The following is a 115,343-nucleotide window of genomic DNA, read 5'->3' on the forward strand; positions in this document are numbered from 1 at the left end:
TTTTTAACTTCATACCTATCAAGCATTGAAGAAGAAATTGAACAGCAGAGAGAAAAAATTGATGACAAAGTGATTGATGAGGTTATAGAGTTGTTTATTGAGGCGAGTGTTGAGCTGGAGCAACTAGATAATCAATTTAGAAACAAACTTGAATATTTATTTCTAAAGGAAAGTAAATGGTTAACGATCGAGGCAATAGTAAATTTGGTTCGAAACTTTTCACAAAATGAGAGAAAAGAACTTTTTGAAAAGGTAAAGAGTTATATCTGATTTGTAATTACGGTGAATAATACAAAAAAACAGAAGGAGTATTTATATCTCCTTCTGTTTTTTTTGACATACAGATTGCGCTAACAATTATATAATTGCCAAATTGAGGTAAAATTAGACAAATACTTCCGTGTATTTTAATATATTGTGTGTTTATTGATGGTATAATATTCCTAGTGGTTTTTAAAGGGTGGTTAAGAATATGTATTCTTGGACATGCCGGTATCCAAAAAGAAGGATACAGCTGCTTCTAACAACTCGATTGATTTACACAGGGGTAGTAATATATAGATATAGCAATAACAGATATATAATACTGTATTGTAACGAATTAGCCATTTAGGGGATAGACAATGGAACAGGTAGAATTACTCTATATTAATTTTCTAGAACATCCATTTTTACAAGGATTAGAATTGAATTTTTCGCAAGAAATTGCATTTAAATTAACTGATGAAAAACAATTGATAACAGAAAAACTAGAATCTAAGGGAATGTTTAATAATGCTATTACTAATTTAAATATCATCGTTGGAAAAAATGGTGTAGGCAAGACAACAATATTAAACGAAATCTATGAATTATTACATGGTTCGGTACAAAAGGATAAAATTGTAGCAATAAGAAAAGAGAAAATTGTTTACATTTATTTTAATAACAATACGGTTAAGATTAGTATTGAAGAATTAGACAATGTATTTGGAGAATATTGTTTTAAATTAAAAAGAGAAGGTTTTTATTTAGAACCTCATAATAGTTTAAAATCATTATTGGAACCAGAAATTAAGAATTTAATTTATATATCTGAATTTACAGATCTTAGTATTAATTCATCAACTCACAAGTATGAAAATAATCATGCATTTAATTATTCTCCAATGGTATTACTTAATTCTCCTGATTATTTTTTGAATTTTATAAATCAAACCAATAATAATCTACAAAAGACTATATCTAACTTTAGACTAATAAGTAAGATACACCAAATTGAATTTTTAACACGTAATAAATTTAGATTTAATTTTAAGGTTCCTGAATATATTCAATTTCATTTTAATGGTTTTCTTTCTCGTATTGAAAAAAGATATAATGCTAAGGAAAATAAAAAGAGAAATGAATTAGACCAGTTATTATTAAATCTATTACAAAGAGGGAATAAAAATTCTTTAAGATACATCTTTGATATCCATCTTACTCTTGCATTGTTTAATTTATTGGACATTTCAAGATATATATTTGATGAAGAAAAGGCTAGAAAGATGTTATATCCTAATAAGGATGTAAATAACTCAATTATCGAAGAAGAGTGGTCAAATTGTCTAAAGGAGTATAAGGATGGTGTAAAAAGTATTTTAACGGAATTCTCCCTTGGAAATTTAACAGTAAGAGAACTTTATAAAAAGTATATTTCTTTAATTAATAAAACTAAGATTACTACTTATTATTCCAGCGAAGATAGCGAGGAAACAGACTTAATAGATAAAGTAAAACAGCTAATTACTTCATATCAAAATATTATATCATTAAAAAATGAACATAGTTATAGAGCTTCTACAAGGTTGAACTTACCTTTATTAGAGGCTGCGACTTTTTTTAGAAACTATCTGGTATTAAGGAATTACACAGATACATTTAATCAAGTTTCAGTTTGTATGCCTGATGACATTATCTATTTATATGGAGAAAGTAACTTCTATTTTAGTTCTGGAGAGGAACAATTACTTAGACTATTTACTTATATAGATTTATCTGTCGATTACATTGAAAAGTACAGTGAAGAAGAGGAAAATTCTTTTATTATTTTACTAGACGAACCAGACAATGCTTTTCATCCTGAAATGCAAAAGGAATTTATAAAGGATTTAAATAGTTTTTTAAATCAATATAATAGCACTACATTTCATGTAATATTAACCTCACATTCACCAATTATTACAAGTGACTTAACAAAAAATCATGTCCTTTTCCTTAAAAAAGATATAGAAGGTCATTCTATTAGGAGCATTGATAACAATAAGAAACCTTATACTTTTGCTCAAAATATATATAATTTATATAAAGAATCATTTTATATTGAGGATGGATTAATTGGTTCATATGCAGAAGGAGTACTTTCTGGAATTTATAGTCAGTTAAAAAATAAAAAAACGACCGATAAATTAATCAATAATAACCAAGAGATAAATGGCAGAGTAGATAGAGAAGGAACAAACGAAAAAAGGGATTATGAAGACTACAATAAACAGGATAGTGACATGTACTCTGTAGAGGAAATTAGTTTTTATATCAAAGAGATTGGGGAACCAATTTTAAAAAAGAAATTTGAAGAGATGTTTAACCCCAATAATAAAAGAGACTTACTAAAGGAAATACTAGAGAAACACGACTTACCTTCAGATGTAAAGAAAGATCTTATTTCTCTTATTCTTAAAGATGAGGAAAATTTGAATGATAGGGATTAAAATTAGTGACAAGAAAATTATTGAAAGACATTTCGAAGAGATTAAAAATCATTTATGTAATTCAAAAGGCCTTAAATACAAATACTCGGTATTAGACAATTGGATTTTAGGGATAACTGACAATACTTATAATTTGGAAAAAGTAATTAAAGCAAAGCCAAAACAACTAAAATCTATCATTGATAAAGTTGAGGAGGTTGGTATAGATTTTCAAACGGAGCCTCCGACGAAGGATAAAAATAATGACTATGAGAAGGCACAATATTTTCTTACTCTATATAAAAAATTTTCTACTAGAGGGGATAACCATTTTGTTAGGTATAATGCCTTACAACTTGTTAATGAACTGGATATAAATGTATGTCCTTATTGTAATAGGAATTTTATTAATAACACAAAACTTATAGATAAATCATCAAATAATCCCTATGTTAAAAGGACAGCTCAACTAGATCACTTCTATCCTGAAGGAAAGTATCCTTATCTTGCAATGTCATTTTATAATCTAATTCCTGTCTGTGGAACATGTAATGTGATAAAACTAGAACAAACAGTCGGAGTCAATCCATATGAAATTAAGAATACAGATGAACACATAATCTTTGATTATTCATTCAATAATTCTATTAGTGAATATAAAGTTGACACTATTTATATGAGTCGGGATTATGAAAAGAATTGGACAGTACTAGGGCTAGAGGAACTCTACAAAATACATAATAACTATGTAGAAGATCTTTTACATAGGTTAAGACTATACAATGCTTTATATAGAAAAGATTTAACCCATTATTTTAATAAATGGGATGAGAGAACCGATAGTCAGTTCGAAAGTCATATATCAAAAGAGGACTTTGAAAGAGTGATTTTTGGAAACTATTTTTTAGAGCCGGATTTGAATAAGTTTCCTTTGTCAAAATTAACTAAAGATATAGTTAGTCGGTATAGATAATTCGGTTATCTAAAAAAGGATATTTATAGAAATCTATTTAAAAGACAGACTTGAAGCGTTAAAGGTATTAATCATAAATTTCATTTATTAAAAGAACAATAATAAGTTGATTGTATTTCCTGAAAGTTGAAGAGTAAGTACCAGACCTACTCTTCTCGTTTTCTTTGTATCTATTTTCTTCATTAAATCGAAACAAGCTTATTAAAGTGGAGAGAGGAATGAAAGAGTGCTGTGAGCAATTTTAAAAAATTTATCGGTAACATCGCCATTGAAAGTATATTTTCAGAAAATGAAAATCATAGATTTTTGCTAAAAAGAAAGTACACAACTTCCCGAAAAAAACTTGAAAATAAAAAATTATGTTTTATTCTAATTAACCCTTCTTATGCTGACGAGTTATTATTTGATAAAACAAATCGAATCGCTTCAAATCTTGGAGTAAGGAATAGTTATAATGAGGTTGTAATCCTAAATATGTTTTCCTTAATTACAAAAAATAAGGAAAGTCTAAATAAACAATTGAACATAGCTAATCATTCCGAAAACGATAAAATAATCTCTAACGAATGTAAAAGTTCTGATACATTAATAATATCTTGGGGAATAGATGAAGTATATGACGAGAGAAGAATGGAATTAAAAGAAATAATTAGAAATTCCGGAATAAGTAGTGAGAATGTCTGTAGCATTGTTTATAAAAATAAAACTGGAAAAGTTTATAATCCTGCACACCTGAGTATGTATATCACTGATAATCCTCCGAATTTTAAAATAGAAAGATATGAATTGAATTAATGGTAGAAATTAGTGTGAACACTACTATATCTACACCTATCTGCTATCACCATTAAAGCTATACTGAGTGAGTGAACATCGGTAACAGAACCTGTTCTTATTTGCTAACATTTTGCTAACGCCTTCCCAACGCACTCCCATATAAAGCGGTAAACCCTCGTTAAAGAGGTTACAGTATGAAACATCCAAAACGTTGATTTACCGCACTTTTTGCACTCGATGTTAACAATATTACACTCTAGCAACCTACGGGCGGCATGATGTGATGATCGCTCAAATCATTGATATATAAAGGTTTTGAGGTGATTTGCTAACAAATTGCCAACATAAGATAAACATAAAGAGGCTTCTCATTAGTTGATTTAACTTTTGGGAAGCTTCTTTTTTCATTTCTACGTGGAGATATACACATATTTCGTAATTTGATCATTATTATGACGAAGCCGCTAAACTTGAGGATGGAAAAATTTTTATGAAATGTCAATGTGGAAATGAGTTTAGAAAAATTACCCCTTTCAATTGTGAATCATCTTTTAGTTTCTTAACTTTTTTTTACATGGTTGCTAGATTAGGACGCAGACATCCCAATCTCTTATTTTATTCCCATTATCCCTCTTTTGATTACAGCCAAGGGTTTTTACCACCCTTGCCATCTTTTTTACCACTCTTCGCCAAGGAATTTACCAGGCTACGCCAACGTATTTACCAGTACGCAATAAGCCCTACAGATTAACATTCTAGTAATCCTGTAGGGCTTTATTTTAAATTAACTATTTAGAGTGGTTAATGAAGTAATTGAAGATTAACTTTCTAGTCCCTTCAAATATATCTTGCTCAGTCCAGCTATAAGGAACAGGTTCCTCACCGTATACCTTTAAAATCTTTTCATTTAGTTCCTTTGGGAAAGGAATCCAGGTTTTGTAACCCACCCAATAATAGTATTCTTCAATCTTCTGAATCTCTTTAGGGGTTAATGTGGCCAAATCAAGGTTACCTTCCTAACCCGTGACGCTCACGCATAGAAACTTCTCCATCTAGTAGAATTTGATAGGAGTCATGAATAATGCGATCTAAGATTGCTTCCGCAATCGTTTCATTTCCTAGCTTTAAATGCCATCCACTAGGATCAATCTGTGAACAGAATATAGTGGAACCCACCTTATGACGCGCCTCTGTAATTTCCAAGAGGATTGCTGCTTCATCCGTTGTTAAATCTGTTAATAGCCATTCATCTAGAATAAGGAGGTCTACTTTCGTATATTTTTTTATGCTCTTCCGATAACTTCCGTCGGCTGCTAATTTAGCGAGTGACAGCTCATCCAGTAATTCTGGTAATCGAATATATTTAACGTTGAAAAACTGGCGACAGGCAGATACTCCGAAGGCAGTAGCTAAGAATGACTTTCCTGAACCAGTAGGTCCTTTTAATATAATGTTGTGACTATCAAGTATATAATTACAACTAGCCAACTTCAAAATCAGTTCTTTGTTTAGCCTTCGATCTTCATGATATTCAAGGTCTTCAATACATGCATTGGAATTAAGAAAAGTCGCCATTTTGATTAACCGTTGAAGCTTATTACTCTTTCGGCGGGCATGTTCTAAATCGACAAGTAAACTAAATCGATCTTCAAAAGTCATTTTTTGAAATTCTTTATTAGCTGCTTGTTCCTTATAGGCTTCTGCCATTCCACTTAATTTCATCTCGATTAATTTGGTTAATGTTTGTTCATTCATCATTTATCCGTTCCCCCATAGTAAGAAGCTCCACGTGTAAAGCCAAAATTATTTGTGTTGATTTCTGTTTTCCGTTTTAATTCTTGCTCTGCGTCATTCTTCTTGTTAGTCTTCAGTAGCGTTTGAATACTTTTGACCGTTGGTCTTTTAGTCATTGAGATTACCATCTTACAAGCACGTTCAATCTCATATTTCGTGTATCGACGCTCAAACTTCTTCAAAGAAAATATAGATTGTAGGGCTAGCTTCTCTGTTTGTGAAGTATCTAGAAGATATTGAATTACACTTAACGTTGATTCTCCAATATTTTCTGCCCATTCAATCGCAGCTTCTGGGGTTTGATCAACGAATAACTTGTGATTATCTGGCATATGATCGTGAACAGTGGTAGTTTGACCAAATTTACCATATAATCGTTTATGAGAGGCTATTCTCATATGGTTAAAAAATACTTCTAAGAGTTTATCAGACACTCTCACTTCGACTTCTCGATTGATATATTCGTATGGTACGGAATAAAACATGCTATCGAAGGAAACGTGATAGTCAGGTGCTACAGTTGTCTTTTTCCATTCAGACATTTTATAAAGTTCTATCGGAAGGGGAGAAAGGGCAAATTTCTCTTCTTCTTCAAATGCAGACAAACGAGACCCTTTTTTTCGAGTAAAGGGTCTTTTATTAAATTCGTCTAATTTCTTCCTAACCTCTTCGTTCAATTCATCAATAGTAAAGCAATGCATGTTTCTTAATGCTGCGATTATCCAAGTAGAAATCACTCCAACCGAACCTTCTACACTGGCTTTATCTTTAGGGGTACGAACCCTCGCTGGCATGACAACAGTATTGTAGTAGTCCGCCATCTCTTTATAAGCAGGATTTAAGATCAATTCGCGGGTTGTATGCTTAGTAACGCTTGTTCTTAGGTTGTCTGGAACGACAATTTGAGTCGTACCACCGAAATACCTATAGGCATTATTGTGAAGTGTGATCCATGAATGAGAGTCCATAGACAGGCTTGCTTCTGCGTATGATAACTGGCTGCACGGCAAGGTCGCAACGAACACATAGGCTTTTACCTTTTCTCCAGTATCTCTATCAATGATGAATGCTGTGGAGCCCGCCCAATCGACTTCCATGATTTCACCTGGTTTTCTGCGAATGCGCAAAGTAGCTTTGTATTTATCTGCATAATTACTGTAATGACGTAAGAAACTTCGATAAGAGTATGGGATCTTTTGATTCGCTCTACATTCAGCTTCATATTCATGGTGGAGAAGTGAAAGTGTTACATTGGGCTTTGCCAACTCCTCATGAATATAGTCAAAATTCAAGGGATGCCGACCTGAAGCCTCCAATGTTTTCTGAGGAAAAAGAAATTCTTCAATCCATTTATCCGTCATTTCCTCCTCTAACGGACAGACTAGGCCCTTCTTTTCGGCAAGGGTGATGATCTCTGTTACTTTTTGACGAGAATGGCCAGTACTTGAGGCAATACCTCTAAGGCTAATACCCTCATCCTGTAATTCCAATATCTTTCGATAATGAATCATACAAAAAACCTCCTGAATAATAATGACACACCAATAGGTGTGCTCAATAATTATACAGAAGGCAATGTAGTGGTAAACAGCTTGTCATTTGCTGGTACATTTCTTGTCACTAGGTGGTAAATAGAATGTCATTAGTGGTACATTTCATTGGCCGTAATCATCTTTATTTCGATTGGTAATAGTTTAGAAATTCCTTAGACTCAAAGTTGACTATAATTCCGTTGAGCCAATTGTAATAATTAATCCTTTCTTCAAGCTTTTTAATATCAATTTGGGTTTGTTCAGGGGGGGGTTCTTCAGAAGCCTCTGGGGTCAGCAAGAATTCCTGTAATACAGCAATGGTTTGATCCATCGTACTACTGTTCATTGAGACCGCTGCTCTCCATTTGACTGTGAAGTTTTCACCTATCTTATAGGTGAAAATAATTCTATTTGTTCAGTATGAAAATAGTATAATAAAATAGATATTACAAATTTTTTAAAGTAGATTACGCTGCGAAGATTAGGAGAGAGAACCACCCTTTTAATATTAGAAAGAAAAATTAAGGATGATGATTAGTTTGTCTATAGTGGGAGTAACAATTAAAAATTGTAAATCAATAGAATCTCTAGAACTAAACTTAAAAGAAAATATAAATTGCTTTATTGGAACAAATAATGTTGGAAAGTCAAATATAATGAAGGCTTTAAATTTCTTTCATTTAAATCTAACAGAAGAAGTATATGATGAATCAATGTTTAGCAAAAGTAATCCATATAATGATGAAGTAGAAATTGCTATAGAATATGATTTCCTCGAATTAATAAAAAAAATGAAGGCTCATACGTTTAATGGTTTGATAAATCCAACAAATGAAATTTTTGAAAAAATTGATTACTACACAAAAAAATATTCCGTGAATAATAGGGTAATATTATCTTTAAAATACAATAAAAACGGAACTATAAATTGGAATATTAAAGATTACGATTTTAGAGCCTTTATGGCAATTAGATTTCCAATCTTTTTTTTAGAATCAAGAAATATTAATCTTTATAATTGGGATTCAATCTGGGAAGTTATAGGATCAATTGCACCTTTTAGACAAAAGTTGAATATTAGTGAAAATATAAGTGGTATATTTGAGGCAAACGATCAAGAACAAGATAACTATCAAGAGGTAATTGATATTATTGTTGATATCCTTGAAAGAAATGAAATAAAAATAAAGAAAACAAACGTTTATGAGAAGATAAGTCAAATTATTCAACTTCAATTGGGAGGAAAAGGTTTCAATTATGATTCCCATTCTCTTCAACTGGGGTCTAATGGTTTAAATTCTTACACATTTATTAAATTATATATACAATTAATATTAAGGTTATATGAATACAAACATCTTGCAACGCCATTGATTATGGTAGATGAACCTGAATTGCATCTGCATGTTAAAAAGATAGAAGAATTTGTAAGAGAAATAAAGGAAAACAAAAGCTATTATACAACAAAATGGATTTTTGCGACCCATTCCCCTGCATTTACAAAAAACATTATACTCGAAAATGAAAATTATGATATATTTCACATTACAAATAATTCACTTTATAACAGGACTTCAGTTAACAAAATAAATGGTTTTAAACAACGTAAATATAAGTTTTTATCGGATAATGAAGCAAATTTATTCTTTTCCGAAGCTTGCTTATTTGTTGAAGGTGATACTGAATTAGAAGTATTTAGAAATGGGAATATAAGGATTTTGTTTCCTGTATTATCTAAAATTGATATTTATCCGTTTGAAGGAAAGAACGATAAGTTGCAATTGGTTAACCCAAATGACAGAAAATCAAAGATAAAATTTTTAGTTTTACTTGATATGGACAAATTACTGAGTTATGTACCAAAAAAGAAAAAGTATAGTATTACAGGCAATGCATATTTAAATGTACTAAAAGATAAAAACATAATAAATCGAGAACATTATCATTATAAACAAAAGTTAAATAATACTTTTAGAACTAGAATTGAAATCCAAAGGCGCACAAATAATTATAAATTTGAAGTTGATTCTAGTGGATTATGTATAAAGGAAACCAGAGCAAGGTTAGAATTAATAGAATTAATGCAACAATATTACTCCGAGTATAATTTTTTTCCACTAGAAACAACTATTGAGGGAGCTATTATAAACATTAACAATCATCAATTGTTTTATGATTGGCTTCAAGAACAGGATTGGGATGATACTTACTTCCAAAGTATTTATGGAGGATTAGCAACTGAAAATCAAAAAACTAGTTTCCTTAGAGTAATTTTTTTTGGAAAAGCAGATTGGCTGAGTGGTGAAAAGGAAAGTAAAAAGGATAAAGCAAATAAAGTTAGGCAATTTGTATCTTTGTTTGAGGATATAAAGAACATTCGTAATGAACTAAAAAAATCTAATCTTAATTTAGAAGGGAAAACAAGCGGATGGGTTACATCATTTATGAATTGGTTCTTTGAAAAAGAGATAGATTTAGAGAATAAAGACTTATATTTTAATAGGAATATTTTTCTATCTAGGTTTCCAGAGTTAGGTAAGGTAATTGTACAAATAGAAAAAATGGTATAATATATCTGTAAAGGTATGGGTAAGTAGTAAAATCTGAAATAGTTTAGTTTTTTGACTATAGATGCCATGAAGAAAGTTACGTTTATTCCCTTCATCAAGAAACTAAAAATCTCTTGTAACGTCTCATTTGCGGTTATAGGGAAAAATCCATGGTAATAAGCCTACTAAAATGTTATCGGAAATTTTATCAAATTGGCCGATCTAAATTCGAGGTTCTGGGATGTACTTACCCCTTACTTTTTGTGGGAGAATTAGTATGCATATTGAAGATTTGAATACATTTGAGACGAAAATCCTTAGAGAAAGTACCAAAACTTGCGTAGAGATATTAAAAGTAGAAAAAATATCTAAAGCATATTATACAAAAACAATTAGTAAGAAAAACGGAATGAAAAGAACTCTACATTGTATTAACAATGAACATATACTATATAAATTACAAGGTAACCTTAAAAGAAACTTTTTCGACTATATTCCACTTTCCAGTCATGCTTATGGATATGTAAAAGGTAAGTCATATTATAACTATTTAGAACCGCATGTTGGTAATGATATATTTTTGAAGCTGGATATAAAGGACTTTTTTGGCAGTATTAAAGAAAATAAACTCAGAGAAGTATTAGGATACTATGTGGATGATATTAATGTTAGTGATAATTTTACATTAATTGATTTTATAGTAAAAGTTGTTACTGTAGATGGTAAACTTCCGCAAGGTGCTGTTACTTCACCGGTTTTATCAAATATATTATTTAGACATTTGGACATTCGAATCTCAAGATACTGTAAAAAATTCGGAATTACTTATACCCGATATGTTGATGATATACTTCTTTCTTCCGCCAGTTTTTATTTACATAAAAAAGTTTTTGTAAATGGAATAAAAAAAATATTGAAATCTTATGATCTTTATCTGAATACAAATAAGATTATTAAAACTAAAAATGAAATATCATTAAATGGATTTGTGATTGGAAAAGAAATACGATTATCCAGAAAAAAGACAGCTTTTATATCAGCTATTATATATTGTTATCAACAAACTAATAAAAAAAACGTTGATAATTTCATTAAAGAAATTAAGGAACATTTTAAATTGACTGATAGCACAGAAATCAATCTTTTATGGCTTCATAATTATTTAGCAGGATATCGTTCTTTTTTACTTGGATTACTTCCGTTTGATAGTGTTGGAGTATTGCCGGAGCATTTATCTAAAAGTAACAGAAAGTTGTTATATAAGATTAACGAAATTGAGAAAATTCTTGATTTATTAATACTTTAAGTTATTTGGAACTTGATAATTATATGGCAATGATCTTTCTTTCATACTTATATAACTAAAGAAAAATACTAGTTCAACTTTAAAGAATCTAAACATGATTAAATAAATGAAATACTTACTTCACTAAAAGAAGCAGGAACCCATACTGAGGTCCTGCTTCTTTTAGTGAAAAAGTAGGAGGATTATTCCTTACTAATTCACTAGAGTGAGTTAGAACTAAGGATAAATAGGAACTTTTTGAATTACCGTTTCTATAGTTCTATCAATAAATTTATCAAATACATCTTCGTCATCTGAATTTTTATATCTATATACTATCTCAAAGATATACTGTTTCTAACGATTTTATAAGGATTGTATAGAGACAGCGGCGAGTGAGTATTGCGGACAGATTGAGCCACTATTTGCGGTCAACTGAGCCATTAAATGCAGGGGTGAGAGCCATTCTTATTAATGTAGCTAATAATATAAACAACCACTGGAACTTCACTCGCTCCAATGGTTGTTTATATTATTATTTGAATCTCTTATCTTTCAATTCCTGATCAATAATCTCAATAGCTCAACGAACTAATTCATCCTGATCTATATTCTCTTCATCGTTCCAAATGCAGGAGGGTAATAGTTTTTCCCCTACAGCCTGCTGTACCTTATCAGGTAAGTACATATGCAGAAAATATCTAGCTATACGGTTTTCGACAGCTGGCGGAATCATTTAAATACCCGCAATCCATGACGTTCCCTCATCGAAACATCACCATCAACTAGAATCTTATATGAATCATGAACGATTCTGTCAAGAATCGCATCTGCTATTTGTGCCTGTCCCAGTTTGGAATGCCATCCCTCCGGTGAAAATTGAGAACAGAATATAGTAGAGGCTCTTTTGAGCCTTGCTTCAATAATCTCCAACACATGAAGTACATTTTCCTCTGACAGCTCTGTTAGTAGCCACTCATCTAGGATTAATAAATCAATCTTTTTGTACTTCTGAATTAACTTACGGAAGCTGCCATCTGCTTCATACTTTGCTACAGCTAATTCATCAAGTAATTCTGGTAACCTTATATATTTAACTTTATAAAATTGGCGACATGCATGTACCCCAAAGGCATTGGATATCCACGTCTTTCCGTTCCCAGATGCGCCCATTAAAATGATGTTATGTTGATTTTGAAGGTAATTTCCTGTTGCTAACTCTAGTATTTGATTCTTATCTAAATTACGATCCGGATGATATTCGATATCTTCAATAGCTGCTGTTGGTTCGCTGAGTGTAGCCTGTTTAATTAGTCGTTCAAGTCGATTCGATTTACGTCTATCATATTCATAATCTACCAGAAGATTGAACCTATCATCAAAATCCATGTCCCTATAATCATTATTCTGCTTTTGCTGCTGATATAATTCCGCCATCGCACCCATTTTCATTTCTACTAGTTTACGTAAAGTTTCTTGGTTCATTATTTTGTATCCCTCCCAAAGTATTTAGCTCCACGGACAAATCCATAGTCATCAGATGTAGTGCAAGGTCTGTTAATATCCGTTTTTTTAGTTTGTTTTTTCTTCTTATTTCTTTCTACTACACTTTTAAAGACAGAAACCGTTGGGTTTGTTGAAATTTCAAGTAAGGTTTCTGTTGCTTTCTCTATTTCTTCATTTGGGTATTTCTTAGCTATATTCCTCAGTGTACTAAGGCTATTTAATGCTTTTTTCTCTGCATTCATATCTAAGATATGAGCGACAAATTGAGTCATAGATGGTCCAATTGTTTCTGCCCACTTCCGGTTATTTTCTGGATTATGATCTAAATATAATCGGTGATTGTCAGGCATATGGTCTGGGTTGGTCTCTAATTGGCCAATTTCACCATGTTGTCGTTTATGGGATGCAATCCGGACTTCTTTGAAGTAAACTTCAATTAAATCCGTGGTCAGTCGAACATCGACATTCTCACGGACATAATCATATGGAACGGAATAGTACATTCGATCAACTTGGATGTGGTAGTTCAGTTGAACTTTTGCTGTTTTCCATTCCGCAAGTTTATACCTTGTTTGAGGAAGCTGTTGAAGGTAGGATTTCTCTTCTTCCTCAAACACCTTTTTACGCGAACCTGGTCGCTTTTGAAATTCAGTGGTGTTGATTTCTTCTAACTTTTCAAGGATTTTCTGATTTAAATCTTGAAGATGAAAACACTGATAGTTTCTTAGTGGAGCGATAATCTGCCTGGAAATATATCCAACAGTGCCTTCGACACTTGCTTTATCTTTTGGCCTTCGAACACGGCTTGGAACAATGACAGTACGGTAGTAATCTGCCATTTCACGATAGGCTTCATTTAGAAGAGGCTCTTCACGATGTGCTTTCGTAACCCCTGTTTTCAAATTATCGGGAACCATTGTTTCAGGAACTCCATCAAAGTACTCCATTGCATGAATATGAGCGATAAGCCAATTAGCTGATTTCATATCTAGAAAGGCTTCAACATAACTGAACTGACTATAAGGTAAGGTCGCAATAAAAACATACGCCGGAAGCGTTTCTCCTGTTGAACGATCATTAATCTTCAGTGTAGTCCCAGCCCAATCTACTTCCATGATTTCACCTGGTTTTCTTCGAATAGGCATTGTCAATTTATACTTTTCGCATATTTCCCATAGTTCTCACAAAAAGTACGATAGGCATAGGGGATCTTTCCAACATTACGTGCCTCTGTCGAATACTCATGATGCAATAGGGAAAGGGTAACATTCTTCTTTTGTAGTTCCTTATGCACTCTTTCCCAATCAATTGGGAAGTACCCTTTCTCAACAGCCTGTTTCTCTGGGAAGAGAAACGCTTCTAGCCATGGGTTGGTCATAGTGTCATTCAAGTTTTCCACGCCAAGTTTTTTGGCACGTTGAATGACATCTGAAACTGTATTCCTTGAATGCCCAGTGCTTGAACTAATCGTTCTTTGACTGACTTTTTCAAAGTGAAGTTCCAAAATCTTACGGTAATTAACCATAAAAAAGCCTCCTGTATAACAATGTCATGCTTGCTGGCATGCAAGGTTATTATACAGGAGGCTTTTCTTTATTCTATTAATAGTGGCCCTGCGTTCCGCAAAGGGTGGCTCTTTCCTCCGCAATGACTGGCTCAAAACTCCGCATAAGTGGCTCATTTCAACTGCAATAATCAGCGAGAGTGATAGTGGTCGACAACGGCACGAAGCGATTCGAAGGGACGTTTTATATATATGTTCCCGCTTAGGATCCGCAGAAACCCACTAGCGCTTTAACAAACCTGAACATAGGAAAACTGTTACAATATTTCTATTAATATTTACGTTAAGCCAACGGGCATGAGAGCTTTAACATTTATGTGAGGGTTACATGTGATATACGTATTTTTAAATTTTTAGTAAAGGAGTTTTTGCTTTTGAACCCTACCTTCATTCCAGTAGACATAGAAGATGCCGTTAGACGTCCTTTTCTTAATTCCCTTAGTAAAAATCTTCAATATTCCTTACATATATTTGAAAAAGTTTTAGAAACGGGATGGAAAACTCCCTTTGAACAAGTGGACGTCACGATACTTTCGTTATATCGTAAGTTATTAACGCAATTCGATGGGATCTTTATCCTTTTAGACCATGGATCACTTAATGCAGCCGTAATAACAGCAAGGTCAGCTCTTGAAACTTATGCATCGTTAATGTTTATTTTTGAAGACGGTGAAGACTTTGTTGAAAAACGAGCTACAAGTTACTACACTTTCTATAAGTTAGAGGAATTGAAACATCTCAACGATCCGAAAGTTGCAGATAGAATATCAGCAAGTTATTCTGTGGTGGAACTACAAAAAATGAAGGATTCAATCAAGAACTTAATATATAAACAATCTCCGTATAAAGAGGTATCCGAATTACGCTTTGAACTTATTAAGACTTTACGCAATATGAATCGAAAAGTGAGTGTTCATTGGTATTCTTTATATCAAAAGAATAATGAAGAGATTTTTAGCCTTAGCGCTCTAATTGATTATGTAGACAGATTTGGAAACGACCTTAATAAATTGTACTCTCTACTCTCCTTCGAGACTCATTCATTGAATGCGAGGAGTGATCTTGATTTTCAAAACAATCAGGTCACCTTCGATGATTTGAGGGTAGAAGAGAATATTGAGAACTATGATCTTTTCAGACAAGTCCGAGACTTTCTTGGATTTCCGACATTTAATATTATATCTCGGTACTTAACGAAAGCTGAAATTGTTAACTTCGGAAAATTTTATGATGAAGATCGCGCTATTTAGTGATGTTCAAAGAAAGCTAACCAGACAGCGCGCTCATTCATATATTTCACTTTATGCTAATACTTGTACTTGCTCTGGTAGCTTTGAATACAATGTTGCTTGAAGATGGACGGTAGAATGATATAATCGCCAAAAAGTTAGAGCTTATTAAGCAGCAAATTGGCAGGATGAAATGTGGTATTTAAACTACCCGTACCACATATGTTGTTACATACACAAGAGTGGATAGATGCTAACATTTTGCTAACGCCTTCCCATAAAAAACGGTAAATCCCTGTTAAAGATGTTACAGCCAAGAACATCAAAACGTTGATTTACCGCACTTTTTGCACTCAATGTTAACAATATTACACTCTAGCAACCTACGGGCGGCATGATGTAATATTGCATTTTACATGATAATATGGTTATTAATTAATAAGTATAAGGTAAACACTACTACATCTATATTTATCTGCCATCACCATCCAAGCCATGTTGAGTGCGTAGCATTAATAGAATTAAGGTAAATATTATTGCCACAAAAATCCCGGATTCTCTCAACAGAAATCCGGGATTTTTTGCATTCTCAGTTCACCCTTTCCTCCCTCTTTTTCCTTTCAAACCCTACTCAATCCCTTCTAACTCCCAGGACAAAAAAACCTTCATCAACCCCTAATTGAAAAAATAAGCACAATAATTGAGAAAATAAGCCAAATTTAGGGTTGATTTTTCTAATACTCTTGTTATATACTTTGATAGAACATTGCAAATGATAATCATTATCAACGTTTTATCAACTAGCTGAGCACTATGTTAAACATCTATTTCATTCAGCAAAAATAAAACATAGGTAGTCGTTTTATCATTTCAATAATCTGTTAGTTTTATAACAATTTATAATACATAGGGAAGAAGGTTTGAGAAATGGGGAAAATTAAATTAACGATCATTATGGCAATTTTTGTCTTGATGCTGGCGGCTTGTTCAAGTTCAGATACTGCAAATAGTGAGCCTGAGGCAAGTGAACCTGATACAAGTGAGGACGCTGAGTCTGCTGAGCCTGAAACAGTTGAAATCACTGATGCTCATGGAACGGTTACAGTTCCTGTCAATCCTAAGAATGTAGTTGCTTTGGATAATAGAACGTTTGAAACATTAGAAGCTTGGGATATTGAGTTAGCTGCTGTACCCAAAGCAGTAATGTTAGAAGATTCCCCATATGTAGCGGATGAGAATGTACAGGATATTGGAAATCACCGTGAACCAAACCTTGAAATATTAGCAGCTGCAGATCCTGAGCTTGTTATTGTGGGTCAAAGATTTTCAGGATTCTATGAAGATATTAAAAAGTTAGTGCCTAATGCTGCGGTTATCGATTTAAATGTTGACGTTTCTGAGGAAGCTGAAGCACCTGGTGAGAATTTGGTAAATGGTTTTAAAGAAACAACTCTTACTTTAGGGAAGATTTTTGATAAAAATGAAGAAGCTGAGCAATTAGCAGCAGATCTTGATGCAGCAATTGAAAAAGCGAAGTCTGCTTATAATGGCAGTGATAAAGTGATGAGTGTGATCGTTTCTGGCGGTGCTATTAATTTCTCAGCTCCACATACTGGACGTGTTTGGGGGCCGTTATATGATATCTTTGAATGGACTCCAGCTTTAGAGGTTGATGAAACGACTACAGATCACCAAGGCGATGAAATCTCAGTTGAGGCGATTGCACAAAGCAATCCAGATTGGTTGTTCGTGCTAGACCGTGATGCTCCAATATCTGGTGAAGCAGATAAAGTACCAGCACAAGATGTAATTGATAATTCACCTGCTCTTCAAAATACAACAGCTGTTTCTGAAGGACAGATCGTTTATGCACCAATGGATACGTACTTAAATGAATCAGTGCAAACTTTCATAGAGCTGTTTGAAAGCATTGCTGCTGCTCTAGCAGAGTAGTGTAAAGGGGTTTAACATAGTGCAGAAAAATATCATAGCCGGGATTGAGAAAAATTCTCAATCCCGGTTGTATAACCAAAATAAAATATGGACAAAACCTTTTATACTGGCGATTATCGTTGTTTTGGGTCTAGGAGTTGTCTCGCTTTTTACTGGAGTCTATGATATAAGCGGGCAAGAAGACGGGATGGAAATGTTTTTTATCACTCGTGTGCCAAGAACAGTTGCACTCATGCTTACCGGAGCTGCGATGGCAATGGCAGGGCTTGTTATGCAGCTTATTACACAGAACCGTTTAGTTGAACCTACCACAACAGGTACGATTGAGTGGGCAGGCTTGGGGCTTCTAGTTGTTTATTTATTTGTTCCAGGACCATCTTTGGTTCTTAGAATGACGGGTGCAATCATTTTTTCATTTGTGGGAACAATGATTTTCTTTTTATTTTTAAGACGGGTCAGACTTCGTTCCTCTTTAATTGTTCCGATTATTGGTCTGATGCTGGGTGCAGTTATTTCAGCTGTTTCCACCTTTTTAGGACTCTTTTTCCAAATGTCGCAAGTGATTGAGGGCTGGTTTGTCGGTTCTTTTGCGTCTGTTCAGGCTGGAAGGTATGAGTATTTATGGATCATTGTCATTGTTACAGTTCTTATTTTTATTTATGCAAACAGATTGACTTTAGCTGGCCTTGGAGAAGATGTCGCAACAAGTCTTGGAGTCAATTATAATACGCTCATTCTTTTGGCTAATGGTCTTATTGCTGTTGCAGTTGGTATTGTTGCAGCAGTAATTGGGAACTTGCCTTTTTTAGGTTTAATCGTCCCAAATATCATTTCCATGATTAGAGGAGATGATCTTAGAAGTAATCTGCCTTGGGTATGTTTGATCGGTATGGGGACGATTACTCTATGTGACATCATTTCTAGAACCATTATTATGCCTTTTGAAGTACCTGTCTCATTAATACTTGGATCTGTCGGTTCAGTCGTGTTTATTTCGATCTTATTGAGACAAAGAAAATCAAGGAGGCTAAGATGAACGCTTTAGAATATAAAAAGAAAGAAAATATGAAGAAAATTGATTTTAGCCTCCATCATAAAAGCAGATCTGCTAGTGCTTTTCGCACAAAGAAGGATGAAAAACGGTATTGGATTCTGCTCATAACATTGATTGCTTTGGGTCTTCTCTTTGCATTCGGCCTTTTGGTTTATAACAATCCGGTTCCAGTTGATTCACCTTCATTTATTCCAGTTGTTGAAAGAAGGATCGTCGCTGTTGTGGCCATGCTGATTGCGGCCATTTGCCACAGTTTGTCGACTGTTGCCTTCCAATCCATTACAAATAATCGAATTATAACGCCTTCTTTATTAGGCTTTGAATCACTGTACTCAACCATTCATACAAGTACAATGTTTATTTTTGGTGCTAGCGCAATGGTAAGTTTTAGCGGCATAGGACCATTTTTTCTTCAAGTTTGTCTTATGGTCTTAATGAGTTTGATCCTGTATGGCTGGCTGCTTTCGGGGAAATATGGGAATTTACAGCTTGTCCTTCTGATCGGAATTATTATTGGAACTGGGCTGAATACGATATCCGCTTTTATGAGGAAACTCCTTGCGCCATCAGAATTTGATCTTCTGCAGACAAGATTAATTGGTTCTGTTAATAATGCCGATCCAGCATATTTTCCGATTGTCATTCCAATGGTCATCATTGTCGCATTATTGCTTTATGTTTTTTCCAGGAAGTTAAATATATTGTCACTTGGAAAAGATGTCTCTACTACTTTTGGCGTTAAATACCAATCAAATGTCATTTACACGCTGGTACTTGTTGCTGTTTTAATGTCGATATCAACCGCTTTAGTTGGGCCGCTTACGTTCTTTGGCTTTTTAGTTGCCATTTTGAGTTATCAGGCTGCGCCAACTTATGATCACAAATATATTTTTCCAATGGCTCTTGCTATCGGGTTCTTTGTTTTAACGAGTGCATACTTTTTAATGTACCATGTATTTAATTCTCAAGCTGTTTCCGTTTTTATTGAACTGTTTGGCGGAATCGTATTTCTAATCGTCATTTTAAGGAAGAGGTCGCTATGATAAAGATTGAAAATGCTAGAAAGCTATATACGGAAGAAGTAAAAATTGGACCTTTGAATATTGAAATACCAAAGGCTGGGTTCACTTCTTTAATTGGACCCAATGGTGCTGGAAAGTCTACGACACTATTAATGATTGGAAGGCTTCTGGATTTGGATGAAGGTCAGATCATGGTAGCGAATATGGATGTTACTTCTTCGAAATCAAATGACTTAGCGAAAATTGTTACCATTTTGCGGCAGGAAAATCATTTTGTAACGAGGCTTACGGTTAGACAGCTGGCTGGATTTGGACGCTTTCCTTATTCAAAGGGTAGATTAACGAGAGAAGATGAAGAGATTATCTCTAAATATATCGATTTCTTAGATTTAACGGATCTGGAAGACAGATATTTAGATGAGCTTTCAGGCGGACAAAGACAAAGGGCATATGTTGCGATGGTGCTTTGCCAGGAAACTGAATATGTGCTTTTGGATGAGCCTTTAAACAATCTTGATGTTGCCCGATCTGTTCAAATGATGGAATATTTGCGGCATGTTGCGAATGAATTTGGAAGAACCATTTTGACTGTTATGCATGATATCAATTTTGCTGCTAAATATTCTGATCGAATTTGTGCGATGAAAGAAGGACAAATTGCGGCTTTTGGCACCGTAGAAGAGGTTATGGATCCAAAACTTTTAACAGATATTTTTGAAACGAAAATTGAAATTATTGAAGGTCCTTATGGGCCGATAGCTGTTTACTAGATTATTAAATTATTAGATGAAAATGGAACACACATTGAGGAGGATCACCATGCAAATATATTGGACAAAAATAAACAAGATTATTGAAGAAACACCTGAGGTGAGAACGTACCTGCTTGCCTGTCCGCAAAATTTTACATGGGAAGAAGGTTCTCACACCCACTTCGCATTGGAGGGTTTTAATGCAGGAGATAAACCCAACCGCAGTTTGATTCGCCATATGTCCATCTCCACTTTACCTCATGAAAATGCGATTGGAATCACAACACGCATTAGAGAGCAATGCTCTGAATTCAAAACGATATTAAAAAATCTTACAGTTGGCGATGAAGTTGCCATCTTTAAAACCCACTCAAATGTTCCGCTGAAAAGAGAAGGGAAAAATGTTTATCTGCTGTCATCAGGTGTTGGCCTGGCAACGTTCAGACCGCTTTTACTTGATTTCTTAAACCGGGCTGACAATGTGAATCATATTCATTCCTTAAATATTGATTCATCAAAGAAGTTCTTATTCACAGATGTTTTCGCTTCTTCACCTGATAAGAAGGTTACAGCACAGTTCGTTGATAACCGTGAAGAATACTACGAAGAAGTGAAAAATCTGACTGATGACAAAGATGGTCTCTACTATGTTGTCGGAAGTGATGAATTCCTCCTGCAGAATATTAAAGTACTCCTTGAGCAAGGCATTAAGGCTGAACAGATCATACTAGATAAGCATGAACAGCAGCTGGCTGAGTTTCTGCCGCTTCACTTGTCAAATGAACGATAAAATACTTTTATATTGACAAGGTGACTATAAAAACTATATGGTAAATACAATAACTTAATATTTAGAAAATTTTTCTTATCCAGAGAGGTGGAGGGACTGGCCCTGTAAAGCCTCGGCAGCGAACTTTTGAGTTTGTGCCAATTCCAGTAGCGTGTGCTAGAAGATAAGAAGAGCGGCAGCAGTTTATGTTTATTTATCCCTCTTCTTATTTTTGAAGAGGGATTTTTATTTTAAAAAGATTGGTGAGGTGCTGGTAATGTCAACTGTAAAAAATGCGAATGATTTATTGCAGGCTATTGAGGTACTGAAAGGGAAGGAATGGGTCGATCTCACACATACATTTGGACCAGATTCTCCTCATTTCGCTGCATTTGAAGATGCTGAAATCCAAACACTTTTTACACATGATGATGGCTTTTTTGCACAGCGTTTTAATTTTCCTGGACAGTATGGTACCCATATTGACGCTCCTATTCATTTTGTTCGGAATAAGCGTTACTTAGAGGAACTTGGCCTGAAGGAATTGGTTCTGCCTTTAGTTGTCATTGATCAATCAAAGGAAGCTGAAGAAAATAATGATTTTATTCTAGGTGTTAAAGATATTCTAAAATTTGAAGAGGAGCATGGAACCATCGAAGCAGGCTCCTTTGTTGCATTGCGTACGGATTGGAGTCTTCGCTGGCCGAACAAGACTGCTTTTGAAAATAAGGATACAGAGGGAAATAGCCACACTCCAGGCTGGGGGATTGAGGCTTTAAAATTCTTATTCGAAGAAAGAAATATCAAGGCTGTTGGACATGAAACATTTGATACGGATGCAGCGATTGATGTTCGTAAAAATGGATCTCTAATTGGAGAATACTATGTACTGGAACAGGATACTTATCAGGTTGAATTATTAACCAATCTCAATAAATTGCCGGCAAAAGGTGCTGTTATCTTCAATATTTGTGCAAAGCCCGAAAAGGCTACAGGTTTTCCAGTTCGTTCTTTTGCTTTGCTGCCTTAAAGAGGAAAAGAGCCTCTCCATATGGAGGGCTCTTTCATTTTTGGAGAGATAATTGGTTATGATAAAAATATTCGGAAACCCTGAAAAGAGGTTTAAAGGAAACTTCATGAATAGAACGAAGATCAAATGATTTTATGTTAAAATGAGTAATGCCTTTTAGAAGTAATCCATGTGTTTTTAAGCAGAACCGTACAAGTTATAGGAGGAAGTAGAATGATCGATAATAATGATCTATTAATCCGTTTAAGATATGCGTTAGAAATTAAAAATATTCAAATGGCAGAGATTTTTAAACTGGGCGGCCATGAGGTTACAGTTCCAGAGGTAGTGAGAATTCTCAAGAAAGAAGACGAAGAAGAAGAGACAGACCGAATTAAGCTAACAAACAGCATGCTGAATTCATTCTTAAATGGCTTCATTATTTATAAAAGAGGAAAGCAGGAGCCAAAACCAGGCCAAGAAACTACTCCAGAACCGCCTATCAAAAATAACTCAAGCGTGAATAACATCCTTTTAAAGAAGGTTAAAATCGCCTTGTCTCTCACAACAGAAGACATGATTGAAATATTCAAATATGCCGGCTTAAATGTATCAAAAGGTGAAATTGGTGCGTTTTTAAGAAAAGAAGGTCATAAAAACTATAAAGTTTGTATGGACCATTTCGCGAGGAACTTTTTAAAAGGGCTAGCGATTAAGTATAGAGGCTAGGCGGTATTATAATGCTGCGGAAAAAAACAGCATCTACGTAATTTGTAGATGTTTTTTGTTGACCTCTAATTAACTGGAAATAGCACCAAAAAGCTCAGAACTAACGGTACTGGGCTTTTTTGCATTATTTTACTGAATCTTTTTTTACTTAACCAAAGGAAGAGTTTTGACCTTAATGTTTTGGGAAAGTAATTCCGCTATTTTTAATTTTATAATCTATCTAGGATTAAAAAATATCTATTAAATATCTATACTAATTACTATTATTTACATAAGTATAAAGTCATGTTTTGTCTTTTATTGTAAAAAAATAGGGGTTATAATAAATGTACTAATATGTATATAAATTCACATAAAGTATGTATAGATCATTTTGAAATAGGTGATGAGATGAAGCAAAAGTTGGTTCATTTGAAAGACAGGTTAAACGATTTAAGCAAAAGGAACCGGTCGATTCGAATGTTGAAACTCTATGATAAATGGGCATTTGATATCCATTCAATAAGTAAGCTAAAGCAAGCAGATACAGAAACGATTATTGAGAAAATGATGAAACAAAAGGGAAAAGCATTGCTCCTTAAACAGGACCTTAATAACGATGATACTTTAGTTCTTTCTAATAAAATTAACTCTTTGTACAGGAATATCAAAGGAATTGAAGAGGAAACAGGGCTTTATGATCTGTTTGTGGGATACCCTTATATTACAGGAACGATGCTGGATGGTACTTTTATTAGAGCTCCATTATTTTTATATCCTGTTAGACTTGAAAAAGAAAAGGCGAGCGGAACACAGTGGCAGCTGGATTTTAATGATGGAGAAATTCAACTAAACCGAACGTTATTTCTTGCTTTTAAAAAATTCAGCGGAATTTCTGTGCCTGAACAAATCTTTGAGGAAGCTGAGGAACAAGCTAGTTCTGGGAATTTCCTAAAGTGGTTATCATGGCTTAAAAAATACTCTTTAAATATTCTTTGGTCAAATAATCATGAGTTACAGGCGCTTAAAAACTATCGACAAGATGAAGTGCCAGATTTTAAATTAGGACAATTTGAGTTGGAAAACTTGGCTATCCTGGGGAACTTTCCACAAGGAAATTCCGCTTTACTAAAGGATTACGATGACCTAATTGAAATAGTTGAAGATGATAATGCCCATACGGATCTTGGAGTAGTTGGACAGCTGCTTCAAGCTGGAGTTGAATATGATGCAGGGCAGGATTATGAGGAAATGGAAGACAGAGAACCAATAGAAACGAGAGAGAAAGAAAAATTCTTTGTGTTAGATACTGATGCCTCACAAGAAGAAATTATAAAAGAAGTGGATAAACAGAAAGGTATTGTTATTCATGGACCACCTGGTACGGGAAAGTCGCAGGTCATTGTCAATTTAATCGCAAATGCCATCTCTCAAAACAAGAGGGTTCTACTGGTTTGTCAAAAAAGAGCTGCTTTAGATGTTGTTTATCAGCGTTTAGATTCGATTGATTTATCCTCTCAGGTAGCTTTGCTGCACGATGAAAAAAATGATCGCAAGTCATTATACAGAAAAATGCATAGTTTACTTGAGATTCATGGTGCAGAGGTTAACCATGAGAATGAACTCAACCAATTATCATCAAAGATTGAACAATATGAATATCAATTAAATGCAATAGCAAAAGGTCTTTATGAAGTTCAGCATCATGGATATAAAGCTTATGAGTTATATGGGCAAAGTAAACCCGTAACGAGCATTGAAACTATTTTGAACATGGAAGATATTATCTTATCTTTAAATAAAAATAACCTGGAAGAAACTTTAGTTAAAATTTTCTCTTACGGAAAATACTATAGCAGATTTGGCAGTCCAACTTATCCTTTAAAAGATAGATATCCTTTTACAAATCTAGAAATGAAGGATTCTTTAAAAGTAGTTGAAATTCTAAAAAATGTACAAGAAAAAGCCCGTAAGAGTATTGAATATCTGGAGAAATTTGAGCAGGAATTTATCACACCAGAATACAGTTGGAATATTAGCGACAAATTAGAAAAGATTTATGACGATTTAAGTCTTGAGGAAAAAAGAACCTTACAGAAATTGCGGCTTTGGTGGTGGACTTCATTTACAGGAAAGACAATTATAGAAGAATTATTGAATGAAGACAAATTCAAAGGTCTTTCTTCTAAAGAGTGGCCAAGACTAAGAGAAAGCCTAAGATTTCTTTATGAGCTTTCTCAGGTCTCCGAGAAAATGTCAAAAGAAGTGGGCACATTAAAAACTTATTTCTCAAAAGATGCCATTGATCAATTGAATAATAGAATAACGAAAGGTGATATTCCTTTAAGTGATTTCCAGCAGCAGCAAGAATTTATGATCCAAGATTTTGAGGAACTAAGGAACATGGATCGACATTACGAAGAGAGTCTACCTTATATACGTAATACCATTGATCTCCTGAAGGAAAAGACTGGCGATCATGTTCATAATCAGCTTGCGGAAGAATGGCTGGATATAGTAAAACAATCAGCCTATATTCATTGGATTGACCAAATTGAACAGAAGCACCCTGTATTAACAAAGATTGGTACAGAAGAGATACAGGAAGTGCGCGAAAATTTTAAAAAGTTGCTAGTTCAAAAAAGAGATTTATCAGTAAAGGTATTAATCAATCGTCTTCTAAAGAAGCTGCAGAATGCGAAAGAGTATAACAGCAAAGCAATGAAAGAACTAAAGCACCAGGTTGGAAAGAAACGTATGGTTTGGCCAGTGCGAAAGCTCGTTAGGCAGTTTTCAAGCAATGGATTACTAGATGCAATGCCAATATGGCTGACATCTCCTGAAACGGCATCTGCCATTTTTCCTTTGCAGAAAGATCTGTTTGATGTAGTTATATTCGATGAAGCATCACAATGTACGGTTGAAAATGGGCTTCCTTCAGCATATCGGGGTTCAACACTTGTTGTAGCAGGTGACGAAAAACAGCTTCCGCCATCAAGTTTATTTAAAGGCGGAATTCAAGGAGATGAAGATGATGAAGAACAGATGGAGCTGCAAGAATCTGAAAGTCTTCTCAACTTGTCTAAACGAATTTTGCCTGAAAGAATGCTGCAATGGCACTACCGTTCAAGATCAGAGGAATTAATTAATTTTTCCAATCATGCTTTTTATAATGGCAACATCCAAGTGGCACCAAATGTGCAGCCTCTGAAATCACCGGCGGCCATTCAATGGAGAAGAGTAGATGGAAAGTGGATTGATCAATGTAACCGGATTGAGGCAGAGGCAGTGGTAGCCTTAATTAAGGATATTATGGTTATGAACCCAACAAAATCAGTTGGTGTTATTACATTTAACGCGAAACAGCAGGAGAAAATTCTGGATAGCATTGAAAGCGAAGTTGATAAAGATCCTGAATTCGGAGTGATTTACCAGCAGGTGATGAGTAAGGAACTAGACGAACGGCTCTTTGTGAAAAATATTGAAAATGTTCAAGGCGATGAACGAGATATTATTGTTTTCTCTATAGCTTATGCCAGAAATGAAGAAGGCCGAGTGTACAATCGATTTGGAACATTAGGGCAACAAGGGGGAGAAAACCGATTAAATGTTGCGATTACACGAGCAAAAGAACAGATTTATGTAGTCTCAAGTATTGAACCTAGTGATTTAAATGTAACAAATGCTAAAAATGATGGGCCAAGACTGCTTAAGAACTATTTAGAATATGCTAAAGCTGTTTCATCGTTGAGAAAGGATGAAGTTGAAGCTGTTTTAGTCCAATTAAATGAAGCTAAGAATACAAAAAAACAGGCAACAACCTTATCGTTTGATTCTCCATTTGAAGAAGAAGTCTATAGAGAACTAACCAAATTAGGATATAGATTGGATACGCAAGTAGGAATGTCTGGTTATCGAATTGATCTGGCTGTTGTCCACCCTGAACTCCCAGAAAAATATATCTTAGGTATAGAATGCGATGGTGCCATGTATCATAGTTCACCTTCTGCAAAAGAGCGAGATGTATATCGACAAAGATTCTTAGAATCTAAAGGCTGGATAGTTACACGAATATGGAGCCGCAACTGGTGGAGAAATTCAAGTGTTGAAATTGAAAGAATTGATAAAATGATTAAGCAAATGGTTGAGGACGAAAGGGTCAAGGAATTGGTCTGAAAAAATAATATAGATATTTGCGAATGTACGCCGTGTATGGTGTACATTCTTTTTATTTAAAAAGAGGAATAAGTTTTACCGGGATAATTATTGTAATGTATCTACACAATCTGTAGATGTTTTTGTGACTTTTAAATAGCTACCCTTTGAACCGTGGAACAATCCGTGAAACAAGATTTTTCGGGGCGTCACAGTGACCATAATTTGTTTATATGAACAAGGTCCCGTTTATGGTATGATCAAATCTGTGAAATTTATCTATTTATCAGGAGGAAGGGCCTATGATTTTTATGAGAAATCTCAATTTTTTCTTTCAAAAACAACAAGTGAATAGGGATTTATCTGAAAATCAGCTGCAAGTTCATTCTGATAAGCTGTCAGCTTTTTTAAAAGAAAAAGGCGGCAATCATGTATCGCATTTAATTTTTTTACAAGATAAACAACAATTCTGGTCAGGTGACCAAAGTGTTTTAATTATGTATAAGCAGATTTTTAATAAATTTGTTGTTCTTGGCGATCCAATCGGAGACGAAGCACATTTCGGCAGAGCCATTAAAGAATTTAATGAATACTGTAAATGGAAAAAGGCAAAGCCTGTTTTTTACCAAGTGACTCCTCAGTACATGCAGCATTATCATGATGGCGGTTATCGATTTGTAAAATTGGGTGAGGAAGCTGTCATTAAGTTAAATCAATTTACACTTGAAGGAAAAAAAGCGGGAAAATTCCGAAATACGATGAGTAAGTTTTCCAGAAGCGGCTTTTCATTTAGTGTGGCAGAGCCTCCGCATTCACAAATGCTGATTGCAGAAATTCAAGAAGTCTCTAATTCTTGGTTAGGAAGTCAGAAGGAAAAAGGCTTTTCGGTTGTTTCTTTTTGTCAAAATTATGTTTCTCATTTTCCGATTGCCATTTTGCGTGACGATGCGGGAAAAATTACGGCGTTTGCTACATTAGCCGATGATTATAAACAGACACTGAGCATTGATCTGATGAGAAAGACCGAGAGCAGTCCTCCTGGTGCAATGGATATGCTATTTTTAAGCATTTTTGAATGGGCTAAAAATAATCAATTTCAAGAATGCAGTTTAGGAATGGCGCCTCTTTCCAATGTTGGAGATGGTCAGGATTCTTTTATGGCTGAAAAGATGATACGTCTGGTTTATCGCTATGGAAATAAAAAATATAATTTTAAAGGGTTAAGAGAATATAAAAGTAAATTTGCAACAGATTGGGAGCCGAAATATTTAGCATACAAAAAATCCTTTTTGCCTGTGATTTTTCTTCAATTAATTGTTTTGATTAACCGAAAGAGACAACTACAAGAAAAAGCGATCATCAACAGCAATGATATGTTTATAAAAAAGGTTTTTAGAAAACTAGATTTTTAGCGTCCGCTAATGTGATGGTAGTGAGGGGAAATATATGCTTTTGCAGAGAGATTTAATTATACGGTTTCTTAAATATAGCCTGGTCGGCTGCATCAGTGTGGGTGTGTATTTTCTATCTGTTTTTATTTTTATTGAAAAATATCAATGGGATCCGGTGATTGGATCTGCAGCTGCTTTTATCATCATGACGATTGTTTCGTTTTTAATAAACATTCGTTATACATTTAACAGCCGGTTTACTCAGCGTAAATTAGTTCGGTTTTTATTAGTTTCGCTGGTCGGATTTTTGTTGAATGTCATTCTTATATTTTTTATTGTTCATATTCTTTCTTTTCATTACTTCATTGGAGAGCTGGTAACTGTTCTCGTGATTCCACTGGTCAATTTTTTATTAAATAATTATTGGACTTTTCAGGGGGAATAATATATTCTTCGCTGAATATTATCGTTTTTAAAAGCACCTGCATATGTTTGCAGGTGCTTTTGGTTTATATACAATTATTGCTGATAGTACTAATTCGAACCGTGGAACAACTTGTGAAACAATATTTTTCGGGGCGTCACAGTGACGCAAAATTCTTGTACAATAAAAACAAAGCTAACCGAAAGGAGTTCAGCGGATGTTCCTGGATTGTTTAATTGTCGATGATGAGGTTGCTTTGGCTGAGTCGACTTGTGAGTATTTTAATATGTTTGATGTGAAGTCTGAGTTTGTGACGGGGGCGGAGGAATGCGAGCGATTCCTTGAGAAAAATCAGCCGTCGCTGATTCTTCTTGATATTAATTTGGGAGATTCATCTGGATTTGACTTGTGCAAAAAATTGCGCCAGACTACACAGATTCCGATTTTGTTTATCAGTGCGCGTTCTAGTGATGACGATGTATTAATTGCCCTAAACATTGGGGGAGATGACTATATCCAAAAGCCATATACATTAAGCATCTTATTGGCAAAAGTAAAGGCTGTACTTAAAAGATATGGCAGCAGTCAAAGAGGCTGCCTGGAAACTATAGAGTTCGGCAATATCCAAATTGATACAAAGCTGCATCGTGTAAGGGTAAATGGAGTTGCTATTGGCCTCAAAACAATGGAATATAAGCTTCTGTCCTACTTGGCGAATAATAAGAATCGAATCATCACAAAAGATGAATTGTTTCAGAATGTTTGGGGAGACGTCTTTGTAGGGGACGGAACCTTAAATGTCCATATTCGTCATTTGCGTGAGAAAATTGAAAAGGATCCTAAGGAACCGCAATACATCAAAACAGTCTGGGGAACAGGTTATGTTTTAGAGGATATCAGCTAATGAAAGTTAAGTTGTTAATCATGATTATACTTGCTGTATTTAGTGCAGGATTAATTTTCTCTATCCTCATTATAAAAAATAAAAATCTGCCAGTCGCCGATCTGGCTGCCATTAATGATGTGGTGAAAACAGCTGAAGCAAATTGGGGAAATTTCAGCGAAAATTCATTCAACAACAGCGACATCAAACAATCTTTTGCTATCATAGATGATCAATCAAACGTGATCTATCAAACACCCGGCAATCATTTTACCGATTTATACGAAGCCATAAGAAATAGGGATACCATTGTAGACATACAGAATTATGACGAAACGGTTGGAAAGGTCATTATCCGCAATAATGAGCAAGAGCTTTTGCAGCAGATGAAGACGGAATTAATCACTTTTGTAAGTTTTATATTTGGAATATTGATGCTAGTTAGTATTCTTTATATTGTTTATATTCATAGAACACTATTAAAACCATTTCAGCAGCTTCAGCACTTTGCAGCGAATATAGCAAGAGGTCATCTGGATATTCCTTTACCTATAAAGAAGGATAATTATTTTGGTGCTTTCACAGAAAGCTTTGATTTGTTGCGTGAAGAACTTGATGCAGCCAAACAAAGAGAATATGAATCTAATCAGAGCAAGAAGGAGCTAGTGGCAACATTGAGTCATGATATAAAAACACCTGTTGCTTCAATTAAAGCGGTTAGTGAATTAATGCTCGTGCAGGCAAATGATGAGAAAGTGAGAAAGCGTGTGAACACGATTTATTCGAAAGCAGAACAAATTGACTTGCTCATAACGGATATGTTCCACGCCACTTTAGAAGAACTGCAGCAATTAAAGTTAACCGTTACTGAAGTATCAAGTGAAGAACTTCTTACCATGATTGAAAACGTCAATTATGATCAGCAAATTGTTTATGGTTCGCTGCCGCAGTGTATTATTTTAATCGATCCTGTAAGAATGCAGCAGGTCATAGACAATATTATTAGTAATTCCTATAAATACGCAGGTACACAGATCAAGATCAGCTCTCAAATTAATCAAGGTTTCCTTGAACTCCACATAATGGATTTCGGCATGGGAATTAGTGAAGATGAAGTGCCTCTCCTTTTTAATAAATATTATCGGGGGAGAAATGTGGAAGGGAAAACCGGTTCAGGTCTGGGTTTATACATATCAAAGTACTTTATGGAAAGCATGGACGGCCAAATTAGCTGTCACAGCCGAGAAGATGGTTTCACCGTCTCCCTTAAAATCAAGCTCCCGTAATAATTAAGAATCAGTTAAGAATTGCACAAAGATTTAATAAGAACTCATTTTGTATGATAAGACTGTACTCGTTTTTACAGTCTTTTTTTATTCTGTTAAATAGTAAGGGAGTTGCCAAATGTATGACAAAAACCATTATTAGAACGGAAAAGCTTTGTAAGACCTTCTCAAGTGGCGGAACGCAGCAGCATGTCTTGAAAAACTTAGATATCAGTTTACTGGAAGGAGATTTTACGATCATAATGGGCAGTTCAGGCTCAGGGAAATCTACTTTGCTTTATGCGATTAGCGGTATGGATCAACCAACTTTAGGGGAAATCGATTTTGCTGGTAAAAGGTTGGCGAAGTTCAGCAACGATCAGCTGGCTGTTTTTAGGAGAAAGCATTGCGGGTTTGTCTTTCAGCAAATTTATCTGCTTGATAATATGAGTGTGCTGGATAACGTGCTGACAAGCGGCCTCTTAGTTAGTAAAAATAAGAGAGAACTCGTTCAAAAAGCCAAAGAATTATTAAAACAAGTAGGGATAGAGGAAAACTCATGGGCTAAGTTTCCAGCACAGCTTTCCGGCGGTGAAGCACAGCGGGTTGGAATTGTAAGAGCTATCATCAACAAACCGAAAGTATTATTTGCAGACGAACCGACAGGTGCCTTGAATTCCGCTTCAAGTGATCGTGTTTTGGATGTTTTTACAGATATAAATACGAAAGGACAAAGTATTGTCTTAGTTACACATGATCTAAAAACAGCATTGCGGGGAAATCGCGTGATTTATCTAAAAGACGGTGTCATTTGCGGTGATTTGCAGCTAGGGGCATTTAGTGAGAATGAGAACCTTGAGCGTCTTGAAAAGCTCAAACACTTCCTTGCAGAAATGGGGTGGTGATGTGAAGATAATGAAACTAGCCTTGGCTAATATTAGAAAAAGTAAGTCTGCTGCTGTCTCTTTATTTATCTTTATAACGGTTGCTGCAATGCTTCTTAATATTGGCCTAATGGTCATCACCCAAATGAATCCTTTTTTTGATGAGAAAGTTGAAGAATTAATAGATCCCCATGTAGCCATTATGATGGATCAAGCTAGTTATCATTCAGGATATGACGAATTTTTAACAAACTACTCTGGGGTAACAAAAACTGAAAAAGAAGATATTGTCATGATGAACCTTGCTAAATTTAATTATGGAAGCAGTGAGTTAACCAGCAGTGTTGCCATCTTTAATGCAGATAATAGCCGAAGTATTGGACCATTAAAACTGATTGAAAAACTAGATACTTCAAATGCCAACGATATTTTTGTTCCTTATAGTTTTAAAACGAATGGGGGATATAAATTAGGAGATAGCTTTACCATCACATATCTTGGTGCAGTCTATGAATATCACATAGCAGGATTCTTAGAAACGACCATTATGGGTACAACCAACATCGGAGTTATGAAATTCATGCTGCCGGAGAGATCCTTTCAAACACTGGCAGATCATGTAGATGATTCATCAAATGGAATCATTCTATCTGCACTGATGGAAGAAAAAACGGAATCTCCGAAGCTTTTAAATGATTTCACTAAGAAATTTCCCCAAACAATTGCAGGAGAGACTTCTTCCTATGTATTAGGATTGGATATTGAAATAGTGAAAAATGTAAGTACGTTAACCATTAATATTATCGCGACAATACTGGTAGCTTTTGCAGCCATTATTGTGCTTATATCACTAATTGTTATTACATTCCGAGTATCTAATAGCATTGAAGATGGAATGGGGAATATAGGTGTATTAAAGGCAATTGGCTATACCAGCAGGCAAATTCTTTCATCCATTATCCTGCAGTTTATCGTCATCGTTTTTTGTGCAGGTGTGGCTGGAATTGTTTTGTCATATGTTTTAATGCCTTTCTTTGGTGGTGCTATTTCATCCTTATCTGGCTTAGTTTGGATTCAAAAATTTGATGTTTTAATAAATTTTGTAAGTATCATGCTTGTCATTTTTTTAGTTGTGATGGTTACCCTGCTATCAGCCTTTCGGGTCAGAAGGATTTTACCTGTCGAGGCACTGCGCGGCGGCATTCAAACACATAGTTTTAGAAAAAATTACTTTCCATTGGAGAAAGAGCGAGGGAATCTTCATTTCCTGCTTGCGATTAAATCAACGCTTATAAATGCAAAACAAAATATAATGATATTCATTATAATTAGTGCATTAACTTTAGCTGCTATTTTTTCTGCAGTTCTGTACTATAATGTAGCTTCAGACAAAACGGCATTTATTCATTTATTCGGTACTGAACCTGCAAATGTAATGGTTAATATGAAACCTGATACTGATACAGGAGACATGCTGAATGATATTAAGAAAATGGATCATGTGAGAAATGTAAATTTATTCGACTTAATTACAGTAAAAATTGATGATCAAACTGTTTATACAAACGTTACACACGATTACAGCAAATTAGAAAATAATATTGTTTATGATGGCCGGCAGCCAATTCATGAAAATGAAATATCCCTCTCATGGATTGTATCCAGCCAAATCAATAAAGGGATTGGCGATACCGTTGAGGTAGTATATGGCAGTGAAAAGAAGCGATTTCTGGTAACTGGCCTCAGTCAATCTGTTGGAAATCTAGGACAGGTAGCGGCACTGACAATGGAAGGGATCCAGCAATTAGAATCAACATACAAAGGGACTTCTCTATATGTCTATTTGGATGGTATATCGAATAAAGACTTTATGAATAAAGTTGTGCAACAGTACGGTGATCAGATTGCTGAAACATTAGATATTGACGATAATATTGAAACCCAAACGGGGATGTATACAGCTGCGGTATTCGCTGTGATGCTGATCGTTTTGACCATAACCGTCCTCGTTGTAGTATTAATTCTATATCTAGTAATCAAAACGGTCATTATTAAGCGTAAAAAAGAGTTTGGGGTCATGAAAGCAATAGGGTATACAACCCTTCAGCTCATGAATCAAATATCCATCAGTTTTCTTCCAGTTGTCACAGCTGGTGTAGTGATGGGTGGGATACTTGGTTATTTTTTTACGAATCCAATGCTGTCCCTATTACTCTCAAATGCAGGAGTTAAGCGGTTGGATTTCACCATTCATTTACCAACCATTCTATTAATCTGTACAGCGATCTTTGTTTTAGCTTATGTAGTCTCCATGCTTGTATCGCGAAGAATTAAGAAGATATCTGCTTATGGGTTGATTACGGAATAAACTATTCTCTGCTGAACAGGCAAAAGAGCCTAATCCTATAACAGGATTAGGCTCTTTACGGTTGTGAAACAATTGCTGTGAAACAAGAAAAACCGGGGCGTCACTGTGACCGCTTAAGTAATCGGAGCCGGATTAAACGGAGTAAAATCATTATAGATTTCATATTTCTCTGCACAGGTTTGCCGTCCGCTGGCGACATCGATGATTTCGTTAAATAAGTGTGTCCCGATTTCTTGGATGGTGGCTTCTCCTGTTGCAATTGGTCCAGCGTTCACATCAATGAGGTCATGCCACATGTTTTTTAGATCGTTTCTAGTTCCTACTTTAATCACTGGAGCCGCGGCCAGTCCATATGGCGTTCCTCTTCCTGTCATAAAAACCTGAAGGGTCATGCCGCTGGATAGCTGGCAGGAGCCGCATACAAAGTCACTGGCAGGGGTTGCCGCAAAAATCATTCCTTTTTCTGCAGGTCTTTCTCCAGGAGAGAGCACCTCTACGATTGGTGAGGAACCAGACTTCGCAATGGAGCCCATCGCTTTTTCCACGATATTGGATAGTCCGCCTTTTTTGTTCCCAGGTGTAGGATTTGCGGAACGGTCCACATGAGAATTTTCTAAGTACTGATCATACCATTTCATCTCTGCTGCTAATTTGTTTGCTACCTCTTCATTCACACAGCGTTCAGCAATAAGATGAACTCCATCGCGAACCTCTGTTACTTCAGAAAACATCACAGTTGCACCGGCATTTACGAGCAAATCAGCGCTATATCCTGCTGCCGGATTGGCAGTAACACCTGAAAACGCATCACTTCCACCGCATTGCAGCCCAATACATAATTGTGAGAGAGGCAGTTCAACCCGCTGTCTTTTGTTTAGTTTTTTCAGCTTATGTTGTGCCATTTTCATCATTTCCGAGATAATGGCATCATGCCCGTTTACTTCTTGTAATGTCAGCACATTTTCAGGTGTGTTATAGTCTTCATCCATTAGCATTTCTAATGTTAACTTCTCACATCCTAGAGAAATGATCATCGTTTCACCGCCGAAGTTCGGGTGTTTCACCATATTTCTCAGCATGCGAATGGGAATAACCGCGTCAGGAGCAGAGATCGCGACCCCGCATCCATATGCGTGATTAATCGCTACAATATCATCTACATTAGGGTATTGCGGCAGAAGGGTTTCTTTCATCTTTTTCACAGCATTGTTTAAAATCCCAGTGACACACTGAACGGTTGTCACAATGCCTAAAATGTTTCTTGTCCCTGCAAATCCGTCTTCATTAGGAAAACCCATAAATGTTCTGACAGGAGGCTCTGGTAAATCACTCATTAAGTTGACGGCATAGCTCATATCATCCAGCGAAGGCGGGATGGGAAGCTGCAGCATATGCTCATTAATCCAATCTCCTTTTTGAATATCTGTAAGTGCGTAGCCTAGAGTCACGCCATATCGAATGATGGCTTCACCTTCAGCTATATTGCAAAGTGCAATCTTATGACCTTGTGGAATATCTTGATTGACTTTGACGCCATCCATTATTTCCGTTCCAGAGGCAATGGCATTAACAGTAATGGCAACGTTATCACTTTCGTTCACTTTAATGTAAGTTATCCCCACATTTTTCCCCTCCTGCAGTCTTGTTCTTTCTTTGCCTTCATTGTACGCTTAGAGAAAATAGAAGAAAACGTTAATCATTTTAGATTGCTCTTAATAAAATTAAGAGTTAGGGGTGTTTCGTGAATGGATTTAAAGCAGCTGGAATATATCATAAAAATAGCTGAGGAAAAGAATATTACGAGAGCCGCGGAAAAACTGTTTATCACCCAATCAGCCTTGAATCAGCAGCTTCTTAAATTAGAAAAAGAACTCGGTGCACAGCTATTTCTGCGATCAAGAGCGAATTGGCAGCTGACAAGGGCAGGGGAGATTTATATTGAAAATGCCAAGAGCATAATGCGTATCAAAAAAGATACGTATAATCAAATAAATGACCTGCTGGAGAAGCAAAAAGGAAAGATCACTATAGGATTAACCCATGAGCGGGGTTATGAAATGTTTGCTTCTGTCTATCCGATTTTTTATAAAAAGTTCCCTCATATAAAAATTGAACCGTACGAGCTGACGGTCAGACAGCAGCAGCACGAAATCATGGCCGGAAATCTTGATCTTGGTTTTCTGACTTTACAAGATCACCAGAAAACAAAGGATGAGTATATCCCTATTTGTAAGGAAGAAATTATTTTGGCTGTGCCAGGGTCTCACCCTCTAGCTCATTTAGGCGCAGCGGTCGGTGATACTCTCCCCGAAATTGATTTACAGCACTTTCATGCAGATTCCTTTGCTATTATGCAAAAAGGCTCTACTTTACGAGACCTTTTCGATCAGCTTATCAGTGAAGATGAGCTAAATATCTTGCTTGAAACGAAAAGCTGTCACAATCTGTTTACAATGGTTGCTGAAGGAATTTGCTGTTCGGTCATTCCAGCTATTTATGCAAAAGACCATCACAATGTGAAATACTTTTCGATCAGACAAAAACCCACATGGAATATATACGCTTCATATAAAAAAGGCAGCTATCTGAGCCATCCTGCAAAAGAATTTATCCGCTATGCCTCTTTTTACTGGAATAAAAAATGCAATACTCTGTGGAACAATCTGTGAAACAAGAAAAACCGGGGCGTCACTGTGACTGCTATTTACAAAATAAGGAATCGAATCTAAAATTAAATTAGAAAATGAAAATGAAAATAAAGGGGGAATACGATGGAGAGAGAGTACAATGATTTAATAGGGGATATTTTAAAAAACACTGGTGAGAAGGATCAGGTAAAGGGAAAAGGAAAGCCTCTGCCAAAGGATTATTTGGAAAGAGATGTTTACCAAAACTTTCAGAAGATCGCAAAAGACGCCGGATACTTGCCTGAATGGCTGAAGCTGCAAAAGCAAATTTCTGAATCTATCCACCAATGCCAATCCGAAGAAGATATAAAAGTAATAAATGAAAAAATCATGAAGCATAACAAAATATGTCCACCTCCTATGCAAAAAAACCTCATATCCCTAGAAAACTTAGCTCACGCAAAAAACATCTGGTGATTCTTCAGCTAATTGAGAGCGCTAACTTTCCCAGGGGCGTTCTGTGGAACAATCTGTGAAACAAGAAAAACCGGGGCGTCACTGTGACAGCAAAAAAAGGAGGTGCCTAAAATAGAACTTAATTACTCTGTCTTCAATCTTATAACGGTACTGACTACAGTTGTAGGATGGGGGATTATTGTATATATTGCTTATGTAATTTATAGAAAACAAACTTATAAGCCGAAAATATGGAAAATTATAATTGTTATTATTGCTGGTTTATTTACTTTCTCATTTCATTGGATGCTTTTTGGCACACTTTTAAGAATACCGCTTCTTCCTCTTGGTGTCTGGGTACTGTACTTTATTCTTAAACAAAAAGAAGGACGCTGGGAGACATATCGAAAATTTGCATGGCTAGCGTTTATGGGGAATTTTATTTTTCTAGCATTAACCTTGTTAGCAATACCTCTTCAGCAGCTCGTTTATCCTGATGACAATCCATCTACGTATATCTCTAACATTGAGAATGCTTCTGTAATTAATATTCACCCGTCAGCTAAGGAGCAAATAGTAAACAAAGAAAGGCTATTAAATGAACTCAAAACAATGAAAGAAGCAGCCATTATGGGTGCTGAGTGGTATAAAGATTCAATTGCGTATGAAGATGATGACTTAGTCAATGAACGGTTTCCATATCAGCTAATTGAGGTTTCACCCTTGTGGGGAAGCGGTATCTCTGCTATTACTTACATTGAAGAGGACGGAAAGGGTCTTTTAATAAAAACGCCACAAAAGCAGTTATATGTCCGTTCAGAGTCATCTGTGCTTGAGGTGGTGGAGTAAATGGTGAAGAAGAAAAAATATATTATAGGACTAGGGTTACTAGTGATCCTTTTAGCAGCAATGACATATTGGTATTTCTTTACGGAACCTTCCACTTTGCCAGCAGACGAACAACTAGTAAAAGAGATTAATAGCTTTCACCTGCAGGCTGATGCGGAAGTCATCCAGGACACGATTTTTGTTGACGAGCGAAATGTGCTAGTCCCGTTTATTTCTAATAAGGAGAATTACGGCCTTTCTTTCTGGACTTGGCATAACAAAAAATGGATGATTAATTCTGTCAATACAAAAGGAAATCCGGTGCTTTGGAAAATTGACCCTAATGATCCATCAAGCTATCGTTTTGTATGGAATATTCATCCTGATGATCAACTAGGATTCATTGATTTCTTTTTAATTAGAGACAGAGGGTATCAGGGCATTGATGATAAGCAATTTTACGATCCAAAGGTTCAGATGGGAGAAACTGTATCACTTGGAGATGAATCTTATGGAATAGTAAAGATTCCACACGAATGGACAGCTTTTATGGATGCTTTTATTGAAGTTGAAATGGCAAAACAGCCTACGATAATGAGCAGCTTCTATTCTGAGATGTATATGTATTTTGGCTGGATCGCCTATGATGAAGATCGTGAAGAAGCTGATCCTGAACTTTCTTTTGGCGGAAGCGGATCTAGTGGCGGGATTGAATTAGAACATATTAGAATGCTGCAAAAGCGGGATATTGAGATTCCGATAGATTAACGGCTAAGAAAGTGTACTCGATCCTGGGTACACTTTTTATTTGAACAATTTTAAAATTTAGGAGGGGATTGAGGATTTTTAACGAATAAAAGTAATTAGCAGCTATAGAAGCAATAGCATACTAATCGTTCAAAAATATGGAAGGGAGGATGAATGAAACAGCTTTAAGGTTCTATAATTGCCCTCAACCAAACCCTGGTTAATATCCTTCAGAACTGACCCAGACAGTCACCCCGCAATATCGAAAACATTTCTATTTTATTGAAATCAATCATTGAAAGGAAGATTTATTTGCAGAGATCTTTTAAAAACGTCGTATCTATATCAGAAAAAACAAATGATCAGCTGTTAGAGGTCATTGAGGATTTTACCTGTTTTTCTCTAGATCAATATGGTGATATCCTTATTCCAAAAACAGAAGAGTATCTTGATCAATTTCCTATTAGTGAGAAAGAAAAGGAATATTATTTTCCATACTATTATTGGTGGGCCGTATTCTGTTCCCGCAGTTTGGCTGCTGAAAAGAAAACGGTTTATGAACTCTATTTGCAGGATAATAGCTGGAAATTTAAGAAGAAACATAATCTTGAAAGAGTACTATCATCATGGAAATTTGTTTTCCCGAGCTTCTTTTTTATAGAGGAAATGGCAACAGAAAGGATATTTTGCTTAGTTGACGTTTTTGATTACTTCAAATATAAACCCGTTGTATTAACCTCAAAACTGTATACACAGCCTTCAAGCAAGGACGCTTTTACGGGTCTAATACTTCCCCTGGCAGGAGGCGGCTATTTTACTGTCGTTGATTTCTTAATTATTCCTGAACATCTCAAAGCCCCGTTAATGTCAAAACTCATGAAGTTTTGCCAAAATCATAAAGTAATTCCCCCTGGAGTTGTCCTCTCTAAATATTATCCTGAAATGTTAAAAATTACGATTGACCATCTAATTAAAAATAAGGTTGAGATCCCACATGTGAGTCTTAATTAAGGGTTTATGTGATGTGAAGAAGTCCAATAAAATCCATGACTTAGCCTTCGCTTTGCGGAGGCTTTTAGGCGTCCTTATGAATTGTGAAACATTCCGTGAAACAAGAAAATTCGGGTGGTCACTGTGACCACCCGAACTTGAACCCAATCAATTCCCAACCAATATACTCTCAAGTTGTTCCATAGCAGTGATGACGTCTGCTTCTGTATATGTGCCCATTAGCTGAAGGGATTCTTCAGGTTTGGCTGCATGGGCAGCAACTAGTGCCATGGCTTGGCTCAGGTTTTCCGTGACATTTAAATCTTTGAAGTTAATAGGGAAGCTGAGTGCCTTATAAAAAGGAATCAGTTCTTCTACTTCTGCATGTCGATTTTCTAATACTAATTGCACCAAAATGCCATAAGCCACTTTCTGACCGTGAAGAATACTGTGTGTTTCATTCACAAAGCTTAGTCCATTGTGAATAGCATGGGCACCAGCCATTCTTCCGTAGCGGCCGGCATACCCGCCTACCGTCCCGGCTAAGGTGATGACTGATTCCACAACCTTTGTGAAGGCATGGGAAACCGTATTTGTTTCTAAACTTTTGATTGCCGTCAGACTTTCTTTTAATAAGATTTCCTTTATAAATGCAGCGTGCTGTAAGCCGGAATGAATCATAATGGAGAAGTTATCATCTTTCATAGTGTTTCGAATGATTGCCTCTGCCTCATACCATTTTGCCAATGTATCACCAATTCCGCCTTTAAAGTATTCGACAGGAGAATTAAGCAGCATGACCGGATCAATTAAAGTGTAATAGCTGGAGCGTTTGTGATAATCCACTCTAATAAAAGAGCCTGTGTCATCATAAATGACACTTAAAGGAGTGGTTGCTGCACAAGTGCCAATCACGCTTGGAATCGTGATCACTTCAATGTTTAATAAGTCAGCAACAGATTTAGCGGTGTCAAGAATAATTCCTCCACCAATGCCGATAATGACATCTGCTTGACGAGCACGATCTGCTAGAGAGTTAATAGCTGAATCTGAGCTATATCCACTATGCTGAAGAACTTTAACATGTGAAGGCAAGCTTGTATAATGAGTAAACGCTTCGAATGATTTGTGTCCTGTAACTACCACAGGAGATTGAAAGTTCTTTAAGAAGAAAGAAATATCTTTTAGAACACCTTCCTTGCAAACATACTGATTTGGACCGCTTCTTACGATATCCTCTGGTTTCATGCTTTTTTAACTCCTTTACCTGATAATTAAAAAAGACCTAAATTCAGCAATATAGATCAAAGTGCTAATTTAGGTCTTGCCTGCATGGACAGCCACAGGCCTAAAATATTTAGATTATATGTATTTTAACAATTTTCAGCCAATTGTCAAATAACATCAGTTTAACGTTAAATTTATAAATGATATTCATAGAAAATCTCCGAAATATGTTTAATTTATCGGTTAATTCACTGAAATTTTCTCAAAAAAAACAAAAAAAATTTGATGGAAAATTGATTAACGCTTTCAAAAAGGAAATAGGAGAAGTATTCCTGAAAAAATTTACTGTTAATAAAGGTTGTTATACCAACTTTGATTCATACTTTTGAAAAGAAAAATATGCGAAAAAAAAACTAAAAATTATGGGAGGTTTTTTTCTAGAATTTGGACGGGATTTGAAGGTTCAAATGACCATGAAAGTTGCTTCTCGCTTTTTTTACGGTGTGGAGGTGTGTTAAGATAAAGCAGTTGGCATAATACCTTATAGCCAAGTACATCCTTTTATGGCATAGGATACTTTTTGGAAGTTATTTAATATTGTACTCTTTTATTTCCTGCAAAATAGGCAATTCCACCTGGGGATCACCTCTAATAACCCCGTTTATTCAACATAAATAAACAATTCATAATAAAAAATATACAATCTTTGAACTTAAAGTGGAGATTTTGGGAAAAGTTATAAAAGGATGTTATTTGTATTTATAAGGAACAGTATTTTACAGAGAGAGGAATTTTCTATGAGTAAAATATCAAACGTTTTTTGGATTTCGGTTGCGATAGTCCTTGCAGCTGTCATATTTGGTATTGCTGCGCCAGAAACATTTGAAGAGGCGACAGGCAATATACAGGCATTTTTCTCAACTGCCTTTGGATGGTATTATTTGATTCTGGTAACCATCATTGTACTTTTTTGTATATTTCTTATTTTTAGTCCGGTTGGTACGATTAAATTAGGAAAGCCAGACGAAAAACCTGAGTACACAAAATCATCATGGTTTGCGATGCTTTTTAGTGCAGGAATGGGTATTGGTTTAGTTTTCTGGGGAGCAGCCGAACCGCTTTCCCACTTTATTGATCCTCCGCTTGCTGAGGGTGGAACACCTTCTGCAAACAAAGAGGCAATGAGATATACGTTTTTCCATTGGGGGATTCATGCTTGGGGAATCTATGCCATAGTGGCATTAGCACTTGCTTACTTCCAATTCCGTAAAGGCGAATCGGGACTTATTTCAGCTACGTTAAAGCCTGTCTTAGGTGCAAAACGCATGGAAGGACCACTCGGTACATTGATTGACGTCCTTGCGGTATTTGCTACAGTGATTGGAGTAGCGACTACTTTAGGATTTGGTGCGGCACAGATCAATGGCGGGTTATCTTATTTATTTGGAATTCCCAATAACTTCATGGTTCAATTTATAATTATTGCAATCGTTACAGTACTTTTCTTAATGTCTGCATGGTCTGGACTTAGTAAAGGAATTAAGATTTTAAGTAATGCTAATATGTTTTTAGCCGTTGCTTTACTGATTTTGATGTTTATTGCAGGACCAACCATTCTTATATTAAATCTGTTTACTGATTCATTAGGAGGTTATATTCAAAACATCGTGCAAATGAGTTTTCGAATTGCTCCTCTTAATGAGGATCACCGTTCTTGGATTAATGGCTGGACCATATTTTATTGGGCATGGTGGCTATCATGGTCACCGTTTGTCGGTATTTTTATTGCCCGTGTTTCAAGAGGAAGAACGATTCGCGAATTTTTAATAGGGGTTTTATTGCTTCCTAGTATTGTGAGCTTCTTCTGGTTCGCTGTATTCGGTACATCAGCAATTGATGTTCAAAATTCAGGGGCTATTGATTTAACACAATTTGCTACAGAGGAAGTTCTATTTGCGGTCTTCAACGAGTTCCCAATGTCAATGATTCTTTCCATTGTAGCACTCGTGCTGATTTGTACATTCTTTATTACGTCGGCCGATTCAGCAACCTTTGTACTTGGAATGCAAACAACAAATGGTTCTCTAACACCGCCAAATTCGATCAAATTAACTTGGGGGATTGCACAATCTACAATTGCGCTGACTCTTTTATACAGTGGCGGGCTGCAGGCTCTTCAAAATATTTTAATCGGGGCTGCCTTTCCATTCTCGATTATTGTCATATTAATGATGATTTCCCTGTACAGGTCGTTAACGAAAGAAAAGAAAGAGCTTGGTTTATATTTCAAACCAAAGCCGCGTAAGCCAGTTAATAAATAATTTTTTGAATGAATTTTATTATAATGCATATGCCACATGAAGAGAAACCCGGATTTTAGAGGAAATCCGGGTTTTTTATTTGATCTAAAATGTTAGAGGTTTGGATTCATACCCTGAGCTTCCTTAATAAAAATAATATGAAAATTAAAAAGCATATTCTTAGAAATTTTTATCCACAATTATATAATAGAACAAGAAAGGAGTTGTCGAACATGGCACAATCGTTAAAAGGAAAAGTGGCGTTTGTCACTGGAGCTGGGAGAGGAATCGGTAAGGCTGCAGCGATTGCATTAGCAAAAGAGGGTGTGAACCTTGGCCTGCTTGCAAGAACTGAGGAGGCACTCAAGGACGTTGCAAAAGAAGTGGAAGCATTAGGTGTAAAAGCAGCTTATGTTTCTGTGGACGTATCATCACAGGAAGACGTTAAGCAAGCAGTTGAAAAATTGACAGGCGAAGTTGGTTCAGCAGATATTCTTATTAATAATGCTGGTGTTGGTCAATTTGGGACATTGCTGGAGATGGATCCGCAAGATTGGAAAAACATCATTGATGTTAACTTAATGGGTGTCTACTATATGACACATGCAGTACTTCCTCAGCTTATTGAAAAAAATAGAGGGGATATCATCAATATTTCATCCACAAACGGATTAAATGGAGCGGCTACATCCAGTGCATATAGCGCATCTAAGTTTGGTGTGATCGGTTTAACGGAATCATTAGCACAAGAAGTCCGCAGAAACAATATCCGTGTTACAGCTTTAACACCTAGTACTGTTGCAACAGACATGGCTGTTAAAACCAATCTGATTGCTGAAAATAATGATGAGAAATACATGCAGCCAGAAGACATTGCTGAAGTAATTGTTTCCCAACTAAAATTACATCAGCGCATTTATGTTAAAACAGCTAGCATGCTGGCTACGAATCCATATTAATTTATTTATCATCTCGATTTGTTACATAAACCTTATGTCACTGAAAATGAGGCAAGACATAAGAATTTAACACTACAATAGAACCGAATAGTTAGTAAGTGAATCTTACTAATCATTCGGTTTTTTTTGTTTTTTATTTTAAAGTTTCTTTATAAAATAGGTTTCATATGAAAAGTAGAGGGTATAAATAAAAAGTTATTATATTATTTTTGATGGGATGAGTTAATTTAAATAGAAATTAAGACTCATAAACTTAGCAGGGTAAGTATACAATAATAAGTAAGTCTTCTTTTTTTATAGCAGCAGAGTCAAATAGTAAGGAATCATAAGAAAAAAGGAGGATATGTAAGCATTAGACGATCTATTTCACTCAGTTATATGACATAGGAGTTTTTAACCATTACTTAGCTGATATGCTATTTGTAAGGTTCCAAAGTATTATTCTATAATAGAAGTAGATCATTTTGAAAATTGCAGAAATTTGAGATGATTCACAGGGGAAGATGTTTTTTACATATTAGTATTCTATTAAGCACCTCAATCATACAAGGAAGAGTGCGAAAGCCTGTTGAACCGACAAAAGGCACTGGGAAATGATCCTGATATTCTTTTAATGGGTAACTCTTTAAGTTTACACGATCCATTACTTGAAAAAAGATAGGCAGGATGAGTTTCCAGAACGTAAGATTTCGGCATGTAATATTTCATCTTTTAGCTGCGTTCTTATATGCTGCTCGATACATCTTTTGTTATTAGATGCATATCGAATTTCATTTTATAGCCAAAACTGCTGTGTTGGTTCTATTTTGATGCGCTGTCTTTCTTTATGTGATAAAGGGTTATTACGGTTATGCTAATACTAGTAAATCAGATTCCTCTATTAATGAGTATGGCGTAAATCAGCTGCCAGATGCATCCTGATTTGCATTTCCATACTTAATTTGTAAAAAAATGAAGGGGGAACTGTAAATGATTAAGAAAGTTTTAGGTATGGCTTCAGCAGTAACATTAACATTAGGTTTAGCTGCGTGTGGAGGAGAGGAGGCTTCTTCAGGGTCAGTTGGAGAACAGCTTGATTATGAAATCATTGGAATTGATCCAGGTGCAGGAATCATGAACTTAACGATTAATGATGTATTGCCTGGATACGGATTAGATGATTGGGAAGTAGTGGAAGGTTCAGGTGCTGCGATGACAGCTGCTCTTAAAAAAGCCTATGATAGTGAGGATCCTATCATTATAACGGGATGGAGTCCACATTGGAAATTTAATTCCTTTGATCTGAAATACCTGGAGGATCCAGAAGGTTTATACGGTGAAGCAGAGGACGTTCATACTATTGCTCGGTTAGGCTTAAAAGAGGATCATCCAGATGCTCACTTGCTGCTCGATCAGTTTAATTGGGAACCTGAGCATATTGAAAACGTAATGAACTTAATCCAAGAGGGAGCGGCACCTGATGAAGCTGCTTCACAATGGGTAAGTGAGAATGAAGATATAGTAAGTGAATGGACTGAAGGCGTTAACGAGGCTAGCGGTGAAGAAATTACCCTCTTGTATGTAGCATGGGATGATGTAATCGCCAGTACAAATGTCGTTGCCAGTGCACTTGAGAGTGTAGGGTATGAAGTGGATTTAGTTCAGGTTGATGCAGGTCCAATGTGGGCAGGTGTAGCAGATGGAAGCGGAGATGCGATTGTGGGTGCATGGCTGCCAACAACACATGCTGATTACTATGCTGAATATGAAGGCAATTTTGAAGACCTAGGTTCAAATCTGCATGGAACAAAATTAGGGCTAGTCGTTCCTGCATACATGGACATTGATTCAATTGAGGATTTAAAAGAAGAGTAAAATTCATTAAGCAAAAACAGGAGTTTTACACAAATAACAGAACAAAAATAAAGTGAAGCATATGCGGGTGGCGGGCAGGTCTCTTACGGGACTTTTCTGCCACCTGTAAAAAAATGCCCTTTCATCTGTTAGAACTGGTGCATTTTATTTTCATAAATCATCGGAATCAGAACTGAGGTGAATGTATTGTTAATCGGTCACATTGAACAGATTGTCCGTCATCCAGTTAAATCATTACGCGGAGAAAGTGTTCAAACATCCAAAGTAATGAGTTATGGCCTGTATGGAGACCGCAGCCATGCTTATCTTGATGAAACGAAAAAAGGGAATTTTTTAACGATTACACAATTACCAGAAATGGTACAATATAGTGCGCGTTTTCAGGGTGAAGAGGAATCTGATCATTACCCAAGAGTAGTTGTAGAGACACCGGAAGGCGAAATCTTTGATTGGGACGATCAGCATTTACTTCATGAAATGGAGAAAAAATCAAAGCGTGCAGTATCCACGGTTGTGTATTCTCCTTCCCTTGTTCCCATCGGTCCAATTGAAGAAGAACATCTTCTGATTGTTACGGATGCTTCCCTGAAAAAGCTGGAAGATATATGGGGGAATGAGGTGGATTCTAGAAGATTCCGCCCCAACTTAATACTTAATTTAACCGACAAAGCTCCATTCGTAGAAGAGGAATGGTTTGGCAGACGAATTCAGATTGGAAATGAAGTTGAAATAGAATTAGTCAGGTACTGCAAAAGATGTATGATCATTACGGTTGATCCCGTAAGCGGTGAACGGGATCCGAGTATACATAAAACGGTGATTAAAGAAAGAAATAATCATTTTGGTGTCTATGCATCGGTTTTGAAAACAGGCAGTATCCAAGTTGGAGATGAAGTTCATCTTTCTTCTATATAAAAAAAGCTAATAGGGATGATGATTTTCCTTTTTAGATGATGCCCCGGACAACGAACTCGTTTCCGGGTTTTTTATTGTTAAAATATTATCCTTTCTTAGCGCATCGTTGATAAGCCTTTATTAATAAGATTGTTAATAATCTCTGCCATTTCTTGATAACTTTCCTTCATGCCAGTTTCCAGCCAGTTTTTAATGACAAACACGCTGCCTCCTACCACAAAGATGCTTATGTATTCAAACTGATGCCGATCAATTTTATTTTTTGCCATCCACTGATTAAAAATAAATTTTTTAATAATAAGCGTTCCTTGTTTTTGAAAATGGCGTTCGGTGCTCTGATTAAGGAGGACTTGGCAAATGACCTTATTTTTCGCTATGAACTCCAGAATTTTCTCAATGATTAAGAAAGCTTCTTCTTCTTTAGAGAAGTTGTATTGTTCTAATGCAGACATCATGTCCTGTATGAACTTTTCTTCGATAGAATGTAATAAGTCATATTGATTGGAATAGTGGGAGTAGAATGTAGACCGGTTAATATCGGCAAGCTCACATATTTCCTTGATGGTGATAGTGGATATTTGTTTTTCCTGCAATAACGCAACCAGACTATCCATTAATACCATGCGTGTATATTGCTTGCGTCTATCTAATTTCGTACTCAAAATAAACATTCCTTTCTTCTTTTATCCATGATTGATTAGTTAGCCAACACTTCAGTTATATGTGTTGGGCAACGTACATAATGAAGGTAACTGTTTGTTGAATAGCCAACACCGTGTTTATATAATGATAAAGTGTAATGACAAATGACTCAAGAGAGGTGAAACAAGATTCGTATTGCAGAACATATTATTAAACATAAAAAAGCCGTCTTGCTAATATTTGCTTTAGTTACGGTCCTTTCTACGGTGGCACAGTTCTTTGTGTCCGTCAATTATAATATGGTGGACTACTTGCCGGACGATGCGGGGTCAACCAAAGCAATGGAGATTATGGAGGAAGAGTTCACTGCGACTGTCCCCAATACAAGAGTAATGATTTCTGATGTAACTGTGCAGGAGGCGCTTAGCTTTAAAGATGAATTAGCAGCTATTGATGGAGTCTCAGAGGTAATATGGCTAGATGACGTTGTCGATTTAAAGACGCCATTAGAGATGGCTGATCGTGATACAGTTGAGTCTTATTATAAAGATCGAAATGCATTGTTTTCAATCGCTGTCACAACAGGTGAAGAAGTAGCCATTACAGATGAGATCTATGAATTGATCGGTGAGGAAGGTGCTATTGCGGGAGAAGCGATCAATACAGCTTCGTCTCAAAAAATGGCAGGAACAGAGTCCATGTATGCGGCGATCCTATTGGTTCCCCTTATTATTTTTATTCTTGTCGTTTCGACAACTTCGTGGATTGAACCATTGTTTTTCTTAACCGCTATAGGGGTATCAGTCTTGATTAATTTAGGGACGAATATTTTTATTGGAGAAGTTTCTTTTGTCACACAATCTGTAGCACCAATTCTGCAGCTGGCAGTTTCTCTAGATTATGCGGTCTTTTTACTGCATAGCTTTTCGGATTATCGAAAGAAAACGAATAGCCCTGAAGAAGCGATGCAGCTTGCCATGAAAAAATCATTCCCGGCCATTACAGCTAGTGCTGCGACTACCTTTTTCGGCTTTATTGCATTAACCTTTATGGAGTTTCAAATCGGTTCTGATCTCGGTTTGAACTTAGTTAAGGGAATTATATTGAGTTTCATTAGTGTTATGGTGTTCTTGCCGGCACTAACGCTTTATTTTTATAAGTGGATGGATAAAACACAGCATAAAAGCTTTGTGCCAAGCTTTGCTGGTACCGGAAAACTCATGATGAAGTTAAGATTTCCGAGCCTATTGCTTGTCCTGATTATTATTGTTCCTGCCTTTTTAGCCCAAAGTAATACTACTTTTACTTATGGTTTAGGTGAGCAGCCAGAAACAACACGTGCCGGCAGTGACTTTATTGTTATAAAAGAGGCGTTTGGTGAAGCGACACCAATTGTGCTTCTTGTGCCAAAAGGGGATACCGCTAAGGAAGCAGAGCTTGTTGAAGATCTGGAGCAACTTGATTATGTCACAAGTGTGATTGCCTATGTTAATAATGTAGGAGCTGTGATTCCGCCTGAATACTTGGGAGAAACCATCACAAGTGAATTTTATTCTGAGAATTACAGCCGCATTATTATTAATACAAATCAGGCAACTGAAGGAGATATTCCATTTTCAATTGTCAGTAATGTAGAAGAAATAGCGGATAACTATTATGGAGATGAAGCATTTAGCTTAGGTGAGAGTGTGACCTTGTATGATATAAAAAATACGGTTGCAACAGATAACATTGTTGTCAATATTTTAACGGTCGTTTCCATTGCTATTGTACTTCTCGTAACGTTTAAATCTATTTCTATACCGGTTGTTTTGCTTCTGACGATTCAATCGGCCGTATGGATCAATCTTTCTATACCATACTTTTCAAATTCGTCGTTAGTATTTGTAGGCTATTTGATTATTAGTACTGTTCAACTGGCTGCAACGGTTGATTATGCGATCCTATTAACAGAAGCCTATAATGAACATCGCAAAGAGATGCCTGCGATGAAGGCGATTAAGAAAACATTAGATGAAAAAACATTCTCGATATCAATATCAGCGGCTATTTTATCAAGTGTAGGATTAATCTTATGGGCAACCTCTTCAAATCCAATCGTATCGTCAATTGGATTATTATTAGGAAGAGGAGCATTACTGGCATTTATCATGGTTGTGCTGCTGCTGCCAGCGATGCTTGTTGTCTTTGATAAGGTGATTAAGAAGACAACAATGAAATCAAATTTTTATGAGGGAGAATGATGATGAGAAAAAAACAGATGTATCGAAGTATGCTTGCTCTTGTAATCATCTTTCCAGTATTTCTTAACAATGGATTTTCACATGACAATGCTTATGCAGAAACATCAAAAGGTCAGCTTACTTCGAAGGATGAGGTTATATATGCAACTTTGGAAGCAGGCGGAACATTAGAAGACATCTATGTCGTCAATACGATTGATGTTGCAAAAGCCGGTGAAATTCAGGATTTTGGAATGTATGATAGTGTCAAAAATTTAACAGATTTATCAGAGATACAGCAAGAAAATGAATCGATTTCAATTCAGGCTCCTGAGGGGAAATTTTATTATCAAGGCAATATGCAGGAGGATACCGATTTACCATGGAATATAAATGTCACTTATTCCTTAGATGGAAATGAAATCGATGCTGCAGATCTTGCCGGACAGTCAGGACAACTGGAAATTTCAATAGATGTTAGTGCAAATGACAATGTAGACACTGTTTTTTATGATAATTATTTGCTTCAGGTTTCTCTTCAGCTTTCAAACCTATATGAAAATATTGAAGCCTCAGGCGGAATGATTGCTAATGCTGGTGAGAATAAGCAAGTGACATTTACCGTAATGCCAGGGCAGGAAGATACGCTTAGCGTGCAGGGTGATGTTCATGATTTTGAATTTCAAGGAATTGATATCGCTGCTGCACCATCCACTCTGCCGATTGATACATCAGAAATTAATAATCTAACAGATGATATGGGTGCTTTAACAGATGCGATTTCTGAACTTAATAACGGAGTTGCTGATTTAAGGACTGGAGTGTCTCAATTAAATAACGGAGCATCTTCTATGAGAAGTGGCTCCAGTGAATATCTTAATGGCATAAATCAGCTAGACGGTTCTTCATATGAGATCATTAATGCATCTAAAGAGATTGGCGGAGCATTAAGTAAGATGAACAGTGCCTTATCGGGTTCATCATCGAATATGGACCTAAGCAGTCTAACTGAATTGCCAAAAGGTCTTTCAGAGCTTGCTGCTGGTTTGACCCAAGCTGCTAGCGGGTTAAATACTTTAAGCGATCAGTATGCAAAAAGCTATCAGGCATTAGATGCTGCAATTGCAGAAATTCCAGCAGGGCAGCTGACAGAGCAGGAGATTGCAGGTTTGTATGCCAGCGGTGCGGATGCAAAAGTGCTGGATAAGTTAATCGCGACATATAAAGCCGCGCAAAAAGTGAAAGCAACATATTCTGCTGTCAAAGCGGCATTTGCTGCAGTACAGCCTTCATTAGATGAGTTGAATGGAAACATGAAGACGATGAGCGGGACATTATCTTCAATCTCTGAGAATCTTACTGGTTCTCTACAAGGTATGGATATGAGCGGATTGGGAGAGCTGCAAAAAGGATTGGCGGCATTATCCGCTAATTACAGTGAATTTCATTCTGGTTTGGTAGGTTATACTGGCGGCGTTAACCAGCTTGCTTCTTCTTATAGCCAATTGCATACAGGTATAACAGGTATTGCAAATGGAACGAGTGAATTAAATGAAGGAACAGTTGCTCTTCAAGATGGAACAGCTCAACTATATGAAGAAACAAAAGATATGCCAGCAGAAATGCAAGCGCAAATCAATGAAATGATTGGTGAATTCGATAAATCCGATTTCACACCCGTATCTTTTACTTCATCGAAAAATGAGGACGTACACTCTGTTCAATTTGTCATTAAAACAAGCAGCATTGAGAAGAAGGAAGAAGAAACAAAAACGGCAGAGCCTGAAGAAGAAAAAGGCTTTTGGGACCTACTGCTGGATTTGTTTAGATAAGAACATGTGCGGAGAATTGACTGGAATTAAAAAGCTTTAAATCATAAACAGGCTGAAACATAAGGATTAGGTCTAGTGATATATCCGAATGATTAGAACATAAAAGTTTTCTAATCATTCGGGTTTTTTTGTTGCTTTTTAAAATACGATCTTTTCTTGAGTGAAATGGGAGCGAATGACACCCGACTCCAAAAGGCCATAGAGGAAGGTTTATATTCAGGAGAGCATCCAGCTTCCTCGCCTGTAGATTTAAAAGAAAGTTGTACTGTTTGAAAAAATGACGCACCGTTTTAAAGAAAGTTGTACCGTTCTTATGTAACAAACGGGCAGTTTAGTTGAATAAGAAATAATAAAAACAGTAAGACCTTTTAAAAGGTCTTACTGTTTTTATTAAGAGATTTCTTACATTTTTAACATTTTTATTCTTGCTGTCAAAATTATATGACCTTGTGCTGAACCAATTGAATTGATGGCTCAAAAGTGACGTCAATTATGTATCAATAATAATTCTGAGGGAAAAAGTAGCAAGATCTAACAGAAAAAATTTATTGGAAAAGATGATGAATAATATAGCTTTATGCTGATTAACAAGGTGTTATTGTATTAATCTACTATCAACAGGTGACGATAGCCTAATCAATGTCGAAGGCTGTCCTAACGACATGGAAGCATCAATAAAACTTTCCAGAGATTGAACAGAATTAGTTAAAACCTTAATTAAATAATTATATGATCCTGCCAGTCGATGACATTCAATAACACTAGAATGATTTTTGCAGAACTCTACAAACTGTTCACACTTTGTATTGTCATATAGTATAAAAGCCATTATAGGTTTATCTATTTTGTCTGGATTAATTAATGCTCTATAACCAACTATTATCCCTTTTTCTTCAAGCTTCTTAACTCTTTCATTAACTGCAGGAGTAGATAATCCTACTCTCTTTCCTAATTCAGTGAATGATATTCGGGCATTTTCCTGTAAGTGTATTAATATGTCTTGATCAATTTCATCCATATTTTTGCCTCCTCATTAAAATTTTTAGTTAAACTGCTATTTTTCAGTATAAAAGAAAGATAATTGATAAAATTACAATAAAATTAATATGTAAAATAAGCAACAGATTTATTAGAATTTAACTAGAAAGTTTCCATAATTATAAAAAAGTGGAGGTTCAAATATGACTTTAGAAATGAGGAGCAGTTGCGAGAAATGCAACAGTAGACTTAATAATAATTCTTTAGCATATATATGCACATATGAATGTACATTTTGCAATGAATGTACGGAGAACATGAATTATGTATGCCCTAACTGTAATGGGGAACTTGTGAAAAGACCGAGAAGTGAAAATTCATTAAGTTGTCCTATTAATACGTAATAGTGAGGGACATATTTTGATGGTTTTCAAAAAATGTTCAAGCCGGAATAGCAGATCTTCTAAATTGAAAGGGGAAAATCGTTTGAATCAAATTTTATTAATTATTGATGCGCAACTAGAATTAATGGAGGGCAATCAAGAAGCAGGTCCTATTTTTAACAAAGAATTACTTATCAGGAATATTAATACAGTAATAGAAAAGGCTTTAGCCGCAAATACCTCGGTTGTATTCATAAGGGATCTGGATGTTGCAGAAGGAAATGGTGAAGGGTTTCAAGTTCATCATGAAATTAAGATACCCAGTGACTCTGCATTTTTTGATAAATCGGCAACTAATTCTTTTTATGGGACAGGTCTTCTAGATTATTTAAAATCAAAAAAAATCGAACATATAGTAATAATGGGTTGTGAAACTCAGCACTGTATAGATAGTGCTGTCAGGACAGCAACTATAAGTGGTTTTGATGTAACCTTAGTTGCTGATGGGCATTCAACTTTAGGCAATAATGAATTAACTGAAGAACAAATCATAAGGCATCATAATACAACTCTTCACGGACATTACAACGTGGAACACTTTTCAGTTGTCAGAAATACTGAGGAGGACTTATTCTGTCCAATTCATGATTCATTTAGGTGAAACTCAATCATAATATCCATTATATGGATTTTTAGTTACTTATTTAATAATCTAATCAACTAGAGTTCAAGGGTTTACCCTGTCTTATGTTCAAGATTAGCTGTCAATTCAGGCAGCTTTTTTTTGTAATAAACGGGCAGGTTAATTTAATAAAGGTCATAAGATTTTTTGTCAGTTTCTTGAGGTAAAATAGAGTCACCATAGTATTTGGTGGCTTATTATACATCTTAAAAAGTAAAGTATACTTGACAAATAGTAAACCTAAATTTACAATAAGTTAAACATAGTTAACTAAGGAGGAGGAAAAGTGAGTGGAACAAAGGTTTTATCAAATCGAATACGGGTTTTAAGGGCTGAAAAAAAAATGACACAAAAGGAATTAGCCGAGAAGGTTGGTGTTAGTAGGCAAACTATTATTTCCACAGAAAAGGGAAATTACACACCATCTTTAATATTAGCCTTTGACATTGCAGATGTATTTAACGTAAGAGTTGATGTAGTTTTCCAATATGAAAAAACGAAGGAGAATTTATAATGTCTGTCTTAATGAACGTAGGTATTGTAATATATTTCTTGATTTTTATGGTTTCTATGTTTTATAGTCTGAATTTTCATTTTCGAAAGGAAAGTAGAGATGAGCGAGGTAAAGGGATATTAGATACATCATATGCTTTTTCTTATCCAATAATAATTTTGGGTTGGTTGATTATTACTTTAACAGATATATATGTATTTCCCTTTTCATTAGAGGGCTATAAAATAGCTATGATGTTTCTATTGACTGGTACTAATATTATTCATTCAATTATCTTATTGAGTTTAAGAAAGCTAGCTTGATTATTCAACAACTAAACGGGCACACAATCAGTAACTTGCCAATTAAGCATAACAGCAAAATATTAAGTATGTGTTTTACTAATACGCTATTAAAATAAAACAAAAGGAATGAGGAATAATATATATGGCTATGAGTATAATTGCAATAGCATCTACCTTATTATGGATTGGAGCAATTTATGAAATAATAAAACCTTCAAAGAAGCAGAGTATACGAAAAATCATTACTTTAACTTCTTTCGGTAGCTTATCAACATTAATTATTACTATCGCGCTTGTTCAGAGTCTTCCAACTTTCAGTTAAATTTTGTTAATATCTCAGATATCTGCAAATAAGGTGTTTATATTATTTGGTCAGTATTACTATAATGAGTAAAAATCAGACAGTATTTTTGAAGTAGTAAGATAAAGATTAACTATAGTGCTTATATTCAGTACCAGCTGCCCAAAACCGGCGGCTTTTTTTATTCCATAAACGGGGCAGCATTCCTGTAATAAGTGAAAATGAGATTTGATAGAAAAAAGACCTCTTGATAAGATAAATGTGTCCTAAGCCGGCTAGCTAAAAGGGACAAAATATCTACTCGGAGGTCTCCAAATGAATTATAACCAAAATCATAAAATAGCTCAAATTACACCAAAAACCTTAATCATTGGTATTGATATTGCCAAACATCATCATGTAGCTAGAGCACAGGATTATCGTGGAATAGAGCTAGGTTCTACTTGCTTTTTTGATAATACTCAAGAAGGAATTAGGACCTTTATTAATTGAATTAATCAAATAAAAGATTCATACGAAATGGAGTCTGTCATTACTGGAATGGAGCCAACAGGCCATTATTGGCTTAATTTAGCTCATATTTTAAAGGATGAACAGATTAAGTTCGTCACGGTCAACCCCTTACACGTCAAGCACAGTAAGGAACTAGACGATAATTCTCCAACTAAAAATGATGTTAAAGACGCAAAAGTCATTGCACAATTAGTCAAAGATGGTAGATACTCCGAACCAACGATACCACAAGGAGTTTTCGCAGAACTGCGTGTGGCTAAGAAATTACGTGATCTATTAAATGTAGACTTACAAATAGTGCAAGGACAGGTACACAACTGGATTGATCGATATTTTCCAGAGTTCTTTACTGTCTTTAAAAGTTGGGAAGGGAAGGCAGCTCTTCATTTATTAAAGCTTGAAGCATTACCGGAAGAACTGGTGAGATATACAGAAGAAGAATTACTAGAATACCTTAGGCAAGCAGTGAAACGCAGTATAGGGATTAAGAAGATTCGTGCCTTAAAAGAAGCAGCCAATCGCTCAATTGGCATCCGTCAGGGTGCCATGATGGCTAAAATGGAGTTAAGAACGTTAATCCAAAAGTATGAACTCATTCAAAAAAAGTTCGAAGAGCTTGACCAAACTCTGGATACACTACTTCAAGATATTCCAGGCGTTGATCAAATGTTAGAAATAACAGGAATTGGCCGCGATACAGTGGCGGGTTTCTTCGCTGAAGTAGGCGATTTGAGTGAATACAATCATCCTCGCCAGATAACTAAACTGGCTGGACTTAGCTTAAAGGAAAATACATCAGGTAAGCATAAAGGGAGAACCAGGATAACCAAACGTGGTCGAAAGAAATTACGAGCATTATTGTTCCGGGCATCTATGATTCTAGTAGCCAAGAACAAAGCCTTTAAAGTCCTCCATCATTACTACACAACGAGACCTGACAATCCGTTGAAAAAGATGCAGTCTTTAATTGCTTTGTGTAATAAGCTCATCCGTATACTCTTCTCTATTGGTAAGAAACAGTTTGTGTTTCAAGAGGAGAAGATGTTGAAGGATATCCCCCATATGCATGCATTTATCCAAGAACCAATAGCAGCTTAATCACTATTAAACTAACTCTTAACCAATAGATTTGAAAAGATGAACAGACAAAATCAGCATGGGATTAGTTGGCAACGCAACTAACGTAAGGACTTAGATCCTGTGGGGCAGCATGACCGACATCCACCTTATGGAAAGGTTGAACGAAGGAATGTAGGAGCGTAGACTCTGTGAGACTTGGGAGGGTAGACCCCCATAAGAAATGTGTACATCCATTGGTGCGTACATACCTATTTATCCAACTTTTGGGAATCAACCGAAGGTTGGCTAGTTTCCTGCGCTCATTTTCTTCGTAAACAGCTTGATTGTGTACTTTTCACTCTAATCAAATCTGTAAAGTAAAACAAGTTAGATAGCAATACGGTGAAAAACTGCGTAATTAAGAGATAAGTGTTTGTTTATTGAGGGAGTTTTGTTTAATAACAATGGAACGTTTGCAGTTTATTTCGTAAATTTTAAAAGAATATAAAGGTTACTAATAAACCATATGTTTAATTTTGTACTTATATCAAGTGTTATTTCCAGAGAAGTATCGATAAGGAGGAAACCAAATGTTTAATAAAAAGTTTGATTCTAAAGATAGTGTTCAGGCAGAAATTCTAATGGCAGGTCAATCTCTCTCATTTAAACTAGACAAAAGTGAAACAATTAATTTAATGAAGAACTTAGAAGAAGTAGCATATGATTTTAAAAAATTGGATTCTATAAAGTTATATCATTCTGATGGTAGAATAAAATCAATCATTAACCCGTTACAAATATCCCGAATTTGGTTTTCCTGATAAATTGGATCCAATGATAGCAGTAACTAAACGAATGTAGTGTATGGTAATTATGGCTTAGATGGTATAGCTTAAATATCCATAGATAGGAAAGGGGAATTCAAACTGTTGGGAGTTCATTTTATAACATAGTTACCTAAGTTTGTTAAATTGGTTAATAACTAAGAATAACAGATGTAATATTGAAGTGTAAGAGCTGCTATTAAGGTTGCTTCTTTAATTTCACTATGTTTATTGAGGGAGTTTAGTTGAATATGAAATCACAAAAGTAATGAGCATTTTACTTTAAAATAAGATTAAATGGGGGTTTATATGCGGAAAATCTATCTAGATAGAACAGCATTCTCTGAAGCCATAGGTGTTAATGTAGAAGATACTGAGATTATATCAGCAGGAACAACCATTTATTCGATGGGTGTTCATGGTAGAAATGAGGAGTATCAAAGATACGCTAACGATTATGATATTCAATTTATCTTTGACGATGATATTCCGCATTTAGAGCTTTTTACGGTTCCACATGTAGATATTATGGCAAAAGATAGTAAAGGAGGATTTATCGGAACTGTTTATCAAAAGTGTGATTCGGAAAGCCAAGCACCAATTTGTTATATCAATTGGGATTTAGAGTGCTTTATAATTTCTGAAAACGCAGAAGATTTTCTAAGTAATATTGGAACATGGGAAGACAACATGAAACCCTATGATAAAATTACCGTTTATCGTTCAAAAGCAGAAGCAGAAGTTGAACTAGAATTTATCGATTTGTCTGATATTCTTCCACTATTATAAATTCTTCTTGAACTAACGGTGCTTATGTAACAATAGAGGCAGGTTAATATAACTAATCTTCAATTACACAATAATGAATCTTGGATTTACTTTATTATCGACCGAAAAAATCAAAAAATATTACACCTTGGCTCCACTTGGTTACACCCAATTGCACGTACAGAAAAGCACATATCAGAAAATTTGTTAAGTGGTTATGAACATAATGAACATCTAAAATTACTAGCTTTTTCCTTGCCTGAAAATATGGATAGAAGTTTTTTAAAAAGAGTGTTATTAAATCGAATAGATAAGAGTCTCTTAAATTCTGATAATAATTTTGGTTATGACCATGATATCTTAACAGAGGAGATGGAAGATTTTATTAATAGTATTATGAATGTTTTATTTGAAAAGATTGGACTTTTAAGTTAGTGAACCTATTGAACAAACGGAGCAGCATTCCTGTAATAAGTGAAACCTTGCGTATGATAGAAACGGGCAGTTTAGTGAAGGAAGATATAGTTTTAGCAGGTGGTTTAAGTGTAAAAGGTATTTGACAAATTAACCGCCTTATTTTACACTTTGTATGTAAAAACTTTTTTACACCTATCTTATTTTGAAGGTGGAAATTTAATGAAAAATCAAATCAAGGAGTATCGCGAAAAAAAAGGCATCTCGCAAGGGAAATTAGCAGACTTATGTAATGTGAGTAGGCAGACGATTAATGCCATAGAAAACAATAAATATGACCCAAGTTTGCAATTAGCTTTTGATATTGCCAAAAATTTAAAAGTTAGGGTTGATATATTGTTTTTAAATGAAAGGGAGGAAGAAGGATGAAAACTCGGAAAATTGGTTCAGTAATAATTGCTATAGCTACGCTAATAGTGGTAGGCTTTACAATTTATAAAATTATTGTTGGAAAAGATGTTGGTTTTAACGAAGTTATTACTATTGGTGCTTTGTTGATGATGTTTTTTTCTGCCATCACTTGGGGAACAAAGGAAGAAAAAGATGGAATCTTGCAGGAGGAAGAACTCGGACAAAGGATTACAGAGAAAAGTTCGAAAGTTAGTTATTTTCTTCTGACATTTTTTATCTTTGGAGCAGTAGTTGCTGACAAGTTTATAAACGAGACAATTAATATCTTTCTACTGCTATTATTAGGACTATCAATGATAACTTTACCTTTTATTGAGTTTTTAGTTACCAAAAAATATCAGTAATATTTTTCACTAACGGGTGCTTTCCTTAAGTAAAAGGAAAGCCTTTTACTATGTTGCTAAAGGGGCAGTTTTGTTCTAGAAGGATTCCAATTCGGTATTAGAGAATATTAATTATAAAAATCGCTTAATAACAAGGAGATGGTAATTGTGTGTGGGATTTGTAAGTAAACATTTAGATAGAGATTTACTTTTACCAAAACATCGAGACATTCTCTTAGAAAATGCATTAAATGATCTAAAATCGGATTCTAATGTTTTGGCTATTTATCAAGCAGGATCGTTGGCTAAAGGAAACTTTGATAATTACTCTGATATTGATTTGCACATTGTTGTTACACCTGAAAGGAAGCCAGATTTTATTAAAGACAAGCATAATAGAGCGAGAAAATGGGGAGATGTATTATTTTACGAAGACCTTAGTGCTATGTCTCCTGTTATAGTTACTCATTACGAATCATTTATAAAAGTAGATAGCTGGTATCATTCCCCTGAAGATGTTGTACCTTCTATTTGGTTAAGAGGATATAAAGTTCTTTACGATCCCAAAAACATTATTAGCGAGATCATAAAGGACTCATCAAATGTAGTTTATAAACCATCTTCTGATGAAGTTGAGTTTTGGAGAGGAAAAATTCTTTCGTTTATACACGAAACCTATCGTGCTGTTATGAGGGATGAAAAATATTATGCATTATCTAATTTAGATAGAGTACGTTGGTTAGTCGTTTCTGGATGGTATATGGAAATGAAACAACATTTAGATAGTCCTTACGGTGTTTGGTCAAAAATTGAGGGGAAAAGAAGTAAGTTAGATCAGGGGCAATTAAGTCTTTTGGAAAGTTGGGATTGTTGTCGTAATACTAATGAAATTATGAAAACGCTGGTTAGTATGGTCCCCGAGATTCTAAGACTGAATAAATTACTCAGTAAACTAGTAAATATCAATGAAAATGAAGACCATCTAAAAAAAGTACTAGAAATGGTTTACTAATAATTGGAATTATAAGTTGTAACAGGGGCAGCTCTTAAAGGGGGGGGCTTTTTGTTATTTAAGAATAGATGCAGGTTTGTTGAGGAAGGATAATAAGTTTAGAATGGGGAATTTACAGCTATAAGTGACTAAGGTAGTAAGATATATTAAAGGGGGAAGAAAAATGAAACGTGTTTTTTTAGGTATATTGGTGATAATGGTTATCCTTTTAGGAATGTATTATTTGACTACCACTGCTTAGTTTCTTATACAAGTAACGGGGCAGTTTAGTTGAATAAGAAAAAATAATGAATAACACTAATTGAAGGTGGGGTATCCTAAGAAAAAAAAGGTTGTTATTATGATTGGACTTATAGTTGCTATTATCTTATTTAACTTCATAGCTTTTAAAACAAATAAGAGGTTAACGCCTAATCAAATTGTCCATATTTGGGCATTTACTATAGCATTTCAACAATCTTTTGACATCATAGTTGAATTTAAATACCATGGTTATTGGTATTTTGATAAGAGAATTGATTGGGTAGGACTACTTCCACATACAATACTTGTTCCTCCAGTCAATATGATGTTTCTCAATTGGTATCCTTTTAAAGAGAAATTTATTAAACAGTTTTCGTACATCTTTATATGGGTTATAAGCATACTGGTTTACGAGGCTATCACATTATTACCTCAGCCATGGGGGTTTTTTCATTATGGTTGGTGGACGATATGGCATACAGCAGTTATTGATCCGATACTTCTCCTTATTTTGCTTAGATACTATAAATGGATTAGCAATTTGTAGGCAAGTTAAGAAGAAGCAGCTCATTCATTTTTAAAAAAGGGGGAGAGCGCCTGAGTCATTGATCTGTTGTAGGGAATTGGACTATCGCTGAATTAATTGGACGTCTGATTCCTTTGGATGAAACTGTATTGAAACACCCCTTTACCTAAAACAGTCAGAGCGATTTTTGAAAAGTTTCTAAAATGGGTAGCGCATTCACCTTTCTTCGGAAGAAAACCCTTGTCTAAAGCTACCGAGTATCCATTAAATCGCATTAAAGGGGTTAAAGGCTTTTCTGTTCGATGTTCGGATTGAGATTTATAACAATCCAGCCGAAAACATGATTCGACCAAATGGAATCGGCCGAAAAAACTGGCTCTTTTCTGTAAGTGAATTTAGCGTTAAAGAAAATGCGACCTGCTTAAGTTTGGCATAAACAGCAAAAGCGAACGGCATTGATTTCTGTTACTATTTAGTGAAGCTAATGACAGAGCTGCCGAATTTACCAATTCATCAGCCAGAAACTTTTAAATAAATCCATACCTTGGTCAAAAAACATCCAGGTAACATGTGCAAAATGGTCATCTATCCGAAAAAATTCAGGATAGATGGCCTTATTTCGTTCGTACCGGAAAGGTGCGCTTATTTTTGCAAATTTAAATTAAATATGTATTAATTTGGAAAAAATAAATGAAAAGAAAAAGATTAATAGTTCTACTTTTGTAAATTATTTTTCAAGAGCACCTCAAAGGATTAACCAGTTAGCCATCAAGCGCCAATTCAGTAAGGAACCTTTCAACTTACATAAAATATTCCCATTAAGCTTAGGAACCTTGATTTTAGGTACGTTACCTTTGCTGGTGCATAAGATATTTTAAAGAACTTGAAGGGATGAGATAAATGTATAATAACCCTTATTTGAGCCAATATCCTTATAATGTAATTGTGCCAATGTATAACCACCAGAGACAAACTGTTATTTGGCCTTATCAAAAACAAATACATGCCAATGGATTTAATTTTCGCTCTTCCAATCTTGCTGGGAGTAGTGTGATACCTGATTATGGGTCAATGCCATTTGTTATTAATATAAATGAAGCAGCTAAGCAAAATAAAAATTACCGTTATGCTATATGGACAGGTACCCATCTCCAGACTACTCTAATGAGCATAAATGTAGGCGAAGATATTGGATTGGAAATGCACTCAGACGTAGACCAATTCTTGCGTATTGAACAAGGTCAAGGAATAGTACAAATGGGTTTATCAAAAAATAATTTGACCCTTACAAGGTATGTACATGATGATTCTGCTATATTCATACCCGCAGGAACATGGCACAATCTAATTAATAAAGGCAATATTCCTTTAAAACTTTATTCAATATATGCTCCTCCTAACCATCCATTTGGTACTATTCATAAAACAAAAGCAGATGCAATGTCTTCAGAAGAAGATCAGGGCCATGGAAATATAGTTGTTTTTGGCAAGACTCCGGATGAATGGGTAAGACACACTGAATATTTGGTAAAGGAAGGGTTAGAGGATGTTAAAAATGGAATAAACGCTTTACACATTCTTCAAGAATTTATTCTAATGGGTGTTCTTGTAGGAAAGGGTTATTCTCCTGAAAATGCATATTTAACAGTAGAAGAATGGGAATGTACAGGAGGATCCACACTTCTGCAACAAAGTAAGACTATGCAATAATAATAAAAGTAGGGATTCAGAAAGATAAGTAAAAGTTTGTGTCTATCACTTACTTTCTTATCTTTTTGTTCTCTTTCAAGGTTATGATTAAATTTAGTTGACCTAATAGCTATGAAAAAAAAACGAAGACTTTTCAGAATTGTGTGTAACCAATTGAAAGGTGATTTTTAATCAATACTAACTGTGTTCTAAACTCTGTGACCATGTTTTGTTTAGTAGATATGTGCATAACTCCTCTCTATTGATTTAATAAGTTGAGCGTTACTTAATTATAATGAATATATATCTTCAATAAGTGTATGTGTAGTAGCTAATTCGATTCTTACGTTAATAGGATCCTTTTCCTTAGTAGCTGCAATTAATTTGTTAATACTTTTATACAACTCCTCATACTCTTCTTCGTCTCCAAGTAGTTGAATTTTCCATCTATTCTTTTTGTATATCTTCTTCAATTCTTTCGTTTTAAGCATAATTTCATTCCAGTTTGGTTCCTCTAATCCATTTTCAATGTCATTAATTTGTTTAAAAAATACATCCCCGCCCGTATTGTTCTCACAACTCGTTAATAGTAGTAAAAGACTAATATACACTAAAATTTTGTTCAATCAATGTCTCTCCTTTAAATATTTTATAATAAAGTATTTAGGCTTATAATCTCCATAAATTATGTGAATGATTATGGGAAAAGGAGGAAATTTTTATGCCTGAATTGGTGTTGATATTATTGCGGTCTATAGCAGCTTTCTTGATACTATTTTTTATGACTAGAATAATGGGAAAGAAGCAAATTTCCCAGCTTACTTTTTTTGATTATTGTGTAGGTATAACCATTGGTTCCATTGCAGCAACGATGTCAGTTGATCAGAATGTAAAAGCTCTAAATGGAATGTTGTCTTTATTTATTTGGGGGCTATTCCCCATTCTAATGGCATATTTCGGTATGAAATCTAATGCATTTGCTAATTTAACAGATGGCAAACCAACCATCTTGATTCAAAATGGAGAGATTATTGAGGAAAACATGAAGAAAAACCTATTGAATCTAAGTGAATTAATGCTTCTATTAAGGGAGAAAAGTGCTTTTAATGTATCTGACGTAGAAATGGCTGTTTTAGAAACAAATGGAGAACTAAGTGTTTTATTGAAATCAGATAAACAATCTATCAATGCAAAAATGTTAAACATCCCGATTAAAAAAGAGCATGGTCCACATATATTAATTTTGGACGGTAAAATCATGGAAAAAAGTTTAATAAAACTAGGATATACTGATGAATGGCTACTAGAAGAAGTTCAGAGGCAGGGTGCAAGTAAGTTTGAAGATGTTTTTTTTGCTCAACTTGATTCTTCCGGAGAATTATACGTTGATTTATATGAAGATTAAGCAAATTACTAATCACAATTTTTAAGTAAATCTAGCAAAACAATGATAAAAATACACCATTTTCCTCGTATGGTTTTCCAGCAAAGTTAACTGTATATTTGGGGACAGTTTAAAAATGAAGAATCCAATCACATCTAAAAAGAAAAGTGCGGGTAGGAATATAGTAACTATTGTTTTATTTAGTAATATAATAATAAGGATAGTATCATTTGTGATGAATTACACTTAAAGAATAGGGTGCTTATGTTCCAGATCAGCTGCTACACCAGGCAGCTTTTCTTATTTGATAAACGGGGCAGCATTCCTGTAATAAGTGAAAATGAGATTTGATAGAAAAAAGACCTCTTGATAAGATAAATGTGTCCTAAGCCGGCTAGCTAAAAGGGACAAAATATCTACTCGGAGGTCTCCAAATGAATTATAACCAAAATCATAAAATAGCTCAAATTACACCAAAAACCTTAATCATTGGTATTGATATTGCCAAACATCATCATGTAGCTAGAGCACAGGATTATCGTGGAATAGAATTAGGTTCTACTTGCTTTTTTGATAATACTCAAGAGGGAGTTAGGACATTTATTAATTGGATTAATCAAATAAAAGATTCATACGAAATGGAGTTTGTCATTACTGGAATGGAGCCAACAGCCATTATTGGCTTAATTTAGCTCATATTCTAAAGGAGGAACAGATTAAGTTTGTCACGGTCAACCCCTTACACGTCAAGCACAGTAAGGAACTAGACGATAATTCTCCAACTAAGAATGATGTTAAAGACGCAAAAGTCATTGCACAACTAGTCAAAGATGGTAGATACTCCGAACCAACGATACCACAAGGAGTTTTTGCAGAACTGCGTGTGGCTAAGAAATTACGTGATCTATTAAATGTAGACTTACAAATAGTGCAAGGACAGGTACACAACTGGATTGATCGATATTTTCCAGAGTTCTTTACTGTCTTTAAAAGTTGGGAAGGGAAGGCAGCTCTTCATTTATTAAAGCTTGAAGCATTACCGGAAGAACTGGTGAGATATACAGAAGAAGAATTACTAGAATACCTTAGGCAAGCAGTGAAACGCAGTATAGGGATTAAGAAGATTCGTGCCTTAAAAGAAGCAGCCAATCGCTCAATTGGCATCCGTCAGGGTGCCATGATGGCTAAAATGGAGTTAAGAACGTTAATCCAAAAGTATGAACTCATTCAAAAAAAGTTCGAAGAGCTTGACCAAACTCTGGATACACTACTTCAAGATATTCCAGGCGTTGATCAAATGTTAGAAATAACAGGAATTGGCCGCGATACAGTGGCGGGTTTCTTCGCTGAAGTAGGCGATTTGAGTGAATACAATCATCCTCGCCAGATAACTAAACTGGCTGGACTTAGCTTAAAAGAAAATACATCAGGTAAGCATAAAGGGAGAACCAGGATAACCAAACGTGGTCGAAAGAAATTACGAGCATTGTTATTCCGGGCCTCTATGATTCTAGTAGCCAAGAACAAAGCCTTTAAAGCCCTCCATCATTACTACACAACGAGACCTGAAAATCCGTTGAAAAAGATGCAGTCTTTAATTGCTTTATGTAATAAGGTCATCCGTATACTTTTCTCTATTGGTAAGAAACAGTTTGTGTTTCAAGAAGAGAAGATGTTGAAGGACATCCCCCATATGCATGCATTTATCCAAGAACCAATAGCAGCTTAATCACTATTAAACGAACGATTAATCAATAGATATGAAAAGATGAACAGACAAAATCAGCATGGGATTAGTTGGCAAAGCAACTAACGTAAGGACTTAGATCCTGTGGGGCAGCATGACCGACATCCACCTTATGGAAAGGTTGAACGAAGGAATGTAGGAGCGTAGACTCTGTGAGACTTGGGAGGGTAGACCCCCATAAGAGATGTGGACATCCATTGGTGCGTACATACCTATTTATCCAACTTTTAGAAATTAACCGAAGGTTGGCTAGTTTCTTGCGCTCATTTTCTTCGTAAACAGCTTGATTGTGTTCTTTCTCTCTAATCAAATCTGTAAAGTTAAATAAGTTAGATAGCAATACGGTGAAAAACTGCGTAATTAAGAGATAAGTGTTTGTTTATTGAGGGAGGTTTGTCGAAGAAGAGATGAAATGTATGGTAAAAAATAAAAATAATATATAAAGGAATGATCAAAAGTGAAAACTTCAAGAAATCCAGATACAATACACAATCCAGTGGCTCCTTATGTGCACCAAATAGAGGTCACAGGTCCGAATAGATGGTTAAATTTATCTGGACAATTAGGGATGACTTTAGATGGAACTGTACCAGAAAATCCATTAGAGCAGCTGCAATTAGCTTTAGAAAATATAAAGAAGAATCTTGACGCAGCGGAAATGGAGATTAAAGACTTAACAAAAATGATATTTTACTTAGTTGGAGATTTTGAACCTGAACTACGAAGAAGAATAATTGGAGATTTTCTCGGAGAACATCTTCCTTGTACTACAGTGATGCATGTAGTAGCACTAGCAGCACCTCCGTTTAAAGTGGAAATTGATGCATGGGCTTGTAAAGGTATTTGATGTAGTTGAGACGGTTTTCTGCCAGCAATTTATTGTAATCTATTATCGTTGTGGGATATTTTTTATTTGATGATAAAATAATATGTTCTGTTTAAAGCAAACTACGACTTTGTGCTAAGTCGTACTTATAGTAACGGGTGCTTTCCTTAGATAAAAAGGGAAGCTTTTTCTTAGGTGCTATAGGGGCAGTATTGTTGAAGAAGGATTACTGAAATTTGTAAAGAATTCTTCTTAAGAAGTCATGGACAAAGGAGAAAACATATTGGATAAACTTAGCGATTTAATTACTTGGTTGGAAGAAATAAAAGAAAAAAATCAGAGTAGTGCTTCATCATTATATATTCTAAGAGATAATGAAGTAATACTAGAACACTATAATGGTTATCATTCTAATTCCACTGATGCAGTTCCGATCACATCATCTTCTCAATTCAACATAGCTTCCGCAAGAAAAAGTTATCTTGGTTTAGCGGTGGCTTACGCTCTTTATGAAGGAAAAATCAAAAGCCTTGATGACTATGCAATTAATTATTTTGAAGATATAGATGAGCAACTACTTGGTAAAACAACAATACGCCATTTAGTAACTCATTCACACGGTTTACACGAAAAAGAGAACGGGGCTATATTTCGAGAGTTTGAACCAGGACAAGGCTGGGCTTATAGAGGGGTAAATGTGTTAATGATGACCAGGCTAGTGAATCGTCTCTTTAATATGAGTTTTCCAGCTCTTTTAGAAGAAAGGGTGTTTTCACCATTAGGTTTTAAGGAAACAGCCTGGCAAACGAAAGAGAACGAATTATTAGTTAAAGAAATTATTGACCCAGAAGCAAAAGGGTCATTCAAGTTGGGGAGTTACGCTGATGGAACGGAATCAAATTTACATACATCTGCACGGGAATTTGCAGAATGGGGAAATCTTCATCTAAACAAAGGGTTTGTAAATGGAAAACAAATTGTTCCAAGCGAAGTGATTGAGATTGCAACTCGAATTCAGAGCCCTATTTACAAAGATAATAAGCTTCCACAAAATAGTTTGTTTTGGTATGTACAAGGTACTCCTACTGTTTACAGTGAGATTGGAGAAAGGGTTCCAAAAGGTTCTTATCAAATTTTAGGAATAACAGGTCCCACTCTTTTGGTGATTCCAGAATACAATGTTGTAGTAGCGAAAATGTATAACAAGCGATATAACTATGGTGGCGAAAATTATCTTTACTACCTAAGAGAATTTAGTAATTTAGTTGCTGATACTTTTCAAAAGAGAAGATTATGAAGAGATATACTTATAGTAAAGGGTGTTTTCCTTAAATAAAAGGGAGCCTTTTTCTTATGGTACTATAGGGGCAGTTAGTTTAGTTTAATAAACAAAAACATATATACTAAAAGTTAGGAGGTTATAGAATGTATGAAACAAGATGGACTACTAATGAAGAAATTACTATTATGGCAGACTATTGGTACAGAATGGCATGTGAAATGGGAGAAATTGATGGCATTCCAAAGCCAGAATTACATAGAGTCGAAAAAGTTAAAAACTTATTTGTAAAAGAATTTAATACAGGTAATTTAAAGTTCAGGGTTGCCGTAGATAGTGATGAAAATATTGTTGCTTGTGCAGGAGGTTTAATCAGGACAGAGTACCCCTACCCACTTGCCGAGGAACAAAGCCTATTCGGTTGGGTATTAGCGGTATATACTTTTAAAGAACATCGGAATAATGGATTAGCCAATAAATTAGTAGAGGAAATTTGCTTATGGCTTAAACAAAAAGGGGCAAAAAGAGCAAGACTGTGGTCAAGTTCAACTGGAAGAAGTGTTTATGAAAATCTTGGATTTAAAAATATGATGGATATGTCAAAACCACTTTCTTAATTGGAGGGGTAATGCTTGAGAGAAAAAAGGCCAAAGTTACCATTAACAGAAGAGGAAAAACAAATCTTAAGGAAAATGAAAGTAAAATTAAGTTCCTTGCACAAGTTGGAGTTAGAAGAAATTAAGGATATGTTTAGTGTATCAAATGAACGGGCAAGAACGTTAAAAGGGTTAGCAACATTTCAGCAAGTACCTTCTATTGGTTATGAATTAGCCTTTAAGGTAGTAAATTATTTGGGTTACTTTAGCATGGAACAAATAAAAGCAGGTAATTGGACGGAGATATTCCATAACTTAGAGTTGAAACTTGGATGCTGGACTGATTCTTGTGTTGAAGACCAAATTATTTGTATTATTCATCATGCAAATTTTCCCGAAAGTGAAAAACAGTGGTTTGACTTTACAGCAGAAAGAAAATTATATAGACAACAAAACGGTTATCCAACTTCAAGGCCAAAAATAGCATGGTATGAAAAGTAGAAAAAGGAACTCATATCGAACGGTTGCTTATATTCAAGATCAGCTGCCAAATATGGCGGCTTTTCTTATGTAACAAAAGGGGCAGGTTTGTTGAAGAAAGTGTCGCGACTAACTTTTGATAGTAAGGGTGCTAACTGACTTATCATATTAAAGCTGTTACTACCTCCCAACATTCAATCGTAAGCCATGCATCTAAGGAAAATCTCACTAGAAGGCATCAAAGGGAAATGTTCTTATATCGGATTGTATTTTTAATGAAAAGCCAAAGGTTAACAGAACAATTCCTATTACATAAAAAAATATTTCTTCCTAATCAACCTACTAATTGTTTTTTTTTTTTTTTGTTGCAAATGCAATAAAAATAATTTAAATTAAATTTAGATCTTTATTATTACGTTGGCAACAAAAAACTACTGAGGTGTTAATTGTGAAAGAAATTTTGCGTGAAATCGGCATGATCGCAAGGGCATTGGATTCGATAAGTAATATAGAATTCAAGGAGCTTGAACTAACAAAAGGCCAGTATTTGTATCTGGTGCGAATATGTGAAAACCCGGGAATTATCCAGGAACAGTTAGTCGATTTGATTAAAGTGGACAGATCCACTGCAACTCGTGCTATCCAAAAACTAGTATTGAATGGGTTTATAGAGAAGAAAGATGATCAACACAACAAAAAAATAAAAAAAATTTATCCAACTGAGAAAGGAATTTCGGTCTACCCTTTCATTAAAAGAGAAAATGAATATTCGAATTTAGTTGCATTAGCAGGATTTACTAAAAATGAAGCAGAAAATACGTTTGATTATCTGCAGCGGATTAGAAAAAATATTGAAAAAGACTGGGATTTTGTTAAAAAGGGAAACAGGAGAAATTACTAACACCACCTAAAGGAGCTGCTTTAATGACGATGACAATAAAGGAATGTACCATTGAAGATTTACGTGAACTTCAGTCAATCAGTGTGGAAACATTTACTGAGACTTTTAAACACCATAATTCAGCAGAACACCTAAATGCCTATTTGGAAAAGGCATACAACCTGAACAAACTAGAACAAGAGTTAGCCAATCCATCTTCGCAATTCTTTTTTGTTTATATTTATCAGGAAGTAGCTGGATATCTGAAAATCAATACCGGTGATGCCCAATCAGAAGTGATGGGCGATGATTCACTTGAAGTCGAGCGAATTTATGTGAAGAAGAAATTCCAAAAGCATGGTTTAGGAAAGAACCTGATGAATAAAGCAGTGGAAGTAGCGAAAGAACAGAAGAAAGAGAAAATTTGGCTTGGGGTATGGGAAGAAAATGAGAATGCCATAGAATTCTATAAGAAAAAAGGATTTTTCCAAACGGGTGCTCACTCTTTTTATATGGGTGATGATGAGCAAGTAGACTTGATTATGACCAAAATACTCTATTAGTTTTTAGTGAAAGGTGGATCATCATGTATATTCCAAAATATTTTAAGGTCACCAATGAAGACGAAATCCGGGAATTCATTCAGCTAAATTCGTTTGGGACGCTTGTTACAACAAAAAAAGGGAGACCAATTGCGACTCATTTGCCGATGCAACTGGTACAAAAGGAAGCATTATATATAACGGGGCATATGGCTTATGGGAATCCCCAGTGGCGCACATTTGAAACCGCTGAAGAAGTATTGGTAATGTTTCAGGGGCCTCACGCCTACGTTTCTTCCTCGTGGTATGAATACGAAAATGTCCCGACATGGAATTATCAAGCAGTCCATATATACGGAAAGGCCAGTATTTTGTCCGATAAAGAGTTGGAACAGGACCTGCAAAGGTTACTGCATAAATACGAAAACCATCGTGAAAACCCCATACTATGGGAAAAGCTTTCTCCTGTATTGTTGGAAAAAGAGTTAAAAGGTATTGTTGGTTTCAAAATTAAAGTAGAGGAAATTCATGCTGCCTATAAACTGAGTCAGAATCGTAATGAAAAGGACTACCAAAACATAATTGAGGAACTGCATAATGAGAAAGATATAAACGCAAAGGCATTAGCCGAAATTATGAAAAATAGAGAAAAATAAAGATTGGCAATGTTAATGAAGCATTCCATAGCTTTTGAGTGAAAAGACTAAAAGAGAATTTCACTTTGTTTTTATTCAACAAACGGGTGCTTTCCTTAAGTAAAAGGGAAGCCTTTTTCTTATGTCGCTAAAGGGGCAGGTTTGTGGAATAAGAAAAAACTGGTATGGCGGAATAGACTCATGTAGTTTAGCGAAGGCGATCCTATTTATAACCTTTAACCATCCTACAGACATTAAAAAAAACAGGTACGGATCAAGTACCTGTTTTCAAAAGAGTGTGATTAGTTGGATTGCTGTTCCTACAAGAGTTATTTAGAAGGAAGTGCCAACACAAAAATTGCTAGAAAGAGCACATGTGGTTTTAATTAATCTAGCAAGATTAGTATGGAGGAGGTTAAGGTTCACATGTAGGAATAAGCAATCCTAACTAATTATTGACATACATTAGTCCCAATCCCTGAATCAGTCTGTAGAAAAGATATGCTTTTGCTAGTTGTGATAAAAAAAGATTATTAAGTAGTCAATCTACCTCTGGATTGATAAGAATTAATCCTGGTGATTTTCCTCATAATCACATTCAAGGCATTGCACTTGTACACCTTTTTTTAGTTTCTTCTCAACAAGCAACCTTTTGCACTTGGGACAATTTCTGGGTAAAGGCTTATCCCACGAAATAAATTTGCATGCTGGAAAACTCCTGCATCCATAAAAAATTCTATTCTTCTTACTTTTTCTCTCGACAATTTTATCCTCATTACAAGTTGGGCAGGTTACGCCTATCTCCTTAATAATTGCTTTGGTGTTTCTGCATTCCGGAAAGTTATTGCAAGCAATGAATTTCCCATAGCGTCCCATCTTGAATACCATTGCACTGCCGCATTTTTCACAATCCTCGCCAGCAGGTTCATCTTTTATTTCGATTTCCTTCATTTGCTCCTCTGCTGCTCTTAAATATTTCTCAAAATCTTTGTAAAAAGAATCAATCAGATCTAGCCAGGTCTCCCGCCCCTCTTCTATATTGTCCAGTCCCTTTTCCATCCTAGCCGTAAATTTGACATTCACGATTTCCGGAAAATATTCCACCATTACCTCATGGACAATTTCACCTAACTCAGTTGGCAGGAAGCGTTTATTATCAATGGAGACATATCCACGTTTTTGAATCGTGTCCAATGTAGGGGCATATGTTGAAGGCCGGCCTATGCCAAGTTCTTCGAGTGTCCTGACGAGCCGCGCCTCGGTATAGCGAGGCGGCGGCTGAGTAAAGTGCTGCTTAGGTTCAATCGTCTTCTTGAAGAGTTCATCTCCTTCTTTCAGGGCGGGGAGATTGTTCTCTTTTTCATCATTCTGGTCATCAGTACTTTCAGCATAAATCTTCATAAAACCAGGAAATTTAATTTTTGACCCTGTCGCTCTAAAAATGACACTGCCATTTTGCAGATCGACACTCATTGTATCCATAAGGGCCTGTGCCATTTGACTTGCCATAAATCGTTCCCATATTAACTTGTATAAACGGAATTGATCACGCGTCAGATGGCCTTTTATACTGTCTGGATCTCTTGCTATACTAGTCGGGCGTATTGCTTCATGGGCGTCCTGGGCATTGGCCGCTTGCTTTTCTCGTGGCTGAGCCCCTTCCCGTAAATATTCCTTCCCAAAATTAGTTTCAATATAGGCAGATGTCTCAGCTTGTGCCGTGTCAGAGATACGGATAGAATCGGTCCTCATATAAGTAATAAGACCAACGGTACCTTCCTTGTCAAGTTCAATCCCTTCGTATAAATGTTGTGCAAGCATCATCGTTTTCTTTGCCCGGAAGTTTAATTTTCTTGCCGCCTCCTGTTGGAGGGTAGAGGTAATAAATGGAGGAGAAGGGTTTCTTTTTCGCACCTTCTTGGCAACAGAGATGACTTTAAACTTATGATCCCTCATTTGGGTTAATACTGCTTGAACATCTTGATCGGAGTTTAGTTCGGTTCTGCTTTCATTAACCAATGAATGAAAAGAGGCACTGAACGATTCTTTGTGCTTTAGAAATTCACCCTCGATCGTCCAGTATTCTTCTGGAATGAAAGCTTTAATTTCATTTTCCCGGTCAATGATTAACCGTACTGCAACCGATTGAACTCTTCCCGCACTCAACCCTTTTTTTACTTTTTTCCAAAGAAGAGGGCTGATGTTATAACCAACAAGCCGATCTAGTACCCTGCGTGCCTGCTGGGCTTCTACAGTATCCATATTGATGGGGCGCGGGCGGTTGAAGGATTCAAGTACTGCTTCTTTCGTGATTTCATTAAATACCACACGACAATCAGACTTGATATCAACTTCCAGACTATGTGCTAAGTGCCTTGCGATTGCTTCACCTTCCCGATCAGGATCGGAAGCAAGAAAAACTTTCTTGGCCTTTTTGGCAGCAGCCTTTAATTCCTTTAATACAGGGCCTTTTCCTCGAATGGTAATATATTTTAAAGAAAAGTTGTTTTCTACATCCACTCCCATTTGACTTCGAGGCAGATCCCGAACATGCCCCATCGATGCCCTAACTTTATATTTACTTCCAAGATATCGTTCAATTGTTTTTGCTTTTGCCGGGGATTCAACAATTACAAGAAATTCTGACACGAATAAACCTCCTTTAATAACTAAAGTGGATAAACACCTATGAAAAATGAAGCATATCCAAGAGTTAGATATGCTTCATTGAAGTGTTGGCAGCTAAAATCTTTATGATTGGTTCTGCTTTGACACCACTTTCTTTTTTGGCATAGCAAAGGAAAGTGCCAATGCTGCAGCAGACAGGACCAGCATAAATAAATAGGAGTCACTTGAACCAAATATGGAAGCTGATTTTGCCAGCTGACCAGAGGAGATTCTTCCCGCTTCCTTAGCTAGCTCAGCTGCATGCGAAGCTGTTTGGATGGAATACACGGTCATGACAACGGCTGTGCCTACAGCACCTGCTAATTGTCGAACAGTATTATTCACTGCTGAACCGTGTGAGCCCAACTCTCTTGGGAGTGCATTCAATCCGGCTGTATTCAGAGGCATCGTAATGAAGCTCAAACCAATTCTTAAAATAACTGTCCTTATCATCAAATACAGATAGGTGGTTGACTCAGTTAAATCAGTTACACCCCACATGGAGATAATGATAAACAGCAGCCCGGTGATAAAGAGTGGCCTTGCACCGTACTTATCATACATCCGGCCTGTAACAGGAGATAAGAAGGCATTGATCACTGCTCCTGGCAATAAAAGCAGGCCAGCCTCAAAGGCTGTGAAACTTCTTCCATCCTGTAAATAGATTGGCAGGAGAATTAAATCTGCATACATAATCATGGTAACGAGTACATTGATCAATGATGTCAGGGTGAACACTTTATACTTAAAAACGGACAGGTTCAGCAACGGTTCATCTGATTTAACCTGTCGCAAGCAGAATAAAGTCGTAACGATAAGTCCAATGATAATGGCTGTAAGGACGATGGGACTATCCCATCCCTTGCTTCCTGCACTGCTGAAACCAAACAGAATAGATCCAAAACCAATTGTTGACAAAAAGACGCTTAAGATATCCAGCTTTGTTCTTGCTGTTTCTCCAACATTCATTAAATATTTGAATGCTAGGATAATAACGATTAATACTAAGGGGATCAGCCCAATGAAAAGCCATCTCCAGGAATAGTATTCTACGATGAACCCTGATAATGTTGGAGCTATGGCAGGTGCAAATATCATCGCAAAGCCAATCGTCCCCATAACACTTCCGCGCTTTTCAATCGGATACAAATATAAAATCACAGTCATTAGTAAAGGAATAATAATGCCTGCACCGATTGCCTGTATCATTCTCCCCGTCAGCAGCATGCCGAAGTTCATTGCACAAGCACAAAGTGCAGATCCGGCCAGCAAAAAAAACATGGAACTGATAAACAGCTGCCTTGTTGAAAAGCGTTTCATTAAGAAGGCGGTTATTGGCACCAAAATCCCATTTACAAGCATAAACCCTGTTGACAGCCATTGTACTGTTGCAGCTTTCACAGCAAAAACGTCCATGAAATCACTCATTGCCACATTTAGTAGAGTCTGGTTCAATGTTGATAAGAAGCACCCAGCAATCAGTACAACTAATAAAACCTTCCTATTTGTCTCTGTTATTTGCTTATCCATTCCTAACCCCTCGATTCAGATTGCTTTATCAACAAATTGTCGATAAAATTAATGGTAACAAAAATATATTTTGATGACCATGAACAGTTTATTTTCGAATGTCCACTAGTCAACATTAAGGTTATTGATTGTTGATAAAGCTTAAAAAAATCTACAAAGGGGTTTATATATGTCTATATCAAAAAAAGAAGATCCTCGGACTATCCGTACAAAAGAGATGCTTAGAAATGCCGTTCTCTCTCTTTTAAGCGAGGGGGCATCCATTTCTACTTTAAGTGTTCAAAAAGTTGCTGCCCAAGCTGGTTTGAATCGAACAACCTTTTATTTGCATTATCAGGATATACAGGACTTACTCACACATATCACGAAGGATATCGTAAACGAGATCTCAAATAAGATTGAAGGATTATTACATGCAACTGAGCTGTCAGAGAAACAGCAGCTAACACAACTGCTTGATTACTTATATATCCATCGAGGGTACTTGCTTACATTACTAAGTATCAGTCGATTTGAGGAACAATTGTACTTGCTCTTGGAGCAGCTGATAAAAATGAGAAGAGAGAACACGGAGAGAGACATCCCTGCCGAATATGTTTCAATGGAGATAAGGACAGCTTCATTGGTGGGCATCATTATGTGGTGGATAAGAAAAGGGCTTCACTATAGTTCGGATTATATATCTGAACAAATTTATTTAATGTACAGACATGATTCTTAATCAACAAACAAAAAAATTAGATGATATGTTATTCAGCTAACGGGTACTTATGTTTCAGAGCTGCCAAGCCAAGCAGCTCTTCTTTTTCATAAACGAGGCAGTTTTGTTGAAGAACGCTTAATTAATAATATATTGAACCCCCAAAATATAACTGTTAAAATATAGGAACAAACATTCTGTTAGGGAGAGGCTGAAATGCAACTTTATTTATACGATGAAAGATTTAAAAATGCTATCGAAAATTATGAATTGACTGAGGAACAACTTTGCTATACTGGACATCCCAAAGATTGTATAAAATTATCAGAAGAAGATTCTAATCGCTATTCAATCTTAGCATTGGAAGAGGACAAACTTGTAACTTTTTTCGTTTTACATAGAAATGAAGGGGTAAAGCCATATTCTAATAATAATAATTCAATTTTATTAAGAGCATTTTCAACCGGTTTCCTCTACCAAGGCAGGGGATATGCGAAGAAGTCATTAATGCTTTTACCTGAGTTTGTTAAAGAGAATTTTAATGGAATTAATGAAATTGTATTAGCTGTTAATGTAAATAACGTAGTAGCACAGAAACTTTACCAAAAGTGCGGGTATGTTGATGAAGGTGTTCGGAAAATAGGGAAAAAAGGTGAGCTTATTATAATGAGTTATCATTTATAATCTACAGGCTAACTCAGATAATACTTTTAGCAAGAAGTAAGTGTAAATTATTGTGCTTCAATTACGGGGCTTTCCTTAAATAAAAGGGAAGCCATTTTCTTATGAAGCTAAAGGGGCAGTTTAGTTCAACAACTATTGTTACATCATAGGATAGGTTCTACATGCTTTTTAGAAAAAAAATACACCATCTACATAAATAAAAATTTAGATGATGTATGTAAATATCCTTTTTAAGGTTGGCAACATAAATTTCCTTCGCCCTTTTCGAGAGCAGATTTTAGACTATCAAGAACTCCCGACCAAGCCATTTGGTGCCAATTGATTGCATCAGTCCAGTCCTCATTATCTTTAAATCCATTATGTTCAATAATGACTTTGGTAGAGTCTTCATTGATCGATTTGAAACTTACATTAACATTTGTTAATTCATTTTCATTGTTCATTAATGTCTCAAATTGGTCTGGCCCTTTCCAAGTAAAATGAAGCTCTTTCTCATTAATAAGTTTTGTGATTTTACACCCCTTTGTATTCATACCCTCAGTATTTCCAGGTATAAAGTAAAGTTCATATGCACCACCTTCTATAGCTTCTACAACTGTCTCAGGCGCAAACCATTCAGAAACCCTTTCAGAAATTGTCCAGGCAAACCACACTAGATCTATTGGTGCATTAATTGTTACTTCTTTTATAATATTTTTATCATTTGTGGTGTTTTTCAAAAAAAACCTCTCCTTTTTATTTGTAAAATAATTACACCTTAATATTATCATTGTTAAGAAAATTACAAAAGATTAATAATCTTATTTTACATACCAGTGCTTATACTGAAGAGCCTGCTATCAATGAGTGTCTTCTTCGATTTTTCTTCCTATAATTCTACAACTTAAGTTGTAGAGGATTTCAACCTTTTCCTGGAGGTAATAATTTCATTTGAATATAAAATTTAATGAAAGGGGGTTATACAAATGATTAGAGGACTATATGAAGCGCATTTACCAGTAAGTAATTTAAATAAGTCAATTGAATTCTATAAAGGTTTAGGCTTAAAGCTAGCGATTAGGTATGAAAAAACAGCTTTCTTTTGGATAGTAGAGAATAATAGCTGGATTGGGTTATGGGAAAGTGATCAAAGTGTTAATACACATTATCATCCATCCTTAAGACATATAGCATTTAAGGTAGATTTTGAGGATTTAAAAAATGCAAAGCAATGGTTAAATCAAAGGGGTATTGATTTACGTGAAGAGTTCGGTTTCAAACCTATTGAACCCATTGTAATGCCAGATTAAGCCCATGCTATGGTGTATTTTCATGATCCAGATGGAAATTCATTAGAGTTTATCTGTAAACTCTCTTCAGAAACTGAGAACACACCAGATATGTACTTAAGTGAGTGGGAAAAACTCAAAGGTCCTGAAGCTAATTAGGCATTGTTTTGCATACTGAAAATTATCAGTTTAATTTTTCTTCTTCAAAGATTTATGAAATTGTGAAGGGTTGTAAGAAGTGCTTATATTCCAGATCAGCTGCCAATTCAGGCGGCTTTTCTTATGTAACAAAAGGGGCAGGTTTATTGAATAAGGGTTTTAATAATGTTAAATTTTAGCTAAAGATAGTTGGCAAATGAGAGGGAATGAATCAATGGATAAGGAAATGTTTATACATATAAGTAAATGTAAACTATATGCTAAATTGGTGGGAGAGAATAATGGAAAGCCAACAGTCATAATGGATGCCGGATATGGAGACTTTTCTAAAGCCTGGAATTTAGTATTAAGGGAGATTTCAATGCTCTCTAGTGTACTAATTTATGATAGAGCAGGACTTGGGAAAAGTGAATCAAATTCTAGTCCCAGAACCAGCCGTGAAATGGTAAAAGAATTAAAGGAACTGCTTGGTGAAGCCAAGATCAAGCCTCCCTACATATTAGTAGGTCATTCATTTGGTGGAGTAAATATGAGGATGTTTGCTACAGAATATCCAAATGAAGTTTGTGGACTAGTCTTGATTGACTCTACTCCCGAAGATTACAGAGAACGATTTCTGCCTACAATGTCACAAGATTTTCAACAAGCATATAACAAGCAATTCGTTTACGAAGGAAATTATGGAGAATTTATGGAAAGCCTAAAGCAGTTAAAAGACACTAGGCAAAAATTAAATGTACCATTAATTGTTCTTTCTGCGGGTAAGAAAGCTCACTATTCTATCGAATCACAAAAGTTATGGAATGAAATGCAGAGAGAGATTCTTGAAATATCCTCTCATGGAGAATTAGTAATTGCTGAAAATAGTGCTCACTATATACAAAATGACGAACCGGAAGTGGTAGTCTGTGCAATAAAAAAGTTAATTGAGAATAATTAATTCAGCTGCTAATCAGGCAGCTTTTTTCTTTTTAAACAAAAGGGGCAGTTTAGTTTAAGATCAATGAATAACTTGTTCCAACAACCGGGCAAGATTTTGGAATAATAATTTCAAAGATAAAATTCTTACCTCTTTGTTTTGATAACGCAATCTTTCTTAAGAAAGGTTAGGAACTTTATTACTTCACAGAGTATTTGAAGTTAATTTTTAGAGTAATTTTATATTGATTTATAATGGTAATTAATTTACTATATAAGCAAGGGAGGTAAGTTATGGAAAAAGTTAATGACTTAAAATTAAATGTAAGCTTATTACGCAGGAAAGTACCGAATTTAACAAGTGCAGCCAGGCTAGTCGGCTTGCGACCAGCTACAGTTTCTAATCTATGCACTGGAAAAATACCAATTGGTAGAGCAGAGGTTCGAACTTTAGTTGCATTGGCATCATTAGCTGCTTGCAGTTTAGATGATCTGATTATCAGAGCGGAGAAAACCGAAATCATAGAAACCCAAATTAAAACTTTAGATTTATTTGCTCCATTAGCAAAAGGAGGTACTGTAGGTTTAGTTGCTCGCCCAGGAATGGGGCAGCTCGTTGTATTAGCAGAATTACTCTATCGGTTTAAGAATGAAGCGTATAAAACAATCTTTTTAATTCCTGAAGGTGAACACCGAGGGTTAAATGATGTCACTAAAAATGCAGAAATTGTTACCAATACAATTGAAGAAACATATGACAATATTGCGAATGTCGGTGGAGACCAAGATATTATATTTGTTGCAGACAGAACCCATGTTATTACAGGAGAGATTCAACAACTGCAGGAAAACCTTCAAGGGATTGGAATTCATTCTATAACAACTTTCCTCGTTGATTTGACAGGCGAAGTTGTTGATGAAGATTTACCTTATGGACCGCTTGAAACATTATGGCAATTCGATGCTGACCTAGTTGCAAGACATCGCTATCCAGCCATTAATCCTTTAAGTTCAACATCATCCGTTCTCGAAGGGGCTCATTTAGATCAGGAACATTTTGCAATTCAACAAAAAGCCCTTAAAATTCTTCGTCGTTATCGGGAACTCCGTTCTTTAGTAAATGTTAGCGGGATAGAACGGATTCCGACTTCTGAGCTACAAACATATCGAAGAGGCGAGAGACTTGAAGCCTATTTAACTCAGCCTTTTTATATTGCCGAGTCCTATACAAAGAAACCAGGTCAAGCTGTTGGTCTTCAAGATACTTTGAAAGATGTGAAAGACATTATGAATGGTGCAGTTGATTCTAAAAATGTATCGGAATTAGAATTTATTGGGAAATTACAATCCTAGGATTTGAAAGTAGGTCTTCACATATGTCAAAAATTCATCGATTAAATCCGAGTTCAAAGTCACTCCACGGTTTCTTTAGTAAAGATTTAGTACCTGCTTTAGAAATAGATTCAGGGGATACAGTTCATTTTCAAACACTAGACAGTGCGTGGGGTATCGAGAAGCGGAAAGCATTAGGGGAACCTAGAAAGAAATACCGTAATGTTCAACCTTCCCGAATGCCAAAACAATTTGGCCATTCATTAGTCGGTCCTGTCTATATTAGGAATGCAAATCCAGGTCAAACTTTAGAGATTAAGATTAATGAAATTGTTCCTGGCTCATGGGGATGGACTTCAGCGGGGGGATTTCCTAGCTACTGGAATAAGAAATTGGAAATGATTGAAGAAAAAGAAGTGATGCTTGATTTTGAATTAGATATCAACCAAATGATTGGAAAAAGTCAATTTGGAAATTTTGATTTCACTGTAAAGCTAAATCCCTTCATGGGAATTATGGGAATGCCACCCTGTATACCAGGACAACATACAACTATTACACCTAGGGCTACGGGAGGGAATATTGACTGTAAAGAGTTACAGGCAGGAAGTACATTATATTTACCGATTGAGGTAGAGGGCGGATTATTTTCTACAGGGGATGGGCATGCTGTGCAGGGAGATGGAGAAGTTAGTGGGCCCGCATTAGAATGTCCTATGGACAAAGTAAATATAACCTTTACAGTAAGAGATGATATTCAGATTAAAATGCCAATAGCAAAAACAAATACTGGTTGGTTAACAATGGGATTTCATGAAAATCTTGAAGAAGCTATTTTGAAAGCTTTAAGTGAGATGCTAGATTTAATGGCATCTTTATATAAAATCTCACGAACTGAGGCGTATGCCTACGCTACGATGGTCGTTGACCTACGAATAACTCAAATAGTTAATGTTTGCAAAGGTGTTCATGCATTTCTTCCTTTTCACGCATTAGGAAAATAGAATATTCAAATCATAAACATATTGTATGCTTAAACTAAAGCAAATAATCCTTTAAAAAGGTTGGGATAACCAATGAATTATAACGATAGTTGGGTTAATAATAATGGTATTAACATACACTTTTTGGAGGAAAATGCTAATCTTAAAAATGAGACTTCTTTGGTAATTATTCCTGGTCTTTCGGAATCGGCCGAAGATTATATTGATGTAATTGAAAATCTTGCCCCTAGACACTGTATCATTATCACACTTAGGGGGCGTGGCAAAAGTGACACTCCAGAGACTGGATATAGTTTAGATGATCATATCAGTGATATAGAGGCGGTTGTTAAACAACTGGAGTTAAAAGACTTCATTTTATTCGGCTACTCTAGAAGCGTTTCATACGTACTTAAATACTCGCTAAAAAACAAAAACTTAGTTAAAGGATTAATCATTGGTGACTATCCTGCTATTCATACCCAACTCCCTCAAGGGTGGGTTGAGTTTTTTTCATCATTACCGCCTTGGAGGGGGATACCTCTATCCCAAAGAATGAGCAATACAGCATTGCATGGTATACAAAAAGAGTCAGCTCAAGTTATATTTTGGGATGATTTATCATCAATTGAATGCCCCGTCCTTATTATTCGTGCTGGAAAAAATGGAGCTGCGTTATCATTAGAAGCTGGAAAACAATATTTAGAGAAAATGCCCCAAGCAAACTTAGTCGTATTTGATGAATCGGATCATAATATTTTTGAACCGAATTTAGATACATTCATACAAACTATAGATTTATTTATGAATAATGTTCATACAGAATTAGGAGAGCTTTAGTCCTTTTTAGGGGTACTTTTTTGTGGACTACCAAAGCAACCTGTAAAATAGCTCGCAAAGGTGATAGGCATCAACTGCATCAGTTTTTACCTTCCGTAAACTTGAACTTTTGGCTCTATGTGAGAAAAGAGGATTGACAACAATATAACATAATTTTGCTCCTCTAGAAATTGAAAGACAGGATTGTCGGTATCCCAAAGGCTTCTTGTAATGTCCTGGGTTCGTTTGTTAAACGGGAACCTTGTCCCAACCAGCCTGAAACATGTTTATACAAGTAGGGGATGAACATGTTTAGTTGGCGGGATTGAGTCCCACGTGTGCCAAGTTCTACCCCAAACCGTAATCATATGACCATATATAAAAAGGTCAACCAGATAAATCTGGCTAACCTTATATTACGAACGGTTGTTAATATTCAAGTTCAGCTGCCAATTCAGGCGGCTTTTCTTATGTAACAAACGTGGCAGGTTTGTGAAATAAGGCTAAGGTAATTTTATTTTTTTACAATGATTAGGGTGTGAAAGGTAACAGTTATTGTCTGCTTTTCTTCTTTAATTGACGGGCAGATTGAAGATCTACCTGTGTAAAATATTGAAGGAAAAAATCAGCTGTTTAATAGCAGCTGACAGACTGTAGACAAACTCGATGAAAATCGAGTTTGCCTACAGTCTTTTTTGTTTTAAAATAAAAGAAGAATAAGGTTAGAGGTGATGAAAATGCTTTCCAAACATAATTCGATTCAACGTGATCAGCTTGAAATGGTTACGTTAGATCAACTGGTGCCTGAAAACCATTTAGTACGAAAAATGGAGGCTGCTATTGATTTCTCCTTCATTTATGATTTAGTGAAAGATACATATTCAGAAGTAGGCCGTCCCAGTATTGACCCGGTAATTTTAATAAAGCTTACTTTTATTCAATATACTTTCGGCATTCGGTCCATGCGCCAAACCATTGAGGAACTAAAAACAAACATGGCTTATCGCTGGTTTTTAGGATATGGATTTTATGATAAAGTTCCTCACTTCTCTACCTTCGGTAAAAACTATGAGCGTCGTTTTAAAGATACTGATCTATTTGAACAGATCTTCTATCGAATCTTAAAAACGGCCACGGAAAAGAAATTAATTAGCGCTGAACATGTTTTTATTGACTCGACACACGTAAAAGCAAGCGCGAATAAACATAAATTTGCGAAGAAAGTTGTGCGGAAGGAAACACGCGCATATCAAGAACAGCTTCAGACAGAAATCAACGATGACCGTGAAGATCATGGGAAGAAGCCATTTCCACCTGATAAATTTGAAAAAGAGGAAACAAAAGAGATCAAAGAAAGTACCACAGACCCAGAAAGTGGCTACTACGTCAAAGACGAACGCACTAAACAGTTTGCTTATTCGTTTCATGCCGCCTCTGATCGCAACGGATTTATCTTAGGAAATATAGTTACACCAGGAAACATTCATGATAGTGGAATCCTTGAGCCTTTAGTTGAACAAGTGATTGAAAAAGTTGGGAAACCTGAAGCCGTTGCCGCAGACGCAGCTTATAAAACACCTGCCATCACAAAGTTCTTACTTGAACAAGAAATAACACCTGCTCTCCCTTATACAAGACCACGTACAAAGGATGGATTTTTTCGAAAGCACGAATATGTTTATGATGAACATTTTGATTGTTATATTTGCCCAGCGGGCAAGATTTTGAACTACTCAACTACCACAAAGGAAGGCTATCGTGAATACAAATCATCGAAACAGACTTGTGCCACTTGTTCATTATTGCCCCAATGTACACAGAGTAAGAATCGCCAAAAAGTGGTGACCCGACATATTTGGCAGGAATATGTGGAGGAAGTGGAACATCTTCGCCATCACAAAGATGTAAAACCAATATACGCAAAGCGAAAGGAAACGATTGAGCGTGTTTTCGCTGATGCAAAAGAAAAGCATGGAATGCGTTGGACAACGTTAAGGGGACTTAAAAAATTGTCGATGCAAGCGATGCTTACTTTCGCGTCCATGAATTTAAAGAAAATAGCCAACTGGACGTGGCAGGACCCAAAAACAGTATAAATCTGAGGATAGGACAGCTGCATTCTGTCCTCTAAATGAATAAAAATAGAAAAAAACTTCAAAAGGGGTTCGGAATGAGACCATTCCGAACCCCTTTTGTCTACAATCTGTCAGCTGTTTAATAGCAGCTGATTTTTTATTGCATAAAACAAATGATACTGCCCCTATTGATCTTTAAGGTTTAAAGCGGTATGTGCATCCTGCAGTCTCACATTTAGTTGGTCACCTAAACGATTAGGGTGATAATATCCATTGGCAGTCATAAAATCTGTTATCTTGGCATGTGTATCCACTGCAATTCTTAATTGATCGCGAAGAGCTGATTTCAGTTCAGGTGTAGCTGTTTCCGTAATAGCAAATGCAAGATTTCTGACGGCAGATTTAGATGTAATCAGGAAATCCGAGGCGATTGCACGTTCGGTTAATCCTCCCATTCCAGAAATATTTTGCAGGAGATTAGTCATTTTGAGTCACCTCCCGGTTTGTAATAAATCTCTGAAGTTGCTGCAGACCTTGACTTCCTGATTCTAAATCACCAGAAAGAATCGTCTTGAGATCTCCATCAGGAAGCAATTTGCTCATAGTTACAGCTTTTGTTACACAAACAGTTTTAAATGCAATTAACTCGAGTGTCTCCAGTGTTTCATGAAGTCCTAAATATTTAGTCAAGAATATCTCTCCAATCTTTAAAAACTTCACTTATCTTTCTTCAAACAGGAGACTCATATTCCACCCAAAATAGTCCATAACCGGTAATTTACCATTGAATAATATTCACATTTTAAAGGAATTTTAAATCCAGGAGGTGAAGTCATGGAGAAGGAAATCTTGGCTTATCATGAAACAATGGAAACACATGAGGTTTTAAATCTGAAAACTGTATGCTTATTGAAATCAAAGCTTATGCAGGGCCTTTGTTTCGATAATGATTTAAAAGTACTGATGGAAAAAAATGTTCAACAGTCAATTGCAGCGATAAATGAACTTAAAGAATTTTATAAAGGTGCAAGAACCAATTATATAGAATGAGGTGAAAAAAATGGAAATGGATTATTTGGATCCCCAAGGGGCTGAACATATGCCAGAAATGGCAGATTCGGGAATTGCCTTGGAGTTTCTTCTTTCGGTTAAAACGGGCATTCATACATATGCCATTGCGTTAACTGAAACATCGAGCCTGGAGTTAAGAGAGGCATTATACAGGCAAATGGAACTATCTATTGATTTACACACCGAGATATCTGAATTGATGATAAGCAAGGGCTGGTTATATCCGAAAGATATTGGCAAGCAAGTTGAGCTGGATCTTAAATCTGCCGACAATGCTTTAATGATTGCCGGTATGAACTTATTCCCGAATGATACGGATAGACTTGGAATGTTCGCAACGCCTAATAAATAAGGGAGGTTAGAGAAAAATGAAAGCTGTCACGTACCAGGGGAGTAAAAATGTCCAAGTTAAAGAAGTAAAAGACCCAAAAATTAAAAATGGCGATGATATCATTGTAAAAGTAACATCTTCTGCTATATGCGGATCCGATTTGCACTTGATTCATCAAATGATTCCCAATATGCCAACTGATTACGTAATAGGCCATGAACCGATGGGGGTAGTCGAAGAAGTAGGACCGGAAGTAACAAAATTGAAAAAAGGGGATCGGGTAATTATTCCTTTTAATGTAAGCTGCGGGCATTGCTGGTACTGTAACCATGACTTAACCAGCCAATGTGATAACTCAAACCCTCATGGTGAAATGGGCGGTTTCTTTGGATATTCAGAAACAACCGGTGGATTTGCTGGCGGACAAGCAGAATATATGCGAGTTCCATATGGAAACTTTACTCCCTTTAAAATACCGGAGAATTGCGAAGTAGAAGATGAAAAGTTAGTGTTACTTGCAGATGCAGCCTCTACAGCTTATTGGAGTGTAGATCACGCTGGTGTCAAAGGCGGTGATACTGTCATCGTTTTAGGATGTGGTCCTGTAGGTCTCCTTGCTCAAAAATTTGCCTGGTTTAAAGGTGCTAAGCGTGTTATTGCGGTCGATTACCTCAAATACCGGCTTGAGCATGCGAAACGGACCAATAAAGTAGAGACTGTAAATTTTGAAGAACATGAAAACGTTGGCGAATATTTAAGAGAGATCACACAAGGTGGAGCAGATATAGTTATTGATTGTTCAGGTATGAGCGGCAAAATGACGCCTCTTGAATATCTTGCATCGGGAATGAAGCTTCATGGCGGTGCAATGGGTGGGCTTGTCATTGCGTCACAGGCTGTACGCAAAGCTGGGACCATCCAAATTACTGGTGTTTATGGGGGACGTTATAATGGGTTCCCGTTAGGAGATATTTTCCAAAGAAATGTTGACATAAAAACGGGGCAGGCACCAGTTATACCGTATATGCCTTTTCTTTACAATCTTATATCTGAAGGAAAGGTTGATATTGGTGATGTAATTACACATGTTCTTCCATTAGACCAGGCAAAGCATGGATACGAAGTCTTTGACACTAGGACCGATAATTGTATAAAAGTCATTCTGAAACCTTAAATTGAATAAATCCAAGATGAATTCTTATATATTCTTTTTAGAAATGGAGGTGGTTATTTTGAATAACAAGGACTCAATAATGGGGATAGCAGTTTTTGGCATACTATTAACAACTATCTATACCGCAATACTTGCATCACAACTTATGGCCACAAAACATAAGGTTGATTACCTTTATTTCAAAAATAAATTAACAGAAAAATAAAATAATCAATTAAGGCGGTGATCATCCATCGTCTTTTTTGTTGGATCAATGATTTCTTAATTACCGAAAATCATTATGGTTATAAGTATTGTTGAATATCCCTGATTTCTTGAAGGGCAACAGAGCAAGTATGTAAAGTCGCCATAAGTAAACTTTGTGAAGATTTGTACTTAAACTAAAGGGTGCTTTAGTTCAATAACGGTCTTCAACAATATGGCGCGCTTATTGAAAAAAGAAGTAAGAGGCTGGGACATAAGTAACTAACACACCTATTGAACCGAATGGTAAGGAAGGTCATCTTTCTAATCATTCGGTTTTTTATTTATAATTATAAAATATATTTTATTTACATGAGTGAAATGGAGCGGAGGACCCTCGACTCCTGCGGGCTGCAGAGCAAAGGGTGAGACCCCGCAGGAACGGAGTGACGAGGAGGCTCAGCTTGCTCCCCGCGGAAAGCGAGGGTCCGCAGCGCAATGGAACGGTCTTGATTAAATACCGAAATTAAAATATTGAATATTCGTGTTTTAGAAATATTAATTTCATTTTGTCTCAGCCTAAATTTTATACAGCTTTTTATAAATTAGGTCTTGATAAAATCTTTTTTCAAAATGGTTTTTTTCAAAGTATTTAAACAAGGAGTTAATTGTGTTTTTTTACTGGAATTTTATTGCAACTCTACATCACCACAAGAAGTGATTGGCCGCAGCACAATGGAAGAACGAACAGCAAATCCTTTTTATAGAATAATTATTGGCTCAGTCTCAGTCACTGTGAACAATATGAATAAATTTTGTATATTTCGTGTATAGAAATACTTTTCATATAATTAGACATTCATTACTTTTATATAAGATTAAATAGTATATTCACTGGAGAGCTTTAACTAAGAGATTAAGCAGTACGCTTAAAAAATCTACTGGATATGTAGAAAAATATGAATCTAACCTAAAATAGTACGGACTTTAATCGCTAAAGAGAAATTAACTCTAAACATTTTTATAATATTTATAACTATATTACTATTTTGAATACTTCCATATCTATTCCATTCTATGAAACTATTGTCTATACTAACTTATGTATAAAAATTATCTTTTTTATTAAATTGAAGGGTAGGTTTAATCTTGGAAAAAGCTCAAAAGAACGGTTTCGTTATGCGTTTTCTAAATGTAATTGAGCGTGTCGGCAACAAACTGCCAGATCCGGTTACATTGTTTTTCTTTTTTGCTGTAGCAGTAGTTGTTTTGTCTGCTATCTTTGCTTCTGCTGGCCTTAAAGTAGAAGACCCGCTGAACGCAGGAGAAATGATAGAAGTCAAAAACCTATTAAACTCAGAAGGGATCTTATACCTTTTTGAAAGCGCAGTCTCTAACTTCACTGGATTTACTCCACTCGGCACAGTTCTTGTAACAATGCTGGGGATTGGAATTGCAGAACGTTCAGGACTTATTAGTGCGGCTCTTCGCGGCCTTGTAACATCTGTACCGCGCGTACTTATGACAGCTGCTTTAGTATTTGGCGGTGTTATGTCAAGTATGGCTGCTGATGCTGGTTATGTTGTTTTAACTCCTCTTGGAGCGGTATTATTTGCAGGTCTTGGACGACATCCATTGGCTGGACTTGCGGCAGCTTTTGCAGGGGTTTCCGGGGGATTCAGCGCCAACTTACTGTTGACTTCATTGGACCCGCTATTAGGCGGCTTAACAATGGATTCAGCAGCAATCATTGATCCGGAGTATGCAGCAGGCATGAATTATGCCATGAACTACTATTTCATGATTGCCTCTGTTTTCCTTATTACCATAGTTGGTACGATTATTACTGATAAGATTGTTGAGCCTCGTCTGGGCACATATAAAGGAAATGTCACTGAAGATGTTTCCTATCTAAAGCCAGAAGAGAAAAAAGGTTTATGGGGAGCATTATTATCTTTAATTGTAACGGGTATTGCTATTGCACTATTGGTTATCCCATCTTGGGGACCATTACGTGCAGGACAAGAAAACTTTGTTGATACTCCATTTTTAGGTGTACTTGTGCCTGTAATCCTTATTATGTTTTTCATTCCTGGTTTGGTGTACGGACGAATTACCAAATCAATCAAAAATGATAAAGATGTAGCTAGCCAGCTGTCAGATACCATGGCAACGATGGGCTCTTACATTGTATTGGCATTTGTTGCCTCTCAATTCGTTGCGTATTTTACTGAATCAAATCTTGGAACGGTCCTTGCCGTTAAGGGTGCTGACCTAATTGATGCAACAGGCTTTACGGGCATTCCGCTGATTTTGACATTTATTGTGATCTCAGGCTTCATCAATTTATTTATCGGAAGTGCCTCAGCTAAATGGGCAATTATGGCGCCGGTATTTATTCCAATGATGATGCTATCAGGTTATTCACCTGAGTTTACTCAGCTCGTTTACCGTATTGCCGATTCAACAACGAATGTTATTTCACCATTAATGCCTTATTTTGCGATCGTCATCGCGTTCGCGCAGAAGTACGATAAAAAGGTTGGTATTGGTACCCTGATTTCTACTATGCTTCCATACTCCATCGCATTTACAATCGCTTGGGTAGCGATGCTGTTAATTTGGATGCTGACTGGTATCCCAATAGGAACTGATTCACCGATTACTTATCCATAAAAAGTTTGAACCTGTTCTTTCTTAATGAGAGGCAGGTTCTTTTTTTATCCTTTCGAGAGGCAGTATGTTTGGAAAATAATATGGAAAGTATAAATACGTTTATGATTTTTAGAAGTTATTTCACTCTCTAGATAATTAGAACCATCTGAATTTTAAGACTATTTTGGTATAGACAACTATACTATTATTTCGATACCCTAAAAGGGAAGCACAAATGTAAGTGCTGTCATAAATAAATGGAGGTGTGCCAATGAAAAGAAAAGCAATGACTGTTGCAGCTATTTTATTCACTACATCCGTTTTAATGTCAGGAGCAGATCCCGTTATGGCTCAACATCCATTAAATGAACCTCCGGGGATGGAATTCATGGAAAAAAAGAAAAAATCAAGTCAAAGGATGCATCCGCTATTTTCCTGGGATCGTCCAGGACCCATTTCGCCTGTTTTGCATAAAGGTTCACCGCGCAGTGCTGGAATGATGAAACAGCCGCTAAAGGAAATGGATCCTGCAATCGAAGCGCTGATTGAAGAAGGAGCGATGCCTGGTGCAGTCGCCTTTGTGGCAAGGAGAGGTCATATTGTAAAGCATGAGGCTTATGGGAACGCCTATCAGTATACCGATGGAGAGTTTACTGAAGCAGACAATCCTATACCAATGAAAGAGGATACAATTTTTGACGTGGCTTCCATCAGCAAAATTTTTACAACTGTAGCCGCAATGAAGCTATATGAAAAAGGGGAATTTCAATTAGATGATCCTGTTTCTCTCTATATTCCCGAGTTTGAGCAGAATGGAAAAGAAGCAGTTACGATCAGACAGCTTATGACGCATACTTCTGGATTTGAACCTGGAATTCCACTGTATTCTCAAGCGAATAACCGTGATGAAAGATTACAGCTTGTATTTTCGCATGAATTAGAAGCAGAACCTGGCACTCAGTATACGTATAGTGATTTAAATATGATTACACTTGGTGCATTAGTGGAACGGCTTTCAGGTGATCGTCTCGATGTGTTTGTTAAAAAGTATATTACCGAACCATTAGGAATGAAGGATACCATGTACAATCCGCCTGAATCACTGAAGCACAGGATTGCTGCGACAGAAGATCAGTCCTCAATTGGCAGAGGTCTTGTCTGGGGTGAGGTGCATGATGAAAATGCATGGTCGCTTGAGGGAGTAGCTGGCCATGCTGGTGTGTTTTCAACAGCAGAGGATTTAGGCAAACTGGCTCATATGTTTATAAATGAGGGCGAATATGCCGGCAAGCAGATTTTGAAGGCTGAAACCGTGAAACTGCTGGAGGAAAACCAGAATGAAGCTTTTCCTGGAGATGACCATGGTCTCGGCTGGGAGCTGGGCCAAGGCTGGTATATGGATGCCTTATCAGAAGGCAGTACTTTAGGTCATACAGGATATACTGGAACTTCCATTGTAGTGAACAAAAATAACGCTACCATCAGCATTCTGCTGACAAACCGGGTTCATCCAACCCGTGAGACGGTTTCTACAAACCCTGCCAGAAGACAGGTTGCCAGATTAACAGCAGACGCCATTCCTGTGGCAATGCCTTCTAAAAAGAAAGCTTGGTTTTCTGGCTATGGTGATGAGCTTAATCGCACCTTGACTGCCGAAGTTGAGGCGGAAAAAGGTGCAGTATTAACTTTTGATACTTGGTACAGAATTGAGAATGAGAGCGATTATGGATACATTGAGGTTTCAAAAGATGGTGAGAATTGGACGGCTATTGGAGCTCCTTACACAGGAACCAGTATTGATTGGAAGAAGAGCACAGTTCTCATCCCGAAAGGAAGCAACTATATCCGCTTCCGGTACGATACAGATGCAACTGTAAACGGACGGGGCTGGTATATCCATGACGCAATGATTAAGCAGCCAAATGGAAAGGATATGAAATTGAAACTATCAACCGATGGCTGGGAAAAAAGAAGATATTAAATAGAGGAGGCTCTCTTCATGAAAAACTTCTTAAAGAATGGACTTGTAGGTATCCTGACAATATTGCTGCTTGCTTCTATGGCATTGCCAGCTGGGGTACAGGCAGCCAAGAGCAAAACAAAAGATCTTATTTTATTGGAAAATGTGCCTGACTTAGATCGGCAGCCGGCTGATGGTTATAAACTGACTGTCCTGAATGTCTATAACGATGGCCAGTTCAAAACAGTCAATAACGAAACATTAAAATGGAAGTCTTCTAATAAAAATGTTGCAACTGTTAGCAGCGATGGTGAGATTACATTTACCGGCAAAAAAGGAAATACGTTTATTACAGTATCAGCCGGCAAGGATCGTGATCGAATTGCCATTCAATTCAAAGGAAATCACAAATCCAAAGAACCATTTTTTAAGAAAGAAAAAGGCAAGCAGTATGATGTAATTGCAAAGTCTATTAACTCTATGACCATTGAAGAAAAGGTCGGACAAATGCTTATGCCGGATTTCCGAACCTGGGATGGAGAAAATGTGACTGAAATGCTTCCTGAAATCGAACAGCTCGTTAAGGATTACCATCTGGGCGGAGTGATTCTTTTCAGAGAAAATGTTGTGACAACAGAGCAAACAGCCAGACTGGTTTCTGCCTATGAAGAAGCTTCTGAAAAATATGGACTTCTGATGACGATTGATCAGGAGGGCGGTATCGTCACCCGTCTTCAATCAGGCACCGACATGCCGGGCAATATGGCATTAGGAGCGACACGCTCTGCTGAAGTGGCCGAAAAAGTTGGGCATGCAATTGGTGAGGAATTGAACGCCCTTGGTTTTAATATGAACTTTGCACCAGTATTAGATGTAAACAATAATCCTGATAACCCGGTGATTGGCGTACGTTCGTTTGGAGAAGATCCAGAGCTTGTTGCCGAAATGGGTGTTGCGTATACAAAAGGCATGCAAGCATCAGGTGTGGCAGCAACGGCCAAGCACTTTCCGGGACATGGAGATACGGCAGTCGATTCACACTTAGGTCTGCCTGAGGTTCCGCATGACCTAGAAAGATTAAAAGAAGTAGAACTGTATCCATTTCAAAAAGCGATGGAGGCAGAAATTGATGCAATCATGACGGCACATGTCACATTCCCGAACATTGATGATACAAAAGTGATTTCACAAAAAACGGGAGAAGAAATTTCACTTCCTGCGACATTATCGCATAAAGTGCTGACAGAGCTAATGAGAGATGAGATGGGATATGAAGGAGTCATAACAACTGATGCCATGAATATGAAAGCCATCGCAGATCATTTTGGACCTGTTGATGCGGCAATCAGAGCGGTGAAAGCGGGAACAGATATTGTTCTTATGCCTGTTGGTTTGCAGGAGGTTGCCGAAGGTCTTGTAGAGGCAGTGAAAACAGGTGAGATTTCTGAAAATCGAATTGAAGCATCTGTACAGCGAATCTTAAAGTTAAAGCTTGACCGTGGTGTAATCAAGCAGGAGAATCCGCATTCCATTGAAGATAAAATTGCAAATGCGGTGCAAGTAGTGGGCTCTGAAGAACATAAACAAATTGAGAAGGAAGCGGCACAGCAATCCATTACATTAGTTAAAAATGATAACAATGCTCTTCCGCTTCATGCTTATGAAAATCAAAAAATTGCTGTAGTAGGCAGCAGCTATATTGGAGAGCTTGGTGATGCGATTAAGAAGCATCATCAGAACACAGAGGTTATTACAGCAGCATCAAACTTTGTACTTACAGATGAACAGAAAGAAACGATTGCAAAGGCCGATGCTGTCATTATCGGTTCACATACATCCAATGTAGCGGGCCGCGCTTATGACCATCCGCAGATGAAAATGATCCGTGATATTTCAGCCCAGACAGAGGCGCCAGTTATTGCAGTTGGAATCCGCAATCCATATGACATCATGTCTTTCAATGAAGTGGATGCTTACATCGCGCAATACGGATTTAGAACGGCCAGCTTCCAGGCTTCTGCAGCAGCTATTTTCGGTGAAATTAATCCAAGCGGCCAATTGCCTGTTACCATACCTGATCTTGACGGAAATACATTATATGAATTTGGGCATGGCTTAAACTATTAAAAAGTTCTTTAGAAACAGCGGGTTCGTAAGAGGGATCTGCTGTTTCTGGGAAACAATTGAGGGGAGATGCTTGAATGAAGAAATGGATCATTTTCTTAATAACCATGACATTAGTACTTTCCGGCTTAGCAGGCGTTTCAGCGAAGAATGACAAGAAAAAGAAGGGGAAAAGCTTTCAATTAGGCGTTGAGGTGTTATTAGATAAAGAAAAGGATTTAATCAAAGGAAAAAAAGTCGGTTTAATTACGAATCCAACAGGTGTTGATCAATCATTAAACAGCATTGTTGATGTATTGCACGAGGATCCAGAAACAGATCTTGTTGCATTATACGGACCTGAGCATGGAGTAAGGGGAAGTGCACAGGCAGGAGAATATGTTGAATATTATATTGATGAAAAAACAGGCTTGCCTGTTTACAGCTTATATGGCGCAACGAGAAAACCGACACCAGAAATGCTTGAAGGAGTAGATGTTCTGCTATTTGATATCCAGGATGTAGGAACCCGCTTCTACACGTATATATACACAATGGCCTATGCGATGGAAGCAGCAAAAGAAAACAATATTCCCTTTGTTGTTCTGGATAGACCCAATCCTCTCGGGGGCTTAAAGGTAGAGGGCCCTGTACTGGATATGAAATATTCTTCTTTTATAGGCAATTATGCTATTCCGCTCCGTCACGGGATGACAGTTGGGGAACTGGCAAAGCTCTTTAACGAAGAATTTGAAATTGGTGCAGATTTGCAGGTGGTCGAAATGAAAGGCTGGAAGCGGAGTATGTATTATGAGGATACACCATTAGAGTTTGTCATGCCGTCACCGAATATGCCAACCTTGGATACAGCTTTAGCTTATCCTGGCGGTGCTTTAATCGAGGGAACCAATATATCTGAAGGGCGCGGCACTACGAAGCCATTCGAACTAATTGGGGCACCTTTTATCAATGGCGATAAACTTGCTAAAGTTTTAAATGAAAAGAAGCTGCCTGGAGTAACATTCAGAGCTGCCTCTTTCACACCGACATTCTCTAAGCATGCAGGCAGTCTTTCACATGGTATTGAGATTCATATTACAGACCGTGACGAATTTAAACCAGTTGAAGCAGGCTTGCATATTGTTAAAGCGATCCATGATTTATATCCTGATCAATTCGAATTCAGAGCCGAAAACAGCAGCGGTATTTCATTCTTCGACCAGCTAATGGGGAATAGCTGGGTACGCGAAGACATTCAATCAGGCAAGTCTGTGGAAGAAATGAAGAATAAATGGGAAGATGAATTACGTTCGTTTTTAAAAGTAAGAAAGCAGTTTCTGCTATATAAGTAAGTTTGATGAGATTCTGAGGTATAAAGGTAAACCCGAACTATGGTTAAAATAGTTCGGGTTTTTGTTTTTTAAGGAAGAAAGGATGACAGGGTGGTGGTCTAAGTTGGTTTAAGGGCGGGAGAAAGTGCTCGTTAGGTGTGGGAAAAGGAGGTGGGGGGCATAAAGGGCGGGAGAAAGTGCTCGCTAGCAGAGAAAAAGGAAGCCGAAGGGCACAAAGCGCGGGAACAAGTGCCCGCCAGTTGTGAAAAAAGGAGCTGACGGGCACAAAGAGGGTGAATTAGTGCCCGTCAGCGATAAAAAATGGATTAAGTCCATATAATTGTGTAAAAAGAAAGAGTCATTTTATTCCTATTTGTCCACAATGTTAACGACCAAGAAAACATTGGAAAGAGGGATAAAAATGACTCAGTTACAGTTTAACCTAGATATGGACGTTTTAAAAGAATCGATTATGAATTCTAATCTTGAGCTTATTGTGAAATCTACCTTAGTATTAGTCTTGAACGAATACATGGAAAAAGAACGAGATGACTATTTAAATGCAGCTGCCTATGAACGTTCTTTAGATCGTCGTGATTATCGAAATGGATATTATGAACGTGAACTCATCATGAGTATCGGAAAGTTAAGAATAAAAGTTCCCCGAACAAGAGGAGGTGAATTTTCGCCTTCTATCTTTGAGAAATTTTCGCGTGTTGATCAGACACTTATATTATCTATGTTAGAAATGGTCATCAATGGAGTTTCCACTAGAAAAGTAAAGAATATCGTAAAACAATTATGTGGCCAGAGTGTATCAAAATCTTTTGTTTCCTCCCTAACAGAGAAACTGGATCCTGTAGTAAAAGCCTGGGCTAATCGCCCACTTAATGTCGAATATTATCCGTATCTCTACGCTGATGCCACCTATATAAAAGTTCGAGAGAATAACAAGGTCATTTCAAAAGCAGCTTATTTAATTACTGGTATGGGTGAGGACAAAAAGCGTAAAGTACTTGGCTTTAAAATAGATCACGTCGAGAGCTTTCAAGCATGGCAAGAGTTCTTTCAAGATTTAAAATCTCGAGGGTTACAATCACCAAAATTAGTGATTTCAGATGCACATGCTGGATTAAAGAAAGCAATAGAAAGAGTATTTATAGGTACGGCATGGCAAAGGTGCACTGTTCATTTCAAACGAAATATTGTTAACGCACTTCCAAAAACAGGATCACGACAAATCATTTCTGATCTGAGAAAAATATACCAAGTAGTATCAGTTGAAGAGTCAAGAAAATATAGGGACAAATTTATTGAACTATATGCAGAAAATAAGAAAGTAAGAAAGGCAATCGAAATTCTCGAAGAAGGTTACGAAGACACGATCCAATTTCTAAATGAACCAGAAAAGTATCAAATACACATTTTAAGCAATAACTCATTGGAAAGGCTCAACCAAGAAATTAGAAAACGAGTGAGTGTGATCCGTATCTTTCCTAATAATCAGTCTGCATTTCGATTAATTGGTGCATTGTTAATGGAGAATGAAAATTTAGAATTAAATAAGAAAGTATACCTTACCGCGGAGCGAAATTTTGCTTAGGAGAAGGGGGTACCCCCTTCTCCTAAGCAAAATCAACTAACAGCTATTAATAGGTGGTAACATTGTGAAAAGGAATTTACACAATAATAAGGACTTGACTAAAAAATGAAGCCGGCGGGCACAAAGCACGAGAATAAGTGCCCGTCATCCATAAAAAAAGAAGCTGAAGGGCACAAAGGGAGTGAGAAAGTGCCCGTCATCCATAAAAAAAGAAGCCGACGGGCACAAAGCACGAGAATAAGTGCCCGTCAGCCATAAAAAAGGAAGCTGAAGGGCACAAAGCGCGTGAGAAAGTGCTCGTCAACGATAAAAAAGGAAGCCGACGGGCACAAAGCACGAGAATAAGTGCCCGCCATCAGATAAAAGAGCTATTCTAACCCAGCTTTTTTCATATGATATTCCATCGCCAAATTAAGCCATTCTTGTTCTTCCTCAGTAAATGGATTCTGAGTCATTTCTTCGAGTTCTTTGATATCCATTTCTTCTATATTCGTATTAGCGAGTTTTTCTATCAGATCGTCTCCGAGAAATTCAAAAGAGGATTCAATATAGGCACTGATCATATCTTGGACTTTTGGATCGTCAATAGGCTTACCATATAGCTCCTTTAATTCCTTTGATAATTGAATATACGTTTGATCTAGTTTGGCTTTATCATCCTCTGTCTTCAGCAATAAGCTTTCTTTAATATCTGTCGGCATATGACGTTCCATCCAATCTGCCTGTATTTGTTCTGTTTGCACGCTATGGATTAGGGTGAATAGTATTGTGCTGTCTATTTCTTCTTCCGCTTGCAGGACCTTTATTACCCTTTTTATAGCTGTAATTGATTGCTGAATTCGTTCTTTTTCTTTTTCTAATGCATCCAAGTGAAGTGTTAACGTTTCATTTAAATCTACAGTAAAACTGCTTTCTTTTAATAAGTTTGTTATTTTATCAAGACTATATCCAAGGAATTTAAGGCTAATAATTTTCTGCAATGTCAGGATATCATCATGATTGTAAATACGGTGGCCAGAACTGGGGTGCTTTTCAGGTACTAAGAGGCCAATTTCATCGTAATAATGTAAAGTTCGAATAGACATCCCTGTTTTTTCAGAGAATTGCCCAATAGAAAACGAATTTCCTTTATCCATGATCATCCCTCTTTCTTAAAAGTATGTGTTTATTATAAAACCTCTAGGAACTAGAGGTTCAAGCGATAAATTCAAATTATAAAAAAATTTAAGCTTTTCTTAAAGGCTATAAACGGGGAGCTTCAGAACCCACAGGAAGGTAGCGGTGCAGAGTTTCAGCATCTTCCCCGGCAGAAAGCAAGTACCATAGAGTATAAAAATCATCATTTTGTGCGAAATCGCCTAAACAAATCTAAATTTTAGAAACTGTTTTAACTTTCATCCGTATGTTATAGTAACTGGAAAATGGATGGGAGGAATAGGTAATGGAGCAGCAGGAAGTGTTAACGATAACAAACTTGACGAAAAGCTTTGGAAGCAAGCAAATATTAAAAGGAATAGACTTGCGAGTCTCAAGAGGAGAAATTATTGGCTATATCGGACCTAATGGTGCCGGAAAAAGTACGACGGTTAAAATGATTCTAGGGATTGAAGGAGAATACGGAGGAAACATAGAGCTGTTTGGCGAGGATATTCAAAAAAGCGGAATAGAATACAAAAGAAGAATCGGCTACGTTCCTGAAGTAGCAGATATTTATGATAACTTAACAGGTTACGAGTATTTGACTTTTATTGGACAGATGTACGGCATGGAGCTGGATGTGGCTGCAGAAAAGGCAAAGTCCCTAATGGAGCTGTTTGGAATTGGAGAAGTGTATCACTCCAGGATTTCTTCTTATTCAAAAGGAATGAGGCAAAAGTTACTAATAATTGCGAGTGTCATACATAATCCGGATTTATTATTTTTAGATGAACCGATTAATGGTCTCGATGCAAATAGTGTGATGATTTTTAAAGAGATTCTTGCCCAGCTTGCTGCAGAGGGCAAAACAATCTTCTACTCATCACATATTATGGATGTCGTTGAGAAAATCAGCAGCCGCATTATCCTGCTGAATGATGGAAGAATTGCAGCAGATGGCACGTTTGAACAGCTGCAAGCAGGTCATATGGGCGGCTCACTTGAAGGTATTTTTAATCAATTGACAGGCTTTAATAATCATAAGGAAATTGGCGAAAGATTTGTTTCCGTTGTTCAAGAGGTGCAGTAATGGACGATTTTAAAACCTTACAGCTGCTTGATAAAATTCAGGTTTTGTTTGTGAAAATCGGTGTTGATTATACTGCCATGAGAAAAATTCTCCAGATCAAACTGACCATGGATGAGCGCAGAGTACCGACTTTTTTTAATCAAGATGCCAACAAAAAAGGGCAAGAGGACAAAAAGTATGGATACATAAAATCACTATGGATTTATGTTCTTATTGGTCTTGTTCTAATTCCTTTTATGGGTTTTGGAGACAGTTATCTGTTTCAGCTTAGTATTGCTTATGCCATTATTATTTTTATGATTATGACGTCGATGATTGCTGATTTTTCCAATGTCTTACTTGATGTTAGAGATCGAAGCATTTTATTAACAAAGCCGATTTCTGCCAAAACAGTCAATGCGGCCAAGTTTATGCATATCTTTATTTATTTATCTTATTTAACGGTAGCTTTGACAGCCATTCCGCTTGTGGTCAGCCTATTTAGACAAGGAATCCTCTTTTTCCTTATAACCATTATAGAATTGATCCTTATTAATATATTTATTGTTGTCATCACAGCAATCTTATATATTGCCATTTTGAAGTTTTTTGATGGAGAAAAGCTAAAGGATATGATCAATTATGTTCAAATTGGCTTATCTCTAGTGCTGATGGTGGGGTATCAATTTCTTGCCAGGTCTTTTGAATTTGTCGATTTAAATATGGTGGCAGATTATCATTGGTGGAGCATTTTCCTTATTCCCATGTGGTTTGCGGCCCCCTACGAATTATTGCTGAATGGAAATACTTCCATTATGACGATTATTTTTAGCATCTTAGCCATTGTAGTACCTATCCTATCGATCTGGATTTATTTGAAGCTTATTCCGACGTTTGAACGAAATCTGCAAAAACTCTTAAGTTCAAGCAAATCAAAAAAAGAAAGAAAAAATCATCTCAAAGAACTGCTTTTAAAAATCATTTGCAGAACGAACGATGAAAGAGCATTCTATCGCTTTACGTCCTTAATGATGAAGCAGGAGCGGGAGTTTAAGCTGAAGGTCTATCCATCATTAGGTTTTTCATTGGTGATTCCATTTATCTTCATATTTAACGTTGCAGCTGGCGGGGAAGCTGATTTCACAGAAAGTGTCAGCTATCTGAATATTTATTTCAGTATGCTGATTATCCCAACGACAGTGCTCATGTTAGGCTATTCGAGTAAGTATAAGGCTTCCTGGGTGTATAAAATTTTTCCGATTGAGGATTATACCAATTTACGTAAAAGCAGTTTAAAAGCCTTTTTGATTTCGCTTTATATTCCGCTATATATTGTTTTAGGCATTATTTTCTGCATCATTTATGGAACAAGAATTATTCCGGACTTAGCAGCTGTTCTCGTGGCAAGCTTCCTATATACAGTGATTTGTTATGTTAGTTTTGGGAGTAGGATTCCTTTTTCGAAGCCCTTTGAAGAAGTGGGCAATTCTCAAGGGTGGAAATCGCTTATCTTATTCATTCCAGTGGGACTTTTAGCCGGCGGGCATTATTTAGCCATTAATCAGCTGAGCTATGGTTCGTATCTGTACTTAGTCATTTTATTGATTGCTAACTTTATCGTTTGGAAAGTAATGTTTAGGAAACAGAGTAAAGATTTTTAAAATTAAAGTGTTAATTATTTACATTTGTCATTCAAAACACAGACCGCTCTTATGATTGGTTGATTGGAGCGCAAGGGTGCGAGACTCCTGCGGGAGAAGTGAGAAAGGTGAGACCCCACAGGTGCGGAAGGCGCCGAGGAGGCTCACCTCTCACCCGCGGAAAGCGAGTGCCCTGGAGCGGAAATCAACCAGCGCAGTGATTCGATTTATCTTATTTATACCTTACAACTGGAAAATCATAAGTGTTTTTAATTATCTTCTCTAATTCCTCATTATTAAAACCCTCCTCTAACCTATAAACCTCAAACAATAAAAAAATCCAGTTAATGCTAAAAGATTACTATTGATAACGCTTACGAACTAAATCCCTGCCGAAATATAATGAAAAGTGTAAACAGACAAACAATTTTGAAAGGGGTTTCAGAATGAGAAAACGATTAAAGAGATTGTCCTTATTGCTTGTTTTTACACTTTTTGCAGCGATGCTTGCAGCTTGCAGCAGCGGTGCCGGCGGAAGCAGTAGCGGAGTAGATGTTGGGATTGTCCTGCCGACAAAGGATGAACCAAGATGGGTTCAGGATGAAGAACGTTTCAAAGCTGCTTTAGATGATTCTGACTACACAACTGAAATACTATTCAGCCAAGGCTCTTCAGCAAAAGAAAAAGAAAATGTGGAAACATTGATCAGCAAAGGCATTGATGTACTCATTATCTGTCCGCAAGATGGTGATGCAGCGGCATCAGCTGTAGAAGCTGCTAAGAAAGAAGGCATTACGGTTATTGCATATGACCGTCTCATTACAAATACAGACGCAGTAGATTATTATGTAACATTTGATAGCGTTGCTGTTGGTGCGGCACAAGGTCAATATTTAATCGATCAAGCATCAGGCACAGATGTACCGCTTTACTTGTATGCAGGAGCAGCAACAGATAATAATGCATTCTTATTCTTTGAAGGAGCATGGAGCACTCTTCAGCCTAAAATCGCTGACGGTACCTTTAAAATTGCCAATTCAAGTGAAGCAGAAGCGCTAAAAGACAAGGCAGAGCTTACACGCGATGAAATGAGTAAAATTCTTGGCCAGGTAACAACAAACTGGGATCCAAATGAAGCAAAAAATAAAGCGCAAACGAACTTAACGGCTGTTGGAGCTGATATGAAGGGCGATATTTCAATCCTTGCACCTAATGATGGAACAGCTCGTTCAATTGCAGATGTGTTTGCATCTGATGGTGATATTTCTTCTTACACAGTGACAGGGCAGGATGCAGAAAAAGCTTCCATTCAATATGTTATTGATGGCAAACAATCTATGACAGTTTTTAAAGATGTACGTACCCTTGTAACAGATGCAATGGGAATGGCGATTTCTATTCTAGACGGTGATTCACCTGAAACTACAGGTTCTTATGATAATGGCGCAGTTGAAGTTAAAGCAAAGCAGACAGACGTCATTGTCGTGGACCAGGAAAATGTGCAGAAGGAATTAATTGATTCAGAGTATTACGAGGCAAGCGAATTTACAGGACTGTAAGATTGCTGGTGGCAGGTAGTGATAGAGCAATCTATCACTATTTCGCCATTCTAAGCCCCTTGCTGGTGAAGAATGTGAACGGGTGAAGTGGTGTACCCATCCGCTTAGGTGATAGGAGTGAAAGTATGGCTCAAAATATTCTAGAAATGAACTCAATTTCAAAAAGCTTTACCGGTGTCAAAGCTTTAAGCAATGTTAGCTTTAAGGTAGAAAAAGGAGAAATTCATTGTTTAATAGGTGAAAATGGCGCTGGAAAATCAACATTAATGAAGGTGCTCAGCGGTGTGTATCCTTATGGAACATATGAAGGCGATATCGTTTTTGAAGGAAAAGTACAGCAGTTTCATAAAATAAGCGATAGCGTAAAAGAGGGAATTGCCATTATCTATCAAGAGCTGGCCTTGTTCCCGGATTTAACTGTCTATGAAAATATTTTTGCCGGTAATGAAGTGAAAAATGGCGGTGTAATTGACTGGAATCAGACAATTGTCGAAGCAAAGAAGATGCTGAAAAAGGTGAATCTGCAGGTGAATCCAGAAACGCTTGTGAAAGATTTAGGCGTTGGGAAACAGCAGCTTGTAGAAATCGCTAAGGCACTGACGAAAGATGTTAAGCTGCTAATTTTAGATGAACCAACAGCTGCTCTTAATGAAGATGACAGTGAAAACCTCCTAAATCTCTTATCAGAGTTAAAGGACCAGGGAATTACAAGCATTATGATTTCTCATAAACTCAAAGAAGTTATCTCAATTGCAGATAAAGCAACGGTGCTGAGAGACGGGGAAACAGTCTGCACACTTGATGCAATGAAAGGTGAAATCTCTGAAAGCGTCATTATCAAGAATATGGTGGGACGTGAGATCGATGATATATATCCAAAGAGACCAAAAAAGTCTACAGGAGAGAAAATCCTTGAATTGCATGATTGGTCTGCTTATGATCCGCAATTAGGACGAAATGTCGTTAAAAATGTAAATCTTCATGTGAAACGTGGGGAGATTATCGGAATCGCCGGCCTGATGGGATCAGGACGAACGGAGCTGGCGCTTAGTGTGTTTGGAAATGCCAAGTCGTATAAGCTTCAAGGGGACTTGATGGTCAATGGAGAGTTAAAAGAATTTAAGCATACAAGTGATGCGATTCAAGCTGGATTAGCATATGTGACAGAGGACCGAAAGGGAGACGGACTTTTCCTGCTTCAGGATATTAAAAATAATATTTCTGCAGCGAATCTTCATCATATCGCTTCGGGCGGAGTGATTAATGATAACGAGGAAATCAAAGTGGCTGAGAGCTATAAAAAGTCACTATATATAAAAGCTTCTTCTATTGAACAGAATGTCGGAAAGTTAAGCGGAGGAAACCAGCAAAAGGTTTCACTTGCAAAATGGCTGTTTGTAGGGCCGAAACTGCTGATCTTAGATGAACCAACAAGAGGAATTGATGTTGGAGCAAAGTTTGAGATCTATTCAGTCATGAATGAACTGATTGCAAACGGCCTAAGTATTATTATGATTTCTTCAGAGCTTGGTGAGGTTCTGGGAATGAGTGATCGGGTGTATGTAATGGCACAGGGCGAGATCAAAGGTGAGCTTTCAATTGAAGAGGCTGATCAAGAAAAAATTATGGAACTCGCAACGCAATAGGAGGTTAAGCAGATGAACTTTTTTAACGAAGCAAAAACGCTCGTTAGTGAAAATATTCGTGATTATGGCATGTATATTGCTTTATTCGTCATTATTTTGACGTTTTCAATTATGACGGATGGCCTGTTCATGTCTTCACGAAACATTAGTAATCTATTAGATTCAGCAGGTTATATTGCCGTGCTTGCTGTCGGGATGACACTTGTGATTGTCATCCGGCATATTGATCTTTCAGTTGGATATGCAGCTGGATTTCTCGGTGCCATTGCCGCAATTTTATTAACACAGGCCGGTGTGTCCGTATTTTTGACCATTCCAATCATTCTAGTTCTTGGGGTAATGGTGGGACTGTTAAATGGGGTTCTTGTTGCCAAAATTGGGATTCCTTCTTTTGTAGCCACATTGGCAGGGATGCTCATTTTCCGCGGAGCGTTGTTGCAGGTAACTGAAAAAACTGGAACCATTATTATTCAGGATGATACGTTTAATGCAATTGGAAATGGCTATATCCCATCTCTGCTCCAAGTCAGCGGGCTGCATCTGCTCTCTATTTTAGTCGGGATTGCCGGTATTTTATTCTATATTTATAGTGAGTTTTCCAACAGAAAAAATAAAATTAAGTATGAATTTGAAGTTGTTTCAAAAGGGATCTTTGCCTTAAAATTAGTCTTTGTTTCGGCGATTATCGCCTATATTACGTGGATTTTAGCAGGATATAATGGTTTTTCATGGACAGTGATCATTATGCTGCTTGTCGTAATCCTTTATCACTTTCTTACAACGAAGACAGTGCTCGGACGTCATATTTATGCGGTAGGAAGCAATCCAGAAGCAGCCCATCTGAGCGGTATGAATGTCAAAAAGATTACTTATATTGTATTTGGTTCGATGGGGATGCTGGCAGCTCTTTCAGGTATTTTGTTTACGGCACGGCTGCAGTCTGCGACGACAACGGCAGGAACTTTATTTGAACTGGATGCAATTGCTGCTGCATATGTAGGCGGGGTTTCTTCTGCTGGCGGTGTTGGAAAGGTAACAGGTGCCATCATTGGTGCAATTGTTATGGCTTCACTGACAAATGGGATGAACTTGCTTGGTGTCGGGATTTCATATCAATATATGATCCGCGGCGGAGTGCTTGCTGGAGCAGTCATTTTTGATGTTATGACAAGGAAAAAAAGATAGATTGCAAGGGGGGCTATAGAAAATAAGTCCCCTTTATTATTTCATCCAGGTAAAAGCTAGACCCCAAATCTGTGAATCCTCGAATTTTGCACCTGTCCGGCCTATTTTATCCAAAAATACTAATATCCAAGTTTTTTATGGTCATGATAAAATGATCTTAGATTCGCATAGGGGGAAGGGGTCATTTCGATTGCGAAAAAAAGCGGCTCTTATTTTGCTGATCAGTGTATTGATTACACTGTGTTTTTTAACAGTAGATTCTGCGAAGAAAATTATTCGCTCAGATTCACAGAAAATCAGCTCGATAAAAGGAGAGGAACAGCGAAGGCTCGTATTAATTACTCAAGATTTAGATACGCCCTTTTGGGATGGAGTTGCCGATGGCGCAGCACGGCAGGCTGATAAGGAGCTTGTTAGCCTCGAGGTTTGGGGCAGTTATAATAATAATGAACAGGAATTTCTGAAAAAAATAGATATTGCTATTCAATCAAAGGTTGATGGTTTAATTCTCCAAGGTTTAGATACGGAGGAGTTTAAAGAAATGACAAAGGTGAAAGCTTCCTTTTACGGCATTCCGGTTATAACGATCGCTAATGATGTGCCAATGACGGAAAGTCTTCGCAAGACTTATGTAGGATCGGATCAATTCAAGGCCGGAAAAATGCTGGCATCAAGTTTAATTCAGGATATGGGACAGTCTGGCAGTGTCGTCCTGCTGTATGATAGCCATTCTGAATTTTATCAGGAGGAAAGGCTGCGCGGTATACAGGATGAATTTAGCCAATATCCGGATATTAAGCTTGTTTTAACGGAAACAGCACATACACGAGAACCCGTTATTGCTGCTACACAGGGTGTATTAAACACGTATCCTGATGCAAAAGCATTTATTGCATTAAATGGGAAGATGGCAGGACCGATGATTCAAGAAATTAGTAAACGTTTTCAGATAAAACCAATGTTTCTTTACACCTTTGATGATGGTCCAGAACTTCAGCCGCTGCTTGAAGAGGAGAAACTAGATGGCATCGTGAAACAAGATCCGGAAATGATGGGGGAAATTGGTGTCCAAAGACTGCTTGAGTGGTTAGATGGGGAAACTGTTCCACTGAATATCAATGGGTACTATACCGATATTCACATTGTGAAAGCAGGAAAAGTGCAATGAGCAGTATTCAGAGAAACATATTAATGTTAACAACGATTGTTATGGTTTTTATGTCGACAATTTGGATAACGCTTACATACTACAATTATAAAACGCATAATCAATATAATGATATCCTGCAGCGATATTTAATCATGAATGAAATGACGAATGCTACCCAGCAAGTGATCACAGACTTGAACAACTATCTGCTCGATCCTACGGAGGTCAAGCTTGCTCAATTGAATGGCAGCATGGCACATATAGAAGAAACGAAAGATGAAGTATCCACTTTAAGCAATGCAGAAAATCAATTTACGTTAACCAATTATATGCATATGATTGATAGTTTTACAGAGACCACTGATCGGCTGCTTCTGTTTTTCGGAGAAAGAGACAATGAAGCATACACGAAGGAATTTTCAGAGGCGACAAGGATTTCAACTTATATCTCAGAAATGACGTTAACATTACTAGATCAAGAGCTTAAAACGTATGATCGGTTTTACCGCGGCATTATTGCACAATCGGAGGAAGTGCTGAAACTGGGATTATGGATTTTGCTCCTGATTACACTTTTGCTGCTTGTGGCGACCTATTGGTTTTCGTTAAGCATTACAAAACCAGTATTGCAGCTGACGAAAGCAGCAAATGAGCTATCTAAGGGAAGGTTCGATTTGCCGATTGAAATAAAAACAAAGGGAGAAATTGCTTTTTTAGCGAAAACCTTTGATCGGATGCGAATCAATATTAATGGGTTCATTTCCGAAATGAAACATAAAGCTCAGCTTGAACGGGAGCTGCAGCAAAGTAAGATTCTTCTGCAGGAAAGTCAATTTAGAGGCTTGCAGAGTCAAATTAATCCGCATTTTTTATTCAATACACTAAATACCCTTTCGAAAAAAGCGTATCTCGAAGGTTCAGAGGAGACAAGTAATCTTCTCGTAAGTGTGGCAGGGATTCTTCGCTATAACTTAAAACAGCTGGACCGCTCTGTTTCATTGCAAGAAGAAGTACTGGTACTGCAGCAGTATATGGATATTCAAAAGGCGCGCTTTACAGATCGTCTTCAGCTGCATATCGACGTTGATTCTGCATGTCTGAATGTGCCAATTCCAGCATTAACGCTGCAGCCAATTATTGAGAATGCTGTGATCCATGCCGTTGAACCGAATATTGAAGGCGGGGTTATCTATTTCCGCATAAAAGAGGAAGGTGGCTTCGTCCTCGTAGAAATAGAGGATAACGGAAATGGGATGCCAGAAGAAAAAATTCAGCAAATTCTTGAAGAGCGGCCAGTCCAGACAGAAGGTCATTCAACTGGAATTGGATTTCCGAATGTTGTAAAAAGACTGCGGCTATTTTATGGATGCGAAGATGTCATTGAGATCATAAGTGAGAAAGGAAGCGGGACGAAAGTGGTCTTGAAAATAAATATGCAAGGAGTTGAATGTCATGATGAAACTCCTGTTGGTGGATGATGAGCAAATTGAAAGAGAAGGAATGCAGGCGATACTAGAGAAAAGCTTCTCAACTCTTCTAATTGAACAGGCCAGGAATGGGCAGGAGGCAGCTGAAATGGCCAGAACCTTTCAGCCTGATCTGATCTTAATGGATATAAAAATGCCGGGGATTAACGGACTGGAAGCTGTGAAAATGATTAAAGAGGAATTTCCTGACATTCAGTTTATTATGGTGACAGCTTATGATACCGTTGAATATTTACATCAGGCGATCAAGCTGGGGGTAAAGGATTATTTACTGAAACCAAGCCGTGCCAGTGATATTGTCTCCGTGGTTGGGAAGGTTTTGGAAAAGATTGAAGCAGAGCACCTTTCTTTGGAAAAACGGCGGATTCAGCAGCAAAAAACCCTTGCACTGGCTGAAACAGACATCATTACACAGCTTTTATTTGATCATGTTCACGATGTCCATGTTGATTTGCTTGTAGAGATGCTTGAAATCCCATATACGACGGATATGTATGTGATGCTGCTATTAGTGCCGGCAGGTGAAGAACATATTTATCCTTTGGTAAAGGAAAAAATTCGAAGCAGAAAAACGGGTTGGATCGGGGCCATATATGGAAATCAGCTTCCCATCATAATATGCTGTGATCATGAAAAAACATATCGGTCACAGGCGATGAACCTTGCACGTGAACTAATATCTCTATCAAAAGCTAAAACAGATGGATGGTTTATCGGTATTGGCAGTGTATGTAAGAGTCTGAAAGAAATCCGACAGTCATATCAGCATGCATTAATCGCATCAATGGATACATCTCTTCCTGTGAAATATCGATTTTATGAGGATGTGCCTAAGATAGGAAATAAGAGTGATGGAAAGCCGCGGATTCATCAGCGCAAAGAATTTTCAGATCAAATAAGATTCGGTGAGTGGGAATATATCAAACGGTATGTAAATGAGATGATTACTTATTACGAAAAGAAAGGAACCTCCATCCACTACACACAGCAGCGAGTACTCGAAGTGCTTTGGGTGGCTGCCCGTGTGATGAGTGAGCTTGGTATGGAAGTTGAAACACCTGTTTATTCGTATGAGTTGAAAAATGTCAATGAGCTTAAGAGAGCTACGGACCATATGTTTGAAGGAATGAAACAATTATATGTGATCCATTATAATCGGCTTGAAGCAGACACGTTCCACAAACTGAAACAATATATTTTCGAACATTCACATGAAGATATCTCTCTCGAATCTTTAGGGCAGCTCGTTGAATTAAGTCCCATCTATATTAGTAAAATGTTTAAGGAAAAGCTAGGAATAAATTATATTGATTTTTTAACACAATGCCGTATGGAGAAGGCAAAAGCTTTATTAGGAGATTCAAAGAAAAGTATAAAAGAAATCACCTTTGAAACGGGTTATCATGACCCCAACTATTTTAGCAAGGTGTTTAAAAAAATGTGCGGCATCACACCGATGGAATATCGTAAATCAGTGCTCCGAAAATAAGAATGGAGGAAAAATCATTGCGGCAATTATTTCTTCTTATGATCTTGGCGGCAGCAGGCTGTTTAACTTCTTGTGAAAATAATGAAACTGCGAAGGAACAGCAGCCTATTCCCCCAGTAAAAATCCAAACTCCTGCTGCTTCGAAGGATCCTATTGAAATCGGTTTTTCAATGGATACGCTAGAAGAAGAGCGCTGGTATAAGGATAGAGACCTTTTTAAACAGGCTGCGGAGAATTTAGGAGCAAACGTCAGAGTCATGGCTGCAAACGGCAATGACGCACTGCAGGTTTTACAGGCAGAAACGCTTATTGATCAAGGAGTTGATCTTCTTGTAGTGGTGCCTCACAATGCAGAAGCGACGGCAGCTATTGTTCATAAGGCTCATTTGGCAGGAATTAAAGTAATCTCCTATGACCGGCTGATCCGTAATGCTGATATTGATTTTTATGTCTCTTTTGATAATGAGCAAGTTGGCGAACTGCAGGCTAAAGCAATCAGCTCGATGGTTCCAAAAGGCAAATATGTTTACATTGGAGGAGCAGAAACAGATAATAATGCCCACCTATTTAAAAAAGGCGTATTCAATGTACTGCAGTCTTCTATTGATCGAGGTGATATCACGATTATTTATGATGCATGGACAAAAAACTGGGATCCGGAAAATGCCTACAAACATATGAAACAAGCGTTAGAGGCAAACGCTGGTGAAATTGATGCTGTCATTGCTGCAAATGATGCCACAGCTGGCGGAGCCATACAGGCACTGGAGGAAGCGGGGCTTGCAGGGAAAGTTCCAGTTGCAGGACAAGATGCAGATCTGGCAGCAGCACAGCGTATTGTAGATGGTACGCAAACGATGACCGTGTATAAACCGATTAGAAAACTTGCCGAGGAGGTTGCAAAGCTCGCTGTGAAGTTGGCAGAAGGAGAGGATATAGAGGGACAGGAAACGGTGAATAATGGAAAATCACATGTCCCTTACTTACTGTTGCCTCCAATCGCCGTTGATGCTAACAACCTCGATGAAACTATTATTTTTGATGGATTTCATACTCAGGAAGATGTATATAGTAGATAATAATTGAATGAAATTAAAAATAAAACTGAAAAATTTGATAACATATTGAAAGATTGGAGAAATAAGTATAAAATTAAACATGAGGTTGGAGTTTAAAGCTTTACCTTACTACTATTAATAATGAAAATTTTTATATAATATAAGGAAAGATCCTCCAGAGATATGCTGGGTTTTAAGCCAAAATAAGTGTAGAGTAGCTACGCTTATTTTGGCTTTTTCTATTTTTTAGGATATAGATTCTAGAAAGGAGGTAGTTCTATGGCCATATGCGAAAAAGAATGGGGAAATCTCCATCTAGAGAGGTATATATATAGGATGAATGATTTTTCGATCCTATCTGACACAGCAGATTCTTTTTTAATTCTTAAAAAGAATGGGCAATTGGCCTATATAAGTGAAGCGTGTCAGCACTTTATTGGTTATTCATTCGATGAAATCGAAGATATGAGGATCTCTGATATTTTTCAGCCATCATCTTTAAACAAGGAAAATTCTTATTTTAAAGAGCTAAGTCGAGATTCACTTTGTCACTCTGACATACATATTAGAGCAAAATCAGGAGAATTGATTCATGTTCAGCTCACCGCCTTTCCAATCATCCTGCATAAAGCAATAATAGGCAGCTATGCTGTTATAAGAGAGATGACACATCATAAAGAGCAAAAATTCATGTCGGAAAAACAAGCTGTGGCAGGCCAGCTGGCGGCAGGAATTGCACATGAAATTCGAAATCCAATGACAGCCATAAAAGGATTTCTGCAGTTAATGATGAGAGATTATAAAGGGAAAAAGGCGAGCTACTTTGAGATTATTAAATCGGAAATTGAGAGGATCGAATTAATTTTAAGAGAACTAATGGTCCTGGCCAAGCCAAATAAGATTTCCTATAAAAATGTAAATTTGGATTCGCTGCTTGAGCAAATTCTCACATTAATGCGATCGCAGGCACTTCTAAATGACATAGAGATTGAAGCTGCATATTGCTTTAAGGATACTTCTATATTTGGAGATGAAAATCAGTTAAAGCAGGTTTTTATAAATTATATAAAAAATGCAATCGAGGCTATGACAGATGGCGGTAAAATACTAATTGAAGGAGAGTTTCTCTCAGAAAATCAAGTCATTATCCGCATAGTTGACCAAGGACCGGGAATTCCTGCTGAAATATTAGAACGGATTAGCGAGCCGTTTTTTACAACAAAAGAGCAAGGAACTGGTCTGGGCATGCCGGTCAGTTATCAGATTATTAAAGAGCATAAGGGAGATATGTTAATCAGCAGCAGCTCAACAGGGACATCTGTTGAAGTGGTCTTACCACGTGAATCGTAATGTTTGCAGTAGCACTTTTATAATGATAGAATAATAAAGTCTAATGTCTTGCTGTCATTAGGTTTGGAGTAACGCATTCTATGAGCAAATACATATCTATTCATATTTCTTTATGGTAAATGGAAGAAACTGTAATTAGTCGTCTTATCCGTGGCCTAACTTCTTATTGGAGTTAGGCCTTTTTTGTCTTCAAAATGATGAGCAGTCATATTTTATGCTTATTCCTCTGCTTCCACCATTTTTTATGAAATAGACACTTTTATGGTTTGTAAAGATAGATAGTTGGGGAAAAAGACATATATATTTTATTGGGAAGATTGTCCAGTTCGACTAATTCAAAAGCAGTTAAAATTGGTGCCTTTTATTCACCAGCTATATATGAGAATGACCATCACATATTGAAAGAGAATAGTATCTGCAAGATGTTGGCTGAAATGTAGTACAGCATAGAAGGAAAAGAGAACGATAGCGAACCATTGTTATTATGATCCTTATCGAAACAGCATCTATTTTTAGAGGTAGTCATCTGGGTTGCTGCCGGTCAGGTTGCATCACATTGTGGTAAGAAAATAGGGCAGCTTAGACAACTTTTAGGGCTTTCGATGGGACTAGCTTCAGCAGCGGCTAGCCCTTTAAGGTTAAAAGATACACTCCCCATAAGGTTAAAGCAACCTTTATTTCAGTCTATCTTTTGCTTTTTCGGGCTGAGTGACCAGCTTCCACATTCAGGGAAAGGAGAGGTTATTATTAAGGCTACTCAAGATCATATGCTTCATCTGAGCAGTACGCTTAGCAAGTTGCTGAAACGGAGATTCGGTAAAGGTCCTGAAACTTGCTATGTTAATGGAGATGAAGAAAAAATATATATTTTTATGCGAAACTTTATTACCCCGGCGGAAGAAGTTTTACTGGGGAATAAACAATGGGAAATTGCTATTCATTTTCGTACTGCGATCATTGAAGCTGTTATTAAAGAATTTTCTTTTGAAATTAGCAAAACATTAGATCAGTCATATACAAACTTTTATCATGACTGGAATTATGAGAAAAACACTGGAATGATCCTGCTCGTTAACGGAAAAGCTAATGTTGAAGAAAGATTGCCGTTAGGAACCAAAAATGGAATTCTCGCTATGATTGATAAAATTGGATCGCATTTTCATAAGAGACCGGAAAACTTAACGATCCTTAAATATGCGCCCAGTATTTGTATAATCGAAGCAGATGGAATTATGGCTCCACTTGAAAACCTTGTCTATCAAATGGGGAATATGAACCTCCTTAATCGATATTCAGAGAGTGCCAAGAAAGGATATTTTGAGCATAAGCTGTCTTTAGAAGATGTCTTTAACCGTATAATCGAAGATATTTTCATCATGTGGGATTACCAAAATGATAAAAGTTTCCTTGTCTTTACATTTCGAAAAGAGATGTGAATTTACCGTTACGGGATATCTCCCTTTCTTCTTCTAAATTTCATACATAATAAAGGTCTGAATAACAAACATAATTTAATAGGCGTGGAGGAAGGGGAGTTCCAATCGCATGGATCATATGAAAGCGGAGTACATAAGCAGCTATATAAGCAAATTGTTAAGGAAAAACTTTGGCAGAGGGCCACAATCATGTCGGACCACAGTCGGAGAAAAACATTTAGTAACCTACATTACAGGATTTATTAATCCCATGGAAGAGATCCTAATCCAGCAAGGTCAAGGAAAATATGTGGACGATGCCAGAACCTCTATTATTAATCATTTATTGGACGAAATTAAAGGACTGGTGAAGGTAACGCTAAATGTTGAGGTGGAAGAATGCTATCATGATTGGAACTTTCCAAACAACTCTGGCGTTCTTATCTTTGTACTTGAGGAACGTAAAGAAGAAAACTTTCAAACCGATTTAGACATTAAAAGTCTTGAGAATGAGGTTGGAAGGATAAGTGAAATTGTGCAAAAGGTGCCTGACCAAATCAACACATATCCGCTTTCGAAAAGTATTTATGTAATAGAAAGAAATGGAATTTTGATTCCGATTGAAAAAGCACTCATCTCACAAGGATTTCAAAAAGAGCTTAAATATACAAAGGATGAACTTGAAAAAAGTTACTTCCATCGAAGCGGTAAATTTGAATCTATTTTTAATTCCCATGTAAAGGATATTTTGATTGATTGGAATTTTAAAGAAGACAAGTCGTTAATGGTGTTTGTACTGGCGTCAAATAATTAAAAGTGCAAATTTATTGGGTTCCAGCTTTATAGCTGGAACCATTTTTCATTATGGAATTACGGTGAGAAAAAGCTTTGCAGCAAGCAGTCTCAGGCATATTTTTCGGCAGCCCGCTCTTTTATTACATCTGAATAATGATCAAGAAGTGTATTGAAAATGGTGTCCCATTTTTGGGTGAGGGCATAATTCCTGGCATTTGTGCCCATTTGATAGCGATATTTATCATCATAGAGTAAGGAAATGATGGAATCTGTAAATTCTACAGCAGAACCTGGTGTACATAGAGTGCCTGTGGAGCCGTGTTTGATAATATTTTTCACACCGCCTGCGTTTGCAGCAATAACAGGAGTACCGCTTGCCAGCGATTCGAGTACTACGTTTCCGAAGGTTTCTGTAGTAGAAGGAAAAACGAATAAATCGCCTGCTGTATAAATATTTGCAAGCTCTTTTCCTTTCAAAAAACCTGTAAATGTCATATTAGAAGGTGCAGCTTTTTCCATTTCACTTCTCGATGGTCCATCCCCTACAATAAGCCAATGACTATTCTCTTTTAAATGAGGCGGCAGGTCATCTGCAATCTCGAGCAGGGTGTCGACGTTTTTTTCTGGTGCCAATCTGCCGACGTAAACGAGCAGGTACTTGCTGCGGATATTATATTTTTGCCGAACAGCATATTTATCATAATAAGGATGATACAGTTCGCAATCTACACCTCTTGACCAGATTTCCAAATTGTGAAATCCCTGTACAGTTAATTGTTCTTCTGTATCAAGCGAAGGCACAAATAATTTACGAAAAGGGCGATGAAACCAGTTCATATATTTCCAAACCATTTTAGAAAAGAATTGCAGGTCATAATACTCTAAATAATGATCAAAATTCGTATGATAAGAGCCTACTAGTGGAATATTTAACTTCTTTGCAAAAAAGACTCCACACAAACCCAGATTAAAGGGTGTAGCCACATGAATAAGGTCTGGCTGGAATTCAGTCAATTCTCTTTTCATATTAAATAGATTAGGAAGCGCAAGTCTGCATTCGGGATATAAAAAAAAGGAGAGACTTTTAAATCGATGGATATTGGCTGAAATATATTCATCCGTATTTTCCCCATCCGGTGCAAATACCTTCACTTCAATGTTTTGTGAGGATAGATAATCAGTGAAACGTTTTAACGTACGGGCAACACCATTGATATCAGGGTAAAAGGTATCTGTAAAAAAAGCAATTTTCACCTGAATCTCCCTCTCTTCTTAAGAATGAAAAGCAAAAAAGCAAGCTATACCAGT

At 36.5% G+C, this 115,343-nt stretch carries 97 protein-coding genes, 4 pseudogenes and 1 riboswitch (2 of these 102 only partly in view); of the genes and pseudogenes, 81 read left to right on the forward strand and 20 right to left on the reverse strand.

Features of this window, described 5'->3' with window-relative positions:
* The 4 genes from J1899_RS02860 to J1899_RS02875 all read left to right on the forward strand — a co-directional run.
* Nucleotides 1-270: the 3' portion of a hypothetical protein gene (locus tag J1899_RS02860; protein WP_214477421.1), read on the forward strand. It extends 225 nt beyond the left edge of the window; the window shows 270 of its 495 coding nt (coding positions 226-495); its start codon lies beyond the left edge, outside the window; it ends in the stop codon at nucleotides 268-270.
* A gap of 353 nt (nucleotides 271-623) precedes the next feature.
* Nucleotides 624-2,732 carry an AAA family ATPase gene (locus J1899_RS02865; RefSeq protein ID WP_214477423.1) on the forward strand — a complete coding sequence of 703 codons (2,109 nt, stop codon included), beginning with the start codon at nucleotides 624-626 and terminating at the stop codon, nucleotides 2,730-2,732.
* The gene (locus J1899_RS02870) at nucleotides 2,719-3,684 is read left to right on the forward strand and encodes a hypothetical protein (protein WP_214477425.1); all 966 of its coding nucleotides are present in this window, start codon (nucleotides 2,719-2,721) and stop codon (nucleotides 3,682-3,684) included. Before J1899_RS02865 ends, J1899_RS02870 begins: the two co-directional genes overlap by 14 nt.
* 231 nt (nucleotides 3,685-3,915) lie before the next feature.
* Entirely contained in the window at nucleotides 3,916-4,479 is a 564-nt protein-coding gene (locus J1899_RS02875; protein WP_214477427.1) for a DUF1643 domain-containing protein, read from the forward strand.
* 990 nt (nucleotides 4,480-5,469) lie between these two features.
* On the opposite strand, the gene istB (J1899_RS02880) is transcribed toward J1899_RS02875, so the two are convergent.
* The 3 genes from istB (J1899_RS02880) to J1899_RS02890 all read right to left on the reverse strand — a co-directional run bounded on the left by istB (J1899_RS02880) (nucleotide 5,470) and on the right by J1899_RS02890 (nucleotide 8,133).
* The gene (istB, locus tag J1899_RS02880; protein ID WP_180320196.1) at nucleotides 5,470-6,219 is read right to left on the reverse strand and encodes an IS21-like element helper ATPase IstB; all 750 of its coding nucleotides are present in this window, start codon (nucleotides 6,217-6,219) and stop codon (nucleotides 5,470-5,472) included.
* A complete protein-coding gene (gene istA / locus J1899_RS02885) occupies nucleotides 6,216-7,766 on the reverse strand; it encodes an IS21 family transposase (RefSeq protein ID WP_214476366.1) in 1,551 nt (516 codons plus the stop codon). The genes istB (J1899_RS02880) and istA (J1899_RS02885) overlap by 4 nt, the downstream gene beginning before the upstream one ends.
* Nucleotides 7,767-7,929: 163 nt before the next feature.
* On the reverse strand, nucleotides 7,930-8,133 hold the full coding sequence (locus tag J1899_RS02890) for a hypothetical protein (RefSeq protein ID WP_214477430.1): 204 nt from the start codon (nucleotides 8,131-8,133) through the stop codon (nucleotides 7,930-7,932).
* Nucleotides 8,134-8,335: 202 nt separating this feature from the next.
* Here J1899_RS02890 and J1899_RS02895 point away from each other — a divergent pair, with 202 nt between their 5' ends.
* Together J1899_RS02895 and J1899_RS02900 are read left to right on the forward strand one after the other, a co-directional pair.
* Entirely contained in the window at nucleotides 8,336-10,357 is a 2,022-nt protein-coding gene (locus J1899_RS02895; RefSeq protein ID WP_246586657.1) for a retron Eco8 family effector endonuclease, read from the forward strand.
* 256 nt (nucleotides 10,358-10,613) lie between these two features.
* Nucleotides 10,614-11,642 (forward strand): reverse transcriptase family protein, encoded by a 1,029-nt coding sequence (locus J1899_RS02900; RefSeq protein ID WP_214477434.1) that lies wholly within the window; start codon nucleotides 10,614-10,616, stop codon nucleotides 11,640-11,642.
* Nucleotides 11,643-12,353: 711 nt separating this feature from the next.
* On the opposite strand, the gene istB (J1899_RS02905) is transcribed toward J1899_RS02900, so the two are convergent.
* The 3 genes from istB (J1899_RS02905) to J1899_RS22540 are packed head-to-tail and all read right to left on the reverse strand — an operon-like array spanning nucleotide 12,354 to nucleotide 14,652.
* Nucleotides 12,354-13,109, reverse strand: a complete 756-nt coding sequence (istB, locus tag J1899_RS02905) for an IS21-like element helper ATPase IstB (protein ID WP_425515002.1) — start codon at nucleotides 13,107-13,109, stop codon at nucleotides 12,354-12,356.
* On the reverse strand, nucleotides 13,106-14,242 hold the full coding sequence (gene istA, locus J1899_RS02910) for an IS21 family transposase (protein WP_246586562.1): 1,137 nt from the start codon (nucleotides 14,240-14,242) through the stop codon (nucleotides 13,106-13,108). The genes istB (J1899_RS02905) and istA (J1899_RS02910) overlap by 4 nt, the downstream gene beginning before the upstream one ends.
* Nucleotides 14,243-14,274: 32 nt before the next feature.
* On the reverse strand, nucleotides 14,275-14,652 hold the full coding sequence (locus tag J1899_RS22540) for a transposase (RefSeq protein WP_246586563.1): 378 nt from the start codon (nucleotides 14,650-14,652) through the stop codon (nucleotides 14,275-14,277).
* A gap of 413 nt (nucleotides 14,653-15,065) precedes the next feature.
* Here J1899_RS22540 and J1899_RS02915 point away from each other — a divergent pair, with 413 nt between their 5' ends.
* From J1899_RS02915 to J1899_RS02985, 15 genes are all read left to right on the forward strand, one after another.
* Complete coding sequence (locus tag J1899_RS02915; RefSeq protein ID WP_214477438.1) at nucleotides 15,066-15,941, forward strand: DUF5677 domain-containing protein; 876 nt, start codon at nucleotides 15,066-15,068, stop codon at nucleotides 15,939-15,941.
* Nucleotides 15,942-16,847: 906 nt separating this feature from the next.
* Complete coding sequence (locus tag J1899_RS02920) at nucleotides 16,848-17,873, forward strand: siderophore ABC transporter substrate-binding protein (protein WP_214477440.1); 1,026 nt, start codon at nucleotides 16,848-16,850, stop codon at nucleotides 17,871-17,873.
* A 19-nt stretch (nucleotides 17,874-17,892) separates the two neighbouring features.
* Nucleotides 17,893-18,909: an ABC transporter permease gene (locus J1899_RS02925; RefSeq protein WP_214477442.1), complete on the forward strand. Its 1,017-nt coding sequence runs from the start codon at nucleotides 17,893-17,895 to the stop codon at nucleotides 18,907-18,909.
* A complete protein-coding gene (locus J1899_RS02930) occupies nucleotides 18,906-19,970 on the forward strand; it encodes an iron chelate uptake ABC transporter family permease subunit (protein WP_214477444.1) in 1,065 nt (354 codons plus the stop codon). The genes J1899_RS02925 and J1899_RS02930 overlap by 4 nt, the downstream gene beginning before the upstream one ends.
* Nucleotides 19,967-20,719, forward strand: coding sequence for an iron ABC transporter ATP-binding protein (locus J1899_RS02935; protein WP_066450172.1), 753 nt, complete (start codon nucleotides 19,967-19,969; stop codon nucleotides 20,717-20,719). Before J1899_RS02930 ends, J1899_RS02935 begins: the two co-directional genes overlap by 4 nt.
* A gap of 49 nt (nucleotides 20,720-20,768) precedes the next feature.
* Nucleotides 20,769-21,491: a dihydropteridine reductase gene (locus J1899_RS02940; RefSeq protein ID WP_214477447.1), complete on the forward strand. Its 723-nt coding sequence runs from the start codon at nucleotides 20,769-20,771 to the stop codon at nucleotides 21,489-21,491.
* Between the two features lie 72 nt (nucleotides 21,492-21,563).
* Nucleotides 21,564-21,661, forward strand: a riboswitch (SAM riboswitch).
* Between the two features lie 86 nt (nucleotides 21,662-21,747).
* Nucleotides 21,748-22,500 carry a cyclase family protein gene (locus tag J1899_RS02945; protein ID WP_214477449.1) on the forward strand — a complete coding sequence of 251 codons (753 nt, stop codon included), beginning with the start codon at nucleotides 21,748-21,750 and terminating at the stop codon, nucleotides 22,498-22,500.
* Nucleotides 22,501-22,716: 216 nt separating this feature from the next.
* Nucleotides 22,717-23,208 carry a YehS family protein gene (locus tag J1899_RS02950; protein ID WP_214478733.1) on the forward strand — a complete coding sequence of 164 codons (492 nt, stop codon included), beginning with the start codon at nucleotides 22,717-22,719 and terminating at the stop codon, nucleotides 23,206-23,208.
* Between the two features lie 390 nt (nucleotides 23,209-23,598).
* A complete protein-coding gene (locus J1899_RS02955; protein ID WP_214477451.1) occupies nucleotides 23,599-27,363 on the forward strand; it encodes an AAA domain-containing protein in 3,765 nt (1,254 codons plus the stop codon).
* Nucleotides 27,364-27,644: 281 nt separating this feature from the next.
* Nucleotides 27,645-28,754 carry a phosphatidylglycerol lysyltransferase domain-containing protein gene (locus tag J1899_RS02960; RefSeq protein ID WP_214477453.1) on the forward strand — a complete coding sequence of 370 codons (1,110 nt, stop codon included), beginning with the start codon at nucleotides 27,645-27,647 and terminating at the stop codon, nucleotides 28,752-28,754.
* Nucleotides 28,755-28,788: 34 nt separating this feature from the next.
* Nucleotides 28,789-29,178: a GtrA family protein gene (locus tag J1899_RS02965; RefSeq protein WP_214477455.1), complete on the forward strand. Its 390-nt coding sequence runs from the start codon at nucleotides 28,789-28,791 to the stop codon at nucleotides 29,176-29,178.
* 196 nt (nucleotides 29,179-29,374) lie between these two features.
* Nucleotides 29,375-30,061, forward strand: a complete 687-nt coding sequence (locus J1899_RS02970; protein ID WP_214477457.1) for a response regulator transcription factor — start codon at nucleotides 29,375-29,377, stop codon at nucleotides 30,059-30,061.
* Nucleotides 30,061-31,326, forward strand: a complete 1,266-nt coding sequence (locus J1899_RS02975; protein WP_214477458.1) for a HAMP domain-containing sensor histidine kinase — start codon at nucleotides 30,061-30,063, stop codon at nucleotides 31,324-31,326. The genes J1899_RS02970 and J1899_RS02975 overlap by 1 nt, the downstream gene beginning before the upstream one ends.
* A gap of 122 nt (nucleotides 31,327-31,448) precedes the next feature.
* On the forward strand, nucleotides 31,449-32,210 hold the full coding sequence (locus tag J1899_RS02980; RefSeq protein WP_214477460.1) for an ABC transporter ATP-binding protein: 762 nt from the start codon (nucleotides 31,449-31,451) through the stop codon (nucleotides 32,208-32,210).
* Nucleotides 32,211-32,220: 10 nt separating this feature from the next.
* A complete protein-coding gene (locus J1899_RS02985; protein ID WP_246586659.1) occupies nucleotides 32,221-34,557 on the forward strand; it encodes an ABC transporter permease in 2,337 nt (778 codons plus the stop codon).
* 113 nt (nucleotides 34,558-34,670) lie between these two features.
* Here the strand turns inward: J1899_RS02985 and garD are convergent, their stop codons facing one another.
* Nucleotides 34,671-36,179, reverse strand: a complete 1,509-nt coding sequence (garD, locus tag J1899_RS02990) for a galactarate dehydratase (RefSeq protein ID WP_246586564.1) — start codon at nucleotides 36,177-36,179, stop codon at nucleotides 34,671-34,673.
* Nucleotides 36,180-36,302: 123 nt separating this feature from the next.
* Between garD and J1899_RS02995 the strand changes: the two genes are divergently transcribed.
* The 5 genes from J1899_RS02995 to J1899_RS03015 all read left to right on the forward strand — a co-directional run bounded on the left by J1899_RS02995 (nucleotide 36,303) and on the right by J1899_RS03015 (nucleotide 40,226).
* Complete coding sequence (locus J1899_RS02995; RefSeq protein ID WP_214477462.1) at nucleotides 36,303-37,226, forward strand: LysR family transcriptional regulator; 924 nt, start codon at nucleotides 36,303-36,305, stop codon at nucleotides 37,224-37,226.
* 102 nt (nucleotides 37,227-37,328) lie between these two features.
* The gene (locus tag J1899_RS03000) at nucleotides 37,329-37,661 is read left to right on the forward strand and encodes a DnaJ family domain-containing protein (protein ID WP_214477464.1); all 333 of its coding nucleotides are present in this window, start codon (nucleotides 37,329-37,331) and stop codon (nucleotides 37,659-37,661) included.
* A 102-nt stretch (nucleotides 37,662-37,763) separates the two neighbouring features.
* The gene (locus tag J1899_RS03005) at nucleotides 37,764-38,489 is read left to right on the forward strand and encodes a hypothetical protein (protein ID WP_214477466.1); all 726 of its coding nucleotides are present in this window, start codon (nucleotides 37,764-37,766) and stop codon (nucleotides 38,487-38,489) included.
* Complete coding sequence (locus J1899_RS03010; RefSeq protein WP_214477468.1) at nucleotides 38,490-39,236, forward strand: hypothetical protein; 747 nt, start codon at nucleotides 38,490-38,492, stop codon at nucleotides 39,234-39,236.
* A gap of 291 nt (nucleotides 39,237-39,527) precedes the next feature.
* A complete protein-coding gene (locus J1899_RS03015) occupies nucleotides 39,528-40,226 on the forward strand; it encodes a hypothetical protein (RefSeq protein ID WP_214477470.1) in 699 nt (232 codons plus the stop codon).
* A 147-nt stretch (nucleotides 40,227-40,373) separates the two neighbouring features.
* Here J1899_RS03015 and J1899_RS03020 read toward each other — a convergent pair whose 3' ends face one another.
* A complete protein-coding gene (locus tag J1899_RS03020; RefSeq protein ID WP_214477472.1) occupies nucleotides 40,374-41,453 on the reverse strand; it encodes an iron-containing alcohol dehydrogenase family protein in 1,080 nt (359 codons plus the stop codon).
* A gap of 776 nt (nucleotides 41,454-42,229) precedes the next feature.
* On the opposite strand from J1899_RS03020, the gene J1899_RS03025 reads away from it, so the two are divergent.
* The 4 genes from J1899_RS03025 (at nucleotide 42,230) to J1899_RS03040 (ending at nucleotide 47,460) form a co-directional block, all read left to right on the forward strand.
* Nucleotides 42,230-43,753 carry a glycine betaine uptake BCCT transporter gene (locus tag J1899_RS03025; protein ID WP_214477474.1) on the forward strand — a complete coding sequence of 508 codons (1,524 nt, stop codon included), beginning with the start codon at nucleotides 42,230-42,232 and terminating at the stop codon, nucleotides 43,751-43,753.
* A 212-nt stretch (nucleotides 43,754-43,965) separates the two neighbouring features.
* On the forward strand, nucleotides 43,966-44,691 hold the full coding sequence (locus J1899_RS03030) for a 3-ketoacyl-ACP reductase (RefSeq protein ID WP_066450129.1): 726 nt from the start codon (nucleotides 43,966-43,968) through the stop codon (nucleotides 44,689-44,691).
* 969 nt (nucleotides 44,692-45,660) lie between these two features.
* On the forward strand, nucleotides 45,661-46,545 hold the full coding sequence (locus J1899_RS03035; RefSeq protein WP_214477476.1) for a glycine betaine ABC transporter substrate-binding protein: 885 nt from the start codon (nucleotides 45,661-45,663) through the stop codon (nucleotides 46,543-46,545).
* 186 nt (nucleotides 46,546-46,731) lie between these two features.
* Complete coding sequence (locus tag J1899_RS03040; RefSeq protein ID WP_151574580.1) at nucleotides 46,732-47,460, forward strand: MOSC domain-containing protein; 729 nt, start codon at nucleotides 46,732-46,734, stop codon at nucleotides 47,458-47,460.
* A gap of 95 nt (nucleotides 47,461-47,555) precedes the next feature.
* On the opposite strand, the gene J1899_RS03045 is transcribed toward J1899_RS03040, so the two are convergent.
* Nucleotides 47,556-48,122, reverse strand: coding sequence for a TetR/AcrR family transcriptional regulator (locus J1899_RS03045; RefSeq protein ID WP_214477478.1), 567 nt, complete (start codon nucleotides 48,120-48,122; stop codon nucleotides 47,556-47,558).
* 279 nt (nucleotides 48,123-48,401) lie between these two features.
* On the opposite strand from J1899_RS03045, the gene J1899_RS03050 reads away from it, so the two are divergent.
* Both J1899_RS03050 and J1899_RS03055 read left to right on the forward strand, forming a co-directional pair.
* The gene (locus J1899_RS03050) at nucleotides 48,402-50,345 is read left to right on the forward strand and encodes an efflux RND transporter permease subunit (protein WP_246586662.1); all 1,944 of its coding nucleotides are present in this window, start codon (nucleotides 48,402-48,404) and stop codon (nucleotides 50,343-50,345) included.
* Nucleotides 50,346-50,347: 2 nt separating this feature from the next.
* Nucleotides 50,348-52,156, forward strand: a complete 1,809-nt coding sequence (locus J1899_RS03055) for a YhgE/Pip domain-containing protein (protein ID WP_246586565.1) — start codon at nucleotides 50,348-50,350, stop codon at nucleotides 52,154-52,156.
* 595 nt (nucleotides 52,157-52,751) lie between these two features.
* Here the strand turns inward: J1899_RS03055 and J1899_RS03060 are convergent.
* Nucleotides 52,752-53,174 (reverse strand): Lrp/AsnC family transcriptional regulator, encoded by a 423-nt coding sequence (locus tag J1899_RS03060; protein WP_214477482.1) that lies wholly within the window; start codon nucleotides 53,172-53,174, stop codon nucleotides 52,752-52,754.
* A gap of 163 nt (nucleotides 53,175-53,337) precedes the next feature.
* On the opposite strand from J1899_RS03060, the gene J1899_RS03065 reads away from it, so the two are divergent.
* From J1899_RS03065 to J1899_RS03120, 12 genes and pseudogenes are all read left to right on the forward strand, one after another.
* Nucleotides 53,338-53,538 carry a DUF1272 domain-containing protein gene (locus tag J1899_RS03065; protein WP_214477484.1) on the forward strand — a complete coding sequence of 67 codons (201 nt, stop codon included), beginning with the start codon at nucleotides 53,338-53,340 and terminating at the stop codon, nucleotides 53,536-53,538.
* A gap of 82 nt (nucleotides 53,539-53,620) precedes the next feature.
* Entirely contained in the window at nucleotides 53,621-54,178 is a 558-nt protein-coding gene (locus tag J1899_RS03070; RefSeq protein ID WP_214477486.1) for a cysteine hydrolase family protein, read from the forward strand.
* Between the two features lie 307 nt (nucleotides 54,179-54,485).
* Nucleotides 54,486-54,713, forward strand: a complete 228-nt coding sequence (locus J1899_RS03075) for a helix-turn-helix transcriptional regulator (RefSeq protein WP_214477488.1) — start codon at nucleotides 54,486-54,488, stop codon at nucleotides 54,711-54,713.
* Complete coding sequence (locus J1899_RS03080) at nucleotides 54,713-55,015, forward strand: hypothetical protein (protein ID WP_214477490.1); 303 nt, start codon at nucleotides 54,713-54,715, stop codon at nucleotides 55,013-55,015. Before J1899_RS03075 ends, J1899_RS03080 begins: the two co-directional genes overlap by 1 nt.
* A gap of 598 nt (nucleotides 55,016-55,613) precedes the next feature.
* Nucleotides 55,614-56,909, forward strand: a pseudogene (locus J1899_RS03085) (IS110 family RNA-guided transposase).
* Nucleotides 56,910-57,460: 551 nt separating this feature from the next.
* The gene (locus J1899_RS03090) at nucleotides 57,461-57,691 is read left to right on the forward strand and encodes a hypothetical protein (RefSeq protein ID WP_214477492.1); all 231 of its coding nucleotides are present in this window, start codon (nucleotides 57,461-57,463) and stop codon (nucleotides 57,689-57,691) included.
* 312 nt (nucleotides 57,692-58,003) lie between these two features.
* On the forward strand, nucleotides 58,004-58,483 hold the full coding sequence (locus J1899_RS03095) for a hypothetical protein (RefSeq protein ID WP_214477494.1): 480 nt from the start codon (nucleotides 58,004-58,006) through the stop codon (nucleotides 58,481-58,483).
* 615 nt (nucleotides 58,484-59,098) lie between these two features.
* On the forward strand, nucleotides 59,099-59,305 hold the full coding sequence (locus J1899_RS03100) for a helix-turn-helix transcriptional regulator (RefSeq protein ID WP_214477496.1): 207 nt from the start codon (nucleotides 59,099-59,101) through the stop codon (nucleotides 59,303-59,305).
* The gene (locus J1899_RS03105) at nucleotides 59,302-59,691 is read left to right on the forward strand and encodes a hypothetical protein (RefSeq protein WP_214477498.1); all 390 of its coding nucleotides are present in this window, start codon (nucleotides 59,302-59,304) and stop codon (nucleotides 59,689-59,691) included. The genes J1899_RS03100 and J1899_RS03105 overlap by 4 nt, the downstream gene beginning before the upstream one ends.
* 151 nt (nucleotides 59,692-59,842) lie before the next feature.
* A complete protein-coding gene (locus tag J1899_RS03110; RefSeq protein WP_214477500.1) occupies nucleotides 59,843-60,682 on the forward strand; it encodes a nucleotidyltransferase domain-containing protein in 840 nt (279 codons plus the stop codon).
* A gap of 1,085 nt (nucleotides 60,683-61,767) precedes the next feature.
* Complete coding sequence (locus tag J1899_RS22820; RefSeq protein WP_425515003.1) at nucleotides 61,768-61,887, forward strand: IS66 family transposase; 120 nt, start codon at nucleotides 61,768-61,770, stop codon at nucleotides 61,885-61,887.
* 464 nt (nucleotides 61,888-62,351) lie between these two features.
* Nucleotides 62,352-63,161 carry a cupin domain-containing protein gene (locus J1899_RS03120; protein ID WP_214477501.1) on the forward strand — a complete coding sequence of 270 codons (810 nt, stop codon included), beginning with the start codon at nucleotides 62,352-62,354 and terminating at the stop codon, nucleotides 63,159-63,161.
* Nucleotides 63,162-63,430: 269 nt separating this feature from the next.
* On the opposite strand, the gene J1899_RS03125 is transcribed toward J1899_RS03120, so the two are convergent.
* Nucleotides 63,431-63,766 (reverse strand): DUF4363 family protein, encoded by a 336-nt coding sequence (locus tag J1899_RS03125; protein ID WP_214477503.1) that lies wholly within the window; start codon nucleotides 63,764-63,766, stop codon nucleotides 63,431-63,433.
* A gap of 95 nt (nucleotides 63,767-63,861) precedes the next feature.
* Between J1899_RS03125 and J1899_RS03130 the strand changes: the two genes are divergently transcribed.
* The 9 genes and pseudogenes from J1899_RS03130 to J1899_RS03170 all read left to right on the forward strand — a co-directional run bounded on the left by J1899_RS03130 (nucleotide 63,862) and on the right by J1899_RS03170 (nucleotide 71,530).
* Complete coding sequence (locus tag J1899_RS03130; RefSeq protein WP_214477505.1) at nucleotides 63,862-64,545, forward strand: YetF domain-containing protein; 684 nt, start codon at nucleotides 63,862-63,864, stop codon at nucleotides 64,543-64,545.
* A gap of 413 nt (nucleotides 64,546-64,958) precedes the next feature.
* Nucleotides 64,959-66,253 (forward strand): annotated as a pseudogene (locus J1899_RS03135) (IS110 family RNA-guided transposase).
* Nucleotides 66,254-66,728: 475 nt separating this feature from the next.
* Nucleotides 66,729-67,118 (forward strand): RidA family protein, encoded by a 390-nt coding sequence (locus tag J1899_RS03140; protein WP_214477507.1) that lies wholly within the window; start codon nucleotides 66,729-66,731, stop codon nucleotides 67,116-67,118.
* Nucleotides 67,119-67,380: 262 nt separating this feature from the next.
* Nucleotides 67,381-68,394, forward strand: a complete 1,014-nt coding sequence (locus tag J1899_RS03145; protein WP_246586568.1) for a serine hydrolase domain-containing protein — start codon at nucleotides 67,381-67,383, stop codon at nucleotides 68,392-68,394.
* Nucleotides 68,395-68,522: 128 nt separating this feature from the next.
* Nucleotides 68,523-68,993 carry a GNAT family N-acetyltransferase gene (locus J1899_RS03150; protein ID WP_214477512.1) on the forward strand — a complete coding sequence of 157 codons (471 nt, stop codon included), beginning with the start codon at nucleotides 68,523-68,525 and terminating at the stop codon, nucleotides 68,991-68,993.
* A 15-nt stretch (nucleotides 68,994-69,008) separates the two neighbouring features.
* Complete coding sequence (locus J1899_RS03155) at nucleotides 69,009-69,473, forward strand: helix-hairpin-helix domain-containing protein (RefSeq protein WP_246586569.1); 465 nt, start codon at nucleotides 69,009-69,011, stop codon at nucleotides 69,471-69,473.
* Between the two features lie 427 nt (nucleotides 69,474-69,900).
* Nucleotides 69,901-70,353, forward strand: a complete 453-nt coding sequence (locus tag J1899_RS03160) for a MarR family winged helix-turn-helix transcriptional regulator (RefSeq protein WP_214477514.1) — start codon at nucleotides 69,901-69,903, stop codon at nucleotides 70,351-70,353.
* A 23-nt stretch (nucleotides 70,354-70,376) separates the two neighbouring features.
* On the forward strand, nucleotides 70,377-70,895 hold the full coding sequence (gene paiA / locus J1899_RS03165; RefSeq protein WP_214477516.1) for a spermidine/spermine N(1)-acetyltransferase: 519 nt from the start codon (nucleotides 70,377-70,379) through the stop codon (nucleotides 70,893-70,895).
* A gap of 23 nt (nucleotides 70,896-70,918) precedes the next feature.
* Complete coding sequence (locus tag J1899_RS03170) at nucleotides 70,919-71,530, forward strand: FMN-binding negative transcriptional regulator (protein WP_214477518.1); 612 nt, start codon at nucleotides 70,919-70,921, stop codon at nucleotides 71,528-71,530.
* 546 nt (nucleotides 71,531-72,076) lie between these two features.
* Here J1899_RS03170 and topA read toward each other — a convergent pair.
* Entirely contained in the window at nucleotides 72,077-74,158 is a 2,082-nt protein-coding gene (gene topA / locus J1899_RS03175) for a type I DNA topoisomerase (RefSeq protein ID WP_214477519.1), read from the reverse strand.
* Between the two features lie 102 nt (nucleotides 74,159-74,260).
* A complete protein-coding gene (locus tag J1899_RS03180; protein WP_214477522.1) occupies nucleotides 74,261-75,706 on the reverse strand; it encodes a DHA2 family efflux MFS transporter permease subunit in 1,446 nt (481 codons plus the stop codon).
* A gap of 169 nt (nucleotides 75,707-75,875) precedes the next feature.
* Between J1899_RS03180 and J1899_RS03185 the strand changes: the two genes are divergently transcribed.
* A complete protein-coding gene (locus tag J1899_RS03185; protein WP_214477524.1) occupies nucleotides 75,876-76,427 on the forward strand; it encodes a TetR/AcrR family transcriptional regulator in 552 nt (183 codons plus the stop codon).
* A 195-nt stretch (nucleotides 76,428-76,622) separates the two neighbouring features.
* Nucleotides 76,623-77,090 (forward strand): GNAT family N-acetyltransferase, encoded by a 468-nt coding sequence (locus tag J1899_RS03190; RefSeq protein WP_214477527.1) that lies wholly within the window; start codon nucleotides 76,623-76,625, stop codon nucleotides 77,088-77,090.
* A gap of 230 nt (nucleotides 77,091-77,320) precedes the next feature.
* Here the strand turns inward: J1899_RS03190 and J1899_RS03195 are convergent, their stop codons facing one another.
* Complete coding sequence (locus J1899_RS03195; RefSeq protein WP_214477529.1) at nucleotides 77,321-77,809, reverse strand: SRPBCC family protein; 489 nt, start codon at nucleotides 77,807-77,809, stop codon at nucleotides 77,321-77,323.
* 246 nt (nucleotides 77,810-78,055) lie between these two features.
* Here J1899_RS03195 and J1899_RS03200 point away from each other — a divergent pair.
* From J1899_RS03200 to J1899_RS03220, 5 genes and pseudogenes are all read left to right on the forward strand, one after another.
* Nucleotides 78,056-78,517, forward strand: a pseudogene (locus J1899_RS03200) (VOC family protein).
* Between the two features lie 214 nt (nucleotides 78,518-78,731).
* Entirely contained in the window at nucleotides 78,732-79,457 is a 726-nt protein-coding gene (locus tag J1899_RS03205; protein ID WP_214477531.1) for an alpha/beta fold hydrolase, read from the forward strand.
* Nucleotides 79,458-79,729: 272 nt separating this feature from the next.
* Nucleotides 79,730-80,788, forward strand: coding sequence for a P-loop NTPase family protein (locus tag J1899_RS03210; protein WP_214477533.1), 1,059 nt, complete (start codon nucleotides 79,730-79,732; stop codon nucleotides 80,786-80,788).
* A gap of 23 nt (nucleotides 80,789-80,811) precedes the next feature.
* Complete coding sequence (locus tag J1899_RS03215; RefSeq protein WP_214477536.1) at nucleotides 80,812-81,771, forward strand: acetamidase/formamidase family protein; 960 nt, start codon at nucleotides 80,812-80,814, stop codon at nucleotides 81,769-81,771.
* A gap of 72 nt (nucleotides 81,772-81,843) precedes the next feature.
* Nucleotides 81,844-82,590, forward strand: coding sequence for an alpha/beta fold hydrolase (locus tag J1899_RS03220; protein WP_214477538.1), 747 nt, complete (start codon nucleotides 81,844-81,846; stop codon nucleotides 82,588-82,590).
* A gap of 39 nt (nucleotides 82,591-82,629) precedes the next feature.
* Here J1899_RS03220 and J1899_RS03225 read toward each other — a convergent pair.
* A pseudogene (locus J1899_RS03225) lies at nucleotides 82,630-82,772 on the reverse strand (IS110 family transposase); the annotation flags it as partial.
* Nucleotides 82,773-83,306: 534 nt separating this feature from the next.
* On the opposite strand from J1899_RS03225, the gene J1899_RS03230 reads away from it, so the two are divergent.
* Nucleotides 83,307-84,665, forward strand: a complete 1,359-nt coding sequence (locus J1899_RS03230) for an IS1182 family transposase (protein ID WP_214477539.1) — start codon at nucleotides 83,307-83,309, stop codon at nucleotides 84,663-84,665.
* Nucleotides 84,666-84,829: 164 nt separating this feature from the next.
* On the opposite strand, the gene J1899_RS03235 is transcribed toward J1899_RS03230, so the two are convergent.
* Entirely contained in the window at nucleotides 84,830-85,129 is a 300-nt protein-coding gene (locus J1899_RS03235; RefSeq protein WP_214477541.1) for a spore coat protein, read from the reverse strand.
* The gene (locus tag J1899_RS03240; protein WP_214477546.1) at nucleotides 85,122-85,334 is read right to left on the reverse strand and encodes a hypothetical protein; all 213 of its coding nucleotides are present in this window, start codon (nucleotides 85,332-85,334) and stop codon (nucleotides 85,122-85,124) included. The genes J1899_RS03235 and J1899_RS03240 overlap by 8 nt, the downstream gene beginning before the upstream one ends.
* A gap of 144 nt (nucleotides 85,335-85,478) precedes the next feature.
* On the opposite strand from J1899_RS03240, the gene J1899_RS03245 reads away from it, so the two are divergent.
* From J1899_RS03245 to J1899_RS03280, 8 genes are all read left to right on the forward strand, one after another.
* On the forward strand, nucleotides 85,479-85,694 hold the full coding sequence (locus tag J1899_RS03245; protein ID WP_214477548.1) for a spore coat protein: 216 nt from the start codon (nucleotides 85,479-85,481) through the stop codon (nucleotides 85,692-85,694).
* A 10-nt stretch (nucleotides 85,695-85,704) separates the two neighbouring features.
* Nucleotides 85,705-86,067: a spore coat protein gene (locus J1899_RS03250; protein ID WP_214477549.1), complete on the forward strand. Its 363-nt coding sequence runs from the start codon at nucleotides 85,705-85,707 to the stop codon at nucleotides 86,065-86,067.
* 16 nt (nucleotides 86,068-86,083) lie between these two features.
* Nucleotides 86,084-87,220, forward strand: coding sequence for a zinc-dependent alcohol dehydrogenase (locus tag J1899_RS03255; RefSeq protein WP_214477551.1), 1,137 nt, complete (start codon nucleotides 86,084-86,086; stop codon nucleotides 87,218-87,220).
* Between the two features lie 1,362 nt (nucleotides 87,221-88,582).
* Entirely contained in the window at nucleotides 88,583-90,079 is a 1,497-nt protein-coding gene (locus tag J1899_RS03260) for an AbgT family transporter (protein WP_425515004.1), read from the forward strand.
* 250 nt (nucleotides 90,080-90,329) lie between these two features.
* Nucleotides 90,330-92,039, forward strand: coding sequence for a serine hydrolase domain-containing protein (locus J1899_RS03265; protein WP_214477558.1), 1,710 nt, complete (start codon nucleotides 90,330-90,332; stop codon nucleotides 92,037-92,039).
* An 18-nt stretch (nucleotides 92,040-92,057) separates the two neighbouring features.
* The gene (locus J1899_RS03270) at nucleotides 92,058-94,145 is read left to right on the forward strand and encodes a glycoside hydrolase family 3 N-terminal domain-containing protein (protein ID WP_214477560.1); all 2,088 of its coding nucleotides are present in this window, start codon (nucleotides 92,058-92,060) and stop codon (nucleotides 94,143-94,145) included.
* A 74-nt stretch (nucleotides 94,146-94,219) separates the two neighbouring features.
* Entirely contained in the window at nucleotides 94,220-95,473 is a 1,254-nt protein-coding gene (locus J1899_RS03275) for an exo-beta-N-acetylmuramidase NamZ family protein (protein WP_214477563.1), read from the forward strand.
* A gap of 400 nt (nucleotides 95,474-95,873) precedes the next feature.
* The gene (locus tag J1899_RS03280) at nucleotides 95,874-97,055 is read left to right on the forward strand and encodes an IS256 family transposase (protein ID WP_214475133.1); all 1,182 of its coding nucleotides are present in this window, start codon (nucleotides 95,874-95,876) and stop codon (nucleotides 97,053-97,055) included.
* A 368-nt stretch (nucleotides 97,056-97,423) separates the two neighbouring features.
* Here J1899_RS03280 and J1899_RS03285 read toward each other — a convergent pair whose 3' ends face one another.
* Nucleotides 97,424-98,191, reverse strand: coding sequence for a MerR family transcriptional regulator (locus J1899_RS03285; RefSeq protein WP_214477565.1), 768 nt, complete (start codon nucleotides 98,189-98,191; stop codon nucleotides 97,424-97,426).
* A gap of 305 nt (nucleotides 98,192-98,496) precedes the next feature.
* Here J1899_RS03285 and J1899_RS03290 point away from each other — a divergent pair, with 305 nt between their 5' ends.
* The 12 genes from J1899_RS03290 (at nucleotide 98,497) to J1899_RS03345 (ending at nucleotide 114,054) form a co-directional block, all read left to right on the forward strand.
* Nucleotides 98,497-99,282, forward strand: coding sequence for an ABC transporter ATP-binding protein (locus tag J1899_RS03290; protein ID WP_214477567.1), 786 nt, complete (start codon nucleotides 98,497-98,499; stop codon nucleotides 99,280-99,282).
* Complete coding sequence (locus tag J1899_RS03295; RefSeq protein ID WP_214477568.1) at nucleotides 99,282-100,922, forward strand: hypothetical protein; 1,641 nt, start codon at nucleotides 99,282-99,284, stop codon at nucleotides 100,920-100,922. Before J1899_RS03290 ends, J1899_RS03295 begins: the two co-directional genes overlap by 1 nt.
* 425 nt (nucleotides 100,923-101,347) lie before the next feature.
* Nucleotides 101,348-102,460, forward strand: coding sequence for a sugar ABC transporter substrate-binding protein (locus J1899_RS03300; RefSeq protein WP_214477570.1), 1,113 nt, complete (start codon nucleotides 101,348-101,350; stop codon nucleotides 102,458-102,460).
* Between the two features lie 125 nt (nucleotides 102,461-102,585).
* The gene (locus J1899_RS03305; RefSeq protein ID WP_214477572.1) at nucleotides 102,586-104,106 is read left to right on the forward strand and encodes a sugar ABC transporter ATP-binding protein; all 1,521 of its coding nucleotides are present in this window, start codon (nucleotides 102,586-102,588) and stop codon (nucleotides 104,104-104,106) included.
* 12 nt (nucleotides 104,107-104,118) lie between these two features.
* The gene (locus J1899_RS03310; RefSeq protein WP_214477574.1) at nucleotides 104,119-105,291 is read left to right on the forward strand and encodes a sugar ABC transporter permease; all 1,173 of its coding nucleotides are present in this window, start codon (nucleotides 104,119-104,121) and stop codon (nucleotides 105,289-105,291) included.
* 190 nt (nucleotides 105,292-105,481) lie between these two features.
* A complete protein-coding gene (locus J1899_RS03315; protein ID WP_246586570.1) occupies nucleotides 105,482-106,459 on the forward strand; it encodes a sugar ABC transporter substrate-binding protein in 978 nt (325 codons plus the stop codon).
* Entirely contained in the window at nucleotides 106,456-107,919 is a 1,464-nt protein-coding gene (locus J1899_RS03320; protein WP_214477578.1) for a sensor histidine kinase, read from the forward strand. Before J1899_RS03315 ends, J1899_RS03320 begins: the two co-directional genes overlap by 4 nt.
* Nucleotides 107,894-109,417: a response regulator gene (locus J1899_RS03325; RefSeq protein WP_214477580.1), complete on the forward strand. Its 1,524-nt coding sequence runs from the start codon at nucleotides 107,894-107,896 to the stop codon at nucleotides 109,415-109,417. The genes J1899_RS03320 and J1899_RS03325 overlap by 26 nt, the downstream gene beginning before the upstream one ends.
* A 17-nt stretch (nucleotides 109,418-109,434) precedes the next feature.
* Nucleotides 109,435-110,496, forward strand: coding sequence for a D-xylose ABC transporter substrate-binding protein (xylF, locus tag J1899_RS03330; RefSeq protein WP_246586571.1), 1,062 nt, complete (start codon nucleotides 109,435-109,437; stop codon nucleotides 110,494-110,496).
* A gap of 258 nt (nucleotides 110,497-110,754) precedes the next feature.
* Nucleotides 110,755-111,825: an ATP-binding protein gene (locus J1899_RS03335; protein WP_214477584.1), complete on the forward strand. Its 1,071-nt coding sequence runs from the start codon at nucleotides 110,755-110,757 to the stop codon at nucleotides 111,823-111,825.
* Nucleotides 111,826-112,592: 767 nt separating this feature from the next.
* Nucleotides 112,593-113,261, forward strand: coding sequence for a DUF2294 domain-containing protein (locus tag J1899_RS03340; protein ID WP_257298746.1), 669 nt, complete (start codon nucleotides 112,593-112,595; stop codon nucleotides 113,259-113,261).
* Between the two features lie 118 nt (nucleotides 113,262-113,379).
* The gene (locus tag J1899_RS03345) at nucleotides 113,380-114,054 is read left to right on the forward strand and encodes a Na-translocating system protein MpsC family protein (RefSeq protein WP_246586666.1); all 675 of its coding nucleotides are present in this window, start codon (nucleotides 113,380-113,382) and stop codon (nucleotides 114,052-114,054) included.
* An 89-nt stretch (nucleotides 114,055-114,143) separates the two neighbouring features.
* Here the strand turns inward: J1899_RS03345 and J1899_RS03350 are convergent, their stop codons facing one another.
* Both J1899_RS03350 and J1899_RS03355 read right to left on the reverse strand, forming a co-directional pair.
* The gene (locus J1899_RS03350) at nucleotides 114,144-115,289 is read right to left on the reverse strand and encodes a glycosyltransferase family 4 protein (RefSeq protein WP_214477589.1); all 1,146 of its coding nucleotides are present in this window, start codon (nucleotides 115,287-115,289) and stop codon (nucleotides 114,144-114,146) included.
* Nucleotides 115,290-115,307: 18 nt separating this feature from the next.
* Nucleotides 115,308-115,343: the end of a phosphatase PAP2 family protein gene (locus J1899_RS03355; protein ID WP_214477591.1), read on the reverse strand. It continues 486 nt past the right edge of the window; 36 of the gene's 522 nt are visible here — the last part of the coding sequence; the start codon falls outside the window, past its right edge; it ends in the stop codon at nucleotides 115,308-115,310.

The organism is Cytobacillus gottheilii (assembly GCF_018582665.1).
Lineage (GTDB): Bacteria > Bacillota > Bacilli > Bacillales > Cytobacillaceae > Cytobacillus > Cytobacillus gottheilii.

Excerpts from the sequence above, each read along its gene's own strand:
- J1899_RS02945 (WP_214477449.1), top strand. The coding sequence starts at position 21,748 with ATGTCAACTGTAAAAAATGCGAATGATTTATTGCAGGCTATTGAGGTA.
- J1899_RS03255 (WP_214477551.1), top strand. The coding sequence starts at position 86,084 with ATGAAAGCTGTCACGTACCAGGGGAGTAAAAATGTCCAAGTTAAAGAA.
- J1899_RS02965 (WP_214477455.1), top strand. The coding sequence starts at position 28,789 with ATGCTTTTGCAGAGAGATTTAATTATACGGTTTCTTAAATATAGCCTG.
- J1899_RS02985 (WP_246586659.1), top strand. The coding sequence starts at position 32,221 with ATGAAACTAGCCTTGGCTAATATTAGAAAAAGTAAGTCTGCTGCTGTC.
- J1899_RS03220 (WP_214477538.1), top strand. The coding sequence starts at position 81,844 with ATGAATTATAACGATAGTTGGGTTAATAATAATGGTATTAACATACAC.
- J1899_RS03020 (WP_214477472.1), bottom strand. The coding sequence starts at position 41,453 with ATGAAACCAGAGGATATCGTAAGAAGCGGTCCAAATCAGTATGTTTGC.
- J1899_RS03035 (WP_214477476.1), top strand. The coding sequence starts at position 45,661 with ATGATTAAGAAAGTTTTAGGTATGGCTTCAGCAGTAACATTAACATTA.
- paiA (WP_214477516.1), top strand. The coding sequence starts at position 70,377 with ATGACGATGACAATAAAGGAATGTACCATTGAAGATTTACGTGAACTT.
- J1899_RS03230 (WP_214477539.1), top strand. The coding sequence starts at position 83,307 with ATGCTTTCCAAACATAATTCGATTCAACGTGATCAGCTTGAAATGGTT.
- J1899_RS03025 (WP_214477474.1), top strand. The coding sequence starts at position 42,230 with ATGAGTAAAATATCAAACGTTTTTTGGATTTCGGTTGCGATAGTCCTT.
- J1899_RS03090 (WP_214477492.1), top strand. The coding sequence starts at position 57,461 with ATGTTTAATAAAAAGTTTGATTCTAAAGATAGTGTTCAGGCAGAAATT.
- J1899_RS02900 (WP_214477434.1), top strand. The coding sequence starts at position 10,614 with ATGCATATTGAAGATTTGAATACATTTGAGACGAAAATCCTTAGAGAA.
- J1899_RS03295 (WP_214477568.1), top strand. The coding sequence starts at position 99,282 with ATGGACGATTTTAAAACCTTACAGCTGCTTGATAAAATTCAGGTTTTG.
- J1899_RS03190 (WP_214477527.1), top strand. The coding sequence starts at position 76,623 with ATGCAACTTTATTTATACGATGAAAGATTTAAAAATGCTATCGAAAAT.
- J1899_RS03170 (WP_214477518.1), top strand. The coding sequence starts at position 70,919 with ATGTATATTCCAAAATATTTTAAGGTCACCAATGAAGACGAAATCCGG.
- J1899_RS03210 (WP_214477533.1), top strand. The coding sequence starts at position 79,730 with ATGGAAAAAGTTAATGACTTAAAATTAAATGTAAGCTTATTACGCAGG.
- J1899_RS03335 (WP_214477584.1), top strand. The coding sequence starts at position 110,755 with ATGGCCATATGCGAAAAAGAATGGGGAAATCTCCATCTAGAGAGGTAT.
- J1899_RS03280 (WP_214475133.1), top strand. The coding sequence starts at position 95,874 with ATGACTCAGTTACAGTTTAACCTAGATATGGACGTTTTAAAAGAATCG.
- J1899_RS02890 (WP_214477430.1), bottom strand. The coding sequence starts at position 8,133 with ATGAACAGTAGTACGATGGATCAAACCATTGCTGTATTACAGGAATTC.
- J1899_RS03320 (WP_214477578.1), top strand. The coding sequence starts at position 106,456 with ATGAGCAGTATTCAGAGAAACATATTAATGTTAACAACGATTGTTATG.
- J1899_RS03250 (WP_214477549.1), top strand. The coding sequence starts at position 85,705 with ATGGAAATGGATTATTTGGATCCCCAAGGGGCTGAACATATGCCAGAA.
- J1899_RS03060 (WP_214477482.1), bottom strand. The coding sequence starts at position 53,174 with ATGGATGAAATTGATCAAGACATATTAATACACTTACAGGAAAATGCC.
- J1899_RS02930 (WP_214477444.1), top strand. The coding sequence starts at position 18,906 with ATGAACGCTTTAGAATATAAAAAGAAAGAAAATATGAAGAAAATTGAT.
- J1899_RS03055 (WP_246586565.1), top strand. The coding sequence starts at position 50,348 with ATGAGAAAAAAACAGATGTATCGAAGTATGCTTGCTCTTGTAATCATC.
- istA (WP_214476366.1), bottom strand. The coding sequence starts at position 7,766 with ATGATTCATTATCGAAAGATATTGGAATTACAGGATGAGGGTATTAGC.
- J1899_RS03150 (WP_214477512.1), top strand. The coding sequence starts at position 68,523 with ATGTATGAAACAAGATGGACTACTAATGAAGAAATTACTATTATGGCA.
- J1899_RS03260 (WP_425515004.1), top strand. The coding sequence starts at position 88,583 with ATGCGTTTTCTAAATGTAATTGAGCGTGTCGGCAACAAACTGCCAGAT.
- J1899_RS02920 (WP_214477440.1), top strand. The coding sequence starts at position 16,848 with ATGGGGAAAATTAAATTAACGATCATTATGGCAATTTTTGTCTTGATG.
- J1899_RS03245 (WP_214477548.1), top strand. The coding sequence starts at position 85,479 with ATGGAGAAGGAAATCTTGGCTTATCATGAAACAATGGAAACACATGAG.
- J1899_RS03310 (WP_214477574.1), top strand. The coding sequence starts at position 104,119 with ATGAACTTTTTTAACGAAGCAAAAACGCTCGTTAGTGAAAATATTCGT.
- J1899_RS02870 (WP_214477425.1), top strand. The coding sequence starts at position 2,719 with ATGATAGGGATTAAAATTAGTGACAAGAAAATTATTGAAAGACATTTC.
- J1899_RS03130 (WP_214477505.1), top strand. The coding sequence starts at position 63,862 with ATGCCTGAATTGGTGTTGATATTATTGCGGTCTATAGCAGCTTTCTTG.
- J1899_RS03340 (WP_257298746.1), top strand. The coding sequence starts at position 112,593 with ATGCTTCATCTGAGCAGTACGCTTAGCAAGTTGCTGAAACGGAGATTC.
- J1899_RS03185 (WP_214477524.1), top strand. The coding sequence starts at position 75,876 with ATGTCTATATCAAAAAAAGAAGATCCTCGGACTATCCGTACAAAAGAG.
- J1899_RS03120 (WP_214477501.1), top strand. The coding sequence starts at position 62,352 with ATGTATAATAACCCTTATTTGAGCCAATATCCTTATAATGTAATTGTG.
- J1899_RS03050 (WP_246586662.1), top strand. The coding sequence starts at position 48,402 with ATGGTGGACTACTTGCCGGACGATGCGGGGTCAACCAAAGCAATGGAG.
- J1899_RS02980 (WP_214477460.1), top strand. The coding sequence starts at position 31,449 with ATGACAAAAACCATTATTAGAACGGAAAAGCTTTGTAAGACCTTCTCA.
- J1899_RS03095 (WP_214477494.1), top strand. The coding sequence starts at position 58,004 with ATGCGGAAAATCTATCTAGATAGAACAGCATTCTCTGAAGCCATAGGT.
- J1899_RS03275 (WP_214477563.1), top strand. The coding sequence starts at position 94,220 with ATGAAGAAATGGATCATTTTCTTAATAACCATGACATTAGTACTTTCC.
- J1899_RS02935 (WP_066450172.1), top strand. The coding sequence starts at position 19,967 with ATGATAAAGATTGAAAATGCTAGAAAGCTATATACGGAAGAAGTAAAA.
- J1899_RS03205 (WP_214477531.1), top strand. The coding sequence starts at position 78,732 with ATGGATAAGGAAATGTTTATACATATAAGTAAATGTAAACTATATGCT.
- J1899_RS02865 (WP_214477423.1), top strand. The coding sequence starts at position 624 with ATGGAACAGGTAGAATTACTCTATATTAATTTTCTAGAACATCCATTT.
- J1899_RS02975 (WP_214477458.1), top strand. The coding sequence starts at position 30,061 with ATGAAAGTTAAGTTGTTAATCATGATTATACTTGCTGTATTTAGTGCA.
- J1899_RS22540 (WP_246586563.1), bottom strand. The coding sequence starts at position 14,652 with ATGGTTAATTACCGTAAGATTTTGGAACTTCACTTTGAAAAAGTCAGT.
- J1899_RS03265 (WP_214477558.1), top strand. The coding sequence starts at position 90,330 with ATGAAAAGAAAAGCAATGACTGTTGCAGCTATTTTATTCACTACATCC.
- J1899_RS03345 (WP_246586666.1), top strand. The coding sequence starts at position 113,380 with ATGAAAGCGGAGTACATAAGCAGCTATATAAGCAAATTGTTAAGGAAA.
- istA (WP_246586562.1), bottom strand. The coding sequence starts at position 14,242 with ATGGAAGTAGATTGGGCTGGGACTACACTGAAGATTAATGATCGTTCA.
- J1899_RS03100 (WP_214477496.1), top strand. The coding sequence starts at position 59,099 with ATGAAAAATCAAATCAAGGAGTATCGCGAAAAAAAAGGCATCTCGCAA.
- J1899_RS03010 (WP_214477468.1), top strand. The coding sequence starts at position 38,490 with ATGGTGAAGAAGAAAAAATATATTATAGGACTAGGGTTACTAGTGATC.
- J1899_RS03325 (WP_214477580.1), top strand. The coding sequence starts at position 107,894 with ATGATGAAACTCCTGTTGGTGGATGATGAGCAAATTGAAAGAGAAGGA.
- J1899_RS02940 (WP_214477447.1), top strand. The coding sequence starts at position 20,769 with ATGCAAATATATTGGACAAAAATAAACAAGATTATTGAAGAAACACCT.
- J1899_RS03235 (WP_214477541.1), bottom strand. The coding sequence starts at position 85,129 with ATGACTAATCTCCTGCAAAATATTTCTGGAATGGGAGGATTAACCGAA.
- J1899_RS02995 (WP_214477462.1), top strand. The coding sequence starts at position 36,303 with ATGGATTTAAAGCAGCTGGAATATATCATAAAAATAGCTGAGGAAAAG.
- J1899_RS03215 (WP_214477536.1), top strand. The coding sequence starts at position 80,812 with ATGTCAAAAATTCATCGATTAAATCCGAGTTCAAAGTCACTCCACGGT.
- J1899_RS03285 (WP_214477565.1), bottom strand. The coding sequence starts at position 98,191 with ATGGATAAAGGAAATTCGTTTTCTATTGGGCAATTCTCTGAAAAAACA.
- J1899_RS03065 (WP_214477484.1), top strand. The coding sequence starts at position 53,338 with ATGACTTTAGAAATGAGGAGCAGTTGCGAGAAATGCAACAGTAGACTT.
- J1899_RS03030 (WP_066450129.1), top strand. The coding sequence starts at position 43,966 with ATGGCACAATCGTTAAAAGGAAAAGTGGCGTTTGTCACTGGAGCTGGG.
- J1899_RS03300 (WP_214477570.1), top strand. The coding sequence starts at position 101,348 with ATGAGAAAACGATTAAAGAGATTGTCCTTATTGCTTGTTTTTACACTT.
- J1899_RS03305 (WP_214477572.1), top strand. The coding sequence starts at position 102,586 with ATGGCTCAAAATATTCTAGAAATGAACTCAATTTCAAAAAGCTTTACC.
- J1899_RS03270 (WP_214477560.1), top strand. The coding sequence starts at position 92,058 with ATGAAAAACTTCTTAAAGAATGGACTTGTAGGTATCCTGACAATATTG.
- J1899_RS02960 (WP_214477453.1), top strand. The coding sequence starts at position 27,645 with ATGATTTTTATGAGAAATCTCAATTTTTTCTTTCAAAAACAACAAGTG.
- J1899_RS02955 (WP_214477451.1), top strand. The coding sequence starts at position 23,599 with ATGAAGCAAAAGTTGGTTCATTTGAAAGACAGGTTAAACGATTTAAGC.
- J1899_RS03290 (WP_214477567.1), top strand. The coding sequence starts at position 98,497 with ATGGAGCAGCAGGAAGTGTTAACGATAACAAACTTGACGAAAAGCTTT.
- J1899_RS03180 (WP_214477522.1), bottom strand. The coding sequence starts at position 75,706 with ATGGATAAGCAAATAACAGAGACAAATAGGAAGGTTTTATTAGTTGTA.
- J1899_RS03105 (WP_214477498.1), top strand. The coding sequence starts at position 59,302 with ATGAAAACTCGGAAAATTGGTTCAGTAATAATTGCTATAGCTACGCTA.
- J1899_RS02970 (WP_214477457.1), top strand. The coding sequence starts at position 29,375 with ATGTTCCTGGATTGTTTAATTGTCGATGATGAGGTTGCTTTGGCTGAG.
- istB (WP_180320196.1), bottom strand. The coding sequence starts at position 6,219 with ATGATGAATGAACAAACATTAACCAAATTAATCGAGATGAAATTAAGT.
- J1899_RS03000 (WP_214477464.1), top strand. The coding sequence starts at position 37,329 with ATGGAGAGAGAGTACAATGATTTAATAGGGGATATTTTAAAAAACACT.
- J1899_RS03080 (WP_214477490.1), top strand. The coding sequence starts at position 54,713 with ATGTCTGTCTTAATGAACGTAGGTATTGTAATATATTTCTTGATTTTT.